Genomic DNA, 111,364 nt, shown 5'->3' with positions numbered 1-111,364 from the left:
CCATGCGCGGTGCGGGCTGCGTCTATAACGATATCGTCGATGCGAAGCTGGACCGGAAGGTCGCGCGCACGGCAAGCCGCCCCGTCGCGAGCGGGCGGGTGTCGAAGAAGCTTGCATGGGGGTGGCTGCTGGCGCTGTGCCTCGTGGGGCTGGTCGTCCTGCTGCAATTGCGGCCCCTCGCGCAGATCGTTGCTCTCGCAAGCCTCGCGCTGGTCGCCGCCTATCCTTTCATGAAGCGCATCACATGGTGGCCGCAGGCATGGCTCGGGATGGTCTTCACTTGGGGCCTGCTGGTCGGCTGGACGCAATTGCGCGCCGATAACTGGGATGCGCTGGCTGCCATGTATGCGGGCGCCGCGCTTTGGGTGATCGGTTACGACACGATCTATGCCATGCAGGACCGCGAGGATGACGCGCTGGTAGGCATACGCTCCAGTGCGCTGAGGCTGGGCGGCCATATCAAGGGCGGGGTGACGCTGTTCTATACCGGGGCGGTTGCGCTGTGGGCGCTCGCATTCTGGCTCTACCGTGCCGACTGGATCGCGCTGATCGCGCTGCTTCCGGCCGCCGGACATCTTTTCTGGCAGGTCTCGACGCTCGATGGCGAGGATCCGGGCAATCCGCTCGAACGCTTCCGTTCGAACCGCTGGACCGGCGCTTTCGTCGCTGCCGCATGCTTCGTCGTGGGGAACGCCTGATGTGCAACCTTTATCGCATGACCAAGAACAAGGACGAGGTTGCGGCCTGGTTCGACGTGGTGAACGAGCTGGGCGGCGCGAACTTCGGCGCGGAGGTCTATCCGGGCTATCCGGGCGCAGTGGTCGTCGAGGGGAAGCTCACGCAGATGAGTTGGGGTTTCCCGCTGGTGATGAAGGGCAAGAACGGCCAGCCCCTGAAGCCCAAGCCGGTCAACAATGCGCGCACCGACAAGCTCGACAGTTTCTTCTGGCGCTACAGCTTCGAGGAGCGCCGCTGCCTCATCCCCGTCACCGCATGGGCGGAGGCCGAAGGGCCCAAGGGCGGCAAGACGCGTAGCTGGTTCTCGCGCCCCGACGCGGCATTGTTCGCTTGCGCAGGCGTATGGCGCAATTCGGATGAGTGGGGCGACTGCTACTCCATGGTCATGACCGATGCAGGCGGTCTGGCAAAAGAGGTGCACACGCGCATGCCTGTGCTGCTTGCCAAGGACGACTGGAGCACGTGGACCGGCGGTTCACCCGATGACGCCCGCGCACTTTGCCGCCCATGGGAAGGTGAACTCGCGCTCGACCGGACCAAGGTTCCATGGTCGGGCAAGGGTCAGGTGGGGCTGCTCTAGTCGCCATGCGGATTGCGCTGTTCGAACCCGAGATCGCCGGAAACGTCGGCAATGTGATGCGGCTGGGCGCCTGCATGGGCGTGGGCGTCGACCTGATCGAACCGCTCGGTTTCCCGTGGGACGACCGCCGCGTCCGCCGGGCGGCGATGGATTATATCGACCACGTCGAAGTGGTGCGCCACGCCAACTTCGATGCTTTCCGCGAGGCGAGGGCGGGATGCCGGCTGGTGCTGTTCACTACGCGGGCGACCTCGTCTTCCTATGATTTCGAGTACCGGCCTGACGACATCCTCCTCTTCGGCAAGGAAAGTGCCGGCGTGACCGATGCCGTGCGGGCAGAGGTCGACGCCAGCGTTCGCCTGCCGATGAAGCCGGAGGTGCGGTCGCTCAACCTGGCGACCAGCGCGGGCCTCGCTCTGGGCGAGGCGCTGCGGCAGACGGGACAGTTGCCGGGTTAGGCTCTCTTCGATCCCGCGGCTCGGGTTTGCTCGCAAAGATCGGGCGGCTCAGGATGATCTCATTCATAGCTGACCACCTCGAATTCTATGCCGTCCCAATCGAAGAAGTAGAACCTGCGTCCGGGCTCGTAATCGTCGTGACCGAAGGGCTTGAGGCCGTGGCTTTTGACCACGCTTTCCGCCGCGTCGAGATCGCCAACGGTGAAGGCGATGTGGTTGAGCGGCTGGCCCTTTTCATACTCGCCCTTCACGTGATCGCCCGTGTAGAGCGCGATGTAGTCGTGATCCGCGCCGACATGCACGGACCTGCCAAATTTCATCGAAGGGCCGCGCCAGCGCTCCTTCCAGCCGAGCAGTTCGATCAACAGCGCGGCGCTGCGTTCGGGGTCTGTGACCGAAATATTGGCGTGTTCGAGGCGGCCTTGTGGGCTTGGGTTTGCCATGGTGCATCTCCTTTTGCAGCCTGCGCGTCGGGCAGGCTCGATTGCGATGCACAGGGATATGCAACCTCAAGCTAAGTTGAGGTCAAGCTTTGTTTTCGCTATCGCTGTGATCGATGAAAGCGAACGACCTCCTGCCAATCGGCGATCTCGCCCGCCGGACCGGCCTATCGGTCTCGGCGATCCGCTTCTACGAGGAGAAGGGGCTGGTCGAACCGCATCGCACCGCGGGCAACCAGCGGCGCTTCCTGCGTAGCGACATCCGGCGGCTCAGTTTCATCCTGATCGCGCAGAAACTCGGCCTTTCCCTGTCGGAGATCGAGGAAGCACTTGCCGGCCTGCCGCAGGGACGCACACCCAATGCCGCCGACTGGAAACGGATCAGCGGGGAGGTGAAGCAGCGCATCGACGCCCAGATCGCCGCGCTCGAAAAGGTGCGCGAGGATCTCGACGGCTGCATCGGTTGCGGCTGCCTCTCGCTCAGGAAGTGTGCGCTCTACAATGCCGGCGACAAATGGGGCGAGGATGGCAGCGGCCCGCGGGTGCTGCGATAGGCTTGCTGTTTCGGGCCACTCCCAATTGCGGGTAGCAGCGCGCGCCCTGGCCGTGCATGATGGACATCGTTCCCGCCCGATTTGCCATGGCCGGGACGACGGGGAGAGAGATGAAGATCGAATTCGCGCCCGAGCTCGAGGCATTCCGCGCCGAAGTTGCAGAGTTCTTCGCCACCGCGCCCACGCCCGCCATTCGCGAGGCCGGCCGCAAGACCACCAGCGTCTTCGCCCCGTTCAAGGAATGCATGGAATGGCATCGCATCCTCTATGACAAGGGATGGGTGGCCCCGCACTGGCCCGAGGAATACGGCGGCACCGGCTGGAGCGTGGAGCAGCGCTTCATCTTCGCCGAGGAATATCGCAAGGCCGACCTTCCGCCGCTGCTGCCGCAGAGCCTCGGCATGGTGGGGCCGCTGCTGATCGACATCGGGACGCAAGAGCAGAAGGATCGCTATCTCCCTGGCATCCTCAATGGCGACGATTTCTGGGCGCAGGGCTATTCTGAACCGAATTCCGGCTCCGACCTTGCCTCGCTCAGCTGCCGCGCAGAGCCCGATGGCGACGACTACATCATCAACGGGTCGAAGATCTGGACCACCTATGCGCATCACGCGAACCGCATGTTCATGCTCGTGCGCACCAGCACCGAGGGCAAGAAGCAGCAGGGCATCACCTTCCTGCTGCTCGACCGGATCGATTATCCCGGTATGGAAATCCGCCCGATCGTGGGCCTCGACGGGTTCCCCGAACAGTGCGAGGTCTTCTTCGAGGATGTGCGCGTGCCCCAGTCGGGCCGCGTCGGCGAAGAGAACGACGGCTGGAGCGTCGCCAAGCACCTCCTCAAGCACGAGCGCGGCGGCGGGAATGCTGCAAGTCCCACGCTGATGCGCTATTGCGAAAGGGCTCGGGCAGCAGCCGAGAAGACGCCTTCGCCCTTTGGCGGGATGCTCGCCGACGATGCAGTTTTCCAGCGCGAGATCGGTGAGCTGGAGGCGGATATCGCCTCGCTCGGCCATTTCGAGAAGCTGGCGATCTCCGGTCACGAGATCGCCCGCGATCCGGCGTTTCCCTCGATGAACAAGACGATCAATTCAGAGCTGGTGCAACGTGCCTCGGTCCTGATGACGCAGGTCTCGGGCGTGGACGGGCTGGCGCGTCAGCTGGAGGCTTTGCGGGTGGGGTCGAACGTCGAACCCCTCGGCAGCGAATTCGACCTTGTCTCGATGCCGCTCTATCTCAACAGCCGCGCGACCACGATCTACGCCGGTTCCAATGAAGTGCAGCGCGACCTGATCGCGCGCACGGTTTCGGGGAGCTAGGCTCATGGATTTCAGCTTCACTGACGAACAGCAGATGCTGCGCGATGGCGTCGGCAAGTTCCTCGAAAAAAGCTACGATTTCGACACTCGCCAGAAGCTGGTGAACTCGGACGCGCCTTGGTCAGCCGACGCATGGCAGCAGTTCGCCGAATTCGGCCTGCTGGCGCTGCCCTTCAGCGAGGAGCAGGGCGGCCTTGGCGGTTCGATCTCCGATTGCGTCGCCTTTGCCGAGCTGTTCGGCAAACACCTCGTGATCGAACCCTATCTCGGCTCGGTAATGCTTGCAGGTTCGGCGCTTGCTCAGAGCGGCCATGCAGCCGCGCAGGAATGGGTGGAGAAGATCGTTTCCGGAGAGGCAGTCGCCGCTTTCGCCTTCGAGGAAGGACACGGAACGGCCTCACCCGAATTGGTGGCGATGACTGCGCAGGGCAGCGGAGACAGCGCGCGCCTCACCGGCGAGAAGCGCCTCGTCCATGCGGGCGGGGATGCGGATGCGATCGTCGTGCTCGCGAAGAAGGGCGAGGGCGGGCCGCTGGCCTTCTACCTCGTCGAAGCCGGTGCCGACGGCCTCGATGCGCGCGCCTACACGACCATCGACGGGCGCAGCGCTGCGAACATCACCTTCACCGATGTGGCCGCGACCGAGCTTGGAACGTCCGAAGAGGCAGTCGAGAAACTCATCTCGGAAGCGATTATCGTCCAATCGGCCGAGGCTGTGGGCGCGATGGGCGCGCTCGTCGCGATGACCGGCGAATATGCCCACACGCGCAAGCAATTCGGCGTGCCGATCGCGACTTTCCAGGCGGTCGCGCATCGCCTCGCGGATATGAAAATCGCTTACACAAAAGCGCGCGCGACGCTGATCTACACCACTGCGCTGGCGGAGTCCGGCGCTGCGACCCCGCGAGATATCGCCATCCTCAAGGGACAGATCGGCAAGCTCGGGCGGGCAGTGGGCGAGGCGGCCATCCAGACCCACGGCGGCGTCGGCATGACCGACGAGCTAAGCGTCAGCCACTATCACAAGCGCCTGCTCGCCTGCGACACGACCTTCGGCGACCATGCCTATCATTTCCGCAAGGTCGGGATGGGCTGATTTTCGATTTGGATGTCAGGTAACGACCCGTTTGCGGACAGAAAGTCTAAGAAATCGAGCGAACTTCTTCGCGCGCAAACTGCCAATTTCCATTCTTGCCTTTCGAATAGATTGCCAGGATGCCTACGCCGGATAAGCCACCCGTAGATTTCCGAGCGAAAATCACAGCGTGCTCTTGATCCACTGTCCAAATAGGCATCGCGACTAAAAGCACGTGCGCGTCCCAATCATCCCCAATGGTGAGAGAATTTATTGTCTCATTGTCGGAAACGACCCCTTGTTCGGACAGCAAAGGTTCCAAGCTGATACAGGCATCGAGGACACTTTGCTCGGGAAGTTTTGTGACGCTGCGCCAATCGCCAACATGAGCGATGCTTTTTGGCACAGAACCCTCAATCGGGCCATCTTCAGAGATGACTGGAAGCAACTGCAGGGGTGCCTCTCGTACTGCGATACTTCGCGGCGCATCCGGGTATTTCGTTCGCGAGCGCTCCGCTTCGTTCACGAACCGCCCCACGTAATCAGTCACAATCTCACAAGCGACTTCTTGGGACGGAGTGTCGGCGCCACTTGGACTGCAGGCAGATAACAAGCTGGCAAATGTCGCCAAACATAGAAAATTACTTCGCATGGGTTGAAGCTACTGGCCTAGGCGAGGGGACACAATGTCCGTTTCCCACGTAATAGCTGCCGAAGGGACTAATGCTCCGGCCCGAGCTCGGGATCGAGGTCACGCGGGCGGGCGAAGTGGACGAGCTTGCCGCAACCTTCCTTCAGATCCGCCCAGTCGTCGATATCGAGCTCGAACACCGCGAAGGCCGCGGTGGGGAACTTGACCTTCGCCTCGTCGAACAGGGCGTTCTCGTTCTTCGGCGCGACCAGTTCGAAAACCATGTCGCCAAGGCCGGGATTGTGGCCAGCAAGGAGGAGGGTGTCGGCATCCCCGCCGTCTTCGCGGATCACGTCGCAGATCGTCTCGCTCGAGGCGAGGTAGAGACGGTCCTCCCATTCGGGGGCGACGCCTATCGCAGCCTGTTGGAGCGTGGTCTTAACCCGCTGTGCGGGGCTGGCGACCAGCTTGTCCCACTTTACCCCGTGTTCGCGAATGTGCTGGCCGATCAGGGCGGCGCCCTTGCAGCCGCGGGTATTCAGACCCCGGTCGAAATCGCGCTTGTCGCTCTGTCCCCAGTCGGACTTGGCATGGCGCAATAATCCAAGGACCTTCACTGCTCTTCGCTCTCCGCGGTTTCGGCTTCGTCTTGCGTGTCTTTCCCAACACCCTTCGCGACCCGCTGTAAAGCCTCGTCGAGTGTCAGGCGTATGACCGGCGTGCCTTCGGGGAAGGCGGAGAGCAGTCGGCTGGGAAAGGCGGAAGACAGCACCACGAAGTGCCCGGCATCGTCCTTGCTGCGAATGAGCCGCCCGAAAGCCTGTGCGAGGCGGGCACGGATGATACGGTCGTCATAGCGCTGCGCACCGCCCGCCTGCTCTGCCGCAGCGGCGCGCCGGGCGCGGTGGAGGATGGTGGGGCGGGGCCAGGGCACGCTCTCCATCACGACGCATCGCAGGGAGCGCCCAGGCACATCGACCCCGTCGCGCAGGGCATCGGTGCCGAGCAGGCTGGCACGGGCATCGTCGCGGAAGATATCGGTAAGCGTGCCGGTATCGATCGGATCGACATGCTGGGCGAACAGCGGCAGGCCTGCGCGCGCCAGCCGGTCGGCGATCCTGCCATAGACCGCGCGCATCCGGCGGATTGCGGTGAACAGGCCGAGCACGCCGCCGTCCGACGCCTCGATCAGTCGCGCATAGGCTCCGGCGAGCGCAGGAATATCGCCGCGTTTGATGTCCGTCACGATCAGCACTTCGGCACGGCCTGCGTAATCGAAGGGACTGTCGGCCTGCGTGGTCTTGGGCTGCAACTCCAGATGAGGCGCGCCGCTCTTGGCGATGGCATGCTCCCAGTCGGGGCCGGTCTCGTCGCGGTCCGTCAACGTGGCGCTGGTCAGCATCACGCCATGCGATTGTTCGAGCACGACCTGTGCGAATGGCTTCATCGGGTCGAGCCAGTGGCGATAAAGCCCGACGTCGAATTCCCGCGCATCGTTGCGATCCACGGCCAGCCAGTCGACGAATTCGGGATCGGCTGGCCCGCCCAGGCGCGAGAGCAGGGCTTCCCAAGCGGCGACCAGATCGATGCGCCAGGCAAGCGAGTGTCGCGCGCCCTCGATGCGCGCACGGCCCTGACCATCGAGCCAGTCGGGTGCATCCTCCAGCACGGCCTCCAACCTCCCCGCGAGCTTCAGCAGGGGAGTGCGGATCTGCGCGAGCGCCTGTGCGGCAGTGCCTGCTGCCTCGACCAGTTCGCCGGGCAGTTGCGCGGTCTCGGTTTCGATGCCGTAGCCTGCCTCGAGCCCGCTCTCGTCGCGAGCGAAGGTCGTAGCGCGAACCTGTGCGAGCAGCGCTTCCAATGGCCCCGAGGGCGCACCTTCAGCCAGCCGTCCCAGCCAGCCGTCGGAAGGCAATGCTTCGGCTGCCTCGATCGCGGCTTCGACTGCATCGCCCCCCGCCTCGTCGTAGCTGGCAACATCGGCGAGCCTTGCAGCAAGGCCGCGCCTGCGCCCGCGCGAATTGCGTTCCGGCCCGATGATCCAGCGGCGAAGCTCGATCGCTTCCTGCCCGGTCAGCGCGGCGGAGAAGGTGCTGTCGGCAGCGTCGAAAACGTGATGTCCCTCGTCGAACACGATGCGCGTCGGGCGGCTGGCGATATCGCGCCCGCGTGCCGCGTTGACCATCACCAGCGCGTGGTTGGCGATGACGAGGTCGGCCTGCGCGGCGTTTCTCGCGCTGCGTTCGATGAAGCACTTCCGGTAATGCGGGCAACCCGCATACACGCATTCGCCGCGCTGGTCGGTCAGTGCCGCGATCCCGCGCTTGCGGAACAGCGTGCCGAGCCAGCCGGGCAGGTCGCCGCCGATCATGTCGCCGTCCTGCGTATAGGCAGCCCAGCGTGCGACAAGCTGCGCAAGGATGGCCGGGCGTCCAGCAAAGCCGCCTTGCAGCGCATCCTCCAGATTGAGCAGGCACAGGTAATTCTCGCGCCCCTTGCGCACGACTACCGGCGGAGATCCGTCGGGGCGTGTCGCGGGCCATGCGCGCGTGCTTTCGCGGCGCAACTGGCGCTGGAGGTTTTTCGTATAAGTGCTGACCCAGACCGTCCCGCCCGATTGTGCAGCCCAGAGCGATGCCGGTGCGAGATACCCAAGGGTCTTGCCGATCCCCGTACCCGCTTGCGCCAGCAGGACATGCGGACGCTTCTGCGCATCGCGCGGGGCGAACACACCGCCGGCACCGCGCGCGAACAGGCGCTGCCCCTCGCGCTTTTCCGCGCCTTCGCCGGTCAGTTGTTCGAGATGCGCTTCGATCTCAGGTTCGTCGATCAGGACCTGTGCAGGCTGCGGCCGGTCGGGCGTTTCTTCCCATTCCGGCAGCTTGGTGAAGAGCCATTTCTCGGCCTTCTGCGGTTTGGCGACGTGCGGAGCGAGCACATTTGCCCACGGCCAGCGCAACCGTGCGAGCGATTGCAGGCTCGACCATGCGCCCTCGCGCTCCGCCCAGTCCTCGCTCTCGCAGGTCGCCACCAGTGCCCCTGCCGCCTGTTGCAGCAGCAACGGGACGTCGGCGTCGTCGGAGGGCGCGTCCAGCCCCAGCGCGTCGGCGAGGCCCTTGGGCGTCGGAACGCAGAATTTCGCCGGATGGACGAAAGCGAACAGTTCGAGCAAGTCGAGGCCCGAAAGGTCGGGATAGCCGAGCCTGCTCGCCACCAGCGGCGCATTCATCAGCAGCAGCGGCGTGTCTGCCGCCGCCATGACCGCCTCGCCCTTCGAACAGCCGCGCGTGGCGCCATTCGCGTCGCGCAGCCATGTGCCTGCGTGGCTGGCATGCAGCGAGGGAAGGGGGAGAGGCTGGCTCACCCCCTCGCGTTAGAACACAAACGGAACGGGGGGCAAGGCGTGTGCCGCCCAATCCCCTTCGATTTATGCCGCGATCGACAGTTCCGAGGCGTGAAGCGCCTGTTCGAGGTCGGCGAAGATGTCTTCGGCGTCCTCCAGCCCGACCGAAAGACGCAGCAGGCCTTCGCCGATACCATGCGCGGCGCGCTCTTCAGGCGTGTAGGTCGAGTGCGTCATGCTGGCCGGGTGCTGGATCAGCGTTTCGGCATCGCCGAGCGAGACCGCGCGGGTGATCATGCCGAGGCGGTTCATGAACCGGATGCCCTGGTCGTAGCCACCGGCCAGGTCGAAGGCGATCATGCCGCCCGGCAGCGCCATCTGGCGGCTGGCGAGATCGGCCTGCGCAAAGCTTTCGAGACCCGGGTAGTGAACTGCGGCCACCTGCGGCTGCGCTTCGAGCCAGCGTGCGACTTCGAGTGCGGACTGGCTGTGGCGCTCCATACGCAGCGCCAGCGTCTTGAGGCCGCGCATCACCAGCGTCGCGGTGAAGGGGCTCATCACTGCGCCGGTCATGTCCTTGAGGCCTTCAAGGCGCACTTTCTCCATCGTTTCCGCGCTACCTGCGACGAGGCCGCCGACGAGGTCGCCGTGCCCGCCGAGATATTTGGTGGCCGAGTGAACGACGATATCCGCGCCCAGCTCAACCGGACGAGTCAGGGCCGGAGTGGCATAGGTATTGTCGACCACGACCTGCGCGCCGCGCTTATGCGCGACTTCGCTGATGGCGGCGATATCGACCAGCCGCATGTTGGGGTTCGCAGGCGTTTCGAAATAGACGACCTTCACATTGTCGTTCATCGCAGCCTCGAGCGCGGCCGGATCGGTCAGGTCGACATGGGTCACCTTGACGCCGAACTTGGCAAGGCCGTGGCGGAAGAAGGCGAAGGTGCAGCCGTAGAGCGTCTTGTCGGTGATGATCTCGTCACCGGCCTGCAGCAGGCTCCACATGACTGCGGTGATCGCGCCCATGCCGCTTGCGGTCGCAACGCCAGCTTCGGCGCCCTCGAGGGTTGCGATACGCTGTTCGAGCAGGTCGAGCGTCGGGTTCGAGATACGGCTGTAGAAATAGCCCTGCTGTTCGCCGGCGAAAATTGCGCCGCCCTGTTCCGCGCTGTCGAACGCGAAGGTGGATGCCATGTGCATAGGCGGGGTCAGCGCACCCATGTTCTCTGCCGGATCGTACCCGTGATGGATGGCGCGGCTGGAGAAACCGGAAAGCGTGGAGCGACTCATGTGATTGACCTCATTATGCGTGTTTGAGGCCGATATACCGCTATCCGACTGGAATATCCCTGCGAAGTATGCCAACTGAAGCGTCATAATTGGCAGATTATGCTACTGAGGGATGCGATGGACGCGAAAGACCGCCAGATCCTGCGCGAATTGCAGCGCGACGGACGTCTGACAAATGCCGAGCTGGCGGAGCGGGTACACCTGTCCCCGTCACCCTGCCTGCGCCGCGTCCGGAACCTCGAAAAGGCCGGCGTAATCGACCGCTACGTTGCCATCGTGGACCGAGGGGAGGCGGGTTATCCGGTGACCGCCTTCGTCCAGGTCACGCTTGCGCGGCACGACAAGGAGGTGGTCGATGCCTTCGAGAAAAGAGTGCGCGAAACGCCGCAGATCCTGACCTGTCACCTGATGACGGGAAGCTCCGACTACTTGCTGCAGATCGTCGTTGCGGGGCTGGATGCCTATGAGGATTTCATGCGCGAGACGCTCCACAAGACGCCCGGGATCGCGACGATCAACACGAGTTTCGTCTATGGGACGGTGAAGGACACGGTCGAATTGCCCTAACTTTGAGGGCGGTCGTCAGGCCTTGTGCGAGATGAAGTCAAAGGCCGGAATTGGGTGGAAAGCTGGCTGAGCTGAAAGCGCTTAAGCTTCCGATGCTAGCAGGGCCATCACTTCATCGAAGTCTTCATGCACATTGACCTGTGCACCGCCCGAAAAATTCAGGACAACACCGCGTTCGTTCTTTCCCACGAACAGGACTGCCGAAACCCGGCAAGCTGCAGCCGTTCCATCGGTCCGGCGGAACATGGCAAATCCCTTGGGCAGAGACATGGCGGCTTCGCTCTAGTTCAATTGCGAGAGTTGCAGGCCAAGCTCGGCATTTCGCTTCTCCGTCTTGGCTTGCTCGGCCTTGGCGCGGTCTGTCGCTACTTTTCGCGCCAGTTCGGCCAGCCTTGTCCAGGACTTCTCGGCACGTAGATTACGCTGCTTGACGTTATCGAGTGTGGCGGCGTCCGCTTCGAGAGCTGCTTCTTGCGCACGCGCTTCGTAAAATTCGAACGATTGGTACATTGTGCATCTCTCAAGTCTGGATCAAGAATGGGTGTCCCCCTCGCATGCCGGGTCGCAAAAGCACGCGAGAGGAACTCGGATCAGCTGATTAATCTGCAGCCGAGAGATTGATTGCGCTTTCCTTGCCGTTGCGGCCGGTTTCAACTTCGTAGTTGAGGCGCTGCTCCTTATCGAGCGTCGTCATTCCTGCCGCCTGGACGGCGGAGATGTGGACGAAGCTGTCGGCAGAGCCGTCATCGGGCTGGATGAAGCCATAGCCCTTGTCGCTGTTGAAGAATTTTACGGTACCAGTAGTCATATCGTTTCCTTTCAAGAAACGTTTGTGTCCGGCTGGCGAGATTGCGAGCCGGGTTCGTGCGTCAAGTCGTCAATTGAAAGGAGGTCGTCGTATTGAAGGCGCGAGAACCGGAAAATGTCCGATTGCCTCGCCAGGCGTCGATATCCGTCGAAATTCAACGTGAGCATTTTGTTTGGAGCCACAGAAGTCTCACCTGTTAGTGAGTGGCTTCCAAGCCCGTCGTCAGGGCTGCCGGATTGGCAAATTGCGCTTTGCTCCAGGCACAGGCTGCGGCAGCGCCCAGTCCGTGCTGGAATTCGCTTATGCGTCCGGCAATGTGTGAGGCCTTCACCAGTTCGGCGAGGCGGTCGTCATCGTTTGCAGCACCGTTGGCACCCATGAGGGCCCGTTGGTGCTGCGCGTATTGATGATTGAGGTCCATGTCAGTTCTCCTGCTGGGGCGGGGATGCTGATGCATGGCCGCGAAGGTGTGTGTGGCTCAGTCGATCATCGTTGCGACGATACGTCGCAGATCGGCGGTCGCCATGAGGCCGGGATTTGCATTTTCCCGCCCTCCGCCTTGCGCATGGATCGCGCCGAAACGGAGGGAAAGCTTGGGGCGCGAGGCATCGCGCGCATTCATTGAATTCATTATGTGTAGTTCCGGCAGGGTCTTCCTGCCGCCTTCTTCAAGTCTCAGCGCCTGTATCCGCGCTTGCGAGCACCGGCGGGCATGGGCCCTTGTGTTCGTTCGCGGAAGACGATCCGGCCTTTGCTCAGATCGTATGGCGTCATTTCGACGTGTACGCGGTCTCCAACGACCGATCGAATGCGATAGCGACGCATCTTGCCTGCAGTGTAGCAGATGATGCGATGCTCATTGTCGAGGACGACGCCGAAGCGACCGTCGGGCAGGATCTCATCGATCGCACCCTCCATCGTTATGAGCTCTTCTTTCGCCAACAAAGCATCCTAGCGTACGAAAAATCACCCGCGCGGACGAATTCCGCTGCGGAGCCAGGAAGGATGAAATGGACGAGGTGCCGGTAGCGCGCTTGTGCGTGGCTGGTGGCAGTCAATATCCGTCGCAAACGACGTTAGGCAATTTCTATATAGCAGCGTGCAAAAAAATTACAATGACTGATATTCAAGGATACAGAAATTGCTGGCCGCGATTGACTGCTCGGCAACCACCAAACTTTTTACGGCAAGACTTGTCAGGTCAAGTCTGATAGACGCTGCCTTATCGCAGTTGGTACGATTAAGCGTCCTGCGACTGAGAGACACGTTGTGCTCCCGCTTTGACGAGGAGAGCAAGGTGGATTTTCCATTTGATCAGTTCGGATATGCCGTGGGCTTCGACACCTGATGTCGGACCGCGATCGGGGAACGCGTCTAACGCCAGCTGCGGCGAAGCGAGAGAGCGAGACGACCCGCCTGGCCATGATCATCCTCGGGCGAGAGGCTGCAATTTTCTTTATGAACGAGCCCAATAGTCAGTTGGGCGGAAGACCGATCGATCTTGTGATCGAAAGCGAAGAAGGGCGCGAACGTGTCGAAGTGGAGCTCGCAGAGATCGAGTATCTGCAAGCAGTCGCGAAAAAGGAATAGCGCCAAAACCGAATGCAGTGCGCCTGCAAAAAGGCGACCCGAGGGGTGGTGCTGTTCTTGCAGCGCCGCTTCACCTTCAGGCCTCCGCTTCCTAACGGAAGTGGAGGTCTTTTTTTGCGCGACTAGGTGTCCGCGATCGGGTCGTCAGCGGAACTTCGCCCACGGTCTTCTCGATGCCTCTAACCTGGCGCCTTTACGCTCCTCGCGACGAAGCTTTCTTGCTTCCCGCTCGTGAAGGATAGCAACTTCCCGGAGATATAGGGAAAGGTTCGGATCGGTGCAGGCGGCAACCTTCTTGCGATCTTCTCTGGCGAGATTTTCGTAGTAATCAGCGTCCTTGTGGGGCTCGAAGCTCCCGAATTCCTCGTTTTTGTCCAAGGGCTGATCGTCGCCTTTAGCGAAACCCATTGCGTCATCATCGCTCATCGCACTGATCGAGCCATCACCTCTCCCGTCGCCGCGGCTCTGATCCTTTTCATCATTGCTCATTGGAAGAATCCTTCTGCAATGCACTGGCGGTCGGTAGCGACCGCGTGAGAGCCGGCTAAGAGGCGAAATAGCGAGAAGGGAGGGTCGAATGTGACCTTCGAAACCGTCAATTGCGACTGGTAGCTAGACTGAAGATGGCCCAGCAAAACCGATTAGCAATCCCGCAGGAAAATAAATTTCAACCGCTCGGATCAGGATCGGCAATCGGGCGCCAGCGGAATGACAGCTTTCCGGGTCATGCCTCCATTTCTCGCCCAGGATCGTGTTCCATGTGCTCCATCCTGTCGGGCTTACCGGCAGCCCCTGCAACACTTCGCACTTGCAACAGGAACGGCGAGCGGCAAGAGGGTTTGCCATGAGCATGAACGATCTGATCACCGCCGCACGTGTGTCCAAGGCCTGGCCGTTCCAGGAGGCGCAGCGGCTGCTCAAACGCTATCCTGATGGTACCAAGCCTGACGGCAGCCCGGTGCTGTTCGAAACCGGTTACGGTCCTTCGGGCCTGCCGCATATCGGCACTTTCCAGGAAGTCCTGCGCACCACGCTTGTGCGCCGCGCCTATGAGGCGATGATTGGTGCCAAGCCCGAAGACGGCAAGACGCGGCTCGTGGCGTTCAGTGACGACATGGATGGCCTGCGCAAGGTGCCCGACAACGTTCCCAACCAGGATCTGCTCGAGGCGAACCTTCACCTTCCGCTCAGCCGCGTGCCCGACCCCTTCGAGAAGGGCCACGAAAGCTTCGCTGCGCATAACAATGCCAAGCTGCGCGAATTCCTCGACCAGTTCGGTTTCGAATACGAGTTCATCGCAGCGAGCGACATGTACAATTCCGGGCGCTTCGACGATGCGCTGCGACAGGTCCTGCGCAAGAACCAGGACATTCTCGACATCATGCTGCCGACACTGCGCGAAGAGCGGCGCAAGACCTATTCGCCGGTCCTGCCGATCTCGCCTTCGACCGGCCGCGTGCTGCAGGTCCCGGTCGAGGTTCTCGATGCGGAAGACGGCACGATCCGCTTCACCGACGAGGACGGCACGCTCGTCGAGCAGTCGGCACTGGGCGGCATGTCCAAGCTCCAGTGGAAGGTCGACTGGGCCATGCGCTGGTATGCGTTGGGCGTCGATTACGAGATGTACGGCAAGGACCTGACCGACAGCGGCGTGCAGTCGGGCCGGATCGTGAAGGTGCTCGGCGGGCGCAAGCCGGAAGGCCTCATCTACGAGATGTTCCTCGACCAGAATGGCGAGAAGATTTCCAAGTCGAAGGGCAACGGCCTCTCGATCGAGGAGTGGCTGCAGTACGGCAGCGAAGAGAGCCTCGGCTACTATATCTTCCCCAATCCCAAGAGCGCCAAGCAGCTGCACGTCGGGGTGATCCCGCGCGCGGTGGACGATTACTGGCAGTTCCGCGAGCGCCTCGCCGAACAGGAGCTCGACAAGCAGCTCGGCAATCCGGTGTGGCACCTTGCGCGCGCGAACGGCGGGTTCGAGGGCAGCGAGGCACCCGGTGCAGGCGACAGCCTGCCGGTGACCTATGGCCTGCTGCTCAACCTCGCCAGCGTGCTGGGTGCGGAGGCAAGCGAGGACGCGCTGCGCGATTATCTCGCCAGCTACATCGGGGACGACAAGATCACACCCGAGCTGGAAGTCCTGATCGGTACCGCGGTGGCCTACACCCGCGACTATATCGTCCCGACGCTCAACAAGCGCGCGCCGGAGCCCAACGAGGCAGAGGCACTGCGGGCGCTCGACGCTTACCTTGCGGGCGCATCGGAAGACACCAGCGCCGAAGACCTCCAGACCGAGGTGTACGAAATCGGCAAGCGCGAGGAATACGGCTTCGAGTCGCTGCGCGACTGGTTCAAGGCGCTCTACCAGACTCTGCTCGGCAGCGATCAGGGGCCGCGCATGGGCAGCTTCATCGCGCTCTACGGTGTCGAGAACTCGCGCAAGCTGATTTCAGAGGCGTTGGAACGCTAAAATCCGCAAGTAAATGCTTCAAGCCTATCAGGCTGTTGTGGCAAAAAACGACGGTAATCGTGTTTTTTCGAGGCCGCAGGCTCTTGCAAAACATTGGAATGGCGGCACTATTACTCCTGGATGGTAAGTTGTAAAAGGGAGTACCTGCCGTGGGTCGTACCAATGGCGGTGGCGGGGGGGCGCATTCCCCGTCGGAAGACAATCGCAAGTTCATGGAGTTCGCTGAGCGCAACGCGCGGCTGGCCGGACGCCTCGCAGACCTGAAGATCGGCTCTTCCGAGCTGTTCCTGCAGACCACCGAACAGACGCGTATGGCGCTGTGTATCTCGGACCCGAACAAGCCCGATTGTCCGATCGTCTACTGCAACCAGGCATTCGTGGAACTGACGGGCTACGACCGCAACGAAATCATCGGCCAGAACTGCCGCTTCCTCCAGGGGCGGGGGACCAGGCCGGAGGCTGTGAGCAAGTTGCGGCAGGCTATCGAGACCGAAGAATACACGGTCGCCGACATCCTCAATTACCGCAAGGACGGCAGCGCGTTCTGGAATGCCGTGCATGTCGGACCGATCTATCACGAGGATGGGTCGATCGCCTATTTCTTTGGATCCCAATGGGACATCACGGAATTGCTCGCCGCACGTGAAACGATCGTCGAGAACGAACGGATCGCAACCGAGCTGCGCCATCGCACAGACAATCTGTTTGCCGTTCTTGCCGCCATAGTCCGCCTTTCTGCAAAAGACAGCAACGACGCGGCGGAACTGTCAGAGAAGATCGAACGGCGCATCGAAGCGCTTGCCGGTGCTCATCGCATGAGTCTTACCGGCGAAGGCTTGGCGGAGGATAAATCGAACCTGCATACCCTCGTGGAAGCTGTACTGCGCCCGTATCGCAATTCCTACGCCGATCGGATCGAGATCGTGGGCGGGGCTGTCGATCTTTCTCGCAAGAACATCACCCCGTTGGGTCTGACCCTTCACGAGCTTGCGACGAATGCGCTCAAATACGGTGCCCTATCGACCTCAGATGGGAAAGTTCACGTCGACTGGACGCAAGACGAGGAGTTCGTCGAAATCCACTGGATCGAAAACCTTGGGTCGGCGAGCGAGCGACTTGATACCCATCCAGCGACCCAAGGCTCGGGTTCGGGCTCGCGCCTAATCAACGGGGTCGTCAGGGGAAGTGGCGGCTCGATCTCGACCGATTACCGACCCGACGGTTTGCAGGCGACGATCCGCCTGCCGATCAAGAACAAGGTTTCCCTTTAGCCGATCAGCTGTGCTTGCGCGTGCGGTACCATTTGGTGAGCACGTACTTCGCGCCGGCAATCACGGGCGTGCCCGCATGCATTGTGTCCACATTGGGCTCGCCCTCGGGCGTGGCGTTGTTCCACACGAGTAGCACGCCGGGCTTGGGCTCGATCGAGGCACCGACTTCTGTGAAGTGTGTGTGTCCGCCCTCTTCGACCTTGTTGAGGAAGGCCATAGCTGTCCAGCAGCGCTGGCCGCCGCGCTTGCGTTCCAGCTTCCAGTATTCCTGGTCGGTATAGAACCAGTCGTTATGCGGCTTGAATTCCTGGCCGGGCAGGTAACGCTGGCCCTGGATCGCCTCGCCGGTAACCGGGTTCATTCCGAGCAGGTCGTCGATCCGGCGCGAGATGCCTTTGACGAAGGGATCGTTGGGGTTGAAATTGCCCGAGTAAGAGGTGCGGAACTTGGCGATATAGGCGGTCTCGTGCAGCTCGCTCGGCCGTGCGACGACGTCGATCATGGTGATGAAGCGGCGGCATTCGTCCGGCGAGAGGAAATTCGGCACGGCGAAGATCTCGGCGCGGTCGGTCGGCACCTTGTAGATTTCGGGATCGTTTTCGAGGCGCTCGCGAACCTTGGCGCCGATACGCCTGAGAGCATCCTGATCGGGAATCGCAGTGGTCTTGGTCATGGCACGAAGTGTTAGCGTGGCTCCGCCGCGGCGCAAACCGTCAACTTGCAGAGCGGTTTGGAGACGCTAAGCTCACGCCCGATCCTTGGAGGGGAGTGACAAGATGAGCCATACAGCCCGCCGCTATTCCGCCGGTGCGATGATATTCCACTGGGTGATCGCAATCGCCGTCATCGTGAACTGGAGGCTGGCGGAAAACGCCGAGCATGCCGAGGCGATGGAAGACAAGATTGCCATTTTCGCCAATCACAAGGCGCTGGGCATACTGATCCTCGTCCTGACGCTCGGACGGCTGGCCTGGCGCTGGACGCACCCGGTTCCGCCGCTTCCCTCGAACCTCGCGCAGTGGGAAGCGACGCTGGCGCGCACGGTCCACGTCATCTTCTATGTGCTGCTGATCGGCCTTCCGCTGGGCGGGTGGATTGCCAATTCGCTGTCCGGACGGGAGGTCGACATGTTCGGCCTCTTTGTGATTCCACCACTGCCGGTTGGCGAGAATGCCGAAGCGGCCAAGACCATCTTCGGCCTTCATGCAACGGGTGGCAGCGTCTTCATCTACCTGATCGCGCTGCACATACTCGGCGCGCTGAAGCATACGTTCTTCGACAGGAACGGCGGCATCTTCCGCATGCTTCCTTTCGGCAAGGTCCCCGGCTGAGGCCAAGGAAAAACCCCCACCGATCGCTCGGCGGGGGTTTCTTTGCTTCTTCGGTCCACTCTCACGCCGAAGAAGCGGGGTGGGGGAAGTGACTTACCAGAAGAAGTCGTAAATCACGTCGACCACTTCGCCGCTGTAGATGTCGACCAGCAGTACGTCGTCGTAATACCGGACCCAGCGATAGGGGCCGTAGACTTCCGGCAGGCGATAGCGCCAGGGATCATTGATCCAGTAGCGGCTGCCGAAGAACAGGTTGCCAAGGCGGAACCCGATGTCGAGCCTGCGATAGCGATAATCCCGGTACGGTGCGTAATAACGTCCGAGGCGGAAGATGCTGCGGTTGGTATGGCGATAGCGGTACCAGTCGTAGCGGTTGTTATCGCGCCAGCCATAACGGTCCCACCGGTCGTAATTGTGCCAGCGGCGGCCATCCCAGTAGCGCGAACGACGCTCTAGCGTGCTGCGGGCGGCACGATCACGGACGCTGCGCTCGCGATAGATGCGTTCTGCGCGGCGATCGGCCCGGCGGTCTGCGCGACGTTCCTGATAGCGACGTTCTGCGCGGCGGTCGGCACGACGCTCGGCGCGGCGCTCTTCGATCCGACGCTCGGTGCGGCGTTCCGCACGACGTTCGGCGCGGCGCTGTTCTTCGCGGCGTTCGCTGCGGTTCCAGTCGCGACCCGAACGCTCCTGCGCCCGTTCTGCACGGCGATCACCACGATTCCAGTCGGCACCGCGACGTTCCTCGGCGCGGTTCTCGCGCGAGACTTCGCGGACTGCCTGGCGGCGAGCACGTTCACGCTCGGCACCGTAATCCCTGCGTTCCTGACGACGCTCTTGCCGCTGTTCGCTGCGACGTTCCTGACGCTGCTCGCTGCGACGCTCCTGGCGTCGTTCGCTGCGTCGTTCCTGGCGTTGGGCGCTACGGCGTTCCTGGCGGCGCTGTTGCCGCTGCTGCTGCTGGCGTTCGCCGCGATCCTGCTGCGAGCGCTGCTCGGCAGCTTCAGCCGCTTCAGCCTGTGCGGGCAGGGCAGTGACCGTCATCGCGACCGCGAGGGCGCCCAGCGCGCTGCCTTTCATCAGCTTTGTAAGTGTCATGGAGCGTGTCCTTTTCTTCTTCTTCAAGCCGCTCCACACCTGCGGCTCATGTTCGATGTATTGCTTTGTATCACATCGGCCTGACTTGTATCTGAACCGGATTGTCGACCTCTCGTTCATGTTCGTACCGTTGAAAATTAACGCAACCCAGTGCCAACTCATGCGTTGGCTCTTGCGATGATCGATAATCTCCCCGCTGTCCGGAAGGACGTTATTGCACGGCTGACGGAAGCTGCAACCGGTCGCAAGTCGCCGATGCACACCCCCGTGGTGGCGACCGCCGATGCGGATGCACGCATCATGGTCCTGCGCGATTTCGACCCCGACGGCTGGACATTGCGGTTCCACACTGACGTGCGGTCTCCCAAGGCGAGCGTCATCGGCGACGGCGCGCCGCTTGGCGTATTGTTCTACGATCCCGAAGCAAAGGTGCAGATCCGTTGCCGGGGAAATGGCAGGATCGATTCGCAGAGTCCGCGGGTGCAGGAATTCTGGGAAGAGAGCGATGCCTTTGCCCGCCGGTGTTATCTCGGTGCGCCTCCGGGCGAAGATCGCGATGAGCCGTCGAGCGGGCTTCCAGCCTGGATCGAGGGCGCGCGCCCTACCGAGGAAGAGCTGGTCCCCGCTCGCCAGAATTTCGGCGCGCTTATCGTCGAGATCGCCACGATCGACTGGTATTACTTGTCTTCCGGCGGACATCGTCGTGCGATCCTGCAGCGGGACAAGGCGAAATGGGTTACTCCCTGATAAACCATCCCGATTGTCGGGCTGGTCATGTTTAAGAGCGAGTATCGGCGGAATCCGTTAGATTACAGAGGCTAGCCGGCTCGATGACGTCCAGTACCCGCATCCTGATGCTTTTCGATAACATGAACCGCGACTACGTCACGCGGCTGCAATCCGGTGCCACGCGCAAAGCAAGTGCTTGCGGAGTTACGATCGAGGCTGAAAACATCCACGGGACGGACAGGAGCGTCGAGAGCCTGCTCGATTCTCCCGGCCTTGGCGGTGTCATCCTGACCGCGCCATTGTGCGATGACCGCCATGTCCTCCTCCAGCTCGAAAAAAGAGGTATCCCCTTTGCACGCATCGCGTCGATGCTCGATCCGGGGCGGGGTATCACGGTGTCCATGGACGAATACGAGGCGTCGCGCGAGATTACGGGGTTGCTGCTCGAGGCCGGCCATCGCCGTATCGCGATCATTCGCGGACCCCGTTCGCACCTCGCCAGCATGCGGCGCTACAACGGCTTTACTGCGGCCATGGGGACCAAGGGTGGCAGGGCCGACCCCGCATTGATCGTCGAGGGCGATTTCACGCCCGAGAGCGGCAAGCAGCTCGCCTCCAAGCTGTTGGCTGGAAGGCCGACCGCAATCTTCTCGAGCAATGACGGCATGGCGGCGGGCTTCGTCCAGGCGGCTAGGGCTGCAGGCTATAGCTTGCCGGGACAGGTCTCGATCGTTGGCTTCGACGACGATCCCGTTGCGAAGACCCTCAACCCGCCGCTGACCACCGTGCGCCAGCCGCTAGAGGAAATGGGCGCTACAGCCTGCACCCTGCTGGCGGATTGCATGAAGGGAGCCGGCAAGAGCGTTGCTCATGCCGATGTGCCCTATACGATTGTGGAGCGTTCCTCGATTGCGCCGCCTGCCACGGCAACCGCAAGCGCCGCCTGATCAGGCCGTGTGAACCGAGTGCCGGTTCCGGCCGGCATGTTTCGCATCGTACAGCGCTTGGTCGGCTGCACGCAGCAGGTCGCGTTCGTCCCAGCCGGGCTTGAGTTCGGCAATGCCGATACTCAGCGTGATATTGATCGGCTGTTCCCACTGGGTCGAGCCAAGGCGATCATTGATTGCGATGCACCGCGCGTCGAGCTCTTCCGCGCTGCGGCTGGGGAAGACGAAGAGGAACTCCTCGCCCCCGATACGGCCGACTGAATCATCGCCAATCGCCTCGTCGCACAGGATGTCGGCAATAGCCTTAATGACACGGTCACCCACGCCGTGGCCGAATTCGTCGTTGATGCGCTTGAAGTAGTCGATGTCGATCATGGCGACGGACAGCGGGTCGCCCGTCAATTCGGAGGCGTCCATCGCCTCGGCAAGATTTGCGAGGATGCAGCGGCGATTGGGCATGCCGGTCAGTGGGTCGGTGGCGGCAAGCATGCGGACTTCAGCAGCTTCGCGTTCTGCCCTGGCACGGGCGGCTTCGAGCTGGCGCATGGTTTCGGCACGCTCGGTTACATCGAGCATCGTGCCGAACAGTGCGGTCACACGGCCCTTTCGGTCGGCCTCGGCCTCGCCGCGGCAATCGATATGGACGATCTCGCTATTGCCGCGCCGGATCCGCGCTTCGAAGGCGAAGGGAAGGGCATGGCTGGTCGCTTCGACGATGAACGAGCGCACGCGCTCGCGATCGTCTTCGTGGTGAAGGTCGAACCAGTCTTCGAGGCTCGGCTGGCTATCCGCATCGAAACCGCAGATCCGCAACGCCTCGCGTGACCAGCGGGCCGAATTGTCGACCGGGCTGAAGCGCCAGTGGCCGACCTTGGCCGCGCGTTCGGCAGATTCAAGCAGCCTCGCGTTCTCCGCGATCTCTGCAAGGGCGCGGCCGCGCTGGGCAAGCAGGAAGGCGACCGGCATCGAGGAAACGAGCAGCGCGACGAGATAGAGCTGGAAGAAGAAGACCTGCTTCTCGGTCGTGTCGAAGAACAGCGTGACAGGGCCGGTATTGAAAATGGACAGGACCGAGCCGGTCGTCGCGATGATGACGAGCGCTGCCGCAGCCCCGCTGAGGCCGAGCGTTGCGGTGGCGATCGCCATGGCCATCACCGGCAGGAAGAGCAGCGGTATATCGGCCTGGCCGAATGCTGCGACGCTCAGGATTGCTACGACAAGCGCGGTCCAGAGCGAGCGCAGCGACAGCAAATTCCTGCGGTCCTGCGGGTCCTGTGCGATGAACAGGATGATCGGCGTCATGATCAGCATGCCGAGTGTGACGGTGCTCATCCACGAGCTCAGGAAGCTATAGGTGAGGTTGCCCGAAAGGACGCCTGCCATGATTGCGCTGAAACAGCCGGCGAGAATCGCGGCGGCGCCAAAGCGGGCCATGTTCCAGGGCCGCGAGAGAATGAGCTTCGCAGCCGAGCTACCGCCCATCAATGCATAGACCAGATAACCTTCCAACAGGTTGGCAATGGTGTAACCGGTGGTGGCGAGGAAGCTCGATCCGGCCCACAGGTTCGCGGCCATGCTGGCGGCGGCGATCCAAGCAGTGGTAATGATGCGGCGGCGAGGACCGAAATGGAGGAGGGCAGCAACGAAGATGCCGCTCGAAGGCCAGACGGCCGCAATGCCGTCTTCGCCCTGGGTGAGGTTGAGGGCAACCAGCGCACAGACAAGCCAGGCGATGCCGTACAGCATCGGCCAGCCGTAATAGCCTGCACCCTTGTGATTCGAAGTCACTGTCAGTCCCCTCCCTTGGCTGTCCCTCTAGCCAAGGCTGATGAGGGCTTGCTTAACGGCTCACCTATCGGATTTCCAGTTGCATCTTGTGAAACCGGACAAGCTCTGGGAATCAACGATTTGCACATCGATTCCGGTCGGTTCCGCACGCGGCGGCCCTGCCTGCATTTCCTCGATCATGCGTTCGACAGCGGCCGGATCGCCTTCAAGGTGCGCTTCGACCGTCCCATCAGGCAAGTTGCGCACCCAACCGGCGAGGCCGAGTGAGCGCGCCGTGGCGACGGTCCAGTCGCGATAGAAGACGCCCTGGACCCTCCCATGGACGATGATGCGGCGGGCGGTCATCGGAGGTTCCCGAAGGTGTCCGTCCGCCGCTCCATTGTCAGGCAGCCTGCTTGATATCGCGCAGGGTCAGCTCGAAGGTCACGTCTTCGCCGGCCAGCGGGTGGTTCCCGTCGACCTTCACGGCCTCTTCGCCGACTTCGACGATGAACAGCGTCATCGGATTGCCGTCGGGCGCCTGCGCCTGAAGCGCCATGCCCGGCTGCGGGGCGGGTTCGGGCGGAAGGTTGGCGCGCGGGAGGTCCATGATCAGTTCTTCACGGCGCGGTCCGAATGCATCGGCGCTGGGAATTGCGACCGTCTGCTGGTCGCCGACTTTCATGCCGGTGAGAGCCTGTTCGATCTGCGGGAAGATCTGTCCGCCGCCGAGCTGGATTTCCTGCGGTCCGACCTCTTCGGTATTGCCAACGACCTGGCCGTCACCCCGCTTGAGGACGTAGTCGACGGTTACGGTGTCACCGTTGTTGGGAGTGGTCATGAATATCCTTTGAGATTTCGTGTTCGCGGCACTGGTGGTGCCGCATGGAAAGCGCGCCCGCGTACCGGACGCCTTGCACCCGACTCTCGCAATTCGTGAAGGGCTAGTCAAATCGACCTTCGCTTGCGCGGAACTTTGGGGGCTTGCGGCGATAGTGCCCCTGTGACCAAGTGAAGAACGCGGTCGAAACAGGGGGAAATATTCGTGAGCGAAACGCGCAACGCAGGTTGGAAGGTGGCCGGGGTCTGGCTGCTGAGGATAGCCGCGATCATGCTGGTCGCCGGATCGCTGATGAGTACCACCGATCTCAACCAGTGGTGGATCAGGATCTGGGATTTCCCGCGCATCCAGATCCTTATCGCGATGATCCTGCTGGGTATTGCGCTGTGGTTTTTCGATCGCGCATGGCGTCCCTGGCTGCCCTTGGTGCTTGCCGCGGTGAGCATCTGGCAGGTCTACCGCATTGTGCCCTACACTCCGCTTGCCCCGACAGAGGTGGCGCGGGTGTCCTCCGATCAGGCTTCCGGCAATTCCTGCTTCACCCTGCTGACCCTCAACGTCCTGCAGAAGAACCGCGAGTACGAGCGCACGATCGACCTCATTCGCCGTGTCGATCCGGATATCGTGCTGCTGACGGAGACCGACCAGGCCTGGGCCGATGCGGTGGCCGGTGTGCTGGAAGATTACCCGGGCCAGATCCAGCGTCCGCTGGATAACACCTATGGCATCCTGTTCGCGTCGAAGCTGCCGATGTTCGACGCGGCGATCCAGGACATGGCGCAAAAGGACACGCCTTCGGTCGTCGCGACCTTGCGCGCTGGCAATCAAAGCTTCCTGATGATCGGCCTGCATCCGCGCCCGCCCAAGCCCAAGCAGGATACGGAAGAACGCGACGCCGAGATAATCGTCGCCGCGCGCCGCTCGCGCGATGTGGGGCTTCCGGTGCTCGCAATCGGCGATTTCAACGATGTCGCATGGTCCGACACGACGAGCCTGTTCAAGGACCTCGGCAGCTTCCTCGATCCGCGTATCGGCAGGGGCACCTATGCGACCTTCCCGGCGAACATGGTGTGGCTGGGCTGGCCGCTCGACCACCTGTTCGTGACCGAGGAATTCCTGCTCGACGAGATGCGCGTGGGCGATCCCATTGGGTCAGATCATCGCCCGGTCATCGCTCGCCTGTGCCTAGACCCCGCAGCCGCACGCGGCCGCAACGAAGACGCCGAAGGCCCCAGCGCCGAAGACGAAGCGGACGCGGACGAGGTGATGGAGGAGTTCAGGGAAGACGAGAAGACCGACGCCGTGGAGGGGGAAGAGGGGTAGGGAGGCCTGAAATCAGCCCTACACACGCCATCCCTTAGTTATCTCTTCAGAGCAGAGATGCGCCAAGTTTACGTTGGATGCCGCCTGCACGCGAATGGCAGCATGTGGGGGGAAGCGGACGTTCACTTCTCTTGGGATTTAGGTGCCCTGCAGCCCATGTCCGAGGCATACACTTTCCATCCAGCGACCGCGGCTTCTCTCGCTCGTTCTGAACCACCGTTGACGATAGACCCTCCAAATCCAGTTATATGATTGAGCACTGCGTCAAGACCATCCACTACTAGGTTGGGCCCATAGTGCCGCGTAGCCTCGAAAGCGTCAGGTGAACGATTTTCCAACGATATCGAACGTGTCAGCAAAGGTCGGTGGTCATCCATTTGCGACACCATTGCAGGCACAGCATCTGCGCCCAGATTTATGAGTGAATCGAAGACCCGCTGCTGCTGGACACCACTCACTACTCCAAGTTGTGAGACCAGATCAGAAACTTCGTCAAAGTGAGGAAGCGAAGAGTCAGTTTGCCAACCACTGGCAATGTTGGATTGGCGAGCAACCTCGTATCGAATTGCATCGATTGCACCTTCATCCGAATAACGCAAAGCGTCAGCCGAATATCCAGCAAAATACAGACCGATGGGGCCTTCATCGACTTGGGTGAGAAATAGGATTGCTGGCTTTCCCGCAAGATCAGCCATCAACTCCATCGACGGCTTGTAAGGAGCATCCGAGGGGAAATGTCGGAGTGAAACGTGATCGTTATTTCCGCCCTTGATCCATGATTCCACTAGCAGAGGTAATTCGACGTATTGCGGACTTGCACTGCTGGCTTCCTCAACCAAGAGCGTTGGTGAGAAGTCCATGCGAGCGATTAGAATATGGTCCGATGCAGCAACCAAGGCAGCGAGATCAACATCTACCGGGCATTCGGCTGACCTGGCATCCAATTGGGCGGACGTGCATGCCGCCAACATCGCACCTGTCACGCTAAGGAAAATGAGTCGTCGAATGGAATGTCTCAACATTCTCGTAATATAGGCGGACACAGCGAACGTCCGCAATCGGGTCGTAAGTGGACAATCCGCTTACGACCCGTAGAGGCTTTACCGCGTCAGCTTCTTGTACGCCAAGCGCGTCGGACGGTCCGCAGCGTCGCCCATGCGGCGGCGCTTGTCTTCCTCGTAGGCTTCGAAGTTGCCCTCGAACCATTCGACGTGGCTGTCGCCCTCGAAGGCGAGGATGTGGGTGGCGAGGCGGTCGAGGAAGAAGCGGTCATGGCTGATGACCACGGCGCAGCCGGCGAAGTTTTCGATCGCCTCTTCCAGCGCGCCCAGCGTTTCCACGTCGAGGTCGTTGGTTGGTTCGTCCAGAAGCAGGACGTTGCCGCCCTCCTTCAGCATCTTGGCCATGTGGACGCGGTTGCGTTCACCGCCCGACAGCTTGCCGACGTTCTTCTGCTGGTCCGCGCCCTTGAAGTTGAATGCGCCGACATAGGCACGGGTCGAGGTGTCGTGGCCGTTGACCTTCATATAGTCGAGGCCGTCCGAAATCTCTTCCCAGACGTTGTTCTTGGGGTTCAGGTGATCGCGGCTCTGGTCGACATAGCCGAGATGGACGGTCGAGCCGATTTCCACCGTGCCGCTGTCGGGTTCTTCCTTGCCGGTCAGGATCTTGAACAGCGTGGACTTGCCCGCGCCGTTCGGCCCGATCACGCCGACGATACCGCCCGGGGGCAGCATGAATGAGAGGTTTTCGAAGAGCAGCTTGTCGCCATAGGCCTTGGAGATGTTCTTGGCCTCGATGACCTTGCCGCCGAGACGTTCGGGCACTTGGATGACGATCTGCGCCTTACCGGGCTTGCGGTTCTGCTGCTCTTCCTGGAGCTGTTCGAACTTGCGGACACGGGCCTTGGACTTGGTCTGGCGCGCCGATGGCGTTTGCCGGATCCATTCGAGTTCGCGTGACAGCGCCTTCTGGCGGCCGCTTTCCTCGCGGCTTTCCTGCTCCAGACGCTTGGCCTTCTTCTCGAGATAGGTCGAGTAGTTGCCTTCGTAAGGGTAGTAGGACCCGCGGTCGAGTTCGAGGATCCACTCCACCACATTGTCGAGGAAGTAGCGGTCATGGGTGATCATCAGCACCGCGCCGGCATATTCCTTGAGGTGGTTTTCCAGCCACTGGACGCTTTCGGCGTCGAGGTGGTTGGTCGGTTCGTCCAGCAGCAGGATCGAAGGCTTCTGGATCAGCAGGCGGGTGAGAGCGACACGGCGCTTCTCGCCGCCCGAAAGATCGGTGACGGGCCAGTCGCCCGGAGGGCAGCGAAGCGCTTCCATCGCGACTTCGAGCTGGTTGTCGAGCGTCCAGCCGTCGACCGCGTCGATCTTGTCCTGCAGCTCGGCCATTTCGGTGCTGAGCGCGTCGAAGTCGGCATCTTCCTCGGCCATTTCCATGCCGATCGCATTGAAGCGTTCGACCATGTCCGCGGTTTCGCGCGCGCCGTCCTTGACGTTCTCGAGCACGGTCTTGCTCTCGTCGAGCTCGGGCTCCTGCTCGAGATAGCCGACAGTGATGTTCTCGCCCGGCCATGCTTCGCCGGTGAAATCCTTGTCGATGCCGGCCATGATCTTGATTAGCGTCGACTTGCCCGCGCCGTTCGGACCCACAATGCCGATCTTGGCACCCTGGTAGAACTGCAGGTTGATATTGCTGAGCACCGGCTTCTGGGCACCGGGGAAAGTCTTGGTCATGTCCTTCATGACGAAGGCGTATTGCGCGGCCATCGGGCGAATCCTTGGATGTCTTCAAGAGAATGGGAAGTTGGCCTGCCAGATAGTCACGGGCGGGCCTCGGGGCAAGGTCGCTCTGGCATTTGGCACAGGGCTGTCCTAGGCGGAATTCATAATGAGCGAGAAGCCGGGTCAGTCAGGGAATTTGCCGCAGGTCGCGATCCTGTTTTCCCAGTTTGCCGCCTATCATGTCGACCGTGTCGAAGCAGCCGCGCGGCGCCTGAAGGGCAGGGCCGAGGTGCTGGCGGTCGAATATGCCACCACCAGCGCGACCTATGCGTGGGAGCCGGCCGAGGGCATCGAGCATGCGCGGCATCTCACGCTGTTTCCCGGCAAGAGCTATGACGAGGTCGGGCACCTCGCGCGCTATCGCGCTGCGATGAAGGCGCTGCGCGGGGCAGACATGGTCTGCACCGGCGTACCCTATTCCGAACGCGACATGATCGCGCTGTCATGGCGCATGGCTGCGGCGGGCAAGCGCATTGTCATGATGACCGAGAGCAAGTTCGACGATTTTCCCCGCAACCTCGCGCGCGAAACCGCCAAGGCGCGGGTGCTTTCACCCTACAAGGCGGCGATCGTCGGCGGGTTGCGCCAGCGCGATTACCTGCAGTTTCTCGGCTTCGGGGACAAGCCGATCCTGCCGGGTTACGACACGGTCGGCCTCGATCGTATCCGCCAGCAGGGTGGGGCAGAGGCCGTGCGCTGGGAGGACCGCGATTTCCTCTTCGTCGGGCGCTTCGTTGAAAAGAAGAACCTTTCGACGCTGCTTGCCGGATACGCGCGCTACCGCGAGCTGGCGGGCTATGCGGCGCATGGCCTCGTTCTGGCGGGCGACGGAGAACTCGCAGACGATCTCAAGGCACAGGCAGGCGAAGGGGTGGAGTTCACTGGATTCCTGCGCGCCGAGGAAGTATCGAAGCGTCTCGCGCGTTCGCTCGCGCTGTGCCTCGTCAGCACGGAGGAGCAGTGGGGTCTGGTCGTAAACGAGGCGGCTGCTTTCGGCGTGCCCGCGATCGTCAGTCATGCAGTCGGATCCCGCGATGCACTCGTGCGCAACGCAGTGACCGGCTACGTGGTCGAGCCGCAATCGGTTGAAAGCATCGCGCGCTCGATGCTCGCTGTTTCGCAGAGCGAGCAGGCGTGGCAACGCTATTCGGACGCGACGGCCGAGCGCGCGCATCTGGGCGACACCGAGCGCTTCGCCGATGCGGTCGAGGCGCTGTTCGACCCGGCGAGCGAGGGCGCGACCCGCGCACAGCAATTCTGGCAGGAGATTTCCGAGACATGAGTGACGCGAAACCGGGCGCTCTGGCGCGCTATTCGCTGACCAAGCGCGTGCTGGTAACGGGCGGGGCGGGTTTCCTCGGCTCGCACCTCTGCGATCGCCTGCTCGAAGACGGGCACGAAGTGCTGTGCGTCGACAATTTCTTCACCGGAGCGCGGGCCAATATCGCCCACCTGCTCGGCCACGAACGTTTCGAGCTGCTGCGCCACGACATCACCATGCCGCTGTCGGTCGAGGTGGACGAGATCTACAATTTCGCCTGTCCGGCATCACCGATCCACTACCAGTTCGATCCGGTCCAGACGACCAAGACCAGCGTGATCGGCGCGATCAACATGCTCGGCCTCGCCAAGCGGCTTCGCGTGCCGATCCTCCAGGCATCGACCAGCGAGGTTTATGGCGATCCGGAAATCCATCCGCAGACCGAGGATTACTGGGGCAACGTCAATCCGATCGGCCCGCGGTCCTGCTACGACGAGGGCAAGCGCTGCGCGGAGACGCTGTTCTTCGACTATCGCCGCCAGCACGATTTGCCGATCAAGGTCGTGCGCATCTTCAACACTTACGGCCCGCGTATGCACCCGAACGACGGGCGCGTGGTGTCGAACTTCATCCTGCAGGCGCTGCGCGGCGAGGACATTACCATCTTCGGCGACGGCGAGCAGACGCGCAGCTTCTGTTATGTCGATGATTTGATCGACGGCTGCGTGCGGATGATGGGCACCGATGCCGACACCACCGGACCGGTGAATATCGGCAACGAGGGCGAATATTCGATGCTCGAACTGGCCGAGACCGTGCTCGACATCGTCGGCGGCAAGTCTCAGCTGGTGCACAAGCCCTTGCCGCAGGACGATCCGCGTCGCCGCAAGCCGGACACCATGCTCGCACGCGAGATGCTCGGCTGGGAAGCGACCACGAAACTGCGTGATGGCCTTGCGAAGACCATCGCGTATTTCGAACAGAGCGGGCACGCGGACGCCAGCCGGAGCGATTGAGGCTTGGCATAGCCGCTGGCGCTGTTAGCAAGCGCCCTCATGAACAAGTCGCTCCTCGCGCTCGCCGCGCTCTCGCTTTCCGTCCCCGCCTACGCCGACCGCGCTGACGATGCGCTCGAAGGCGATACGATCGCCTGGGATTTCGTCGAAGGGATCACCACCGAAGTCGGCCCCCGCATGCCCGGTACCGAACAGGAAACGCGCGGACGCATCTGGGCGATGGACTGGCTGCGCGCAAACGGCTTTGCGAATATCGCCGACGAGCCTTTCGACATGCCGACCTGGGTTCGCGGGATCGAAACGGCCGAGGTGACCGCGCCTTTCGCGCAGCCGATGGCGATCACCGCGCTCTCGACGACCACCGCGACCGGCCCCGAGGGGATCGAGGCAGAGGTCGTCTATTTCCCGAGCTATGCCGATCTCGTCGCGGCTGAAGAAGGCAGTCTCGAAGGCAAGATCGCCTTCGTGAGCCACGACATGCGGGCAGCGCAGGACGGCTCTCACTATGGCTTTGCAGGCCCCGCGCGCTGGATGGCGCCTTCGCTTGCTTCCAGCAAGGGCGCTCTCGCTACCGTCATCCGTTCGGTCGGTACCGACAATCACCGCGTGCCGCACACGGGAACCACCACGTTTGCAGAGGGCGTGACGCCGACCCCGGCAGGCGCGCTCTCCAACCCCGATGCCGACAATCTCGAGCGCATGTTCGAGCGCGCCGAGGGCACGCCGATCCGCATGAAGTTGGTCATGACCCCGCGCGACCTGGGCACGACCCGCAGCGGCAATGTCGTGGGCGAGATAGTCGGCCGCGATCCTTCGCTTCCCCCCGTGTTGCTCGCCTGCCACCTCGACAGCTGGGACCTGGGTACCGGTGCGATCGACGACGGTGCGGGCTGCGGCATCATTGCAGCAGCGGCCAAGCACGTAGCGGCGGAAGGCCAGCCGCTGCGCACAATCCGTCTCCTTTTCGCAGGGGCTGAGGAGACCGGCCTCTGGGGTTCGAAGGCATATGCCGAAGCCCACCTCGACGAGCCGGTCTATGTCGGCCTCGAGAGCGATTTCGGTGCCGATCGCATCTGGCGCCTCGAAAGCAACTTCACCGCGAGCGATCCGGCGCTTTTCCGCGAAATCGCCGCCGCAGTGGGCCGCTTCGGCGTTGCGCCCAGCAGCCTCACCGCCAGCGGCGGCGCGGACCTCAACCTTGTGCGAGAGCAGAAAGGGCCGCTGATCGACCTGCAACAGGACGGCACGCGCTATTTCGACCTGCATCACACGGCGGATGATACGCTGGACAAGATCGATCCCGTCCAGCTGCGCCAGAACGTGGCGGTCTGGACCGCCGTTGTCGGCGTTCTCGCCAACCGCGAAGAGCCGATTTCGATGCCAGCGGCCGAGTGAATCCGTTACATATGTGACTGGTTTGCAATAGTAAGAACACATAGCGCGGGCGGCACTTGTAACCGTGCGACACCCTAACTACCCGTTAACCTTCTCTGCCTAATAGGGGGCAAGGAGGTTCGGGGCGGAACCATGAGAGAACAGATTATCGGCTTGATCACGCCTACCATGGCGGTGGTCTTCATGCTCGTGTTCCTGGTGATGTGGAACCGCGGCAAGATGGGCAATTACGTGCTCGCTTTCGCCGCGTCCTACCTGTTTTTCGCCCTCGGTTTCGCTGCGACTCACCTGCTCGATACGAGCACGCTCTACATTTTCCATGTAACCCAGTTCTTCTACACGCTCTCGGTCGTCAGCGGGCTGTGGGGCCTTGCGATGCGAGTGGGCCAGCCGCCCTATCTGGGCGTGCATCTGACGATTTACGGGCTCTCCGCGACCACGCTGGCGGTCGCAGTCTTGCTATCGACGGACATCGCTCCGCGCCTGATCATCGTGAATACCGGCTATGGTGCCATGTACCTAATCGGTACGATGACGCTGCTCGGCGCACACCAGCGCGAAGCGATCGACAAGCTGATTATCGCCGTCCAGGCGCTACTGGCAGCCCAATTCCTGATCCGCCCGGTTCTGACACTGCTGGTAGAATCCTCGATTGCGGCGGACGCCTATCGGGAATCGCTCTACTATTCGGTCGTGAACCTGTCGCTTTCGCTGATCTCTCTGGTTGCGGCGATGGTTCTGGTCGGTGCCTGCGTCTACGACCAGATCAAGGCTGTGCGCGAGCGCGCCGAGATGGACATGCTCACCGGCCTTAGGACGCGCCGCGCTTTCGAGCAGGACGTCGTGGCCCAGATCGAAAAGGCGAAGCTCGAAGGCGTTCCCGTCTCTCTGGTCGTCGCGGATATCGACCACTTCAAGTCAGTCAACGATGTCTGGGGACACCAGGTCGGCGACAAGGCGATTGCCGCTTTCGGCCGGGTCATCGAGGACACGATCCGCGATACCGACATTGCCGGACGCATCGGCGGCGAAGAGTTTTGCGTCCTTGCGTGGAACTGCGAAGGCGATGCGGCCGTCGCAATGGCGGAGCGCATCCGCAAGAAGTTCGGCGCTGCAAAGGTCGAGGGCATGCCCGAAGATCACCGCCTCACGGCAAGCTTCGGTGTTGCCGGACGCAAGGAAGGCGAAGGCTATGGCAAGCTTTTCGCCCGTACCGATTCCGCGCTCTACCGGGCGAAGCAGGAAGGCCGTAACCGCACCTTGTGCGATGGTGACAAGCGCCGCGAGAAGGCCAGCGTCACACCGCTCCCGACTGTAAGCACCCAGAAGCGGGCATAAGCCTAGGCGATCAATCCCTCGACCGGGCGATCCGTCCGTCCCGGATAAAGCGCGCGCATCACCTTTTCGGCATCCAGTTCAAAGTGGCTTGCCAGCGCGCCCGAGTTCAGCGCTTCCAGCGACATGGTCGGTTTGAGGTCGCGCCCTTCGTAAAGCTGCCCGGAAGCAAGGCCCGGCCAGTCAGCCAGCACGCGGCCTCCCTTGACCAAGCCGCCCAGCAGAAGCGCAGCGCTGCCGGTGCCGTGATCGGTTCCATTGGTGCCGTTGATCGCCACGGTCCGACCGAACTCGGTCACGACCAGCACCAGCGTATCTTCCCAGACAGGTCCGATCCCGGCGCGGAATGCCGCCATCAGGCCATCGAACTGCGTGAAGCGGCGTTGCAGCATGCCAAGCTGGTTGGCGTGGCTGTCCCATCCGGCAAGATCCATCATGACGACACGTGCACCCTGGGGGTCGGCCAGCATGCGCGCGGCAAGCGTGCCGGCGTCGCGCGCGCGGCCAAGCGAATCCATGTCGGACGCATCGGCAATTGCCTCCGTCTGGCGAGCCTGCTGCCACAGGCCGGCCAGCTGCGGATCGCCCGCGTAGAGATCGGGGAGCCGGTCGAGCAGCGCGTCGCTGGCCTTGGGCAGGGTGGTCGGTGCGTAAGTGGAAGCGGGGTTCGACCCGCGCAGCGCCAGCGGCAGGGCCGAAGCCAGCGCGATGGCCGGGCTTTCGCTACCTTCCAGAAGGCCAAGGAAGCGGTTGAGGAAACCGTCCCGCCTTTCGAATGGCCGCATGCCTCCAGTCTCGAGCAGGTTCTGCGCATCGAAATGCGAACGCTCGCGATAGCTGGTCGCAACGGCATGGACGAGCAGGGCATCGCCTTCGCCATAGAGACGCCCTGTCTCTGCGAGCGCCGGATGGAGTGCGAATGTGCCGTCCAGCTTCGGCGCATCGGCATAGGTGTCGAGCCATTTCGCCCGTGCTGCCCGGAACGCGGGATCGGCAAGCGGTGCGGCAAGCGCAAGCCCGTCGGTCGCCCCGCGCATCACGAGAACCAGCAAGCGCTTCTCGCCAGCAGTGCGCGCGAATGCCATGCGCGGGCCGAGCGAGGCAGCAGCAAGGGCGGCGCTACCGGCAAGCATTGTCCGTCTGTCGATCATGCTCACCTCCTCATCATCTCGGGTGAAACGAGCAGGAGCGCGAAGCCCATCTCGTTGCTTTCCGCCCAGCGCACAGACTGGCGGGTCGTGTCCGATAGCGAGCCGGGGAACATCGCCTCGGCGAGATCGCGGACATCCTCCAGCCGCAAAAGATTGGCGACGCGTTCGGCCGCCTCGACCCTGCGATAAAGGGCATTGGCTCCGGCCCAGCTTGCCTCGCGGTCGTCCCATCCGGCAGGAGAACCCGGGCGCCATGCCTGCTGGCCCAGCTCGCGCAACATGATGGCGAACTGGCGGTCGGCCAGCTTCATCTCTCCGCCCGCGCGCAGCAGGCCCACAGCCCACTCCCACGGCTGGCGGAACTTCACAGGTTCTTCGACCCAAGTCTCGGGTGCATCGATCAAGGCCTCGTAGACCTTGGGTAGATGCCCGCCACTTTCCGAAAAAGCCTTCGCCAGCCGGTCGACTAGGCTTTCGGGCGGCGTGTCGCCTGCAAAGTGGCGTGCGAGCTTGGTCGCAACGAAGCGCGCGGTCGATGGATGGACGGCGAGGTCGTCGAGGATGGCGAGCGCCTGTCCTGTGCCCGTGTCGCGGTAGCTGCGACCCATGACGGTCCGTGTGCCGGGCTCGTGGATATAATCGAAGAAAGCCGCACCGCCCGGTTGCGGCGTGGCCCGGGCAGCGGCGGGTAGGCCCTGCATCGTCCAGCCTGTCAGCGCCCGCGCGAGTTCCCTCACGTCTTCCTGCGTATAGCCGCCTTCGACACCCAGCGTATGGAGCTCGAGGATCTCGCGCCCGAGATTCTCGTTCAGCCCGCGCTCCGGCCTTCCGCGCCTCTCGCGCGTTGCCGCAGCGCGGCTGTTGGGGCCCTGCGATTGCCACTGATCGAGATAGGCCAGCATCGCCGGATGCAGCGATGCAGCCTTTAGAAGGTCGCTGAAATAGCCGGTGACATGCAGGCGGATCGCTCCGAATTCATACGGTCCCACAAGCGAAGGGAGCTGTGCCTTGTCCGCCGATACGGCGAAATGGTTCGACCAGAAATGGACCATCCGCTCCATGAACGGCGTATCGGTTTCGAGCGCCAGCCTGCCGCGCAGTGCGATATCGGCGATAAGGCCGCGCCTCACATCCTGCTGGCGCTCCTTGCTCATCATCGCCGCTGCGTCGGGATTGTCATCGTCTTCACGGGCAGCATTGCGCATGGCGCGAAATTCGGCGGTGTCGGCAATGACGCGAGCGACTTCCTCACCATCGACTGCCCTTCCGGCCAGTGCCTGTGGGGAAGGTTCGTAACCGCCAATCTGCTGCTTCAACCAGCTGCGTGGATACTGCGGCAGCGCGTCTCCGCGGCGATAGCCTAGTCCGAAACGATTGAGGGCGATCGATTGTGGGGTCACGGGACTGCAGTCGGCTCCTTGGCTATGCAACGCATGGCGCCGCGATGTGTCCCCCTGTTACGCCATCCGGGATAAGAGGCGAGGCATGAATGCTAGCTGTAGTCCGGCGCGGGCAATCAGAAAGACAGTGAACGACAGCCATAGCCCATGGTTGCCCATCGGCCACGTCAGCCAGAGGGCTAGGGCGTAGATCGCAAAAGCACCGAGCATCGTCAGCAGCAGGGCACGGGTCCAGCTCGCGCCCACGAAGACACCGTCGAAGACGAAACCTGCCACGCCTGCGAAGGGGATCACGATGAGCCATGGGCCAAGCTCCTGCGCAGCTTCGCGCACGGCATCGGTGGCAGCGAAGCTGGCGAGGATCGGGTCTGCAAGTATGGCAAAGCCGATCGCGACGAGGCCCGCCGTCGCCATCCCGCGCAGCATGATTGCGCGGACATAGGCGGCAAAGCCCTTGCGATCGTCTGCGCCCGCACGCTCGCCGTTGAGGACCTGCGCGGCGTTCTCGAACCCGTCGAGCAGCAGCGCGGTAAAGACGAACAGCTGGTAGATGATCCCGTTCGCCGCCAGCACCACTGCGCCGCGCTCTGCCGAAAGGCGGGTGAGGCCCGCCAGCGCGATCATCAGGATCACCGTGCGCAGGAACAGGTCGCGATTGACCGAAAGGAAGGGGCGCAATTCGGAGAAGCGGGCAATCCCGCCGTGCCGCGCGCGGTCCACCAGCGCCTTGCCGGAAACGCCGCCCAGCAGCAGCGCCGCCACGGCAAGAAGCTTGGCATATTCCGCAATGAAGCTCGACCAGCCGATCCCGGCAATGCCCCAGTCGAGGCCCAGGACGAACCACAGGCCGAGCCCGACATTGAGGAGGTTGTAGGCCACTTCCAGTACCAATACGGTCTTCATACGGCGCTGGCCGACGAGGAAGCCGATGGCGGCGAAGTTCGCCATGACGGCGGGCGCGCTCCAGTAGCGGATATCGGCGTAGATACCTGCTGCGCTGCGTACGTCGCCCTCGGCACCAAGTGCATCGAGCAGCAGCGGCAGCAGGAGCGGCTTGGCAAGGATGAGCAGGGCGGCGATTGCGAGGCCAACCAGCAATCCGCGCAGCAGCACGGCAGCCTGCTCCGACATGCCACTCCGTGTACCGGCCTGCGCGACCAGCCCAGTGGTGCCGGTCTTGAGGAAATTCATCACGGTGAACAGGACGGCGAACAGTCTCGCGCCCACGTCGACCGCGCCCTGCGTCGGCGCGTCGCCAAGCTGGCCTACTATCCACATGTCGCCGATGCCGATCATGGCCGTGGCGACATTGGTCACCATGGCGGGCAGCGCAATCGCCCAGATTGCGCGCTTGTCGATCGCTGCGGGATTGGCCGTGGAGGTCAGGTCTTGCTCCTCACACTAATATCGACGTGGTCGGGGAGACTGGATTCGAACCAGCGACCCCCTGTACCCAAAACAGGTGCGCTACCAGGCTGCGCCACTCCCCGACTTGACGTCGATATATCACCGGACCCGACGGTTGGTAGGCCCGGCAGGACTCGAACCCGCGACCTAGCCGTTATGAGCGGCCAGCTCTAACCAACTGAGCTACGGGCCCCCGCCATCCGTCCGGCGAAGCTGCCGCCTAGCCTCGCCATGGCGCGAGGGCAAGCGGCGAGATGCCGCATTGCTCAGCCTGATGCATTTTCCGGGCTGAAAGTGGTGTCCTGGGCGGTGAGTAGCGGCAGGGAGAGGACCAACCGGTCACCCACGCGCACGAGTTCTCCTCCTGCTACCCGGGCCTCGGCCCGGGCAAGACGCAGCGAGAAGCCCGCGCCGAAGATGCCCGCACTGAGCGCGCCTCCAGCAGGGCGGGTTTCGACTGCGAAAATGTTCTCCGCCTCGCGCAGGGATGCGGGAAGGCTCGCGGCGAGTTCGACCTGGTCGCCTTCCGTCACCAGCTGGAGCGCCACGGTTTCGCCGGCAGCGACCGCGCCCGCAATCGTGGCGAGCAGGCGCCAGCACAGCATTTCAGCCTCAGACTGGGCGAGGGCGAGCGGTGCGCGGCCTTCGCCGAGTTGTGCATCGAAGCGCGCGACGCGGGGGCTGAGGACGGTCTGGAGCTGGCTCACCTGCTTGCGCACGATGGCTGCGAAATCTGCCTCGCCGCTTTCTAGGTCGAGCGCGCCCACTTCGAGCTTTGCCAACCGGTCTAGTTCGTCGAAGCCGGCGAGAATATGCGCGGAATCTCCGGCAATGGTCGCGGCGAGAGACCGGTACTCATGCGGGACGGGGCCGATCATCTGCTGCTGGATGATCTCGGCATAGCCTTGCATCGCGTTCACCGGAGTGCGCAGTTCGTGAAGCAGCTGGCGCAGGCGGTCTGCTTCCGCTTCGCGCCGGTCGGCCTCGTCGCTCACCACGCGGCGGAAGCGGCCGACATAGCCGAAGAACCGGCCTTCGCCGCGGGTAAAGCGCGGTGCGGCATCGACGATCCAGTCGCCCTCGATCCGTGTCGCCCCGCGCAGGGTTACGCGCGAAGCGTCGAGCGGCTGGCGGCGCTGGATGGCCGCTGCGATCGTGTCCGAGCCCAGTGCGGCGAGATCGATGCCGACCACCATCGATGCGATGCGATCTTCAGCCCAGTTCACGCGGCCTTCCGAATCGGCGGCGAAGAGGAAATGGCCGAGCGGCTCTTTCGCTTCCTCGTCGACCGCTTCGCCAAGCGGCAGCCGTGGTGCCTCGGTCCGTGCCGCCTCGCCGCTGCGGGTCTTGCGGAAGGTCTCGATCCGGTCGACCAGCGCGCGCACATCGTCCTTGCCGGGCGCAGGGCGCGGTGTTGGCTCGGCAGGTCCGACCTCTACGGCGGGTTCGCCCGCAGGTTCGGGTGTTTCTGCCTCCGGTTCGGGCGGCGAGATTTCGTCGATCAGCTCGAACGGTTCGGGTTCGGGCAGGGCGCGGTCGCTCACGCCCAGGCGGTCGAGAATGCGTTCCGCCTCTACCGGCAGGTCCTTGCGGTGGCGCAGGAAGCCGCGCGCCCGGATCGGCAGCTTGGGAATGATCTCTTCCCATTCCGCCGCGGTCAGCTGCGCGCGGTACAGCGCGGCTGCGGCAATCTGCGGATGCGCTTCGCCGAACCATTTCACCAGTTCGGGATTGCGGAAACGCCAGCCGCTTTCGCCGACCATCTTCGCCCTGTCGGCGACCGAAATCATCTCGCCCAGCGCGATCAGGCGAAGGTAGGAAGCCGCTTTCAGCGCCTTGTCGCCGGCCTGCGGACGCTCTCCCAAAAGGTCGATCAACTGGCGGAACTGTGTCTTCGCGGCACGCTCGCTGGCTGCGCGGATGCGCAGCACCGTGGCGAGGCGGTCGTCGAAGTGCATTCGTAATTGGTCCTTCAAGGGCGGAAATTCGCAGAATCGGGCATGCCACAGGCACATTCACCCTTGGACAATGAGCATGGTTAAATGCGCATTGACCATCACTGGATTCTGCTGCGTTGCAATGTGGGACAATTGCTGGCAAACATAATAATGTTAGCCAATCGGTTGGTTGCGCCTTTTCAACATTTCATATGTGCGCACCGCAAGCCTTGGCCCATCGCGTGATCGCACGCGCTTTTGAGGAAGACACAACGATGGCCAATCTCGACGATATCGATCGTCGCCTGCTCGGCGAATTGCAGGACGAAGGCAGGATCACCAATGTCGAGCTGGCGCATCGCGTCGGGCTGACTGCTCCTCCGTGCCTGCGCCGCGTGCGCGCGCTCGAGGAAGAAGGCGTCATCCGCGGCTATCACGCAGAGCTCGATCCGTCGAAGCTGGGCTTCTCGATTACCGTCTTCGCCATGGTCAGCCTCAAGAGCCAGGCAGAAGACGCGCTGCGCGAATTCGAAGACGCGATGCGCGACCTTCCCGAAGTGCGCGAAGTGCACATGCTTAATGGCGAGATCGATTTCATCATCAAGATCGTCAGCCGCGATTTGCAGAGTTTCCAGGAATTCCTGACCAGCAAGCTCACGCCCGCGCCCAATGTGGCCAGCGTGAAGACCTCGCTGACTATCCGAACCAGCAAGAACGAGCCGGGCGTCCCGCTTTGAGCGAGACGATGAAGGGGCACTGCCTCTGCGGCGCGGTCGGGATCGAACTGACCGGCGCGAAGAACGAGGTGGAAATCTGCCAATGCACTATGTGCCGTCGTTGGGGCGGCGCATTCTACGCTGCGCTCGCCGGAGAAAGCTTTGCCATTTCGGGCGAAGACGCGATTACGGCCTATGCGTCCAGCGATTGGGGCGAACGTGCTTTCTGCTCGAAATGCGGGACCAACATTTGGTGGCGCTTCAAGCCAACGGGCAACCGTAGCTTTTCAGCCGGCCTGTTCGACGAGGCATCGGGTCTCGCCATCGAGAAAGAGATTTTCGTCGACGAGAGCGCGGACTGGTGTCAGCTCAGGGGTGATCACCCGCGCCAGACCGGCGCAGAGGTTATTGCCGAAGCGAAGGCGGCCGGATTCGAGTTCGATTGAATCCCGGGCGCATTTCAGATCTTGGTTGGGAAGAGGGCGCCGTCTGTGTCCCCTTTACCGACTGCAGTTGCTTTACGCAGTTCCTCTAGGGGCCATCCCGCAATTCCGACAGCATACCCACCAACCTTTGCTTGGATGCCGAAGACCCTATAACCATCGCGGGTCCTCGCGAGGAGGGGTGAACCACTTGTGCCTTTCCAGCTCGGGCAATCATGTTTGAGCACTATTGATCGCGGACGGATCGTACGTACTGAACAGCGGCTAGCAATCTGCAGAAATCGCCTGCCCCTATTCCGGGAAAAATATGCCAACGAGTGGTGCCCGGATTCCAAAGCTGAATGCAAATCAGCGACTTGTGCGGGCTCGACAAGAGCATTTTTCTCCAATCGTAGAATTGCCCAATCAAGCGCGTAGCTCCAACGTAGTGATTCCGAAGGTCGGCTGGCAACGCTAACACGTGATGCAAAACGTATTCGACCGTCCCTGTCGAACAGCCTGAAAATGCATCCCTTGAGCCACGTACCACGCTCTGGCGTATTTCCGTCCAGAACATGGGCAACTGTCAGGAGGGTGTCTCTCCTTCCGACAACAGTGCCTTGAAGCACCTGCGTAGAAAGTCCCTTGGAGCAGGAAAGTTCGCCGACCGGAGCGAATGACATGTGTGCAAGTTCGGCTTTGGTGGGCTGAGCAATGCTCACCTTCCCCTCTGCCGCGGCAAGGGGAACCAAGAAAATTGCAAGAGTGAATTTGAAGATATTCCTCGTCATCCGCACATGATCGCGGATCAGGAGGAAAATTTTTATCGCACCTGTTACACGTAGTTACCCGTATGAAGCGGGCCTCGGAAAGACCACCACTCGCTCGGGCGAATGGAGACGCCGATTATCCTCAAGCTTCATATCCAGGACCACTGTTGGGTCTTTAGCGGTCAATCCTACCTTCTGACCGAATGACCGCCAGCCACCCGTCTTCCGACCTCAATCCTCGCGCGTCTTCAGCCACTCTTCGAGCCACTTGATCGAGTAGTCGCCGCTCTGCACGTCCGGCTGCTCCAGCAGCGCTTGGTGGAGCGGGATCGAGGTTTTCACGCCTTCGACCACCATTTCCTCCAGCGCGCGCTTCAGGCGCATCATGCAGCCTTCGCGGTTGCGGCCGTAGACGATCAGCTTGGCGATCATGCTGTCGTAATAGGGCGGGATCGAATAGCCGGCGTAAAGCCCGCTATCGACGCGCACATGCATGCCGCCCGCCGGGTGGTAATGGGTGATCTTGCCCGGGCTGGGTGCGAAGGTGAACGGGTCTTCCGCATTGATGCGGCACTCGATCGCGTGGCCCTTGAACTCGATATCTTCCTGCGCGACCGACAGCGGCTTGCCTGCCGCAATACGGATCTGTTCGCGCACCAGGTCGACGCCGGTAATAGCTTCGGTGACCGGATGTTCGACCTGCAGGCGGGTGTTCATTTCGATGAAGTAGAACTCGCCGTTTTCCCACAGGAACTCGATCGTGCCAGCGCCGCGATAGGCCATGTCACGCATCGCCTGCGCGCAGATTTCGCCCATGCGCATGCGGTCTTCCTCGCCCAGCACGGGGGAGGGGGCTTCTTCGAGCACCTTCTGGTGGCGGCGCTGGAGCGAACAGTCCCGTTCGCCGAGGTGGATGGCATTGCCATTGCCGTCGCCGAAAACCTGGAATTCGATGTGGCGCGGATCGCCGAGATATTTCTCGATATAGACGGTGGCGTCGCCGAAGGCGGCCTTCGCCTCGCTGCCGGCCTGCTTCATCAGCGTTTCGAGCTGGTCTTCGCTTTCGCAGACCTTCATGCCGCGGCCGCCGCCGCCCGAAGCGGCCTTGATGATGACCGGATAACCGATTTCGTCCGCGATCTTACGCGCTTCGGACACTTCCGAGACAGCGCCATCACTGCCCGGCACCAGCGGGAGGCCGAGCGCGCCCGCGGTCCGCTTGGCTTCGACCTTATCGCCCATCGTGCGGATATGTTCGGGCTTGGGGCCGATCCACTTGATGTCGTGCGCTTCCACGATTTCGGCGAACTTGGCGTTCTCCGACAGGAAGCCATAGCCCGGGTGGATCGCATCGGCGTGGCTCACCTCTGCGGCAGAGATGATATTGGCGATATTGAGATAGCTGTCGGCCGCAGCCGGCGGGCCGATGCAGACGGCATGGTCGGCGAGGCGAACGTGCATCGCGTCGGCGTCGGCGGTGGAATGCACCGCGACCGTCTCGATGCCCATTTCATGAGCTGCGCGGTGAATGCGCAGCGCGATTTCGCCGCGATTGGCGATGAGGATACGCGAAATCGTCATGGCTTACCCGATGACGACGAGCGGCTGGTCGAATTCGACCGGCTGGGCGTTCTCGACGAGGATCGATTTCACCGTACCTGCCTTGTCGGCAGCGATCGGGTTCATCACCTTCATGGCTTCCACGATCAGGAGGGTCTGGCCTTCCTTGACGCTGTCACCCACCTTCACGAAGTCCGACGCGCCTGGTTCGGGAGCGAGGTAGACCGTGCCGACCATGGGCGACTTGATGGCACCTGCGGTATCGGCCACTGCCGGGGCGCTTTCTGCTGCGGGCGCTGCTGCCGGGGCTGCAGCTGCCGGGGCGGGTGCTGCCATCGGTGCAGGCGCAGCGGCCATTGCCACGCCGCCGCCGCGCGAAACGCGGATCTTGCGGTCGCCGTCCTCGACTTCGATTTCGGTTAGCCCGGTGTCGCCAAGCATCTCTGCCAGCTCGCGCACGAGCGAGGTGTCGACGTTCATACCGGATTTACCGGCGCTACCTTTACGTTCGGCCATGAATGGTCCCTTGTCAGTTATTGCACGCGCCTATGCTCTGGCTAGCGCGCCAAGACAAGGGGGGAGGGGGCGCTTTTAGAGAGCCGCGGCCTTATCCAACGCTACGGAATAGCTGCGCGCACCCAGGCCCTGCACGCAATCGGCGGCCGCCATGCCGACATAGGAGATATGGCGGAATTCCTCGCGCGTCGAGGGATCGGACAGGTGGACTTCGATGACCGGAACCGTGATCGCTTTTATCGCATCGAGCAGCGCGATCGAGGTGTGGGTATAGGCCGCTGCATTGAGCAGGACTGCCTTTGCACCTTTGTGCTGAGCCTCGTGCAACCAGTCGACCAGCACGCCTTCGTGATTTGTCTGGCGAAAGTCGATCGCCAGACCGAGGCCGTCGGCCTGCCCGCGAAGGTCCGCTTCGATATCGGCGAGCGTCGCGCTGCCGTAAATCTCCGGCTCGCGCGTGCCGAGCAGGTTGAGGTTGGGGCCGTTGAGGACGAAGACGGTGTCGGTCATGGGAAATGCGTTAGCGAGTGTTCGCGGACCTGAGAAGCGGCCTGTAGGCTAACGATCCGATTGCGGACGTTTCGCGAGTTGCTAGGGTGCTTTGATGATCAAAAAGAAGCTGGTTCGCTTGGACATCCTATTTGGTGCGCTCTTACTCAGCTCGTGCACGTCCATTGATTACGTTCCAGACACAGGTTGGTCAAACAATGAAACTGACCCCCGTTTTTATGAGAATTGGTTTGGGCACCAGCTTGCGGCCGCATCTGAGCCAGTGCTCGCAAGCGAGGAAGATCTCGCCCCCTTTTCCAACCGCTTCCGCCTGCTCATCCTGCCGAATAATTCACCAGCTTCAATCTACAGGATTGATGCAACTGGTTCAGGCGGAATGTCGTTGACTTACACACAACTTGATGGGGCTGGTGGCTACGAGCCTGGTGACATTGCCGAGCAATGGACCCGAGAGCTTTCTTCTAACGAAGCTCAGGATTTTGTCGATGCTCTCGATGCGGCTCGCCTAGGAACACTCAAGCGAGAAGCCGACCTTCACGTTGTGAATGACGATGCGGGAGCAAGTTACATCAGTATTTGCATGCACCCACCGGTTTTTGTGTTCGAACATCTCAGTCAGACTGAGCGAACCTACGTGACACGCGATATCTGCGAATTGCGTCGTGAACCAGATTTGGAGAAGCTTCAGATTTTAGTGTCTAGCTTTTCCAACGGAGGTTGAGCGCGCTTCCGCATTCCGCCCACAACCAAACGTCCTGATCGCGTTTACTGCTCCACCCCTTTCACCTTTCCCCACTGCCGTGCGGCGGTGTAGCCGAGGTAGCCGGTGCCGAAGAGCGCGTAGAGTTCCTCTGGAAGGCCTCTCAGATAAGTCGTGATACCGCTGCCGATGTCCTGCGCCGCCTGCGGCGAGAAGGCGGCCAGCACGCCCATCGGAAGGGCGAAGAGGATCATGGCATACATCACGTAGAGGAAGCTGGGGCGCGCGCGGCTGGTCCATGGGTCGGCGGACTTCGCCTCGGCCACGATGGCCGAGAGGCGCGCTTCGATCTGTTTCATCTCGTGCGTCCCTTCGAGCGCGAGAAGTTCCAGCTTGGCTTTCGCGCGTGCCTCCTTGTCGGGAATGATCTTGTCGATGATCGAAGCGATCGGACCGATGAGCGATTCTACGAGGGGCATGATTCTTCTCCTGTCAGCCTGGAAAAAATCACCGGATCGGTTCAAGTAGGAAAGAGGATTATCCATTTTCGAATCGGACATGCGAACGGTCATTGAAAATTCACGCATTGCGGGTATTGAAAGGCGCGAAGAACACTTCGCCGGAACCCTGACGCCATGCGCAAAATCCTACCGATCACGCTGATGGCCGCTGCAGCATCGCTTGCGGCGAACACTGCCATTGCGCAGGCCGATGCTGCGCCGATCGCATCGGACAGCGCCGGTGCGCTCGAGGCGCCCGAGGACTGGGACTGCGACCTCTACGACGAAGAATGGCGGGAGTGGATCGACGAAGGCAATTCGCCCGATGCGTGGCGATTCGCCGGTAAACGCTATCGCGCGGTATCGGACGGCGATCTCTACACCTGGGAAGACTGGCTCGACTGGTCGGACGAGAACGGCTGCCTCGCAGGTGCCTATCTCGACGGCGGCACTGCTGCCAATTCGGGCGGTGCGTTCGGCGGTTCGACGGCCATCGGCCTCGTCGTGGGCTTCTTCGCGACCGCGCTGATTGCGGCCAGTGGCGGCGAGAATTCGCAGAGCCCCGGCTAAACATCAGCTACCCGCGCGCCGCACGAGGCGGTGGCGATTACGTTTTTCGATTTTGAGGGAAAACCACTGGTCGGGATGACTGGATTCGAACCAGCGACCCCCACACCCCCAGTATGGTGCGCTACCAGGCTGCGCTACATCCCGAAACCAGTGGAGGCGGCCCTATAGGCTCGGCATTTCGGCGATGCAAGCCTTGTGGCGCTCATTTCGTTGCGAGTTGCATCCATTGCTGCTAACCGCCCGCCACCAATGTGGAAGGGGGACCGCAAGAGGGCTTGAAGCCTGCATATGCGTCACCCACTTCGCTTTCGCACCAGACACGAACTTTATAACAGGTCCGACCACACATGCTCGATATCCTCGCCGCCGCCGGCACTGCCGCAGCCCAGCCGCCGGTATGGCTGCAGATCCTGCCCTGGATCGCGATTTTCGCGGTTTTCTGGTTCCTGATGATCCGCCCGCAGCTACGCCAGCAGAAGGCGCACCGCGAAAAGGTCGAAGGCCTGAAAAGGGGTGACGAGGTGGTCACGGCAGGTGGTCTCGTTGGCAAGATCACCAAGGTCGAAGAGCAGTTCGTCGAACTGGAACTGGCCAAGGGCATGAAGGTGCGCGCTGTAAAGCAGACCATCGGCGAAGTGCTGAACGCCAAGCCCGCCAAACCGGCCAACGACTGATCCGGCCCTCAAGCAAGGCTAAGGGGTAGACCGCCACGATGCTCGAATTTCCGACATGGAAGAAGGTAATGCTGTGGGGCATCGCCCTGCTCGGTGCGCTTGCCGCACTGCCTTCGATCTTCTCGCTCACCAATACGGCCTGGCCCGAACAGCTGCCGAACCCGACGGTCAACCTCGGGCTCGACCTTGCCGGCGGTAGCCACATTCTCCTCGAAGCCGATCCGGCGCAGGTCGAGGCCTCGCGCCTCGAAGACATGGAAGAAGGCGTTCGCAACGCCATGCGCCGTGCCGATCCGCGCATCCGCATCGGCGACGTCTCTACCGACGGCGGGCGGCTCAGCTTCCTGCTCAGCGATGCAGCGGATATCGACCGTGCGCGCGCGGAAATCGAAGGCCTGATCAACGGCACCGGCCCGGTCCGCGAATGGGACCTGCAGGTGGTGGACGGTCAGCGCTTCGTGCTGACACAGACCGCTGCCGGCCTCGAGAATGCCGTCGACGAAGCGATGGAAGGCGCGCTGCGCACCGTGGGTATCCGTATCGATGGCCTCGGCACGCGCGAGCCGACGATCCTGCGCCAGGGCGACACGCGCATCGTGGTCCAGGTCCCGGGCCTGCAGGATCCCGAACAGCTTAAGGAACTGCTCGGCAAGACCGCACAACTCGAGTTCAAACTGGTCCAGCGCCAGGCAACGCAGGAAGAGGTCGAACGCGGCTTCGTCTCCGGCGGTGAAGTCGTTCCCTATGCCGCGGACGAGCGTGGACAGGGCTTCGGCGTCGTCGTCGAACGACTTGGCGGGATCAGCGGCGAAACGCTGACCAGCGCGCAGCAGAGCTTCGACAGCCGCACCAACGAGCCGGTCGTCTCGATCGCTTTCAACCCCGAGGGCGGCAACAAATTCCGCGTGATGACGACCCAGTACACGGGCCGCCAGTTCGCGATCATCCTGGACGATGAAGTCATTTCGGCCCCGCGCATGCAGGAACCGATCATCAACGGGCAGTCGCAGATTTCGGGCAGCTTCACGGTGGAGAGCGCGAACAACCTCGCCATCCAGCTTCGCTCTGGTGCACTGCCGGTCGATCTCGCAGTGGTCGAGGAACGCACGGTCGGACCCGATCTCGGCGCCGATTCGATCAAGCAGGGCATGCTCGCCATGGGCATCGGTACGCTGCTGGTCATGCTCTTGATGATCGTCACCTACGGCCGCTTCGGCATCTATTCGACCGTCGCGCTTGTCATCAACGTGCTGATGCTGCTGGGCATCATGGCGGCGCTCAATGCCACCCTCACCCTGCCGGGTATCGCGGGCTTCGTGCTGACCATCGGTGCCGCAGTCGACGCCAACGTGCTGATCAACGAACGTATCCGCGAGGAGCGCAAGCGTGGTCGCCGCGTGATGGCAGCGGTCGAGAATGGCTACAAGGAAGCCAGCCGCGCCATTTACGATGCGAACATCACCAACTTCATTGCAGGCGTGCTGCTGTTCAACTTCGGCTCCGGCCCGATCAAGGGCTTCGCCGTGGTGCTCGTGGTGGGCCTGTTCACCTCGGTCTTCACCGCCGTTCCGCTGACCCGGATGTGGGTGGCCGGTTGGCTGCGCAAGACGCGGCCCACGGACCTTAATCTTTAAAGAGGACGAACAATGAAACTGCTCAAGCTCGTCCCCGACGACACCAACATCAAATTCCTCAAATGGCGCGTGCCCTTCTTCGTCGTCAGCATCCTGCTGATCGCGGCGAGCTGGGCGCTCGTGATGACCAAGGGCCTCAACTACGGCGTGGACTTCGCCGGGGGCCTGGAAGTGCGCGCAACCTTCGAACAGAGCGAGCAGGCACCGGTCGCGCAGCTCAGGTCCGAGATTGCCGAACTTGGCTATGGAGAGCCGGTCGTCCAGCGCTTTGGCGAGGACAACCAGGTCTCGATCCGCGTTCGCCTGACGGACGAAGTGTCCAGCGACAAGGAAGCGGCACAGGCGGCCGCCGCCGCAGTGATCGCGGACTTGCAGGCCAATCATCCGGACATCCGGATCGACGGCAACGACAACGTGTCGGGCAAGGTCTCGGGCGAGTTCCGCACCGACGCCACGCTGGCACTGATCTACGCGATGCTGGCCGTCGCGCTCTACATCTGGATTCGTTTCGAGTGGCAGTTCGGCGTGGGCGCATTGTTCGCGCTGTTCCACGACGTCTCGCTGACTCTGGGGCTGTTCTCGCTCTTCCAGATCGAATTCAGCCTGCAGATCATCGCTGCGATCCTTGCGATCATCGGTTACTCGCTCAACGATACGATCGTCGTTTACGACCGTATCCGGGAGAACCTGAAGAAGTACCGCAAGATGGAACTGCCCGAGCTGCTCGACCTCTCGGTCAACGAAACGCTCGCCCGTACGGTGATGACCTCGTTGACCCTGCTCGTCGCGCTCCTGCCGCTGCTGTTCTTCGGTCCGGCCAGCCTGTTCGGCCTGACGGTCGGCATCACCTGGGGCCTGTTCGTCGGCACCTATTCCTCGATCTACATGGCCTCGCCATTGCTGGTGTGGATGGGTGTGAATTCGGACAGTTTCATTCCGGAAGAATCCATCGCCGACAAGCAGGAAAAGAAGCTGCGCGGCGAAGTCTGATTGCTGCTGTCCGCTGCCTCTAGAGGCGGCGGACCAGCATCTCTGCAACACCGATCCAGGCAGGGTTGTCCACGACCTGCTGCTTTTCGCCGTGACCCGGCGGAAGCAGCCCGACGAGGTTGCCCTGCCGGTCGATCAGGCGGCCGAAGGCGAAGCGCCCGCCGCTCTTGGGTACCAGCACATCGCGATTGACCGCGCGGCCCGCATCTTCGGGCGCGAGCTGGCGCAGCCACAGCTGGTCGCCGGGACGGTATTCGCCGTGCGGATAGTCGATCGTGAGGACCACCAGAGCACCCTCGCTGCCGAGGTCGGTGGCGAGGATTGCGTCGCGCGTTTCGCTCAATGCTTCGGGCCCTGACTGGCCTAGCGTCGCCACCACCTGCGGGTGACCGGCCTTTTCGGAACGCACAAGGACTTCGGGTTCGACGCCCAGTGCGGCGCCGATGCGCTCCATCCATTTGAGCGAGAGGTTGCGCATGCCCGTTTCGAGGCGACCGACCGTTTGCGGGGTCGTGGGCGGAACGCATGCTTCGGCGAGATCGGCCAGCGTCATGCCCTTCTGCTTGCGGATATCGCGAATGCGGTTGATCATGACACTGCCAAATCCCTCTAACCAAATCGGTGTTTTCTCTTTCCTACACTAACCGGATGTTTGCAAGCCTGTCGTCCACAGACAGCGAGGAGACGGCACTATGCGCAGGGAACTGGTCGAACGGGAACTCACCGAAGTCGGACCGCGACGGGCGGGTTCGCCGACGCGCAGGACGCGAAGTGTCACGATGAACCTTGGCGAGAGCCCCCTGACCTGGCTGCATTCGCGTGGACACCTCGATGATCGCCAGTTCGATGCAGGAGAGCGGCTGCGGGCCGATTACGAACGCGCGCAATTGTCGCCTTCGGTCACGATGCGCTGGGACCCGGTGCGCGTGGATGGTGGGGGTGGGGGTGACGGCTTGACGCCATCGGAACGCCAGCTCGCGGCAAAGGCGCGTTTCGACGGCGCGATGCTCGAAGCGGGTGCAGGGCTGAAGGACATCCTCTGGCGGGTCGTTTGTGCCTGTGAGGGGCTGCCGGATGCGGAGAGAGGATTGGGCTGGCCGACACGCAGCGGCAAGCTCGTGCTGAAACTGGCACTCGATCGGGTGGCGGATTTCTACCGGATCACGTAGGAGAAAAGCATGGCAGGTATCAGGAAATTCGGTCTCGAAGGCACAACCCGGTATCGGATATATTCGGGCCTGAGTGGGCTACTTTTCCTCGGTCTGATTTTCCTCGGAGACGATCGATGGTTGGCTTTCATTGGTGTCGGTGTCCTGATGGTCTGGATCGCATTCTTTGATTCTATTGGTCCGGATGGCGAACGCAGAATATTGGGTATCAGGCCTGACGCATCATTCTTCGGCAAGAAGACGAGAGTGGAAGACAAGAAGGAGTAATTACCCCACAGGACCGTGTTCCATGTGTTCCAGCCTGTGGGACTACGCGGGCGGCAATCCTAGATATGTCGAACAACCGCCTCGCGCAGGACGGGAAGTACCTCAGCCTCGAACCAGGGGTTCTGCTTCATCCAGATCGCGCTGCGCCATGCCGGGTGGGGCAGCGGCAGGAAACGCGGAAGGTATTCGCGAAAGGCGCGCACACGCTCGGTCATCGAAAGCTTGCGGGCGTCGGGAAGGTAGTGCGCCTGCGCATAGGTGCCGACGAGCAGCGTCAGCCGCTCCTCGGGCAGGATGTCGAGTATCCGGTCATGCCATTGCGGCGCGCATTCGGGCCGCGGGGGCTTATCGCCGCCGCTCGCCTTGCCGGGATAGCAGAACCCCATCGGCACTAGTGCGACGCGCGCGGGATCGTACATCTGCTCCTTGGAGAGGCCGGTCCATTCACGAAGCCGGTCGCCGCTCTTGTCGTCCCACGGGATACCGGTCTCATGGACCTTCGAACCCGGGGCCTGTCCGATGATCAGCAAGCGTGCGGTGTGGGAGAAGCTGGTGACCGGACGGACCCCGTGGGGCAGGTGGGCGGCGCAGGTGCGGCAGCCCGCGATTTCTTCGGCGAGCCGCTCGTGCGTCAAAGCGCCTCCACCTGCTCGGCCAGCATCAGCCAGCGTTCCTCAGCTGCATCCTTTTCGGTCCGCGCATTCTCGATGCCCTTCGAGACATTGGCGAACTTCTGCGGGTCGGAGGTGTAGAGATCGGGATCGGCAAGAATTGCCTCGCCGCGTGTGATGGCCGCTTCCAGTTCCTCGATACGTGCAGGGAGCAGCTCGTAATCGCGCTGGTCCTTGTAGGAGAGCTTGGTCGGCTTGGACGCGGCAGGGGCCGGCGCGGGCTTGTCGGCCTGCTTCTCGGCCTTCGTCTTGCCGACGACCGGTTTCTGGCGCTTCTTCTCCCAGTCCTCGTAACCGCCAGCGACCACGTCGACCTTGCCCGTACCGTCGAGGCCGAGCGTGATGGTGACGGTGCGATCGAGGAAGTCACGGTCATGGCTGACGATCAGCACGGTGCCTTCGTAGTCGGCGATGACTTCCTGTAGCAGGTCGAGCGTTTCGAGGTCGAGATCGTTGGTCGGCTCGTCGAGCACGAGGAGATTCGAAGCCTTGGCGAATTCGCGCGCCAGCAACAGGCGCGAACGCTCGCCACCCGAGAGCACCGCGACCTTCATGTCGACTATCTTCGGGTCGAACAGGAAGTCCTTGAGGTACGCCTGCACATGCTTGCGGTTGCCTCGCACGTCGATCCAGTCGCCGCCTTCGGCCAGCACCTGCCGCACGGTCTTGTCGGCGGTGAGCAGCTGGCGCTGCTGGTCGATCATGACGCCGGTCAGCGTCTTGGCGATCTCCACCGTTCCACTGTCGGGTTCGAGCTCGCCGGTGAGCATCTTCAGGAGCGTCGTCTTGCCCGCGCCATTGGCGCCGACGATACCGATCCGATCACCGCGCTGGATGCGCAGCGAGAAGGGCTTGATGATGGTGCGGTCGCCATAGGACTTGGTGATCTTGTCCGCGACGATAACCGACTTGGACTTGAACTCCTCCTCGGTCGCCAGCTTGAGCTTTGCGGTGCCGCCAGCGGAAATCATCGAGGCACGCTGCGCGCGCATCTGCCACAGCTTTTCGAGGCGTCCCTGATTGCGCTTGCGCCGCGCGGTCACGCCGCGTTCGAGCCAGTGCGCCTCGAGCTTGAGCTTGGCATCGAGCTTTTCCGCCGCGCGCGCTTCCTCGGCATAGACCTGCTCTTCCCACGCCTCGTAACCACCGAAGCCGACTTCCTTGCGGCGCAAATTGCCACGGTCGAGCCAGATCGTCGCGCGGGTCAGGCGCTTGAGGAAGGTACGGTCATGGCTGATGACCACGAAAGCGCCGCGATAGCGTTCGAGCCAGCTCTCGAGCCAGTCGATCGCGCCCAGATCGAGATGGTTGGTCGGCTCGTCCATAAGCAGGAGGTCGGGATCCTGCGCCAGCGCGCGAGCAATTGCGGCGCGGCGCTTCTCGCCCCCGCTCGCGCCCTTCGTCTGGCGGCTCATGTCGATGCCAAGCTGGCCTGCGATGGCCTCGACTTCGTGCTCCTGCGGCGCATGTTCGCCGTCGAGCGCCCATTCCATGAGCGTCTCGTGGCCGGAGAGGTCGGGGTCCTGTTGCAACAGAACGATACGCGCATGCGGCTTGACCTTGCGCGTGCCGGCATCGGTTTCGACCTGCCCATCAATCATGCGGAACAGCGTGGTCTTGCCCACACCGTTGCGGCCGATCAGCGCGAGCCTGTCGCGCGGACCGATATGCAGGTCGAGCGGCTCGTGATCGGGCCCGCCGAAAAGCCATTTGCCCCCCTGCTGGAGAGCCATGCCTTCAAGGCTGAGGATGGGGGGCTGTGCCATAAGCCGCGCCGCTTAAGCGAGCGCGGTTCTCCCCGCAAGGGAAACGGCTTAGCTACGGCTGGGATAGATCCCTTGGGTCACCACGCAATACCGCATGCCAGCTGGTGCATCGCTGCGCAGATCGGGCAGGGCGAAGGTGGTGCGTCCGTCGCCACCATAGGTTGTGCCGAGCAGGGAAAAGAGCGCTGTATTCTGCGCAATCGGAAGCAACTTTCCGTCAGCAAGGAGCGTGCCTCCCGGACAGAAGTTCTGCCCCACGAGGATGACTTCCGCCAAATAACGCTCCTGCGCTTGCACCGGTGTGGAAGCGATCCCCGACGACAGTGCCACCGCTGCAACGGCCAGTGTCTTTGCGAACTTCATAGAAGGCCCCCCTTTTTTCGCGCCCCTAGTTTGCCCGCTGTTCCTCGACCATCCGTGCCACATCTTCAAGCAGGGCAGGCGCGTCGTAGACAATGCCGTCCTTGATGGTCCAGCGAACGCCGCCGACCTGCTCGATCTCGCCCGTCTCGTAATTCAGCCTGGTATGGCCGGTGCCGTAGAGCAGCTTGAGGTTGTCGAGCGGATTGCCCGGTACGATGACGAGATCGGCCAGCTTGCCGACCTCGATCGTGCCCATCGGCGCGGTCTCGCCGCGAGGATCGTAGATTTCCTGCGCGCCCGAAACGGTAGCGGCGCGGATCACCTCGAGCGGTTCGAGACCAGCCTCTCGCAGCATCTCCAGCTCGCCGACATAAGCGAAGCCCCAGGTCTGGTAGATATAGCCCGGATCGCTGCCCACGGTGACGCGCCCGCCGCGGCGGTGGAACTCCTTCGTCAGGTCGAACCAGTAGCGGTAGAACTTGCGCCAGGCGACCTCGTCCTCGGTGCTCCAGTCCTTGTAATAGCTGCCGTGATTGGTCGCGCTTGGCGCGTAGAAATCCATCAGGCTCGGAAGCGTGTAGCGTGCGTGCCAGTCACGGTTCTTCGCTGCCATCACATCGCGGCTTGCGGAGTAGATGTTGAAAGTCGGGCTGAGCGTCACGCCGCTTTCGATCAGGTGGTCGATATAGGCATTCCACTGCTCGCTACCCGGCTCGACCACCTGGTCTGCCAGCCGAGCGACCCAGCCGAAGCGCGATTGCTCGTCGAAGTAGTTGTAGCCCTTGGGATAGCGGGGGAGGGCACTTTCATCGAGCAGGCTCTCGAAGTGGCCGTAAAAGTGGGTGATCCCATCCATGCCCAGTTCGACCGCCTTGGCCGCGTTGACGCGCTGGACCCCGGGCTGGGCGAGGTGCGAGACGGTGCCAAGACCCTGCTTGTCGGCTTCGTCGAGTGCTGCGCCGAGGATATCGGCACCATGCGAATTGAAGAACTTGATGCCCCAGAAGCCGCGCGCCTTGGCCCAGCGGACCCACTCGCGCGCCTTGGCCTCGCTATCGATCGCGCCGCCGTCCCACTTGTCGCCGAAGACGGAGTAGGGGAACAGGCGCGGGGCGGTGATCGTGTTGCTGCGGCTACGCTGCGCATCGGAAAGGTCCCCCTGGCCGGGCCCGAAATAGAAGGACACGCCGCGCACGCTGGTGACGCCATGGGCGAGCCACAGCTTGTAGCCATAGGAGGGCTGCGCAGCCTTCGACGGGTCGCCGTTGTGTCCGTGCGTATCGACGAAGCCCGGCATCACGGTCATGCCCTTGGCATGGATGATCCTGGCCGCTTTCGCCCGGGTTTCGGCAGGTGCGCCGCCGCCATGGATCGCGGTAATCCGGTTGCCCTCGATCACGATATCGACCGGCCCCATCGGGGGCGCGCCCGATCCTTCGATCATGGTCGCGCCCGAAACGATCAGCGTGGGATAGGGGCCTTCGCCTTCCGCGCGGTCCGGCACCGGCTGCATCGACTGGGCATTGGCCAGGCCTGCGCCGAGCATCGCTGCTGCGGCAAGGACGAGTTCCGCAAACTTCATGGCAGTGGTTCCCCTCTTCGCTACGCCTCGTATCGCGCATCCGAGGCGCTGTGAAGTCGAAGCGATACGGAACAACCCCGTTCAGCCAACCGTAAAGCGGGCAAGGCGACACTTGCCGTCACGACACGGAGACAGATTATGAAACAGCTACTTGTTCCCTCGCTCGGCCTCGCCATGATCGGGGGCAGCGCGCATGCAGCCGAGGTGCAGATTTCCACCGAGGGTCCGGTGGTCGAACTGACCGTGATGGAACAGGTGGAGGCCGACCCCGACCTCGTGACGGTGGGGGCAGGCGTGACGACGGATGCGCCGACCGCGGTCGAAGCGCTCCGGCTGAATTCGGTCGAAATGCGCAAGGTCATCGACCGTCTCAAGGCCCTCGGCATTGCAGAACGCGATATCCAGACCACCGGTATCAACCTCAATGCCCGCTATGATTACGACCAGCGTACGCAGCGTCAGGTGTTCCGCGGCTACCAGGCGAGCAACCGGGTCAGCGTGAAGCTGCGCGAGGTGGACGAGACCGGCAAGGTGCTCGATGCACTGGTGGTGGCAGGGGCGACCAACCTCGACGGGCCGCGTTTCAGCCTCGAGGACGATACCCAGGCCAAGGCCGAAGCGCGCCGCAGGGCGATGGAGCGGGCCCGCGCGCAATCGCTCGAATATGCGCGGTTGGCCGGCTATTCCGACCTCCGCCTGCTCGAAGTGAACGAAACGATCACCGGCCGCAGCGGCCCGGTTCCCCAGATGCGCGCGGTCGCGACGATGGATGTCGCCGAGGCATCCGCCCCGGTGCAGCCCGGATTGGTCAGCACTTCGGTCAATGTGACAGTGAAATACGAAATGGTTCGCTGAACGTGTGTGAACGTCAACATTCACACCTTGTTCAATGCTCCATGCCTAGTAAGGCTTCATTATGAAACCGCTTCTCGCATCCTTGCTCGCACTCGGCCTCGTCGCCGGGCCGCTGACTGCCACTCCGGCAGAGGCGCAGCGTCGCTCCGACCAGGGCGAAGCGCGCAAGGAAATGCGTGCGGGTAATATCCTCAGCTCGCGCGAGATCGAGAACCGCGTGCTTCCGACCATGCGCGGGGCCGAATACCTCGGCTTCGACTATGACCGGACGGCCATGGCCTATCGCCTGAAGTTCATCCGCGACGGCCGCGTACTCTATGTCGATGTCGATGCGCGTACCGGCCGTATCCTGCGCCGCAGCCGCTGATTTCCGTCATCAGAAACCTCGCTCATCTTGACGCGTTCATCTACTTGAACGACATGCGCAAGATTATTAGCAAGGACGGAAATTCATGAGAATCCTTATCGTCGAAGACGAGCCGACGCTGGGCCAGCAGCTCAAGAGCACGCTCGAACAGAACGGCTATGCCGTCGACCTGTCGACCGATGGCGAGGATGGGCATTTCCTCGGCTCCACCGAAGATTACGATGCAGTGATCCTCGACCTCGGCCTGCCCGAGATCGACGGGCTGACCGTACTCGGCATGTGGCGCAAGGAAGGCCGCAAGTTCCCAGTCCTCGTGCTCACCGCGCGTGACAGCTGGTCCGACAAGGTGGCCGGCCTCGACGCGGGCGCGGACGATTATTTGGCCAAGCCTTTCCAGACCGAAGAACTCATCGCCCGCCTGCGCGCGCTCATCCGTCGTGCTTCGGGCAATACGTCGAGCGAACTGACCGCTGGCGACGTGCGTCTCGACACACGTTCGGGCCGCGTGACGCGCAAGGGCGAGCCGGTCAAGCTGACCGCGCAGGAATACAAGCTGCTGAGCTACCTCATGCACCACAAGGGCAAGGTGGTCAGCCGCACCGAACTGATCGAACATATCTACGATCAGGATTTCGACCGCGATTCGAACACGATCGAGGTCTTCGTTACCCGCATCCGCAAGAAGCTGGGTGCGGAAGTGATCACGACCATCCGTGGACTCGGTTACAGCCTCGACGACCCCGCCGACGCACCCCGCGCATCCTGACGATGTAGCGGGCGAAGCGCGTCCGGCGGCGGGTTCCCTGCCAGCCGTCGAAGCTGCGCCCGCCGCGGATGCGCAACCGGTAACCTTGGGCGAAAAGCCCGGCCAGCGTCGCAGTCTTGCTGCGCGCATGATGGCTATTGCCGGGATCTGGATTTCGGTCCTGCTGCTGGGTGGCGGCTTCGCGCTCGATCGCACGCTTACCCGGCAGGTGCAGAGCAATTTCGACGACCAGCTCGAATATGTCCTGACAGCCCTCATCGCCTCGGCAGAGGTCGATGACTGGGGCGATGTGCGATTCTATCGCTCGCTCGGCGACCAGCGCTTTCTCGAGGTGAACAGCGGCGTCTACTGGCAGATCAGTGGGCCGGACAAGGAACCCTATCCCAGCCGCAGCCTGTGGGATCGTACGCTCGAGGTCGATGGCAGCCACATCGACGACGAGCCGCATTTCTACGACAGCGAACAATTCGCCGACGAGCCGCTGCGCGTTGTGGAACGCAACATCATCCTGCCCGACAGCGACACGCAGTGGACCTTCACGGTCGCTTCGGCGCGCGAGGAGCTGGACTTCCAGATTGCACGTATCCGCTCGATCCTGTTCTGGAGCTTCGCGGTCCTCGGTCTCGGCCTCCTGATGATGGCGGCACTGCAGAGTTATTATGGCCTGTCGCCGCTGCGCCGTGTGCGTGCCGCGATCCAGTCGATGCGTTCGGAAGGCGCGAACCGGATCGAGGAACCGCTTCCGCTGGAAGTCGAGCCGCTGGTCGAGGAAATCAATGCCCTGCTGGCTCACAGCGAGAAGCAGGCCGAGGAAGCGCGGACCCATGCCGGCAACCTCGCACATGCGCTCAAGACGCCGCTGACCGTCCTGACCAATGCCGCGACCGCGAATGATCCCAAGCTCTCAGACCTTGTCTGCCGCGAGACCAAGACCATGCAGCGCCATGTCGAGCATCATCTGGCTCGCGCCCGTGCCGTGGGCCGGCGGGCGACCGGTCACGCGCGCGCCGATGTCTGGCCCAGCGCCGAAAGCGTGGTCCGCGCTGTCACGCGCATCTACGAAAACACGCGCTTCGACCTCGACGGAAACCGCGAGGCGGCTGTCGCAATCGAACGGCAGGACCTCGACGAAATTCTCGGAAACCTGATCGAGAATGCAGCCAAATACGGCGGCGGCAGCGTCTTCGTTACGGTCGATGCAGACCCGATCGATTTCGACAATTGCACCATCTGGGTCGAGGATGACGGCAAAGGCATTCCCGATGCCGAACGCGTCCGAATCTTCGACCGCGGCGCGCGGCTGGACACCGGCAAGCCCGGAACCGGCCTTGGCCTTGCCATCGTGCGCGATGTGGCGGAAATCTACGGCGGTACTGTCGAGCTGGACGAGAGCGAGGACCTTGGCGGCCTGATGGTCAGGCTGAAGCTCCCGCGCTCAGGGATGGCGAAAGAAGGCTAGTCCGCAGAGCGCGCCTGTTCGTGGTGGCGGATCACCTCGTCGATGATGAAACGCAGGAACTTCTCGGTGAATTCCGGATCGAGTTCGCTTTCTTCGGCCAGCCTGCGAAGACGGGCGATCTGCGCTTTTTCGCGCTCAGGATCGGCGGGCGGCAGTGTGGCTTTCGCCTTGTAGGCACCGACGGCCTGCGTGATGCGGAAACGTTCGGCCAGCATATGCACAAGCGCTGCATCGATATTGTCGATGCTCTTGCGAAAGCCTGCCAGCGTGCCGTCTTCGCCCTCGGAGTGTTGCGTGTCTTGCGTCATCGCTTGCCAAGCTATCATCAAAACCGGACTTGCCAAGAAAGCATAGGCAGGACATGGCCAAGCTGTAATGACTGCCGACGTCGTCCCCCTGCCGCGAAAAGGGCCAGAGCCCTCGATTGAGCCAATGCTGGCGCTGACCGCCAATGGCATGAACCAGGTCAACCAGGTCATCCTGGACAGGATGCAGAGCGAAGTACCGCTCATTCCCGCCCTGGCCGGACATTTGATCTCGGGCGGCGGCAAGCGCCTTCGTCCCATGCTCACGCTCGCCGGTGCAGAACTGGTCGGTTACACCGGTGCGCGTCACTACAAGCTGGCCGCAGCAGTCGAGTTCATCCACACCGCCACGCTGCTGCATGACGATGTCGTCGACGGCAGCGACCTAAGACGCGGCAAGGCGGCGGCCAACATCATCTTCGGCAATCCGGCGACGGTGCTGGTGGGCGATTTCCTCTTCAGCCGCAGCTTCGAGCTGATGACCGAAGACGGCAGCCTGAAGGTCCTGAAGATCCTGTCGGGCGCCAGCGCGATCATTGCCGAAGGCGAGGTCGACCAGCTGACAGCGCAGCGCAAGATCGACACCAGCGAGGAACGCTACCTCCACATCATCCGCGCCAAGACCGCAGCCCTGTTCGCTGCTGCGAGCCGTATTGCAGCGGTGGTCGCAGAATGCAGCGACGAGGAAGAGAAGGCGCTGGACGAATATGGCCGCAATCTCGGCGTTGCCTTCCAGCTTGTCGACGATGCGCTCGATTACGATGCGGACGCGGCTCAGATGGGCAAGGATCGCGGCGACGATTTCCGTGAGGGCAAGATGACCCTGCCGGTCATCCTCGCCTATGCGCGCGGCAGCGAGGAAGAACGCGAGTTCTGGAAGGCCGCGATTGCAGGCTTCCGCACCTCTGACGAGGATCTGGAACACGCCATCAGCCTGATCGATCGCCACAAGGCGGTTGCCGATACCAAGGCGCGGGCGCGCCATTTTGCGCAGCGCGCGATTGATGCGCTTTCGATCTTCCCCGATGGCCGTGCACGAGAGGCCATGACGCAGGCCGCACTGTTCTCCGTTTCCCGGGGCTACTGACGAAACATCCGGCCCGCAGGACGCAGGCCGGATGCTCCCGATTTTCGCTTACTGGCGCGTTGCCGTCCAGCGAACCACGCTGTCGTCGCGCGCTCCCGACGAGACGCCCGAAAGCGTGTTTCCGTCGATCGTGATGTCCGTGCTCGAAAGCGTTTCCCCGTCACGCGAATAGGTTTCGCGGAAGGAATTGTCGGACAGACGTTCGACCGCCACCATGACTCCCGAATCGCTGCCTTCGATCGCGACCGGATCGCCGCCAAAGGTCGCCGTCCAGCTGTCGCCATTGCCGGTGCTTGTCAGCGTGTCGCCGTCCACGGTGTAGGTGAAGGTCAGGCCTTCGTCATTGATATCGGCCACGTCGCTGACGGCCCATTCCCCGGACATGGCGTGCGAGCCTTCCGCACCGGGTGCGGTGCGCGTGTACATCGTCTTGCCAGTGACAGGGGCATCGCCGGCAAGGTCGGTCCAGTCTGCGGTCGCGGTCTGCCCGTCTTCGCTGATGGTCCAAGTCGCCCCGCCGAGGTCCTTGTCGCCCAGGCGGCTGGCGAATTTGACGGTGTTGTCGTCGACGACTTCGATCATCTGGCTGTCGGCGCCCGGCCGGTCGACCGTTTGCCACTCGCCATTGGCGGCATAGCCATAGGGCGGCGTGCAGCTGTCGCACTGGAACTGCCCGTCGGCGAGCGTGAAGTTGCGCGTGTCGTTTTCGAACGAGGCGCTGTCGAGATTGACCTTCCAGGTTCCCGCGATACCGCCTTCTTCGGTGGCAACCTCGGTTTCCGGTGCTTCGCTGCACGCGGCCATGCCCATCGACATCGTTACTGCGGCAAGCGCAGTCATCATCTTTCTCATGTGTCTCTCCCTTGCTTTGCGCCCCTTGACCGGCCCGCCAATTGACGGTGCGACGGTGAAAAGACCCCACCCCCTCCACCCGAATGAAGAAGCAAGGACGCGGCTGGATACCAGCAATTATGGCGTTTCACCAAATGCAATGATTTCGGAGCGTGAATTCAGTGCCTTGCGTAAACCTTGCCACCTCGGGGCTGTGCGCGTGCCCGATCTGTGCGAATAGCGTGACCGTGACCGAGACCCTGCCGATTCACGATGTCCTACCCGACCTGCTCGCCGCCTTGTCCGAAGCGAGTGCGGCGGTGCTCGTCGCGCCTCCCGGGGCCGGCAAGACGACGGCTGTCGCGCCTGCCCTGATCGGGGAAGACTGGTGCGATGGCATGGTCATCCTCACTTCGCCCCGCCGCGTGGCCGCACGCGCTACGGCGGAGCGCATGGCCCAGATGCTCGGCGAAAAGCCAGGTGAGACGATCGGCTACCTGACGCGCCTCGATACGAAGCGTTCGGCAAACACGCGCGTTCTGGTCGTGACCGAGGCGATCTTCGTGAACATGATCCTCGACGATCCTGAACTGGAACGCGCGTCCGCGGTGCTGATCGACGAGGCGCACGAGCGACACCTCGACACCGATTTCGGCCTTGCGCTTGCCCTCGAAAGCCGAGGCGTGCTGCGCGAAGACCTGCGCGTGCTGGTCATGTCGGCGACGATCGACGGTGCGCGCTTCGCCTCGCTGATGGGCGAGGGCACGCCTGTCATCGAAAGCGAAGGGCGGGCCTATCCGCTCGACATCCGCTGGCTCGGCTCGGCGCCGCAGGAGCGGATCGAAGACGCCATGGCGGCAGCCATCGCAACCGCATGGCGCGAGGAAGAAGGGGACATCCTCGCCTTCCTGCCGGGTGTCGGAGAGATCGAGCGAACGCGCGAGCGGGTCGAAGCCCGACTGCCAAAGGCGCTCGTCCTGCCTCTGCATGGGCAGGTGCAGCCAGCGGATCAGCGCGCCGCGATCAGGAAAGACCCCGAGGGGCGCCGGCGGATCGTGCTTGCCACGGCCATTGCCGAAACCTCTCTCACCCTCGACGGTGTGTCGGTCGTGGTCGATGCCGGCCTTTCGCGCCGTGCGGAATTCGACCGGGCTGCGGGAACGACGCACCTCGTGACCCATCGCGCGAGCCAGGCTGCTGCCGCCCAGCGCGCTGGCCGTGCGGCACGTCAGGGGCCGGGCGTTGCCTACCGCTTGTGGGAGGAGGGCGGCCATGCCGGTCGTCCATCATACGATCCGGCCGAAATGGAGATCGCCGACCTCGCGCCGCTCGTGCTCGATCTGGCGAAGTGGGGGACCGGCGATCCGGCGAGCCTGCAATGGCTCGATACGCCTCCTGCAGCCTCGATCAGTGCCGCGCGTCAGACGCTCAGGGCATTGGGTGCACTGGGCGAAGACGGTCGTATCACGCCTCGCGGTGCGCAGCTCGCCAGCCTGCCGCTCGATCCGGCGTCGGCCGCGATGGTACTCTTCGGTGCGGAGAGGGGAGATGCGCAGACGGCTGCGCGGCTGGCGCTGCTGTTGCAGGAGAGGGGGCTTGGCGGGCGCGGCGAAGATCTCGAGGCGCGCTTGCAGCGCTGGAACTCCGACAGGGGCGCCCGCGCGGAGGCCAGTCGCAAGCTGGCAGGACGATGGGCCAAACAGGCGGAGGCGCTGGTCGAGCGCAAGGGTTCCGAGGACGTACCGCCCGCCGTTCTCCTCGCGGCGGGGCGCCCAGACTTCATTGCCAAGCGCCGCGATGCTTCCGGCGAGAACTGGATCGCCTCGGGAGGACGCGGCTTCATTCTCGACCCGGCCTCTCCGCTCGCACGTGCGGAGTTTCTCGTGATCGGGGATGCCCAGGGCCAGGCGAAAGGCGCGCGCATCACGGCGGCGATTGCGCTGGAGGAGAGCGAACTGACCGCTTGGCTCGGTGAAAGGATCGAGCGGCGATCGGTGCTGCGCTGGAAGAACGGACGCGTCGAGGCGCGGCTCGAGCGGCGGTTGGGCGCAATCACTCTCGCCAGCGGGTCCGACGCCGAGCCGGATTCCCAAGCCGTTGTGGACATGCTTGTGGACAAGGTTCTGGAAAACCCGGCAAAACTCCTGCCGGCCGAACTCCTTGCCCGGGCCGCCTTCATCGGTCTGGACAGTTTCTCCGCAGCACGGCTCGCCGAAACCGCCGACATCTGGCTTGCGCCCTTGCTGGCCGGTCGGCGCGATCTGGACATTCCCAAGGGGCGGTTGGTCGATGCGCTTCTCGGAGGTCTCGACTGGAACGACCGCCAGCGCCTCGATGCGGAAGCGCCGCGTGAATTCACCTCGCCCGCAGGCACGACGCACCCGATCGACTATACGGGTGACGATGCGCCGAGCGTGGAAGTGCGTGTGCAGGCGCTGTTCGGCCTCGAACGCCACCCCATGGTTGGCAAGACGCCGCTTCTGCTGAAGCTTACCAGTCCCGCCGGGCGCCCGATCCAGTCGACCCGTGACCTGCCCGGATTCTGGCGTGGAAGCTGGGCCGATGTTCGCAAGGACATGAAGGGCCGCTACCCGAAGCACCGCTGGCCTGAGGAACCCTGGGCCGAAAAGCCGAGTTTGAAGACCAAGAACGCCTTTTCAAAATCCGGCGGCTGAATTAAGGGGCGCCCACTATGGCAGCACGTATTTACCAGCGACCGCAGAGCGCGATGCAATCGGGCAAGGCCCGCACCGACGAGTGGGTGCTCGAATTCGAACAGTCCGAAGCGCGCCGCGCTGACCCGCTCATGGGGTGGACCGGCAGCGGCGATACGCAGGCGCAGGTGCAGCTCAAGTTCCCGAGCAAGGAAGAGGCCAAGGCCTATGCCGAGAAATACGGCATTGCGGCCCGCGTCCACGCAACGCCGCCGCACACTCTGAAGCTGCAGGCCTACGCCGATAATTTCCGCTAATCGCTCCGCTTGAAATGCGGAGTTGAAATCTGGGCAAACCGCAGCCATATGGCGCGCCGGGAGTCGGGTGGACGTTTGCGTTCGCTCACCGGGTCAGGTCCGGAAGGAAGCAGCCCAGGTGAATTGCGGCGGGTCGCTCGGCTCCTTTTCCATTAATCCAGCGAAATGCCTTTCTCTCTCGCGGCGCGTTCGAGCGCCGTGATTGCAGCGCTGTTGCCCTGACGACCTGCTTCGTCGAATTTTACGATCAGGTCCTGCATGCGGATGGTGGCAAGGCAGAAGCCTGCGCGATCGCCTGCTTCACGGGTGTCCCACATTGCCTTGCTGACCTCCAGCGCCTCCCCGAAGCTATCCATTGCGCCGAGCATCGCGCTCGCAAATCCGCCTGCGCCGTCCGAGCCCATCATCAGGCCGATGATTTCCTCGGGAGTGAACTGACCGGACTCGTCCAGCTTCCAGCCCAACCATTGCACCAGCCGCGAATAGTAGTCCTGCCGGCGCAACAGCGCGCTCAGATAAGTCGTGGCTGGACTGGTATCGGATTGGTCCCAGATCTGTGCGGTGAAATTCGGATCGCCACATTGCTGCGCGCCAAAGCGGGGCGGAAGCGGGATCTCGGTCTGCTCGGGACGCGGTGTCCCATCGGGCAGCTGACCGAAGGTTTCACCGACCATGTCCATGGTAATGTCTGCGACCCCACAGGTCAGTGAGACGTCGCCCATCGAATAGGAGATGGACAGCATCTGGCGCTGCGGCCCGCCCTCGGTTTCGATTTCCCTCTCGAAAACGTAGTCGCCGTAATAGGCCATGAGGCCGATCGGCAGCTCATCCATGTCGAGGGTTATAGGCTGCCAGCCTTCTTCCGCGATCGTGGGTGTCAGTCCATCGACGAATGCGTGGTAACCGGCCTCCACGTCGTCCCCCCGGCCGACGGCAACCCAGTAGGACATCCACGCCATCCGGTCCGACCAGGGGGTAGAACGCGGACGCGCTTCCTCGAACGGAGCCATGCGCTCCGGCAGGACGAAGCTCATGTCCAGTGTTTCCATGATCCTGCTGCTGAGCGGGACTCCGGTCTGACCCCAATCGTATTGCATTGCGCCACTTGTGGAGCACATGCGGTCGAGGACCGGCGCGCTGAAGCTTTCGGGCGGTGCTTCCAAAACGCGATGCGTTTCGGTGTCGACTGCGAACAATTGAGCATGCGCAGGCTGGGCAAGCAGCGCAGTTGCAGCGACAAACAGATTCTGAATTTTCATAAGATTTGCGACCCCCATGGAAATTCCGTGCTTAATTTCCACCGGGGGCTTCGACAAGATCGGAAGGCTGTCCTAGACAGGTGGGATGGGTGATTCACCGGACAATACAGACGGCCTTCCCTGGGAGACCGATGCTCATGACGATGCGCCGAGCGCTGCCGAACTGGAAGCGGCGGGGCAGAATTCCATGTTCGGAGATGCGCCCGAGCCCGCTCCCGAGCCGGCACCTGCCCCTCCTGCAGCGCAAATGCCTGCAGAACCTGGGCCTGTCGCGCATGAGGCTGGTCTGGTGGAGCCGACCGCAGCCCCGACCGAAGCTGCGCAGCCCTATCGCGTGCTTGCGCGCAAATACCGACCGCAGACCTTTGCCGAACTGATCGGTCAGGATGCGATGGTGCGCACGCTGGCCAACGCCATCGCGCGCGACCGGCTGGCGCATGCCTTCCTGATGACCGGTGTTCGCGGGGTCGGTAAGACCTCGACTGCGCGCCTCATCGCCAAGGCGCTCAATTGCATCGGGCCAGACGGCGAGGGCGGTCCGACGATCAGCCCTTGCGGCGTGTGCGAGCCCTGCACGGCCATCGCCGAAGGTCGCCACATCGACGTCATCGAGATGGACGCTGCCAGCCATACGGGTGTCGACGATGTGCGCGAGATCATCGAGGCGGTGCGCTATGCGGCCGTTTCCGCGCGCTACAAGATCTACATCATCGACGAGGTCCACATGCTCTCGCGCAACGCCTTCAACGCGTTGCTGAAGACGCTGGAAGAACCGCCCGCGCATGTGAAATTCCTTTTCGCTACCACCGAAGTCGACAAGCTTCCGGTCACCGTGCTCAGCCGCACGCAGCGTTTCGACCTGCGCCGCATCCCGGTCGAACTGCTCGAAGCGCATTTCGCCGAAATCTGCCGCAAGGAAGGTGTCGAGGCCGAGGACGAGGCGCTCCACATCGTCGCCAATGCCGCCGAAGGTTCGGTGCGCGACGGTCTGTCGATCCTCGATCAGGCCATCGCCCATGCAGACATGGATACGGGCGGCAAGGTCACGGCTGAACGCGTGCGCGACATGCTCGGCCTCGCCGATCGGGGCGCCCAGCGGCGCCTGTTTGCGCACATCCTCGATGGCGATGCCAAGGCCGCGCTCGCTGCCGTCGACGATCAATACGCGCTTGGCGTCGAGCCGCTCGCCTTGATGCGGTCGCTCATGGATCTCACCCACCGCATCGCGCTTGCCCAGGTTGCCGGCGGCGAGGCCGACGGGACGACTGCAGAAGAACGCGCGCAACTGACCGAATGGGCAAACCGCCTCGAGGTCGGGCAGGTGCATCGCCTGTGGCAGCTCTTGCTCAAGGGGCATGACGAGGTCCGGCAGGCGCCCGATCCGCTTGTCTCCGCGCGGATGGCACTGCTTCGCGTATTGCATGCATCCGGCATGCCCGATCCGGGCAAGCTGGCGAAGAAGCTGGAAGAACTTGCGTCGCGCGCGCCCTCCGCTCCGGCTGCTTCGGGCGAAAGTGGCGGCGAGGCACCCGCGGCCTCGCTCGATTGGCACGAACTGGTCGAAAAGGTCGACAATGCCGGTCAGATGCAGGCGGCCAATCTCATGCGCTACCAAGTGCGGCCGATCACTGTCGAGGACGGGCGGCTGGTTTATTCGCGAGACGAACGCTTCGACCAGAATATCGAGCCGATCCTCAAGGACGCGCTCTACGCTATCTCTGGCAAGCGCTGGCAGCTTGAAACGGGCGATCCCGCGCTGGCTGTGCCCTCGATCGAGGAGGCAGCGCAGGCCAAGGTCGAGGCGGCAAAATCCGCCATGCGCGAGCATCCGATGGTAAAAGCGGTTGAAGCCGCCTTTCCGGATGCCGAAATGTTAGAAGACGGCGCCGAACTCCCCCCGCAGCGGCGCGAGGTTCCATGGAACCGCAGAGCATAAGGAAGTACGCATGAAATCGATGGAAGAAATGATCGCCGCTGCACAGAAGGCAGCCGAGACGATCCAGACCCAGATGAACGACGTGCAGGCAAAGCTCGACACGATCGAGGTCGAGGGCACTGCAGGCGGCGGCCTCGTGAAGGTTCGCGCAACGGCTCGCGGGCGTATCATCGGCGTCGAAATCGACGAGAGCCTGATGAAGCCGGAAGAAAAGCAGATGACGGAAGATCTTGTCACTGCCGCTTTCAACGATGCGCGCGACAAGGCCGATCGCAAGTCGGCCGAGGAAATGCAGGCAATTCAGGGCGGCATGGGCCTGCCCCCGGGTATGAACATTCCCGGTTTCGGATAATGTCGAAAAGGGTCGCACCATTTCGCATTTTGGCCGCCCTCCTGGTGGGAGGCGCGATATCCTCCGCCTACGCCCAAGAAACGCAGGAGGGGCAGGGCGAAGTGCTATCGGGCCCGCCGCCTAAGGTGCGGACGGTTGAGTTGATAACCGGCCAACCCGAGGCGACTTCCTCCAATGTGCCGCTGTCCGGGGCCGGTAAGATCAGCATGCCATTGGATACCAAGGGCTTGGAGTTCGGGCTGAATGTCCCCCCGGGCCATATGGAGTTGGGTGTAAAAGTCTGGTTCGACGCCGCCGGCAAAGCGACCGATTGCAGCTTTGCGAGATATGACAATCTCGGCTCTTACGACCGCCGCAGGTATTTCCAGTCATACAAGGTTCTGCGCGAGCAGATCTGCGCTCAAGCGTTGGAAAACTGGTCTTTCGAGCTTGCAGACTGGTACGGGGCAAAGGTCGACCGCGGGTTCGCGACTGTCGATTTTCGCCTCACTCCGACCGTAAAATTGGCAGAGCCTCTCGAGGCGACGCGTTACCTTCCTGCTGCCAGTATCCGCGTCGACTATTGGGTGCGCGAAGGCGAAGAGCCGACTTGCAAGGTCCGGACAGCACTGACCGATCCTGCACAGGCGGCGGCAATCTGCGAATTCGTTCTCGCCGACCCTGAAAACAATCTGATGCCCATGAAGGAGGGGCGTCCCACACCGTTTCGCTCCACTCGGCCCCTCTTGATCGACTGGAGCGAGACCAGCCTGAAGATCCTGCCCAGACCTTCCTTCAAAAATCTCGATGTCACATCGCTTCTTTACCGTAGACTCGACCGCGAACTGCCCGACGGAAGTCTGCAAGACATCGCTGCGATCAACTTTGAATCGCGCCTTTCGACGCGGGACAATCCAGCTTGGCGCACCACGGATCCGAATTGGAGAGGCCGTACGCTGTCTCTGCTGGGGATCGACGACAAGGGCCGGGTGCGGACTTGTGTCCCTTTGAGAACTTCTGGGAGCGCTTTGGTCGACAACGGCGTTTGTGCGGCCATGGTGCGCAAGAGCCGGGCGGCCAAAGGTAAGGCACTGGCGGGGCAGGACTATCGCTACGTCGTTGCGCCAGCGGTCTGGAAGCCTGCCCACTAGGCGAAGACGCCGTGGGCGGCGTCCCGTTTCGCTGTGCACAGCTTAGCTGCAGCAGGCCGTTGCACCTCGGCCTATCGCTACCCATATTCCTATCCAACACACGGTTCTGACACGGGCCGCAGACGGACAGAATGAATATGACCGAGACCTTTCCCCTCCTCCCCCTTCGCGACATTGTCGTTTTCCCCGGCATGGTCGTCCCGCTCTTCGTGGGTCGCGACAAATCCGTGGCGGCGCTCGAAAAGGCGATGGAAGGATCGAAAGACATCTTCCTGCTCTCGCAGCTCGATCCCGGTTGTGACGATCCGGAAGGCCCGGACCTCTACGACACCGGCGTGGTTGCGCAGGTTCTCCAGCTGCTGAAGCTGCCCGACGGCACCGTTCGCGTGCTGGTCGAGGGGCAGGAGCGTGCCAAGCTCAAGGCATTGCACAACACCAGCGACCATGTTGCTGCCGAAGTGACCATCATCGAGGAACCGACCGCATCGGGTACCGAGATCAGCGCGATGATGCGCCAGGTGGTCGCGCAGTTCGGCGAATATGCAAAGCTGAACAAGAAGATCGGCGAAGATGCTGCCGAACAGCTCGGCGAGATCGACGATGCCGGCGAACTTGCCGACACCATCGCGGCTGCCATCAACGCCAAGGTGTCCGACAAGCAGTCGCTGCTGGTCGAACCCGATCCGCTGAAGCGCCTCGAAATGGTCATGTCCTTCATGGAAGGCGAGCTGTCGGTGCTTCAGGTGGAGCGCCGTATCCGTGGCCGTGTGAAGCGGCAGATGGAAAAGACGCAGCGCGAATATTACCTCAACGAGCAGCTCAAGGCGATCCAGAACGAGCTTGGTGACGGCGACGAGGACGGCGGCAACGAGATTGCCGAGCTGACCGAGAAGATCGGCAAGACCAAGCTGTCGAAGGAAGCCAAGGCCAAGGCCGAAAGCGAGCTCAAGAAGCTCAAGGGCATGCAGCCGATGAGCGCCGAGGCGACCGTCATCCGCAACTATCTCGACGTGCTGCTCGGCCTGCCCTGGGGCAAGAAGAGCAAGGTCAAGCGGGACATCGGCAAGGCGCAGGAGATCCTCGACGCGGATCACTATGCGCTGGAGAAGGTCAAGGACCGGATCATCGAATACCTCGCCGTGCAGGCGCGTACCAACAAGCTGAAGGGGCCCATCCTGTGCCTCGTCGGCCCTCCGGGTGTCGGCAAGACCTCGCTTGGCAAGTCGATTGCCAAGGCCACCGGTCGCGAGTTCATTCGCCAGTCGCTGGGCGGCGTGCGTGACGAGGCCGAAATTCGCGGCCACCGCCGTACGTACATCGGCTCGCTTCCGGGCAAGATCGTCACCAATCTCAAGAAGGCCGGCAAGAGCAACCCGCTCTTCCTGCTCGACGAGATCGACAAGCTCGGCCAAGACTTCCGCGGCGATCCGGCATCGGCGCTGCTCGAAGTGCTCGACCCCGAACAGAACAACAAGTTCCAGGACCACTACCTGGAGCTCGACCTCGACCTGTCGGACATCATGTTCGTCACCACGGCGAACAGCCTCAACCTGCCGCAGCCGCTGCTCGATCGCATGGAGATCATCCGGCTCGAAGGCTACACCGAGGACGAAAAGGTCGAGATCGCGACCCGCCATCTGCTGCCGAAGCAGGTCAAGGACCACGGCCTCAAGGATGGCGAATTCGAGCTGACCGAAGATGCGCTTCGCGACCTCATTCGATACTACACTCGTGAAGCGGGCGTCCGCACGCTCGAGCGTGAACTGGCGCGTCTGGCCCGCAAGAGCCTGCGCAAGATTCTCGAAGGCAAGGCCGAGAGTGTCACCATCACGCCGGAAAATCTTTCCGACTTTGCAGGCGTGCGCAAGTTCAAGCACGGCATGAGCGAGGAAGAAGCGCAGGTCGGCGCAGTTACCGGCCTGGCATGGACCGAGGTGGGCGGCGAACTGTTGACCATCGAAAGCGTCACCACGCCGGGCAAGGGCGAGATCAAGACCACCGGCAAGCTAGGCGAAGTGATGAACGAAAGCGTTGCCGCGGCCTTCAGTTTCGTGAAGGCGCGCGCCCCGCATTACGGCATCAAGCCGAGCATCTTCCAGCGCAAGAACATCCACATCCACCTTCCCGAAGGTGCGGTGCCCAAGGATGGCCCTTCGGCAGGTATCGGCATGGTCACTTCGATCGTCTCGACCCTGTCGGGTGTGGCGGTGCGTCCCGATGTCGCGATGACCGGCGAGGTCACGCTGCGTGGCCGCGTGCTGCCGATCGGTGGCCTGAAGGAAAAGCTGCTCGCAGCGCTACGCGGCGGGATCAAGAAGGTCCTCATCCCCGAAGAGAACGTGAAGGACCTCGCCGAGATTCCCGAGAACGTGAAGGAAGGGCTCGAGATCGTACCCGTCGCGCATGTCGACGAAGTCCTCGAACATGCGCTGACTTCGCTGCCTTCGCCGATCGAGTGGACCGAAGCCGACGACCTCGCCAGCCAGCCGGGCAATGCCCAGCCGGGAAGCGTGTCTCCGCCGACCGCACATTAACATTTGTTACGCTGCATCGCAGCGAATCGTGACCGTAGTTTTCCCCGTCTTGCTGCTCGCAAGTGCGGTAATCGCCTGTGGCGTCCGCACTTCATCGCAGAAATCGAATTCGTGGGCGAAATTTGGCCGATTCTTGGGGAATTTGCCTTTGACAGACGCGACAAAAGCCTCTCAATTCGCTGCCTCTCGGTGAAGCGATTCACCGGTCGCAATTTAAAACACGAATTGAGGGGGTTCCCACACAATGAATAAGAACGATCTGATCAGCGCGGTCGCAGACGCAAGCGGCCTTTCGAAGAGCGATGCTTCGAGCGCGGTCGAAGGCGTTTTCGATGCAATCACCAAGTCGCTTTCGAATGGCGACGAAGTTCGCCTGGTCGGTTTCGGCACCTTCTCGGTTGCCAAGCGCAAGGCTTCGACGGGCCGCAACCCGCGTACCGGTGAGCCGATGAACATCCCCGCTTCGAACCAGCCCAAGTTCAAGGCCGGCAAGGGCCTCAAGGACGCCGTCAACTAAGACGCGCTTCCAGCTAAAAAGCGAAACGCCGCAGTCACCCTTCGTGACTGCGGCGTTTCTTTTGCTTGCGCGAGAATTACTTAGTCGAAAGCGATCAGCGCTGTCGGGGCCTGCTCCGTACGCGGACTGATGTTCCAGACGAGCGCCTGGCCACGGGCGTTGGCCTGCGGACCTTCGTCGGTGTTGTTGGCCAGGATCCTGCCATCGGTGATGATCGTGAAGGTACCTTCCGGCACGACGATCTTGCCCGGTTCCTCGCCTTCGTTCTCTTCGGACATTTGCGCCAGCCCGGCCATTCCTGCCATCATGCCCTGCATCGGGTTGCCGCCGCCCTGCGCCGCAAATCCGGGGGCATCGACGCGCACCTGCCCGCCGTCGCGCAGGATCACTGTGACGAACATATTCCCCATCTGCATCTTCTCGATCACCGGGAAGACGAAGTCGTGGGTCAGCTGGCCGGAAATGCGGAAATCGACGTCGAAAAGTCCATCACCCTTGTAGGTGACCTCTTCCCAGCCGCGCTGCCGTTCGAGCTTGGCGGCCAGTTCCTGCGCCGCCTCCGGGTTCGACGGATCGACGCCGCCGAGGAAGGCCTTCATGTCCTCCGCTTCCTCGCGCTGCTTGGCTGCACGCGCGCTGGCTTCGGCATCCCACTCGGCGCGCTGCTCGTTGACTTCGGCCAGCGTGCATTCGCGTTCGTTGTATTCCTCGTCATAGCACTCGGCCTCGAACTCTTCCGGCTTGTCCGCCATCTGCGCGAGCTTCGAGAGCGCCAGCATCTGGATTTCGCCGTCGTAGCTGTAGGTGAAAGAGCCGTTCTGCATGACCTGCAGCTCGCTGGTGAAAGCACCCGGCGACAGCAGGCATCCCGTCAGCGCGAGCGAACTTGCAGCGGCCAATGCTGCTGCACGGACCGGCCTTGAAATGAACGACATTGTTTTCCCCCTCGGTTGAATTCAGCTGCGTGTTGCAGCTGCGTATAGCGCAATTGCGGCGGCATTGGACACGTTGAGGCTTTCGATTTCGCTGGAGATCGGAAGCTTCGCCAATGCATCGCAATGCGTCTGGATATTGTGTCGCATGCCTTCGCCTTCCGCGCCAAGCACGATTGCGACCGGCCCCTTGGGCAAGGCCTCGGCAAAGGTGGTTTCGGTGTGCCCGGTCAGGCCGATGCGCCAGTATCCGGCCTCTGCCATCTCTTCCATCGCGCGCGCGAGGTTGACGACCCTGATCCACGGCAAGGTCTCGAGCGCGCCCGAAGCGGACTTGGCGATCACTCCGCCTTCGGGCGGGGCATGGCGGTCCTGCGTCACGAGCGCAGCCGCATTGAAGGCGACGGCCGAGCGCATGATTGCACCGACGTTGTGCGGATCGGTAACCTGGTCGAGCACCACGATCGGGCGCGCGGGATCACCGTCGAGGACTTCATCGAGGAATTTATCCTCCAGTTGCGCACATTCGAGCACGAGCCCCTGATGCGGTGCATCTTTGGCGACAAGGCGGGCGAGATCGGCGACGTCGGCATATTCGACGGGGAAATCCGCCGGCAGTTCACCATCGAGCGAAGCGATTCCCTCACGCGTCGCCCACAGCTTGCGGTGCTGGCGCTCGGGGTTCTTCAACGCGGCCTCGACCGCATGACGTCCCCAGAGGCGCACCTGTCCTGCGCTGGCGCGGCCACTTCCCCGGCCACCTTTCATCCGGCCGGCCCGGCCCCTGAGTGCGCGTTTGCGTTCGCCTTTTGCCATGTGTCTTGTCCTGTAATCCAGATTGCGTGGCGCTCCTGCCAGTGAGGGCATTGACAGGCAAGCGCCGCTTCGCCAAAGGGGCGCCTCTCGGCAGGGGATTGCCAAGCGAATCCCCGCATATTTCTCTTTTCCAAGAGATTTGGCGACCGGTGTGGACAGGTGGCCGAGTGGTTAAAGGCAGCAGACTGTAAATCTGCCCGCGCAAGCGTACGCTGGTTCGAATCCAGCCCTGTCCACCACCCGCCTATTCAATGACATGCACGCACCCCGGCTCGTCCGAAGTCGCGTCGTCGTGCATGTCCTAAGGGCCGCGTTAACCATTATTCGATAGCACCGATCCGACTGGTCAGCGCAGGGGGCGTTGACCGACGAGAGAAGGTTGCTCGACGTGTCGCAAACAGCATTGAAACCCGTGGCCGAAAGCTTTTCAGGAGTTCAGTCGCGGGTCACGGGGCATGTGGCGCCCGGCTTCGAACCGGTGGTCCATGCCTTTGCCGCGCCCATCCAGGCGCGGGCGGCACTTGGTGCAGCCTGCACGATCTTCCATCGCGGCGAGAAAGTCGTCGACCTGCAAGGTGGCTGGAAAGAGGAAACGCGTACCGATTGCTGGAGCGCGGACACGGCTGCTCTCGTCTATTCGCTTACCAAGGGCCTTACCGGGGTTGCGGCCGCTGTCGCTGTTTCGCGCGGCCTGTTTGCCTATGACGAAGCAGTTGCCGATATCTGGCCCGAATTCGCCGCGCACGGAAAGGGCCGCATGACAATCGGCGAGGCGCTGAGCGAGCAGGGCGGGCTGGCGGCCATCGACTTCAAGCTGACGCTCGACAATATGGGCGACGAAGATGCGATCTGCGCTGCCATCGCGGCCCAGAAGCCGAACTGGCAGCCCGGCGACCATGCCGGAAACCATGCCTACTCGCTCGGCTGGATCGCCAGCGAGCTCATTCACCGCCGGGATCCTGCAGGGCGCCGGCTCGGCCAGTACTTCGCCGAGGAAGTGGCAGGGCCGCTAGGCGTGGATGTTTGGCTCGGCTTGCCCGACAGCGTCGATCGCGACCGGCTGGCGCGAATCGAGGGCTTCCACATGCAGGACCTCTTCATCCGTCACACCACCATGCCGTGGCCGCTGACTTTCGACATGTGCCTGCCGGGAACGCTGGCGTTCCGCACGCTCAACAATCCGCTCATCCTCGAAGGGCCGGGTGCACTCGATTGCGAGCAGTTCTGGCGGATCGGGCAGGGTGGTGCCGGTGGTATCGCGACCTCGACCGGCCTTGCGACGATCTACCAGGCGTTTGCAGAAGGCGGCGCAAAGCTGGGCATCACGCCCGAGGTCCTCGATTATCTCAAGCGTGGGCATGCACACCCGCGCAAGGGTCTTCGCGACCAGGTCCTGACGGCCGACATGTATTATTCGCTCGGCTTCGAAAAACCCTTCGACGAATGGGAATATGCCCGGACCCGCAGTGCCTTCGGGAGCTTCGCTGTCGGCGGTTCGCTGGCCTATGCCGACCCCGATGACGAGGTCGCCTATGCCTGGATCACGAACCAGCTTGGCACCGGCAAATGGGACGATCCGCGCGAGAAGATCGTGCGCGATGCCTTTTACCGCTGCCTCGAGGCGGTGGCGTGAGCATTGCACAGATTGTCCTTTCGGACCTTCACCTCGGTGCACGCGACAGCCTGCTGACCCATGTAAACGGCGCTGACGAGATTGCCGATGGGCCCAGCGAGGTGCTCGCAAGCTTCGCAAACGCCCTGCGGGAGACGCTCAAGGACGGCGAAAAGCCTCAGCTGGTTCTGCTCGGCGATGCGCTCGACCTCGGGCTTTCGCCATTCGGCGATGTTTCCAAGAGCTTCCTGCAGCTGATCGACGCCTTCTTTCCGAAGGACGGTGCCGAGATATTCAGCCGCGACATCGTCTATGTCGCCGGCAACCACGATCATCATCTGTGGCGCATGGCGCAGGATCATTGCTTCGTGACAGCGGTGATCGACGGCAAGATCCCGGGCGACCTTGAACACATCACCACCATTACTGGCACGCCGAAGCATCGCTGCCGGATGATGGAATCGCTGATCGCGCACCGGCCGCATCTGGCGGGGGCGCATGTCCACATCGCCTATCCCAATTGGGGTGTCGCTAACCGTGAGCGGAGCCGTGCGGTCGTCATGCACCACGGCCACTATCTCGATTCCATGTACCGCGCGCTGTCCAATTTCCGCGGCTTTCTCGAAGGCAGCGAGATGCGGCCCGGTACGATGCGTGAACTGGAGGAACAGAACGGTCCGTGGATCGACTTCCTCTGGTCCGACCTCGGCAGTGCAGGAGAGATCGGCGGTGAGGCTGGCACGCTCTACCAGACGATGCTCAGCGCCGGGGCGAGCCATGACATGGCCGAGGCCATCGCCCGCCGCGTGACGGGCGGATTGCATTCCAGGCTGGGCATCAACCCGAAAATGGAGCTCAAATACGGCATCACGCTCGACAACCTCATTCGTGCCGCCGTCGATCTGACCGCAGGGCGCGGGGCCGAGAAACAGCGCGAAGGCTATGCGCGGGTCCTCGGCGATGACGAGATCGCTGACATCGGCTGGTATCTCTCGACACCCATGGCAACGCAGCTGCGCGAGGAACTCGGCGCACTGCCGCGCGAGGTCCAGTTCGTGTTCGGGCACACGCACAAGCCCTTCCAGGACGAACTCATGGTCGACGGCTACGAATTGCCCGTCGGCGTTTTCAACACCGGTGGCTGGGTGCTCGACGAGCCCGGCCTGATGCCCGTTCAGGGCTGCGCCGCGATGCTCGTGTCGGATGAGCTCGAGGTCGCATCGCTCAGGCTCTTCAATGATCCCGTGGACGACGTGATGGCGCCTGTGCGCGTGGAGGGAAGCGGGCGCGAGACGCGCCTTGTCGGCGAAGCCTCTGCAGCAGTCGAGGCAGCCTCAGCCCATTGGCAGGACTTTTCGCGCGCGGTTCACCAGCGCATTCGCAGCGAGGCGGACAAGCGCGTCCGGCAGTTCCTCGACCGTTCCGAAGACATGCGGGAGGCAGCGGAATGACCAGCATGCAAAAGCGCATCGCCAAGCCCCTGTCCGAGGCAAAGACGCACTATACCGTCCTCGTGATCGGTTCCGGGTATGGCGCCGGTGTAGCTGCAAGTCGTCTTGCCCGGGCAGGGCAGGACGTATGCGTGCTCGAACGGGGGAAAGAGTTCCTGCCGGGCGAGTATCCAGACAAGCTCTCCGACGCGAAGGGCGCGATGCAGTTCAATGCGAAGGGCGGCCGGATCGGCGAGCCCGATGCTCTGTTCGAAGTGCATGTGAACGATGACCAGTACGCGCTGGTCGGCTGCGGTCTCGGCGGTACTTCGCTGATCAACGCCAACGTCGCCCTCGAATTCGACAAGCGGCTGCTCGACGAAAAACACTGGCCGGCTGCTTTCCGCGAGAACCCGCATGAGATCGACGCTTACTATGAGCGTGCGCGCGAGATGCTTTCGCCCAATCCCTATCCCGACAGCTATCCCAAGCTGGCCAAACTCGAGGCGCTGGAGCATTCCGCCAAGGCGATGGGCGAACGTTTCTACAAGACGCCGATCAACGTCACCTTCGAAGACAAGACCAACCGTTTTGGCGTACCGCAGCCCGCCTGCACCAATTGCGGCGACTGCGTGTCGGGCTGCAATGTCGGCGCGAAGAATACGACGCTGATGAATTACCTGCCCGACGCGGCGAACCACGGTGCGGACATCTTCACGCAGGCCAAGGTGCTGTGGATCGAACGCGAGGGCGATGCCTGGCGGGTCCATCTCGAAGCCAATGGCAAGGGTGCGGCGCGCGGTCCCAGGTCGATTTCGGCCGATCACGTGATCCTTGGAGCCGGCGCCATCGGCTCTACGGAAATCCTGCTGCGCTCGCGCGAAAAAGGCCTTCCCTTATCGAAGCGGCTGGGCGAGGGCTTTTCGGGCAATGGCGATGGACTCGGGTTCGCCTACGACAGCTATTTCAAGGCCGAGAAACAGGATGATGTCCTGACAGCCGAACCGATCTACGCGATCGGCGTCGGCGCGAATGAGGTAGCGAAGGAAGCCTATCCCGGCCCTTGCATTACCGGCGTGATCGACATCCGCGACACGAAGGACGTGACCAAGGGGCTGGTGATCGAAGAGGGTGTCGCGCCCGGTATCATCGGCATGGCACTCGCCCCTGCATTCTTCTTCGGCGAGGCGCTGGCCGACAGCTTCACGCGTTTCGGCATGGACCAGGTCAAGCCGCGCCTGCTCGATGCGAAGGCCATGGGCGAAGCATTCCAGACCGATCCCGGAAGCATCGGCGAATGGGCGTACAAGGGGCCGATGTCGCGCACCCAGACCTATCTGGTGATGAGCGTCGACGCTTCGCACGGACGGCTCGCCCTCGAGGAGGACAGGATCGCGATCCACTGGCCGCAGGCTGGGGAAGAGCGGACTTTCCGCCGCGACGACGACAAGATGCGCGAAGCCGCCGAGGCAATCCAGGCGCAGTATTTCTCCGACCCGCTATGGGCCGAACCGATGGGCCGCAAGCTTATCACCGTGCACCCGATCGGGGGCTGCGGGATGGGCGACGATGCGCAAAGCGGCGTGGTCGATGACAGCTGCCGGGTCTTTGCCGGCGAGAGCGGCACCGAAGTCCACCAAGGCCTCTACGTATGTGACGGGGCTGCGCTGCCCGGTGCGGTCGGGGTCAATCCCTTGCTGACGATCACCGCGGTGGCCGAGCGCGCCGTGGAGAAGTTGGCGCAGCGCAACGGCTGGCACATCGACTATACGCTGGCGGCGGAAGGGCCTCTGCCCGAGCCGGTCGAAGAGGATGACTGGGTCGGCGACGAACCGTTCAGGGTCAACCTCGGCGAGAGGCTCGAACTCTCGGTAGCCAAATGGGTCGCCGGGCATGCCATCGATCCGGTGTCGCGCGATATCGAAACGGCCGCACGGCATTTCGAGGAAGGCGCAATCGGTGAAGGCAAGAAGGCCATCCGCAAGCTCGTGAAGGAGCACCCCGAGGCAATGAGCCCGGGTCTTGCCTTTACCGAGACCATGGCGGGCCACATCAGCGCGACCGGATGCCACCATCGCCCCTGCGGCCATGCCGAACGCATTCGTGACGACTATGCTAATGGCGCGGCCTGGGGTCGCACCGAAGGCAGCGAATGCAGTTTCCTGCTGACGGTCGCGACCGAGAATCTCCACCGGATGATCGAGGAGCCAGAGCACCGGTCGGCCATCACCGGTAGCGTGGTCGTTAGCGCGATCTCGCCCGATCCGCTCAAGGTGCGCGAAGGCATTTTCCGCCTGCTGGTTGCCGATCCCGCACAGCCGGAAAGCTGGAAGATGCTCTACGACATGGTCCTGGAGGGGCCTGAGGGTCCGATCCACTTCCATGGTTTCAAGACGCTCCAGCAGCGCGGGAATTCGGACCCCTGGACCGATCTCACCACGCTGTTCGTGACATTGCGCCACGGCGAGGACGAGACCGGCGAACTGATCGGTCGCGGTGTGCTCAAGCTCGGCATCGACGAATTCATGCGACAGCTGACGACCATCGAAGTGCACGATGCGAACACGCTGGTCGGCCATATCGTGAACCTGATCCCGAAGGCGAAGAAGGCGATCGAAACCGTCTTCGTCGCCAAATACGCGGGATTCTTCGCGATGACTGTCTTCCGTGCCTATGGCGGGATGCTGGCTACGCTCAACGACTTTGCGAAGGCCGATGCGGCGAGCTTCGTCCCGCGCGAAATGCGCCTGCCGCCTGCCGAACGCCATATTGTGCCGACAGGCGATGGAGTGAATATCGGGCTGACCCGCTATCGTGGCGGCGCGCGCGGTCCGCTGGTGCTTGCACCGGGCTTTTCGGTCCGTGCGTCCAGTTTCGCCACGCCCACCGTGGACGAAAACCTCACCGAGAGCCTTGTCGCGAAAGGCTATGACGTGTGGCTCTTCGATTATCGCGCCAGCAATGATGCGGGCAATGACAACGAGCACCCGCCCGAATTCACCATCGACGATATCGCGCGCTACGACTGGCCCGCAGCGGTCGCGGAAATCCGCAAGGTCACCGGTGCCGAGAGCGTGCAGGCACTGGCGCATTGCATGGGGTCGATGAGCCTCCTGATGGGCATCGGGGCGGGCTATGTCTCGGGCGTGCGCTCGCTGATCAGTTCCCAGCTGACACTGCATCCGGTCACCGACTGGCTGAATTACCTGAAGGCCGATCTCGGGGTCGCAGGTGCGCTCTCGCAAATCTCGCTGCTCGACGGGCATCTCGATTTCGTCAGTCAGGGGACCGAGACCGATTACGAGATCGATGCGGTCGCGTACCAGATACCCGTCCCCGACGGGCAGGCCTGCAAGAACCCGACCTGTCGCCGCGTGTTCGGCGTCTTCGGACCCAGCTGGGACCATCGCCAGATCGGTCACGATACGCACAATGCGCTCGGCAGCATGTTCAGCCGCGTTTCGCTGAAACCCTTCGACCAGCTCGGGGCGATCATGCACAAGGGCCTCGCGGTCGATGCAGATGGAAAGGCGGTTTATACCTCGTCGCAAGCTGCAAAGCGCCTTTCGCTGCCCATCAGCTTCCTGTCGGGTGCAACCAACCAGATCTTCTATCCGGAAAGCGGCCAGCGGACGCGTATCTGGCTGTCCGAGCACAATGGCGACGGGCTCTACCAGCAGCGCGTCGTCCCGAATTACGGACACATGGACCTGTTCATCGGCCACAATGCGCATCGCGATGTAACGCCCGTCATTCTCGAGCAGCTCGAATGGCTCGAGGCGCAAGAGGAGAAGTGCTCAGAACGCAAGACGGGGTGATGCAGTCACTTGCGGGGCAGCGGGCGCGGTATTAGGCACGCGGCATGAACGATACATCCAGCATGACCGGTCGGCCCGTCATTTCCTCCACCGGGCTATTCACGCCCGAGGAAAGCATTACGAACGAAGAGCTCGTTGCAAGTTTCAACGAGTATGTGCAGCGCCACAATGCCGAGCATGCCGATGCGATTGCCGCTGGCGAGATGGAGCCGCTGGCGGAAAGCTCGGTCGGCTTCATCGAGAAGGCAAGCGGTATCAAGGCCCGCCATGTCATGGCGAAAGAGCCGATCCTCGATCCCGACATCATGGCGCCGCGCTGGCCGCAGCGTTCGAATGACGAGCTGTCGATCCTCGCCGAAATCGGGGTGAAGGCGGCAAGGCAGGCGCTCGAGAGGGCGGGTCGCAAGGCAGAAGATGTCGACGCGGTGCTGTGTGCGGCTTCGAATATGGAGCGGCCCTATCCCGCCATGGCGATCGAGATCCAGCAGGCGCTCGGCATCGACGGCTTCGGATTCGACATGAACGTGGCGTGCTCGTCTGCCACCTTCGGTATCCAGACTGCCGCCGACTATATCCGCGCTGGCAATGCGAAGAGCGTGCTGGTCGTCAGCCCCGAAATCACCAGCGGCCACCTGAACTGGCGCGATCGCGACAGCCACTTCATCTTCGGCGACGTCGCTACCGCCGTGCTGGTGGAAGATGCCGCAGTCGCTCCGGCGGAGCACTGGGACATCCTCGGCACGAAGCTGAAGACCGTGTTCTCGAACAATATCCGCAACAACTTCGGCTTCCTCAACCGGGCCTATCCGGAAGACGCCGGTGGTCCCGACAAGCTCTTCGTCCAGGAAGGGCGCAAGGTCTTCAAGGAAGTGGTGCCGATGGTCGCGCAGATGATCGTCGACGAAGCCGAGCGCCTCGACATCGATCCGCAGGGGCTGCGGCGCTTGTGGCTGCACCAGGCGAACACCGGAATGAACCGCCTGATCGCGCATCGCGTACTCGGTCACGAGGCGAATGAGGACGAGAGCCCGACCGTGCTCGACACCTACGGCAACACCTCCAGCGCGGGCTCGATTATCGCGTTCCACCTCCATAGCGAGGACCTGAAAGAGGGCGACACCGGCCTGATCTGCAGCTTTGGTGCAGGCTATTCGGCTGGGACCGTTTTCGTGCGCAAGCACGGTTGAACGCCTTGTGGCGCTCGATTCCAGCGCCTAAGCCCGCCCAATGGCAGGTGACCTTTTAGACAGCGAGGGTAGGGGCGAGGTCTTCTCTTCCCTGCCGCGTATCCATCCGGAAGGGCGCAAGTTCGCGATCGGCGCACTCGCCATTTCGCTGGTGTTCGCCTTTTTCGCCTGGGAGACGCTGGCCTGGCCGATGGCGTTTCTTTCGCTCGGGATTCTCGCCTTTTTCCGCGATCCGGACCGCGTCGTGCCGCAGGATGAACGCTATGTCGTGTCTCCGGCCGATGGCACGGTGGTGCAGATCACGCAGGTCGCGCCCCCGCAGGAGCTGGTTGTCGATGACGGCAGCGGGACGGAAGGCCTCGGTACGGACCCGGTAACCCGGGTTTCGATCTTCCTTTCGGTATTCGACGTCCATATCAATCGCACGCCCATTTCCGGGATGGTGCGCCGCCTGGTCTACATTCCCGGCAAGTTCCTCAACGCCGATCTCGACAAGGCGAGCGAGGACAACGAGCGGCAATACATCCTCGTCGAACGGTCCGATGGGGTGAAGATCGCATTCGCGCAGATTGCGGGGCTTGTTGCACGGCGCATCGTGCCCTTCGTGAAACCGGGCGATACCCTGGGCGTTGGTCAGCGTGTCGGCATGATCCGTTTCGGTAGCCGTGTTGATGTGTATTTGCCTGCCGGTACCGGATCCAGGGTCATGATCGGGCAACGAGTGATTGCAGGGGAAACGGTTATCGCCGAGCTCGATACCCGCCCCCTCATCGAAGGAGTGTCGCAGTGAGTATCCCCGAAGCCGATCCGCATCGCCAGTACGAAGAGCGTGCGCGCCTCGGGCCGAAAGCCGCCGAGGACGAAAAGCCCGTAATGGGCAAGTCACGCGGTCTGTCGCTGCGGGCGATGGCGCCCAACGCGATCACGGCCGCTGCCCTGTGTTCCGGCCTGACCGGCATCCGCTTCGCGATTTCGGAGCAGTGGGCCGCTGCGGCAGTCGCGATTATCGTCGCAGGCCTTCTCGACGGTATGGATGGCCGCATTGCGCGTGCCCTCAATGCCCAGTCGCGGTTCGGCGCCGAACTGGACAGCCTTGCGGATTCGTTGAGCTTCGGCACTGCGCCTGCGATTATCCTCTATCTGTGGTCGTTATCGGCAGAGCCCCGGCTTGGCTGGTTTGCCGCCCTTGCGCTTGCGATCTGTTGCGCACTGCGGCTGGCGCGCTTCAACGCGCAGATCGACATGCAGGAGCAGCCGCACAAATCGCTCGGCTTCCTGACCGGCGTTCCGGCCCCAATGGGGGCGGGACTTGCCTTCATGCCTTACTATCTGTGGGCGGCGACCGGTCTGGATATCTTCCGCGCGCCGATCCTTGTCGGCCCGTGGCTGATTGCCGTGGCACTCCTGATGATTTCGAGCATGGCCACGCCAAGCTGGACGTCGCTGCGTCCGCGCAGGGGGATCAGGTTGTGGGTGCTTGCCTTCGTCGGCCTGCTGTTCGCTGCCTTGCTTGTCGAACCGTGGTGGACGCTGAGCGCGATCGGGATCGGCTATCTGGCACTCCTGCCGTTCACGCTCCTGCGTTATGGCCGGATCAAGCGGCGCGCCGCGTCGTCTGCCGGATAACCCTAGCGCCCGTCCGCGCACGGGCATAACCCAGCGAACCTTCTGCAAGCGAACGCGGACGCTGCCCGGCCGGCGCGCTGGCGTATCCCTGCTTCAGGCGCATCCGCAGCATGCCGAAAGCGGACCACCAGCGCAGTCCGCTATCGGCGAGCACGGCAATCGTCACCAGGCCGGCGAGAGCGAAAGCAGCGAAAAGGAACAGTGCGAACATCGTTTCATCTCCTGCCCCGGGCCTGTCGACAAAGCTGTTGACAGGCGGGGTAAGTTTACGGGAAAACCCCTAATGCCCGCCGGGTGTTCCGGCGATGAGAACAATGTTCTCGTTTTGTTCCGGCCTGTCAAGCGCTTTTTGCGGTCGGATTCCCTTTTTTGTCGGTGAATTGAGTCTGGATTTGTCCGGAAAAGGCCGCTATGCGCGCGCCGTCCCCCATGGAATCGGCCAATTCGGGCTGTTTCGAAGGGCGGGCAAATCCACATGGAAGGCGCTCATACCGGTGCCCGATCGCGGGATACTCCGCATCACGGGTTCCAGTCTTCCAGAGGTACAACCGGAAAGGAAATGACCATGGCGGCTCCTACCGTCACCATGCAGCAACTGATCGAGGCCGGCGCACACTTCGGCCACCAGACCCACCGTTGGAACCCGCGCATGAAGCCGTACATCTTCGGCGCGCGCAACGGCATCCACATCATCGACCTGTCGCAGTCCGTGCCGCTCTTCGCGCGCGCTCTCGACTTCATCAGCCAGACCGCACGTTCGGGCGGCAAGGTGCTGTTCGTCGGCACCAAGCGCCAGGCGCAGGATCCGATCCGCGAAGCAGCGCTCGCTTCGGGCCAGCACTTCGTCAACCACCGCTGGCTGGGCGGCATGCTCACCAACTGGAAGACGATTTCGCAGTCGATCAAGGAACTCAAGACCCTCGAGGAAAAGCTTTCGGGTGACACCGGCGGCCTGACCAAGAAGGAAGTCCTGAACCTGACGCGCAAGAAGGACAAGCTGGAGCTTTCGCTCGGCGGTATCCGCGACATGGGCGGCATTCCGGACATCATGTTCGTGATCGACGCCAACAAGGAAGACCTCGCTATCAAGGAAGCCAACGTTCTTGGCATCCCCGTGGTCGCCGTGCTCGACACCAATGTCGACCCGAACGGCATCGCCTTCCCGATCCCGGGCAATGACGACGCTGCCCGCGCCATCAAGCTCTATTGCGATGCGGTTGCCGAAGCGGCCCGCAGCGGCAAGGGCGAAGGCGTGACCGACAGCGGCAAGGACGTCGGCGCGATGGAAAATCCGCCGGAAGAAGCTGCGGCCTAAGGCCCATTCGTGAGGCGGGAGCGCAACGCTCCCGTCACACAGGCGAATTAAGCGCCGGGCCGCTGACCACAGCAGGCCCGGTGCCTACGCATTCAAGATACCAAGAAGGAAATCATCATGGCTGCATTCACTGCTGCTGACGTAAAGGCCCTGCGCGAGAAGACCGGCGCGGGCATGATGGACGCCAAGAAGGCGCTCGAAGCCGCAAACGGCGATATCGAAGCCGCAGTCGACGCACTGCGCGCCAAGGGTCTCGCCACCGCCCAGAAGAAGTCGAGCCGTACCGCGGCCGAAGGTCTCGTCGGTCTCGCCGTCGAAAGCACGAAGGGCGTTGCCGTCGAAGTGAACTCGGAAACCGACTTCGTTGCGAAGAACGACAAGTTTCAGGACTTCGTCCGCAAGACCACCGCTGTCGCGCTCGGCGTGGACGGTGACGATGTCGAAGCCCTCAAGGCTGCCGGCTATCCCGAAGGCGGCACCGTCGCCGAAAAGCTGACCGACAACGTCGCCACGATCGGTGAAAACCAGCAGATCCGCCGCATGAAGACCGTTTCGGTCACCAACGGCGTGATCGTGCCCTACATGCACAACGCTGTCGCATCGGACCTCGGCAAGATCGGCGTTCTCGTTGCGCTCGAAAGCGAAGGCGACAAGGCCAAGCTGGAAGAACTCGGCAAGAAGCTCGGCATGCACATCGCTGCTGCTTTCCCGCAGGCTCTCACCGCTGAAGGTCTCGACGCCGACGTGATCGCACGTGAACGTGCCATCGCCCAGGAAAAGGCTGCCGAAAGCGGCAAGCCCGACAACGTCCAGGAAAAGATGGTCGAAGGCGCAGTGGCCAAATACGCCAAGGAAAACGCGCTCCTCAGCCAGATCTACGTGATCGACAACAAGACGCCGATCGCACAGGTCGTCGAGCAGGCTGGCAAGGACGTTGGCGCCAAGGTCGAACTGGTGGACTACGTCCGCTTCCAGCTCGGCGAAGGCATCGAGAAGGAAGAAAGCGACTTCGCTGCAGAAGTGGCAGCTGCTGTCGCTGGCTAAGCGCCAGAGAGCTTCCTACACGAATTGGGCCGCCGGAGTTCGCTTCGGCGGCCTTTTTCGTGGGCACCATGCCAATTCGGCCGACCTAATGAACACACGTTAACCCTCGTATTGCAGCCACCTTCGGCGCATTTCGGCTTGCCACTGGGCGAGTTGCTCCGGTGTTTCGGCGGCGGTGCCGTCGGGCCAGAGATAGCGATAGGGAAAATTGTGACCCTGGAGCGCATCGTCCTGAAGCTCGCCGCGATTGAGGCCGGAATGGCGGCGCAGGTCGTTGAGGTAATGCGGAAGGTCGGCATAGGAAAAATCGGGCTCCAACTCGATCCGCCCTTGCGTCCGGGCCTCTATTTCGAGTGTCCGGCCCAGTCGCATGCTCCGCAATATTCGTTTCGGCGTCCGTCCATATCGGCGCTTGCAGGCGCGTTCGAGCGTGCGCGGCGTGCATTCCAGCCGCTCAGCCAGTTCCCCCACCGTCCAGTCGCGGCCTGAATCGCGTACCAGCGCGTACATCTCGCCCACCAATCCGGCGGGCGTCGCGAGCGGCAGCAATTCCAGCAGCGCTTCGTCGAGAGCGGCAAACCACGCTTGCGGTGTGGCGGGCACGGCTTTCAGCCGCTCGTAAATCCGTACAATACGCGGATGCTCGTTCGGGTCCATGGCGACGATCCCCGTCTCCGTCGATGGATCGATATCGAACAGGCGATCATAGGCGTTTGCCATTACGCGCAGGGAGACGATGTCGCCGCCGCCTATCGTATACCGGATATGCGTGGGATCGGTCGCGATCCCCATCAGCACGGGTTCTGTGCGCTGCTCGCCATTCACTTCAAGGTAGGTGCCGGAAAGATTGAAGGCGATAAGGCCGGGAGAGAAGGTGGCGATATCCTTCATAGGCATATGCCAATGCCCGTAGACATCGATGAACCCGGCGAGGCGCGGATCGCACATGCGAATGGGAATTTGCATCGCGGCGCATCATGCGCGCCGCGGCGGGCAAGTCAATTCAGGAGGTTGCGGGCAGAGGGCGCTCCGGCCCGGCGGCACCAGGTGCAGCCCTCCCGTCGGTCATGCCTTCGCGCTCGTAGAGCCTGTAGCGCGAGAGCAGCCAGACGCCGATCGTCACGCCGATGAAGGGCAGGACACTCGCCGAAGTAACAATCGCCCCGATCGCCATTTCGCCTTGTTCCTCATTGGCTATGAAACCGCTCAGCTGGAGCAGCCAGCCCAACGCAAAACCAGTCGCCGCGCCGCCGATATTCCCAACGAGGCGATAAATCGTCATGTAGATCCCCTGCCGCTCGCGACCGGAAACCTTCGCATCGTAATCCGCGATATCGCCGAGCATCGCGTAATTCACCGCTGCCGCGCCCCCTGCGACGCCTGCAATCGCCGTCGCTAACGCAAAGACCGGGAAGCCGAAGACCAGCGTAAGCGGGATGATGGCGAAGACCAGCAGCCACAGCTTCAATCCCTTGCTCCAGATCGCGCGCATGCCCCAGCGTGGAATCATCGCGTACCAGCCCCATCCGGTAATGCGCTGCAGCACGAAATACGTGACGAATATGACCGCGATCATGTCCGGACGATCGATCACGTAGGTCAGCATGTAGGGAACGCTGAAGGCGAGGCTGGTAAAGGCGAAGCTTTCTGCGAATTGTACCCCGATCAGTTGTCGATGGTAGCCGACGCCGAGGACCTCCTTCAGCATCTTGAACACGTTGCGCTCGACGCTGGTATGGTTCGTGGGCAGCTCTTTTAGCAGCGGATAAAGGACAACCGTCAGAACCACGGTCGCCGCGCTCAGGCCGATGAACCAGGGTGCAACCGCGGCCTTGGGATCGTCCGCCTGCAGCGCGCCCTGTCCGGCGAAATTTACCGCTATCACGATCGGTATCGTGATGAAGGGGATGAAGATGCCGAAAAAGGTGCGCGCCTTGGCCGTCGTCCCCGATTCGATGCCGAGCGCGCGGATTGGGATGTAGCGAAGGGTTGTCGCGGTCTGCATCCATATTAGCGCCACGAATAGCCAGCCGATCGTCTGCCATTCTCCCATGCCCGACGGGACGAGGAAGACTGCCCACAACATGGAGCACATGAGGCCGCCGACGAGGATGAAGGGTCTGCGACGCCCGTACCTGCTCTCGCTGCGATCGCTCCATGTGGCGATGGCGACATCGGAGACGCCGTCGTAGATGCGGGCAGCTGCCAGCAAGGTGCCGACCGCAGCGGGCGCGACCAGCAACACATCGGTCGCGTAGATGAAGAAATAGTTCTGGAAGAACACCGCCATCGCACCGATCGGTAATGTGGTGAGTGCATAGAACAACAGTGTCCGGCGGTAGACCAGCTTGGGATCGTCCACGATGACGCTCACGACGGCAATCTCCCCTTGCGACAGGAATATCATGCCGAGCGGTACGCGTCAGCGCTTGAAAGAATGCGACACACTGCGCATTCCACACCCTTGGCAGCGGCGCGCTCGCGCTCTAAGGCCGCGCAAACCCCACAAACAGAGTTGCCCTGCATGACCCTCCCCAAGATGAACCGCGTCCTCCTGAAGCTGTCGGGCGAGGTGTTGATGGGGGACCAGCAGTCCGGGATCGATCCGGCCTTCGTGCTGGAGCTGGCCAAGGAAGTGAAAGCGGCCAAGGAAACGGGTCTCGAAATCTGCCTCGTCATCGGCGGCGGCAATATCTTCCGCGGGATGGCAGGGGCGGCGCAGGGCATGGACCGTGCGCAGGCCGATTACATGGGCATGCTCGCCACGGTGATGAATGCGCTGGCGATGCAGAGCGCGCTCGAACAGATCGGCGTCGAGACCCGCGTGCAGAGCGCAGTGCAGATGGACCAGGTTTGCGAACCGGTGATCCGTCGCCGCGCCGAACGTCACCTTGAAAAGGGTCGCATCGTGATTTTCGCCGCTGGCGTCGGCGCGCCCTATTTCACCACCGACAGCGGTGCTGCGCTGCGCGCGGCCGAAATGAAGTGCGATGCGCTGCTCAAGGGGACCAGCGTCGACGGGGTTTACGATAGCGATCCCAAGAAGAACGCCGATGCCAAGCGCTATGAAACCGTGAGTTACGGCAAAGTGCTGGCGGACGATCTCAAGGTCATGGACGCGAGTGCGGTTGCATTGTGCCGTGACAACGACATCCCCATCGTGGTCTTCTCGATCCGCGAGAAGGGCAATGTCGCAAAGGTTCTTTCGGGCGAGGGTACCCAGACCGTCGTGACCGACCACACCGCTTAAGACGAACGAACAGACAAGACGAGGAAGCCGATCATGGCAAAGTACGACAAAGCCGATATCGAACGCCGCATGCAGGGCGCGATCGAGAGCCTGAAGGGCGACCTTTCGGGTCTGCGCACGGGCCGTGCGAATACCAGCCTGCTCGATCCCGTAGTGGTCGAAGTCTACGGATCGATGATGCCGCTGAACCAGGTGGCGACCGTCTCGGCTCCCGAACCGCGCATGCTCAGCGTGCAGGTGTGGGACAAGGCCAATGTCACCGCGGTGGAAAAGGGTATCGCCAAGGCGAACCTCGGCCTCAACCCGATGATCGACGGCCAGAACGTGCGCCTGCCGATGCCCGACCTTACCGAAGAGCGCCGCAAGGACCTTGCCAAGCTGGCCGGCCAGTATGCCGAGCAGTCCAAGATCGCGATCCGCAACGTCCGCCGCGACGGCATGGAAGCGCTCAAGGAAGACGAGAAGAAGAAGGAAATCTCAGAAGACGAGCGAAAGCGTTCGGAAGACGAGGTCCAGAAACTGACCGACAAGTATGTCGCCGAAGCCGACACCGCTGCATCGGCCAAGGAAAAGGAAATCATGACGCAGTAAGGTCGCAGGCGACCTTTTCTTCGTTCATTTCCCGCCATGGCTGACAGCCCCGACAAGACCGCCCGCCACGTGGCCATCATCATGGATGGCAACGGACGCTGGGCCAAGCGCAAGCACCTGCCGCGCGTCATGGGGCACCGCAAGGGCGTGGAGGCTGTGCGCGAACTGGTGCGCAGCCTCAAGGACACCTCGATCGAGTGCCTGACGCTCTACGCCTTCAGTAGCGAGAACTGGAAGCGGCCAGAGGACGAGGTCGACGACCTGATGAATTTGATGCGCAAGTTCATCAAATCGGACCTGCCTGAATTCATCGCCAATGATGTGAAGCTGAAGATTCTTGGCGACTGGCAATCGCTTGCGCCGGATATCGTCGAAATGCTCGAGGATGCGCTGGCGCAAACCGCCAAGGGTTCGCGCACGTTGGCCGTTGCGCTGAACTATGGCGCGCATGCCGAGATTACTGCAGCGGCACGCGCTGCCGCGGCTCAGGGCGAGATTACCGAAGAGACGCTTGCTGCCAATCTCTACAGCGCCGACCTGCCGCCGCTCGACCTGCTGATCCGCACCAGCGGCGAGGTCCGGCTGTCCAATTTTCTCTTGTGGCAGGTCGCATATGCGGAAATGATCTTCACCGACGTGTTGTGGCCCGACTTCACGCCAGCGCACCTCCATGATGCGCTAGAACAGTTTGCGGGCCGGGAGAGGCGATTTGGTGGCAGGTGAAGCTCCGGCGAAGGGCAAGAATGTCGATTTGCCCATCAGGTTGCTGTCTGCCGCAGTAATGCTTGCAGTCGCGGTTGCTGCGCTGATGGCGGGCGATCCGTGGCTCGACCTGTTTATCGCCGCTGTCGTCATTGCCACGCTCGTCGAGTTCATCCTGCTGGTCCTGAAAGCAACAGCAAGCCCGGTTGCGCGCTTCGTAGCGATTGCGGCGGGCACAGCCTATATCGTGCTTGCGGGCCTGATCCTCGTGCAATTGCAACCCGGAATGATCGTGGGCGTGGTCGGCACGGTGATCGCTGTCGACACTTTCGCCTACTTCTTCGGCCGTACGCTTGGCGGGCCGAAGATCGCGCCAAGCATCAGCCCGTCTAAGACCTGGGCCGGACTGCTCGGCGGCGTCGTCGGGGCAAGCGCATGGCTTGCCACATTTATCTATTTCGCAGCGCGGCAGATCAGCGGGCCCACCACAATGGGCTTCGAGATGGGCGAGATCGGCACGATCGTGGCAATCGGAGCGCTTCTCGCGGTTGCTGCGCAGGCAGGCGATTTCCTTGAAAGCTGGCTCAAGCGCAAAGCGGGAGTGAAGGACAGCTCGAATCTGATCCCGGGGCATGGCGGTTTCTTCGACCGGACCGACGGGATGATCCCGGTCGTGCTGATTGCCGGCGCATTTCTGGGTGCGAGCCTGTGACCCGTTCGATAACCGTCCTTGGCGCGACCGGATCGGTAGGAGCCTCGACGCTCGACCTCATCCGGCGCAACCGGGGTGAATGGCGCGTCGAAGCACTGACTGCGCATTCGAATGTAACTGACCTGGCGAAGCTGGCCCGCGAATTCGGTGCCAAGGTCGCCGTGATCGCCGACGAAGCGCACCTCGATGATTTGCGCCAGGCGCTCTCCGGATCGGACATCGAGGCTGCGGCCGGCCGCGCGGCGCTGTGCGAAGCGGCATCGCGGCCCGTCGATATCGTGATGGCAGCCATTGTCGGCTGCGCGGGGCTCGGCCCGGTCATGGCGGCGATCGAGCAGGGCGCGACCGTCGCGCTCGCCAATAAGGAAGCGCTGGTCTCCGCAGGCGAGGTCATGACCGAGGCGGTAAAGCGTCACAAGGCCACGCTCCTTCCCGTCGACAGCGAACATAATGCGATCTTCCAATGCCTGCAGGGCGGCAAACTGTCCGAGGTCCGCACGATCACTCTCACGGCCAGCGGCGGCCCCTTGCGCACCTGGCCGCAGGAGCAGCTCGACACGGTGACGCCTGCACAGGCGATCGCGCATCCCAACTGGGACATGGGCGCGAAGATCAGCGTCGACAGCGCGACCATGTTCAACAAGGGCCTCGAACTGATCGAGGCGCATCACCTGTTTCCCGTCGGCCTCGACAAGATCCGCATCGTGGTTCACCCGCAAAGCGTGATCCACTCGATGGTCGAGTATCGCGATGGCTCGACGCTCGCGCAGCTCGGTCCGTCCGATATGCGCGTGCCGATCGCATCCTGCCTTGCATGGCCTGCGCGGATGGACACGCCGATGGACCCGCTCGACCTTGCGGAAATCGGCGAACTCACCTTCTTCAAGCCTGACGAAGACCGCTTTCCCGCCACCCGGCTCGCTCGCGAGGCGGCTCAGGCGGGCGGGGCGGCCCCGGCCACGCTCAATGCTGCAAACGAAGTTGCAGTGGCCTCATTCCTGGCAGGTAACATCCCGTTCAGCCGCATTGCGCTATTGGTTGAACGCGTCCTCACGGAAAAAGAGCTTCCGGCTGCGCCGCGGACCCTCGAAGAGGTCCTGCGCGTTGACGAGGATGCGCGGATGCGCGCAAGCGCCATGATGGAGCAAGCCTGACCTTGGACGGATCGATCCCCTTCTGGATGTATCTCATCGGTTTCCCGCTTTTGCTGGGACCGTTGGTTACCCTGCACGAGCTGGGTCACTATCTTGTCGGACGCTGGTTCGGAGTGAAGGCGGAAGCGTTCTCCGTCGGTTTCGGCAAGGAATTGCTCGGCTGGACCGACAAGCGAGGCACGCGCTGGAAGCTGTGCGCGCTGCCGTTGGGTGGATACGTCCAGTTCAAGGGCGACATGGACCCTGCCAGCATCCCGCATCCCGACCAGATCGAGAAAGCCAGCGCGGAAGAACGTGACGGGAGCTTCCACCACGCCTCCCTGTGGAAGCGTGCGCTCATCGTTTTCGCAGGTCCTGCCGCCAATATCCTGATTACGCTGGCGATCTTTGCCAGTTTCTTCGCGCTTTACGGCAAGCCGGTGGCCGAAGACCCCAACCAGACAAATATCGTCCGCAGCTTTGCCGAGGAATCGGTGGCACGCGACGCGGGCCTTCGCGAAGGCGACCGTATCGTTGCGATCGACGGCGAACAGGTGGTCGAGTTCCAGGACATCCAGGACCGGGTCCTGATGTATCCGGGCCGTACGATCGAAATGCAGGTCGAGCGCGGAAACGAAACCCTCGAAATCCCGGTCACCATCGGCGATGTGACCGAGACCGACCGCTTCGGCAATGAATCGCGCATCGGTCGCATCGGTGTCTACTCGAACGGGCTGGCTTTCGAGGATGTGGGGATCATCGAATCCATGGGCCTCGCTGTCACCCAGACCGGCAAGCTGGTCGACATGATGGTGACAGGGATCAAGCAAATCATCGTCGGCGATCGCTCGGTGAAAGAGCTGGGAGGACCGGTCACGATCGGCAAGTTTGCAGGCGAACAACTGAGCCTCGGACCGCTTGCTTTCATCAACTTTGCAGCGCTGATCTCGCTTAACTTGGCATTCATCAACCTCCTGCCAATCCCGGCACTCGACGGCGGGCACCTGGCTTTCTACGCGGCAGAAGCAATCCGCCGGAAGCCCTTGGGACCCCGCTCGACGGAGGTGGCCTACAGGGCCGGCGTAGCCCTCGTGCTTGCGCTGATGGTTTTCGTCACCTTCATCGACATCGCCAAACTTCCCTTCTTCGGGAATTAGGCGGGGACAGGGTCGTGTCTGGTGCCTGCTTGGGTGCCACACGGCTTGATTGGACGGCCTGCATCGGGCAGGGGGCCAACTGGCCTCCGCAGGGCGCAGGCCGATGGATTATTTGAGGACGGGAACTCCCTTGTCGATGACTGGAATTGCGACTTCCGCAAGCGAAGCGAAACTGCGCAGCAAGCGCGTGATGGCCGGCCTCCTGGCAGGCACCGTTCTGGGCGCACTGCCGGTGACGGCGATGGCGCAGGAAACCGGCGCCGATGCGACCGCCGAAGGGCAGGGCGCGGCGCAGGCTGGACAGCCCACTTCGCTCCAGCAGCAGGATGTCGTGCGGACCATTGCAGTGGCAGGTGCCCAGCGCCTCGAGCCGCAGACCATCCTGTCGTACATCCGCCTTCGTCCCGGCGATCCCTACACCCAGGCCGCCGGTGACCAGGTCCTCAAGGACCTCTACGCGACCGAGCTGTTCTCGAACGTCAGCGTCGTGAACGAAGGCGGCAATGTCGTCATCTCGGTGGTCGAGAACCCGGTCATCAACCGCATCCTCCTGGAAGGTAACGAGCGTATCAAGGCGGACAAGATCCTGCCGGAAATCCGCCTCGCCCCGCGCCAGATCTATACCCGTTCGAAGGTGCGCGCCGACGTGTCGCGCATCATCGAGCTCTACAAGCGGCAGGGCCGTTTCGCCGCAACGGTCGAACCCCAGCTTGTCCAGCTCAGCCAGAACCGCGTGGATATCGTCTTCGAAATCAACGAAGGTCCCAAGTCCAAGGTTCGCCAGATCAACATCATCGGTAACGAGCAGTTCTCCGATGGCGATCTGAAGGGCGAGATGGTCACGAAGGAAGCGCGCCTGCTGACCTTCCTCAGCTCGAACACCAGCTACGACCCCGATCGCCTGGCCTTCGACCAGCAGCAGCTGCGTACTTTCTACCTGACGCAGGGCTATGCCGATTTCCGTGTCGTGTCCGCCGTGGCCGAGCTCACGCCCGACAAGGAAGACTTCATCATCACCTATGTGGTGGAAGAGGGCGAGCGCTATAAGTTCGGCGAGGTGAAGGTCGAAAGCGAACTGCGCGACTTCGATAGCGACTCCATGACGCAGCGCCTGCCGATGCAGACCGGCGACTGGTACGATGCACAGCGTGTCGAAGACACGGTCGAACAGCTGACCGACCTTGCCGGTACCTTCGGCTATGCCTTTGCCGATGTCCGTCCGGAGTTCCGCCGCAATCCCGACGACCTGACGATGGACGTTACATTTTCCCTGCGCGAAGCACCGCGCGTCTATGTCGAGCGTATCGACGTGAACGGCAATACGCTGACGCAGGACAAGGTCGTGCGCCGCGAATTCCGTGTGGCGGAAGGCGATGCCTTCAACAGCCTCGCGATCAAGCGTTCGGAAGCACGCATCAAGTCGCTCGGCTTCTTCCAGGAAAACTTCGAGATCTCGCAGGTCGAAGGCAGCGCGCCCGACCGCATCATCCTCGAGGCGAATATCGAGGAGCAGCCGACGGGCGAACTCCAGCTCTCGGCAGGTTTCTCGTCGATCGAACAGTTCATCCTCGCCGGCTCGATCCGCCAGCGCAACTTCCGCGGTCGCGGCCAGACCATCGGTCTCAGCCTGAACTATTCGCGTTATTCGAAGTCGGCCAACGTCAGCTTTTCCGAGCCTTACGTCTTCGACCGCAACGTCTCAATGGGCGCGGATATCTACCACCGCGAATTCGACAACGAGCGCTTCACCTTCGCCAGCAACCGTTACAAGCAGGCGACGACCGGCTTCCAGATGCGCGCCGGCGTTCCGCTGACCGAATACATGGCGCTGATCGGCAGCTACACCTTCAACTACGAAGACATCACCGTCGGTTCGAACTTCTTCAGCGACACCAATGGAGACGGCATCGAGGAATGCGTCGGCTCGCGCTTCGTTTGCGAAGCGGTCGGCCAGCGTACTTCGTCGATCGTCGGCCTGACGCTGAACTACGATTCGCTCGACAGCCGCCTCCGCCCGACGCGCGGCGAGCGTATCTCGGTCACGACCGAATTCGCGGGTCTCGGCGGCGACGTGAGATATGCCAGAATGCGTGCGCAGATGGGCAAGTGGTTCCCGCTCGGCAGCGGCTTCATCTTCTCGCTCAATGCTGAAGGCGGCTGGATCCATGCGCTCAAGGACAATCCCAACCCGGGCTTCGACGACGTTCGCCTGACCGACCGGTTCTTCCTCGGCGAATCGCAGTTCCGCGGCTTCGACATTCGCGGCCTCGGCCCGCGCGTCGTCCGCCTGCGCTACCAGGATCTCGACAGCGATCCGACCACGCCACGCACGCTGCAGACGATCGAGGAATTCCGCGCGATCGACAACAACCAGTTCGACGATGCACTTGGCGGCCGTGCCTACTATCTCGGCCGTGCGGAGCTCGAAATCCCGCTCGGTTCGGGTGCGCGTGAAATGGGCCTGCGCCCGTCGATCTGGGCTGATGTCGGCTCGCTCTTCGCGATCGACCGCCCGATCCTCGCCGACTTCCCGAACAGCTTCCAGCAGACGCAGTTCGGACGGGCGGTCTTCTTCGGCCCGCTCTACGATGCGGACGGCAACCCGGTCATCGACAATAACGGCACGCCCGACGATCCGAGCGACGATTTCCCGACCACGGGCAATACGTTCGATGCAGTCGATGCCGACGGTAATCCGAACGACGTCGTGCTCGACCCCAACGGCTTCTATAAGGAAGTCCTGCTCGGCGACAGCCCGAGCCCCCGTATCACCGTGGGTATCGGTGTGAACTGGAACTCGCCCTTCGGTCCGTTCAGGATCGATCTATCGCATGCCATTAAAACGCAGCCGGGTGACGACACCAAAACCCTTTCCTTCAACGTAGGAACGCAATTCTAATGAAACTTCTCACCAAGACCCTTGCCGCTGCGAGCCTCGCCGGTGCGGCCCTTGCCGCTACCCCCGCCGCTGCGCAGGTTTCGGGTAACATCGCCGTTGCCAATGCCCCGGCTACGATCGCCTTCAGCAACGCGCTGAACACCGCGTACCAGCAGATCAGCACTACCTACGCAGCGGACATCACCTCGCTCCAGCAGAAGAGCCAGCAGCGCCAGGCGCTGGTGCAGCCGTTCGACACCGACGGTGACGGCCAGCTCAACCAGACCGAGTTGCAGGCCTACCAGGGTACGACCCAGGCGCAGCAGGTCCAAGCGCTCGACCAGGAACTCGGCCAGCTTTCGAACCGTCTCGACGCAGCTCGCGTCTACGCGGTCGAGCAGGTCCTCAACCAGTACGGCACCGCTCTCGAAGCGGTGATTACCCAGAACAACATCGTGGCGGTCCTTTCGCCTGATTCGCTGGTCTGGTCGAACCAGGCTGCGAACATCAATCAGAAGGTTCTCGATTCGATGAACGCCGCGCCGGTTGCGGTCCAGATTACTCCTCCGCAGGGCTGGCAGCCGTCGCAGCAGGCAGTTGCCGCGTTCCAGCAGGTCCAGCAGATCCGCCTGATTGCCGCCGCCCGCCAGCAGCAGGCGCAGCAGCAGCAGGCACAGCAGCAGCCGGCCCAGCCGAGCGGCCGCTAAGCCAGACAAGGGAGCAGGGGATATGAGCGATACCGGTTTCGACGTCGTCGAGGTGCTCAAGCGCCTTCCGCACCGCTATCCCCTGCTGCTCGTCGACCGTGTGGCCGAGCTCGTCCCCGACGAGCGCATCCACGCGGTAAAGGCAGTCAGCTTCAACGAAGACTTCTTCCAGGGTCATTTCCCTGGTGCGCCGATCATGCCCGGCGTCCTTCAGATCGAGGCGCTGGCACAGGCTGCAGGCGTGCTCGCGGTTGAAAGCCTCGGCCTCGCCGGATCGGGCAAGCTCGTCTATTTCATGGCGATCGAAAACGCGAAGTTCCGCGCTCCCGTGACGCCGGGCGTCTTGCTCGACCTCAAGGCCAGCTTCGTCCAGAAACGCGCCCGCGTCTGCAAGTTTGCAGGCGAGGCCAGCGTCGATGGCAAGGTCACCTGCGAAGTCAGCTTCACCGCCATGATCGCCGACGCTCCCGAATAACCTTGCGAATCTTGGGTAGCGCCGCTAAGGGCGCAGCCTTTCCCAACACAGCTGGACCGGTCGGAACCGTTCCGAAGCTAGAAGGACGTTTATCATGAAGGCCGAAGGTCACCCCGATTACCACATGATCACGGTCAAGATGACCGATGGTACCGAATTCCAGACGCGCTCGACCTGGGGCAGCGAAGGCGACACGCTGACGCTCGACATCGACCCCACCAGCCACCCGGCATGGACCGGCGGCAAGCAGCAGCTTCAGGAAGGCGGCCGCGTTGCAGCCTTCAACAAGCGCTTCGGCGGGCTCACGCTCAAGAAGTAAGCTGTTCGCGAGTAGCGACAAGTTTCAAAGGGCGGTCCTTGCAGGGCCGCCCTTTTTCGTTGCGCTTCAGGCAGCGCAGTCGATGCAGCGGGTGGCGATCGGGCGTGCTTCGAGGCGGGCTTTGGCGATGTCCTTGCCGCAGGTTACACAGGTCCCGTAGGTGCCATTCTCGATCCTCTGCAGCGCCATGCGGATCTGCGAGATTTCCTTGCGCAGTACTTCGTCCACGCCCTCCAGCGCCTCGTCATCGGCTAGGTCCACTGCCTGCTCGCTCGAATCGGCGTCGAGCGGATGGCGCAGGTCGTCCTCGATCACTTCGGCCCTCTCAAGAAGGTCTGCGAGCCGGTTCTCCAACTGCGTCCGGATTTTCTTGAACTGGTCCATGCCTAAGCCCTTCTTCGCCTGAGAATGAGGGCATTCTAGCAGTTCTTCCGGGCAGTGAATTTGATGGGGATCAATAGTCCGTCGGTTCGAAACGCAGCACGCCCGCATATTCATAGGCGTTGCCGTCGCCGGGATGCCGCTGGCCGTTGAACACCGGTACTTCCGGGATTTCGTAGATCGAGATGCCGTCCACGCAGGCCATGTTCACGCCGTAATGGTCGGGTTCCGATCGCAACTGGTGGAAGGTGTGGATGCCGCATTTCGAGCAGAAGCGATGTTTCGCCTGCCCGCTTCCGAAAGTGTAAAGTGTCAGCGCCTCTTCGCCCTGCGTTATGTCCAGCGATGTCATGGGAACGTCGAGCATGACGACGCCCTTCATCGCGCAGATCGAACAATTGCAGCGCCGGACGACCGCGTTTTCCGGCACGGTCAGGCGGAAGCGGACGGTCCCGCAGTGACAGCCTCCCGCAAGCGATTTTCCAGCCTCGATCACCAGCCCCACTCCTTCTCGCGATACCATTTGGTAATCACATATTTGACGCCCTTGCGAACCTTCATCCCGTGATGGATGGTATTGGGGTTCTCCCGCCCGTCGGGCCGCATGTTGTTCCAGCAGACCAGCTTGCCGGCTTCCGGCTGGAAGGTCTTTTTAACCGCCTTGAACCGCGTTGCCCCGCCAGCCTCGACCTCGTTGAGGTAGATCATGAAGGTCCAGGTGCGCTGCCCGGCGACCGAGCAGTATTTCTCCCAATCCTGACCGCCGCGATTGAAATAGTCGCAATGCGGCTTGAATTCCTGCCCGACGTCATAGCGCTGGCCCTGCAGCGGTTCGCCATAGGCCGGGTCGATACCGTTCAGCGCAGTGAGCATCGCCTCCAGCTCGCGGACAGCCGGTTCCCCGGCATCGAGATCGCAGGTCTCGCTGGTGCGGAAGTAGTGATCATCGCCTGCATCGGCGAGGGTGGATGGCCGGCGGTCCTTTTCGATCAGCGCGATGATCTGTTCGCGCAGGTCCTGCCCGAGAAAATCGCGCATCTGGAACAGCTCGAGCTTGTCGCTCGGGATACGCTGCACGCCGGGTCTCGACAGCAGCCATTCGGCAGAGGATTCGCCCGGGGCATTCATGGGATTGCACGATAAACGCTCGCAACGCGCTATCAAGCCGAGAAAGATAGTTGCGCAAGTGAGGGTTGAAACGCTTTTTCGCTTCCCATATCGGCCTCGTTGTGCAACAGGCACGCGCCGTTGCGCAAGGCGGGTTGACGGCCCGCCGCTCGCGTATATGTGCCGCCTTCCCGGCAGCGTTCCGGGGGCATGTGGCGATCGTAGCTCAGTTGGTTAGAGCGCCGGTTTGTGGTACCGGAGGTCGCGGGTTCGAACCCCGTCGATCGCCCCATTTTCTCCCTTCGCACCGGGTATACAAATACCTTATCCAAAGGGGCGAGAGGCTGATGACTGCATTCTGGACCGAAGCGGACTATGACGATCACGAGCTGGTACAGCTTGTGCGCGACGCGAAGAGCGGCCTGACTGCGATTATCGCACTCCATTCGACCCATCTCGGCCCCGGCGCGGGCGGAACCCGGTTCTGGCACTATGCAGAACCCGGCGATGCGATGCGCGATGCGCTGCGTCTGTCGCGCGGCATGAGCTACAAGAACGCGATGGCCGGCCTGCCCATGGGTGGCGGCAAGGCCGTGATCCTGGCCGATGCCGACAAAACCAAGACCCCTGAAATGCTCGCGGCATTTGCCGACGCGGTCGACGCTCTGGGCGGACAATATGTCACCGCCGAAGATGTCGGTATTTCCGAAGCGGACATGGCTGCGGTTGCCGAGCGAACGCAGTATGTATCCGGCCTTCCGGTCGACGGCGAAAACGCAGCTGGCGGCGATCCGGGTCCTTTCACCGCACTCGGCATCTTCCACGGCATCAAGGCCGCAGTGAAGCACAAGCTCGGCAAGGACAGCATGGAAGGCGTCCATGTCGCCATCCAGGGCACCGGCAGCGTTGGCGGCGGTGTCGCCCGACTGCTCGCCAAGGAAGGCGCGAAGCTGACGCTGGCCGACATCCACGAAGACCGTTGCGAGGCACTGGCCAGTGAAATCGGCGCCGACACAGTTGCGTCCGATGCTGTCATGTCGGTCGCTTGCGACGTCTTCTCGCCCAATGCCCTTGGCGCGATCCTCGATGACGAAGGCATTGCCCGTCTCGACTGCAAGATCGTGGCCGGCGGTGCGAACAACCAGCTGAAGCGTCCCGAGCACGGTCCCATGCTGGCCAAGCGGGGCATCCTCTACGCGCCGGATTATGTCATCAATGCCGGCGGCATCATCTCGGTCACGCTCGAATACCTGTGCCGCAACAACGGCGCGCCCTGTGACATCAACGAAGTTCGCAAGCGGATTGCGCTGATTCCGGGCCGGCTCGAACAGATCTGGCAGGAAAGCGATGCGAGCGGCAATTCGCCCGACCAGGTGGCAGACAAGATGGCGCAGGAACTGATCGGACGCTGATCATGCTTGCCCGTTGAGGCCGCTACTGCAATAGGCTGGCCCCACGGCTTTCGACATGCACGGTTTCGCCAATCCCAAACGCTTTCTGGCCCTTGCTGGCTGGTTGACTCCGGTCCTGCTGGTCGGCGGCCTGCTGCTTACTGCAGCGGCGCTGTTCTGGGGTTTCACGCAGGTTCCGCCCGACCGGCTGATGGGCGAAACGGTACGGATCATTTTTATCCACGTGCCGACTGCATGGCTCGGTATGGGCGGGTGGACCGCGATCGCGGTTTCCAGTCTCGTTTTCCTCGTCTGGCGGCACCCTTTGGCGGCCATCGCGGCACGCGGTGCAGCTGTCCCGGGCCTCATCTTCACGATCATCTGCCTCGTGACCGGTTCCATATGGGGCCGCCCGACCTGGGGCGCGTGGTGGGTCTGGGACGGCAGGCTGACCTCGATGCTGGTTCTTGCCTTCCTCTACGTTGCCTATATCGCCTTGGCGCAGGCGGCCCAGCGCGAGGGCATTTCCGCCCGCATTCCGGCAATTTTCGGACTGCTGGGTGCGGTGAACATCCCGATCATCAACCGCAGCGTCGTGTGGTGGAATTCGCTGCACCAGCCACCCAGCATCACCATGGGCAAGAGCGCAATCGACGGCGTTTTCCTCATGCCGCTGCTCGTCGCGGTGCTCGGATTCTCGCTGATCTTCGGCGGTGTCGTGCTGGCCCGCATGCGCGCACTCCTTGCCGATATCCAGGCTGAGGCGCGCCTGCGCCGCCGTGCGATGGAGGCCGACTGATGCGCGAGGCACTCGACCAATGGACTTTCGTCTATGCCGCCTATGCAATCGGCGTGGCCGGGACACTGGCCATGATCGCATGGAGCTGGATCGCAATGAGGCGCGCCGAAGCGCGCCGTGAAAAGGCGAAACGCAAATGAAGGCGAAGCACCAGCGCCTGGTCCTCGTGCTGCTGGCACTCGTCGCGCTTGTCGGCGCGGCCCTGCTGGCGGTCTATGCACTGCGTAACCAAGCAAGCTATTTCTATCTGCCGGAGCAGATGCAGGCCGATCCGCCCGCTGTGGGGCAGGCGGTCCGTCTTGGTGGCATGGTCGCCCCCGGATCGCTCGAAACCCTGGCCGACGGCATTACGGTGACCTTTACCGTCACCGGTCGCGAAGCTTCGGCCATTCCGGTGCGCTATGCAGGCATCCTGCCCGATCTTTTCGTCGAAGGATCGGGTGTAGTGGCCGAAGGGCGGCTGGCAGCGGACGGCACATTCGAAGCCGATAAACTGCTTGCCAAGCATGACGAGAACTATGTCCCGCGTGAGTTGCAGGACATGAGCGAACATCAGGCCGCCGAAATGGCGGAAGAGACGACCGTAGGTCTCGAATGATCGCTGAAATCGGTCTTGCAGCATTGTGGTTGGCGGCAGCACTGGCGGTGCTGCAGCTTGCCGGTGGGCTTGCTGCCCTGAGGGCGGGCGAGAATAGCGATATCGCTGCCCTTACGCGCCCGGCAGCCGTCCTCCAGGGCGGGCTCGTGGCGATTGCCTTCGCCATGCTCTTGTGGGTCTTCGCCATCACCGACCTGTCGGTCAAGCTGGTGGCGATGAATTCGCACACGGCCAAGCCGCTGATTTTCAAGCTCTCGGGCGCATGGGGCAACCACGAAGGCTCGATGCTGTTGTGGGTCACCGTCATGGCGCTGGCAGGCGCTCTGATCGCAGGCATCGAACGCCGCCTGCCCGAAAAGACCATGCAGGCGACCTTGGCCGCACAGGGCTTCGTCGCGCTCGGTTTCTACGCTTTCCTCCTGCTCAGTTCGAACCCGTTCGAGCGCTTGCCCGAGCCTGCCCTCGAAGGGCTGGGGCTCAATCCGCTGCTTCAGGATATCGGCCTCGCGCTGCATCCACCCACGCTTTACTTCGGATATGTCGGGCTTTCGGTGGCCTTCAGCTTTGCCGTCGGCGCGCTGGTAACCCGCAATGTGACGCCCGATTTCGCCCGTGCGATGCGGCCGTGGATTCTCGGCGCATGGGTTTTCCTGACGCTGGGCATCACCGCGGGCAGCTATTGGGCCTATTACGAGCTGGGCTGGGGCGGATATTGGTTCTGGGACCCGGTGGAGAACGCCTCGCTGATGCCGTGGCTCGCCGCGACTGCCCTGCTGCATTCGGCCAGCGTCCTGGCGAGCCGCGATGCCCTGCGCGTCTGGACCATCATGCTGGGCGTCGTTGCATTCTCCATGTCGATGCTGGGCACATTCCTCGTGCGTTCGGGCATCCTGACAAGCGTGCATGCCTTCGCGGTAGATCCGGAACGCGGCAGCTTCATCCTCGTCCTGCTGGGCCTCTACATCGGCGGCGCGCTCTTGCTGTTCGCGCTGAGGGCAGGGACCATCAGCGAGGGCGAGCGTTTCTCGATCGCCAGCCGCGAGGGTGCGCTCGTCGTCAACAACGTGATGCTCAGCGCGATCCTTGCCGTGGTCTTGCTCGGAACGCTTTATCCCTTGCTGACCGAAGCCTTCGACGTGCGCGTTTCGGTGGGGCCGCCCTATTTCAATCCGGTCAGCGCGGTGTTCGTTTTCCCCATGCTGGCGGTCATGGCGGTCGGCCCGCTGCTACGCTGGCGGCGCGATAGCTGGAGCCGCGTTTCGAAGGAAATGGCGCTTACGGTCGCGCTGCTCCTTGTCGCGCTGGTGATCTTCGGCGTGGTCTCGCAAGTCGCGCTGTTGCCGCTGCTGGGATTGTCCTTCGCCATCGCGCTTGGCGTGGCGAGTTTCCTGCCGCTCAGGGGACGCAGCCTTCGCCGCGTGCCGATCGCCGTGTGGGGCATGGTCCTGGCCCATTTCGGCCTTGCGGTTGCCTTGCTCGGCATGGCCAGCGAAAGCGCCTTCTCGACCGAACGGCTTGCTGCCCTTGCTGAAGGTGAGCGCACTTCGGTCGGTCCGTGGGCAGTCGAGCTGCAAGCGGTGGAGCCAGTAGCCGGACCGAACTGGACGGCCATGGCTGCGCGCATGGCGGTAAGTTACGACGGCGGGAAGCCGATCGAGATAGCTCCGCAATCGCGCAATTTCTGGGCGCCGGCGCAGCAGACGACCGAGAGCGTGCTGGTCACTCGCTGGAACGGCCAGCTTTATGCGGTGGTCGGCAGCTCTTCCAATGACGGGCGCTGGCAGGTCAGGCTGTGGTGGAAGCCGCTCGTGACGCTGATCTGGTATGGCGGCTTGCTCGTGGCTCTTGGCGGTGTTCTCGCCCTGATCGGGCGAGTTCGCACCGATCTCAAGCGTCGCACGGCTGCACGCAAGGGCGCGGCGCGTCGCCTGGAAATGGAGAAGGTTTCATGAGCTGGCGCCTGTGGGTTCCGCTGCTGCTGTTTTCCGCCTTCCTTGGCCTTGCGGCTTACCAGCTGACGCAGCCGAAGGACGATGTCGTGGAGAGCCGGATGGTGGGGCGCGAATTGCCCTATTTCACGCTGCCTCCCGCCAGTCTCGATCGGCCCGGTGTCGACAGCCGGGATTTCTACGATGGCACGCCCAAGCTGCTCAATATCTGGGCCAGCTGGTGCCTGCCCTGCATTGCCGAGGCTCCACAGCTCGAAGCCCTGAAGGAACAGGGCGTGGAGATCGTTGGAGTGGCCATCAAGGACGAGCCGGTCGACGTCATGCGCTTCCTGAGCCAGCATGGTAATCCATACACGCGCATCGGGCGCGACGACCTGTCCGAAGTCCAGCTGGGCATCGGATCTTCGGGCGTTCCCGAAACCTTCGTGATCGATGGCAAGGGCATCATCCGCTATCAGCATATCGGCGATATCCGCGAAGAGCATGTCCCGATCCTGCTCGAAGAACTCCGGAAAGCCGGAACTTGAGGGCGCTGTTCGCCTTGCTAGCGGTGCTGATCGCTCTGCCGGTGGCTGCGCAGCAGTCGGTGCCGCCCGCACCCTATGCCTATCGCCAGCTCGAAGATCCTGTGCTTGAGGCCGAGGCGCAGGCATTGATGGAAACGCTGCGCTGCCTGAAGTGCCAGTCGCAGTCGATCGCAGATAGCGACGCCGCGATGGCGGGCGACATGCGCCACCAGGTCCGCATTCGCATCGCTGCGGGTGATAGCGCCGAGGAAGTGCGCGCCTGGCTGGTGGAACGCTATGGCGATTACGTGAGCTATGAACCTGTCCTCAGCGCGACGACCTGGCCGCTGTTTGCAGTGCCGGTGATTCTCGTCCTTGTTGCCGGCCTCCTGTTCTGGCGTCGCTTCCGGAGGCGCGCATGAGCTGGATCGCCGTCATCGTCTTGGCTGCGCTGAGCTTCCTTGCCGCAGTATTCCTGCTCAAGGTCAAGCGCCCGGGCTGGAGCCTGCTTGGCGCTGCATTGCTGTTCGGCCTGTCCGGCTACGCATTGCAGGGGTCGCCCGAGATGCAATCCGCTCCTGGCACGACACGTGCGCAGCAGGGCCTGGATGGCGAACTGCTCGTCAGCTCGAGGCGCGACTTCTTCAATGCGGGCCAGCTGCCTTCGCGCTGGATCCTCACGGGAGATGGCTTCGCCCGCCGCGGCGACTATATGCAGGCGGCTGGCTTCTATCGCAGCGCAACTCAGGAAAATCCCGCAGATACAGAGGCATGGCTCGCGCTTGCGATTGCACTTGTCGAACATGCCGAGGGCAATTTGACCCCGCCCGCGCTCAAGGCTTTCGAGAGGGCCCAGGCACTCGACGAGACGAACGGCGGTGCGCGCTACTTCCTCGGACTATCGTGGTTGAGGGCGGAGCAGGTCGGAAGGACTGTGGAGCTTTGGAGCGATGCGCTGGAAGCCGCGCCCGAGGATGCCCCGTGGCGCAATACGCTCGCATTGAGACTGATGCGACTGCAGCAAATGCTCGGTATGGACGCTCCCGCAGCCGACGAGGCCCCCCAACCGTGAGCCTTGCAGATATTGCGGCGCTGTCGCCTTGGTGCTAAGCGCCGCGACCTTGCACGGGGATCAGCCCCGGAAACGCAAGGTTTTTGACGCAATGCGGCAGGATAACACCCACATATGACCGAGGCGACCACGCCGAACTCCCAGCCCTCGACTGGCGGGGAAAACGCTCCGGGCCACGGCCATGGCGGGTCGAGGGCCGCGCTTGCGGTGGGCGCGATCGGTATCGTCTTCGGCGATATCGGGACCAGCCCGCTTTACGCATTCCGCGAAACCTTTGCCGGTGGATCGAATATCGCGATCGACCAGTTGCACGTGTTCGGGGTCGTCAGCCTGATCTTCTGGTCGATGGTGATCGTGGTGGCCCTCCAGTATGTCACCATCCTGATGCGCGCGGACAACAAGGGGCAGGGCGGCAGCCTTGCTCTCGTTGCCTTGCTGAGCCGTCACATGGGCAAGTCCCGATGGGGCTGGCTGATTGTCTTGCTCGGTGTGTTTGCGACATCGCTATTCTACGGCGACAGCATGATTACGCCCGCCATCTCGGTCCTGTCGGCCGTGGAAGGGCTGACGGTGGTCAATCACACGCTCGATCCGATGGTGATCCCGATCGCGCTGGTGCTGCTGGTCATCCTGTTCGTGCTGCAAAGCAGGGGGACGGCCAAGGTAGGCGCCCTGTTCGCGCCGGTGATGATCGTCTGGTTCACGACGCTGGCGGCACTGGGTTTGAACCAGATCGTCCAGCATCCCGAAATCCTTCATGCGCTGAACCCCTATTATGCGGTGATGTTCTTCGTCACCGACGGTTTCGTCGCTTTCCTCGCCATGGGTGCCGTGGTGCTGGCCGTGACGGGTTCCGAAGCGCTCTATTCCGACATGGGCCATTTCGGCCGCGGCCCGATGCGCCTTTCGTGGTTCGGTTTCGTCATGCCGTGCCTGCTGCTGAACTATTTCGGGCAGGGCGCCATGATTGCCAGCCTTTCGCCCGAACAGGCGGTAGAGGTCGTAAAGAGCCCCTTCTTCTTGCTCGCGAGCGAGGAATACCGCCTGCCGCTGGTCATCCTTGCCACCGTGGCGACGTTCATCGCCAGCCAGGCGGTGATCTCGGGCGCCTTCAGCATCACCCACCAGGCCATGCAGCTCGGTTTCATGCCGCGTCTCTCGATCCGTCACACCAGCGAGACCGAAGCGGGCCAGATATATATCCCGGTCGTGAATTGGGCGCTGATGATCGCCGTGATCATCCTCGTGCTGACCTTCCAGAGTTCGTCTAACCTCGCCGGAGCATACGGCATCGCGGTGACCGGCGCGGTCACCATCGACACGCTGCTCATGGGCGTATTGTTCGTCGGCGTGTGGAAGTGGAAGTGGTGGTACGCGGCGCCTGTAGTGATCTTCTTCCTGATCATCGACGGGGCATATTTCGCCGCGAACCTGTTCAAGGTGCCCGATGGCGGCTGGTTCCCGCTGGTCGTGGGCCTCATCGCCTTCACCCTGCTCACGACATGGGCGCGCGGGCGCAAGCTGATGCGCGAGCGCATGCACGAGACCGCGCTGCCGATCGAAATCTTCGCCAAGAGCGCCAAGAATTCCGCCACGCGCGTTCCCGGCACCGCCATCTTCATGGCCAGCCAGACCGCTGGCGTGCCCAGCGCGCTGCTGCATAACATCAAGCACAACAAGGTCCTGCACGAGCGCGTGGTGATCCTGACCGTGCTGATCGCCGATGCGCCCTATGTCGATGCGGACGAGCGCTGCGAAATCCACGACCTCGGCGACGGGTTCTACCGCGCCGTGCTGCACTATGGCTTCATGCAGGAAACCAACGTGCCGCAGGGGCTGAAGCAAATGGAACGCTGTGGCGGCGAGTTCGACATGATGCACACCAGCTTCTTCCTCAGCCGCCAGACGCTGCTGCCGAGCGACAAGCCGGGCATGCCCATCTGGCGCGAGAAGATATTCGCCTGGATGCTCCGAAATGCGGCGACGGCGATGGATTTCTTCAGGCTTCCGACCAACCGTGTGGTGGAGCTGGGGAGCCAGGTCGAGATCTAGCGGGGCCTCAGGCCAGCACTTTCTCCATCTCGGCGCGCTCGAAGCTCTGCTCGCCGATGTGGACGACCTGCTGTTCCACCACGGTGAAGCCCATCCTTGCGAAGGCAGGTTGCGCCATCAGGCTGGCGTGGACCCATAGGCGCTGCTCGCCCTTGTCGCGGGCCTTCTGCTCGATCGCATCGAACATGCGGCGGAACAGGCCGCTCCCCTGCGCAGCGGGCCGGATATAAGCGAAGTCGATATAGCCCTCCGCATCGAGGCTCATGAAGCCGAGCGTTTCGCCTTCCGTATCTCGAGCCTGGATGACATGCTGACGGGCAAGGCGCTCGTCCCAGACATCGCCGCTGCGGCGTTCGGGAACCCAGGCGGCGCGCTGCGCCTCGCTGTAGCGGCTGGGGCCGTTGCGCACGGCATCGTACATCACGTCGGCGAGCGTGGCATGATCGGCCTGTGTGGCCCAGTGTAGTTCGATTTGATCAGTCATCGGCGGCTTACTAGCGGGCCGCCTTGCAAGTTCAACCCGTCGGGGGTTCGTCCTTCAACACCTCGTCCGTGTCCTCCAGCGAGAGGCCGTGCTTCAGCAACATAGGGATCTGCGTGAAGGTGAAGAGGAAGGTCAGCGGCAGGAACACCCACAGCTTCGCCCAGAGCCAGCTTTCGAAGCTCATCGTGCGGACCATGACTTCGTTGAGCCCGGCGAGGAAGATGAAGAAGTAGCCCCAGTTGCGCGAGAGCTTGAGCCAGCCCTCGTGGGTCACGCCCTCGAATGCGGCTTCGAGCAGGACCTGAAGCCATGCGCGGTCGCGCAACCAGCCGATGATCAGCACCGCGCCGAACAGCAGGTAGATTGCCGTCGGCTTGAACTGGATGAAGCTTTCGTCCTGCAGCCAGATCGTCAGCGCCCCGAAACCGACGATCAGCGTCGTCGAGAGGATCAGCATCGGGCTGACCTTGCCGAATTTCCACTTGCTGAAGGCAAGCGCGAGGATCGCGGCGACCATGAAGGCTCCGGTGCCGGCAATGACCGCAGCGATCTCGCTTCCGCCCTCGGGCTGCGAGAACTTGTAAACGCCGAGGAAGACCAGCAGCGGGCCGTAATCGACCAGCGTGTGCAGCCAGCCGGTGGGTTTCTTTTCGCCGTTCTCGGCCATTACGCCACTCCTGCAATCACGCGCGCCACCAGGTCCGGATCGAAGGGGCGCAGATCGTCGATCTTCTCGCCCACTCCGATGGCATGGATCGGCAGGCCGTATTTCTCCGCCGCCTGCACCAGTACGCCGCCGCGCGCCGTGCCGTCGAGCTTGGTCATGACGAGGCCGGTAACGCCCGCAACTTCCTTGAACACGTCGATCTGGCTCAGCGCATTCTGGCCGTTGGTCGCATCGAGCACGAGTACCACGTCATGCGGTGCTTCGGGATTGAGGCGGCCGAGGACTTTGCGGATCTTGGCCAGCTCGTCCATCAGCTCGCGCTTGTTCTGAAGGCGGCCTGCGGTGTCGACGATCAGGACATCGGTGCCGATCTCGGTGCCTTTCTTGACCGCGTCGAAGACGATGGAGGCCGGGTCTCCGCCCTCGGGTCCACGCACGATGGGAACGCCCACGCGGTCGGCCCAGGTCTGCAGCTGGCCAATGGCTGCGGCGCGGAATGTGTCGCCCGCCGCCAGCATGACATTGTAGTCGTCTTCCACGAAGAGGTGAGCGAGCTTGGCGATGGTGGTGGTCTTGCCGCTGCCGTTGACGCCGATCACCAGCAGCACCTGCGGGCGCGGGAAGGCGGTGATTTCGAGCGGCTTGGCCACCGGGCGCAGGATTGCCGCGATCTCGTCGGCGACTGCCTGCTTCAGTTCGTCGGCGCTGATCTCAAGGCCGAAACGCTTCTCTTTCAGCTTCTCCCGGATGCGCGCAGCCGCGCTCGGTCCGAGGTCGGACATGATCAGCGCATCCTCGACGTCGTCGAGCGTCGCATCGTCCAGCTTCGCCTTGGTAACCGCCTCGGTGAGGTTCTCGGTCAGGCGATCGGAGGTCTTCTTGAAGCCGCCGAACAGGCGCTCGGTCCAGCTGGGTTTGCTCATGACAGGAGATTGTCCTCGAGTGTCTTGGGCGTCACGGTGACGATGGAGCCGCGCTTGGTGCCAGCTGGCAGTTTCACGCGGGCGAATTCGGGCGAATAGCCGGTTCCGTCGGCTTCTGCGAGGACCGTAAGCGGCTTATCGACCAGCGTAGCCAGCCAATCTGCGCGCAGCTTGGCCACTTCGGTGCGAAGTTCGCCAGCGCGGCGCTTTACCGATTGGCGATCGACCTGCGGCATACGCGCAGCCGGCGTGCCGGGGCGCGGCGAATAGGGGAAGATGTGGCCGTGAACGATGTCGAGCTCGCGGATGATCGAGAGATTGGCTGCGTGGTGCTCTTCGGTCTCGGTCGGGAAACCGGCGATAAGGTCGGCGCCGACGGCGAGGTCGGGGCGGCGGCGCTTGAGGCGCGCGACCAGATCCACCGCATCGGCGCGGAGGTGGCGGCGCTTCATGCGCTTCAGGATCAGGTCGTCGCCGTGCTGAAGCGACAGATGGATATGGGGCATCACGCGCGGCTCGCTCGCGAACAGCTCGAACAACTGATCGTCGACCTCGATCCCGTCGATCGACGACATGCGGATGCGCGAAAGCTCCGGGAAAGCGTCGAGCACAGCCCCAACGAGGGCGCCGAGCGTCGGGCCACCGGGCAAATCGTGGCCCCATGACGTGACGTCTACGCCCGTCAGGACGACTTCACCCGCGCCGGCTTCGAGGTGCGTTTCGACCTCGCCAAGCACATCGGCAACGCCCAGCGACCGGCTTTTCCCGCGTCCCTGCGGGATGACACAGAAGGTGCAGGCGTGATCGCAGCCATTCTGCACGGCGACAAAGGCACGTGTGTGAAGGGCAGGCACAGGCGGCGCACTGGCAGGCACGTTCCATGCGCGCGGGTCGAGCTTGGCCTCATTGGCAATCAGGCCATCCACTTCGGGCATGGCGGCTAGCTGGTCTCGTTCGATATCGGCTGCACAACCTGTGACGAGCAGGCGCGCATCGGGATTGGCCTTGCGTGCCTTGCGGATCGCCTGCCGCGTCTGGCGCACCGCTTCGCTGGTCACGGCGCAGCTGTTGACGACGACGAGGTTGTCCTCGCCCGCCAGCATTGCGCGCATGCGCTCGCTCTCGGAAAGGTTCAACCGGCAGCCGAGCGAGACGATTTCAGGCGCATTCACGCGTAATCTTCCCAGTCGAACGTTCCGCGAAACGCTTCGGTCGCGGGTCCGGTCATGCGGATCGTGCCACCCTGCTGCCAGGCAATCTCGAGCTCGCCGCCGGGCAGGGCGACGGTGACCGGGCTATCGACCAGCTTGCGGCGGATGGCGTGCACTGCAGTCGCACAGGCTCCCGTGCCGCATGCGCGGGTCAGGCCGGCGCCGCGTTCCCAGACGCGCAGGCGAATGCGGCTGCGGCTTTCCACGCTTGCCACATTGACGTTCACCCGCTCGGGGAACAGCGGGTCTTTCTCGATCTCCGGCCCGAGCCGGTCGAGCGGCACCGCATCGGTGTCCTCGACGAAGGCAACAACGTGCGGGTTGCCTACATTCACGGCGCCGGGATCTTCGAGCATTTCCCAGCTGACCGGCATCGATAGCGTATCCATCGGATAGGCCAGCGGGATCGCATCCCAGTCTAAACGCGGCTCGCCCATATCGACACTGGCACCGCCGTCGCGCGGCGACACCGCGAGCATGCCGCCTGCGGTTTCGATAATGCCTTCGCTGCCATGAAGCAGCGCAACTGCGCGCGTGGCGTTGCCGCAAGCCTCGACCTCGCCGCCGTCCGCATTGAAGATGCGCATCTTCAGGTCGGCGCTCTCGCTCGGCTCGAGCAGGATCAGCTGGTCGCATCCGATTCCGGTATTCCGGTCGGCCAGCGCGGCAGCCACCCGCGACGAGATCGCGGGCAGGGCCTGTTCACGCGCATCGAGGACGACGAAGTCGTTGCCGAGGCCGTGCATCTTGATGAAGGGGATGCGCATTATGACGCGCATCTAGGTGCTGGCGCGTGCAGCGTAAAGTGTCAGCCCGCAGCCTTGCCGCTGCCGGTTGTCTTGCCGGGCGCGCGATCCTGCCCGCCTACCGCGTCGCTGATGTCGACAACGCCCTTGTCGTTGTTGCTGGCAAGCCGGCCCGCTGCCGCAAGGCGCTTGATGACCTTGTCGGCCGGTTCGGGGCGGCCGTAGTGATATCCCTGGCCCTTCATATTGCCCCAGCGGCCAAGCGCCTTGAGCACGGCTTCGTCCTCGATACCTTCGGCAATGACCGGCATCGAAAGCCCGTCACCCATCGATACGATCGCGTCGACCAGCTTGTCGCTGTGATCGGCTTTGCGAAGTTCGCTGATGAAGCTGCGGTCGATCTTGAGCTGGTCGAACGGCAGGCTGCGCAGCTGCGAAAGGCTGGAATAGCCAGTGCCGAAATCGTCGAGACTGATCCGCACGCCCTGGTTGCGTAGCGAGGTGATCATCGAGCGCACCATGCCGATGTTCTCGTGCAGGCAGGTCTCGGTAATCTCGATATCGAGGCGATTGGCCGGGAAACGGTGCTTGACCAGCAGCTTGAGCAGCTTCTGGGCGAACCACGGATCGCGCATCTGCACCGGCGAGATATTCACCGAGAGGGTCAGCTTGGGATCCCATTCGCGCGCATCTTCGAAGGCGCGTCCGATCAGGTTTTCGCTGAGTTCCGCGATCACGCCGATGTCTTCGGCGATGGGAATGAAAATGTCGGGACCGATCAGGCCCATTTCGGGCGAGTCCCAGCGTGCCAGCATTTCGAAGCCGACCAGCTCGCCAGTCTCGAGATCGACCTGCTGCTCGTAAAACGGAACGAACTCGTTGTTGAGGATGCCGCGGCGGATCCCCGCCTCGATCTCGTTACGGAAGCGAAGCTCGTCTTCCATGTTGTGTTCGAACCAGTAGAAGCGGTTCTTCCCCTGCTTCTTGGCGTGATACATGGCGATATCCGCCTTGTGCATCAGGCGCTGTGCAGCGTCTTGGAAAGATTCGCCTTTATCGCCTTCTTCCAGGTGCAGCGAGCTGGCGATGCCGATCGAGATCGTGATCTCCATGGCGATGCCGTCATGCACCACGGGCGCCGCGAATTGCTCGACCATCCGG

116 protein-coding genes, 5 tRNA genes and 1 other RNA gene (2 of these 122 cut by a window edge) are annotated in these 111,364 nt (G+C 62.6%); 69 read left to right on the top strand and 53 right to left on the bottom strand.

The annotated features are described in order from the left end of the window. The 3 genes in view from ubiA to K3136_RS03920 are tightly spaced (at most 5 nt apart) and all read left to right on the top strand, a layout consistent with a single transcriptional unit that may run on beyond the window. Positions 1-698 carry the 3' portion of a 4-hydroxybenzoate octaprenyltransferase gene (gene ubiA / locus K3136_RS03930; RefSeq protein WP_221431598.1) on the top strand. 217 nt of this gene lie to the left of the window's left edge, so only the last 698 of its 915 coding nucleotides appear in the window; its start codon lies off the left edge, out of view; the stop codon is at positions 696-698. After that, the gene (locus tag K3136_RS03925) at positions 698-1,318 is read left to right on the top strand and encodes an SOS response-associated peptidase (RefSeq protein ID WP_221431597.1); all 621 of its coding nucleotides are present in this window, start codon (positions 698-700) and stop codon (positions 1,316-1,318) included. Before ubiA ends, K3136_RS03925 begins: the two co-directional genes overlap by 1 nt. A 5-nt stretch (positions 1,319-1,323) precedes the next feature. Next, the gene (locus K3136_RS03920) at positions 1,324-1,776 is read left to right on the top strand and encodes a tRNA (cytidine(34)-2'-O)-methyltransferase (RefSeq protein ID WP_221431596.1); all 453 of its coding nucleotides are present in this window, start codon (positions 1,324-1,326) and stop codon (positions 1,774-1,776) included. A 59-nt stretch (positions 1,777-1,835) separates the two neighbouring features. Here K3136_RS03920 and K3136_RS03915 read toward each other — a convergent pair whose 3' ends face one another. Beyond that, positions 1,836-2,219, bottom strand: coding sequence for a VOC family protein (locus K3136_RS03915; RefSeq protein ID WP_221431595.1), 384 nt, complete (start codon positions 2,217-2,219; stop codon positions 1,836-1,838). Positions 2,220-2,332: 113 nt separating this feature from the next. Here K3136_RS03915 and soxR point away from each other — a divergent pair, with 113 nt between their 5' ends. From soxR to K3136_RS03900, 3 genes are read left to right on the top strand one after another with little or no spacing between them, the layout of a single operon-like run. Further along, on the top strand, positions 2,333-2,770 hold the full coding sequence (gene soxR, locus K3136_RS03910; RefSeq protein ID WP_221431594.1) for a redox-sensitive transcriptional activator SoxR: 438 nt from the start codon (positions 2,333-2,335) through the stop codon (positions 2,768-2,770). A 56-nt stretch (positions 2,771-2,826) separates the two neighbouring features. Then, positions 2,827-4,089, top strand: a complete 1,263-nt coding sequence (locus K3136_RS03905; protein WP_247711427.1) for an acyl-CoA dehydrogenase family protein — start codon at positions 2,827-2,829, stop codon at positions 4,087-4,089. A 4-nt stretch (positions 4,090-4,093) separates the two neighbouring features. Then, on the top strand, positions 4,094-5,185 hold the full coding sequence (locus K3136_RS03900; protein ID WP_221431593.1) for an acyl-CoA dehydrogenase family protein: 1,092 nt from the start codon (positions 4,094-4,096) through the stop codon (positions 5,183-5,185). Positions 5,186-5,231: 46 nt separating this feature from the next. Here the strand turns inward: K3136_RS03900 and K3136_RS03895 are convergent, their stop codons facing one another. The 4 genes from K3136_RS03895 to K3136_RS03880 form a co-directional block, all read right to left on the bottom strand. Next, positions 5,232-5,690 carry a hypothetical protein gene (locus K3136_RS03895; protein ID WP_221431592.1) on the bottom strand — a complete coding sequence of 153 codons (459 nt, stop codon included), beginning with the start codon at positions 5,688-5,690 and terminating at the stop codon, positions 5,232-5,234. Positions 5,691-5,884: 194 nt separating this feature from the next. Then, positions 5,885-6,412 (bottom strand): SixA phosphatase family protein, encoded by a 528-nt coding sequence (locus K3136_RS03890; protein WP_221431591.1) that lies wholly within the window; start codon positions 6,410-6,412, stop codon positions 5,885-5,887. Continuing rightward, the gene (locus K3136_RS03885) at positions 6,409-9,159 is read right to left on the bottom strand and encodes an ATP-dependent DNA helicase (RefSeq protein WP_221431590.1); all 2,751 of its coding nucleotides are present in this window, start codon (positions 9,157-9,159) and stop codon (positions 6,409-6,411) included. The genes K3136_RS03890 and K3136_RS03885 overlap by 4 nt, the downstream gene beginning before the upstream one ends. Before the next feature lie 63 nt (positions 9,160-9,222). Next, on the bottom strand, positions 9,223-10,431 hold the full coding sequence (locus tag K3136_RS03880; protein WP_221431589.1) for a methionine gamma-lyase: 1,209 nt from the start codon (positions 10,429-10,431) through the stop codon (positions 9,223-9,225). A gap of 99 nt (positions 10,432-10,530) precedes the next feature. Between K3136_RS03880 and K3136_RS03875 the strand changes: the two genes are divergently transcribed. Further along, positions 10,531-10,998: an Lrp/AsnC family transcriptional regulator gene (locus K3136_RS03875; protein ID WP_247711426.1), complete on the top strand. Its 468-nt coding sequence runs from the start codon at positions 10,531-10,533 to the stop codon at positions 10,996-10,998. 81 nt (positions 10,999-11,079) lie between these two features. Here the strand turns inward: K3136_RS03875 and K3136_RS03870 are convergent, their stop codons facing one another. The 6 genes from K3136_RS03870 to infA form a co-directional block, all read right to left on the bottom strand. Beyond that, a complete protein-coding gene (locus tag K3136_RS03870) occupies positions 11,080-11,268 on the bottom strand; it encodes a hypothetical protein (RefSeq protein ID WP_221431588.1) in 189 nt (62 codons plus the stop codon). Between the two features lie 12 nt (positions 11,269-11,280). Beyond that, positions 11,281-11,508, bottom strand: a complete 228-nt coding sequence (locus K3136_RS03865) for a hypothetical protein (RefSeq protein WP_221431587.1) — start codon at positions 11,506-11,508, stop codon at positions 11,281-11,283. 88 nt (positions 11,509-11,596) lie between these two features. Further along, positions 11,597-11,806, bottom strand: a complete 210-nt coding sequence (locus K3136_RS03860; protein WP_221431586.1) for a cold-shock protein — start codon at positions 11,804-11,806, stop codon at positions 11,597-11,599. Positions 11,807-12,002: 196 nt separating this feature from the next. Next, the gene (locus tag K3136_RS03855) at positions 12,003-12,227 is read right to left on the bottom strand and encodes a hypothetical protein (protein WP_221431585.1); all 225 of its coding nucleotides are present in this window, start codon (positions 12,225-12,227) and stop codon (positions 12,003-12,005) included. 57 nt (positions 12,228-12,284) lie between these two features. Further along, complete coding sequence (locus K3136_RS03850) at positions 12,285-12,437, bottom strand: hypothetical protein (protein ID WP_221431584.1); 153 nt, start codon at positions 12,435-12,437, stop codon at positions 12,285-12,287. 44 nt (positions 12,438-12,481) lie between these two features. Continuing rightward, positions 12,482-12,748: a translation initiation factor IF-1 gene (infA, locus tag K3136_RS03845; RefSeq protein WP_221431583.1), complete on the bottom strand. Its 267-nt coding sequence runs from the start codon at positions 12,746-12,748 to the stop codon at positions 12,482-12,484. Between the two features lie 405 nt (positions 12,749-13,153). On the opposite strand from infA, the gene K3136_RS03840 reads away from it, so the two are divergent. Then, positions 13,154-13,396 carry an antitoxin Xre/MbcA/ParS toxin-binding domain-containing protein gene (locus K3136_RS03840; protein WP_221431582.1) on the top strand — a complete coding sequence of 81 codons (243 nt, stop codon included), beginning with the start codon at positions 13,154-13,156 and terminating at the stop codon, positions 13,394-13,396. A gap of 144 nt (positions 13,397-13,540) precedes the next feature. Here K3136_RS03840 and K3136_RS03835 read toward each other — a convergent pair whose 3' ends face one another. After that, positions 13,541-13,885: a hypothetical protein gene (locus K3136_RS03835; protein ID WP_247711425.1), complete on the bottom strand. Its 345-nt coding sequence runs from the start codon at positions 13,883-13,885 to the stop codon at positions 13,541-13,543. Positions 13,886-14,240: 355 nt separating this feature from the next. Here K3136_RS03835 and K3136_RS03830 point away from each other — a divergent pair, with 355 nt between their 5' ends. Beyond that, positions 14,241-15,866: a lysine--tRNA ligase gene (locus tag K3136_RS03830; protein WP_221431581.1), complete on the top strand. Its 1,626-nt coding sequence runs from the start codon at positions 14,241-14,243 to the stop codon at positions 15,864-15,866. 149 nt (positions 15,867-16,015) lie between these two features. Beyond that, the gene (locus tag K3136_RS03825) at positions 16,016-17,137 is read left to right on the top strand and encodes a PAS domain-containing protein (protein WP_221431580.1); all 1,122 of its coding nucleotides are present in this window, start codon (positions 16,016-16,018) and stop codon (positions 17,135-17,137) included. 4 nt (positions 17,138-17,141) lie between these two features. Here the strand turns inward: K3136_RS03825 and K3136_RS03820 are convergent, their stop codons facing one another. Next, on the bottom strand, positions 17,142-17,810 hold the full coding sequence (locus K3136_RS03820; RefSeq protein WP_221431579.1) for a prolyl hydroxylase family protein: 669 nt from the start codon (positions 17,808-17,810) through the stop codon (positions 17,142-17,144). A gap of 103 nt (positions 17,811-17,913) precedes the next feature. Here K3136_RS03820 and K3136_RS03815 point away from each other — a divergent pair, with 103 nt between their 5' ends. Further along, positions 17,914-18,468, top strand: a complete 555-nt coding sequence (locus K3136_RS03815) for a cytochrome b (RefSeq protein WP_221431578.1) — start codon at positions 17,914-17,916, stop codon at positions 18,466-18,468. A 93-nt stretch (positions 18,469-18,561) separates the two neighbouring features. Here the strand turns inward: K3136_RS03815 and K3136_RS03810 are convergent, their stop codons facing one another. Next, a complete protein-coding gene (locus K3136_RS03810) occupies positions 18,562-19,566 on the bottom strand; it encodes an RcnB family protein (protein ID WP_221431577.1) in 1,005 nt (334 codons plus the stop codon). A gap of 177 nt (positions 19,567-19,743) precedes the next feature. Here K3136_RS03810 and K3136_RS03805 point away from each other — a divergent pair, with 177 nt between their 5' ends. After that, positions 19,744-20,313, top strand: coding sequence for a PNPOx family protein (locus K3136_RS03805; RefSeq protein WP_247711424.1), 570 nt, complete (start codon positions 19,744-19,746; stop codon positions 20,311-20,313). An 83-nt stretch (positions 20,314-20,396) separates the two neighbouring features. Then, positions 20,397-21,242: a substrate-binding domain-containing protein gene (locus tag K3136_RS03800; RefSeq protein WP_221431576.1), complete on the top strand. Its 846-nt coding sequence runs from the start codon at positions 20,397-20,399 to the stop codon at positions 21,240-21,242. Here the strand turns inward: K3136_RS03800 and K3136_RS03795 are convergent, their stop codons facing one another. Genes K3136_RS03795 through K3136_RS03785 form a run of 3 tightly spaced genes read right to left on the bottom strand, consistent with a single transcriptional unit; the run spans position 21,243 to position 23,850 of the window. Continuing rightward, positions 21,243-23,030, bottom strand: a complete 1,788-nt coding sequence (locus K3136_RS03795; protein WP_221431575.1) for a sensor domain-containing diguanylate cyclase — start codon at positions 23,028-23,030, stop codon at positions 21,243-21,245. It lies immediately after the preceding gene. A 60-nt stretch (positions 23,031-23,090) separates the two neighbouring features. Next, positions 23,091-23,375: an acylphosphatase gene (locus K3136_RS03790; protein ID WP_221431574.1), complete on the bottom strand. Its 285-nt coding sequence runs from the start codon at positions 23,373-23,375 to the stop codon at positions 23,091-23,093. 37 nt (positions 23,376-23,412) lie between these two features. Next, a complete protein-coding gene (locus K3136_RS03785; protein ID WP_221431573.1) occupies positions 23,413-23,850 on the bottom strand; it encodes an FKBP-type peptidyl-prolyl cis-trans isomerase in 438 nt (145 codons plus the stop codon). A gap of 204 nt (positions 23,851-24,054) precedes the next feature. Here K3136_RS03785 and K3136_RS03780 point away from each other — a divergent pair, with 204 nt between their 5' ends. Beyond that, entirely contained in the window at positions 24,055-25,173 is a 1,119-nt protein-coding gene (locus tag K3136_RS03780) for an endonuclease/exonuclease/phosphatase family protein (RefSeq protein WP_221431572.1), read from the top strand. 122 nt (positions 25,174-25,295) lie between these two features. On the opposite strand, the gene K3136_RS03775 is transcribed toward K3136_RS03780, so the two are convergent. Beyond that, positions 25,296-26,156 (bottom strand): hypothetical protein, encoded by an 861-nt coding sequence (locus K3136_RS03775; RefSeq protein ID WP_221431571.1) that lies wholly within the window; start codon positions 26,154-26,156, stop codon positions 25,296-25,298. Between the two features lie 117 nt (positions 26,157-26,273). Next, positions 26,274-27,947, bottom strand: coding sequence for an energy-dependent translational throttle protein EttA (gene ettA / locus K3136_RS03770; protein ID WP_221431570.1), 1,674 nt, complete (start codon positions 27,945-27,947; stop codon positions 26,274-26,276). A 121-nt stretch (positions 27,948-28,068) separates the two neighbouring features. Between ettA and K3136_RS03765 the strand changes: the two genes are divergently transcribed. The 4 genes from K3136_RS03765 to K3136_RS03750 all read left to right on the top strand — a co-directional run bounded on the left by K3136_RS03765 (position 28,069) and on the right by K3136_RS03750 (position 32,972). Further along, a complete protein-coding gene (locus tag K3136_RS03765; protein WP_221431569.1) occupies positions 28,069-29,244 on the top strand; it encodes a glycosyltransferase in 1,176 nt (391 codons plus the stop codon). Further along, entirely contained in the window at positions 29,241-30,239 is a 999-nt protein-coding gene (locus tag K3136_RS03760) for a UDP-glucuronic acid decarboxylase family protein (protein ID WP_221431568.1), read from the top strand. The genes K3136_RS03765 and K3136_RS03760 overlap by 4 nt, the downstream gene beginning before the upstream one ends. Positions 30,240-30,278: 39 nt before the next feature. Continuing rightward, entirely contained in the window at positions 30,279-31,634 is a 1,356-nt protein-coding gene (locus K3136_RS03755; protein WP_221431567.1) for a M20/M25/M40 family metallo-hydrolase, read from the top strand. 132 nt (positions 31,635-31,766) lie between these two features. After that, positions 31,767-32,972: a GGDEF domain-containing protein gene (locus K3136_RS03750; protein WP_221431566.1), complete on the top strand. Its 1,206-nt coding sequence runs from the start codon at positions 31,767-31,769 to the stop codon at positions 32,970-32,972. A gap of 2 nt (positions 32,973-32,974) precedes the next feature. Here K3136_RS03750 and K3136_RS03745 read toward each other — a convergent pair whose 3' ends face one another. The 6 genes from K3136_RS03745 to K3136_RS03720 all read right to left on the bottom strand — a co-directional run bounded on the left by K3136_RS03745 (position 32,975) and on the right by K3136_RS03720 (position 38,885). Next, entirely contained in the window at positions 32,975-34,120 is a 1,146-nt protein-coding gene (locus K3136_RS03745) for a DUF1501 domain-containing protein (RefSeq protein WP_221431565.1), read from the bottom strand. 2 nt (positions 34,121-34,122) lie between these two features. Next, complete coding sequence (locus K3136_RS03740) at positions 34,123-35,520, bottom strand: DUF1800 domain-containing protein (RefSeq protein WP_221431564.1); 1,398 nt, start codon at positions 35,518-35,520, stop codon at positions 34,123-34,125. Between the two features lie 57 nt (positions 35,521-35,577). Further along, positions 35,578-36,840 (bottom strand): MATE family efflux transporter, encoded by a 1,263-nt coding sequence (locus K3136_RS03735; protein WP_221431563.1) that lies wholly within the window; start codon positions 36,838-36,840, stop codon positions 35,578-35,580. 93 nt (positions 36,841-36,933) lie between these two features. Next, positions 36,934-37,010: transfer RNA gene (locus K3136_RS03730), tRNA-Pro, on the bottom strand. A gap of 33 nt (positions 37,011-37,043) precedes the next feature. Beyond that, a tRNA-Ile gene (locus tag K3136_RS03725) sits at positions 37,044-37,120 on the bottom strand. 73 nt (positions 37,121-37,193) lie between these two features. Next, positions 37,194-38,885 (bottom strand): histidine kinase dimerization/phospho-acceptor domain-containing protein, encoded by a 1,692-nt coding sequence (locus tag K3136_RS03720; RefSeq protein ID WP_221431562.1) that lies wholly within the window; start codon positions 38,883-38,885, stop codon positions 37,194-37,196. Positions 38,886-39,139: 254 nt separating this feature from the next. Between K3136_RS03720 and K3136_RS03715 the strand changes: the two genes are divergently transcribed. Then, positions 39,140-39,601 (top strand): Lrp/AsnC family transcriptional regulator, encoded by a 462-nt coding sequence (locus K3136_RS03715; RefSeq protein ID WP_221432201.1) that lies wholly within the window; start codon positions 39,140-39,142, stop codon positions 39,599-39,601. Continuing rightward, positions 39,598-40,026, top strand: coding sequence for a GFA family protein (locus tag K3136_RS03710; protein WP_221431561.1), 429 nt, complete (start codon positions 39,598-39,600; stop codon positions 40,024-40,026). Before K3136_RS03715 ends, K3136_RS03710 begins: the two co-directional genes overlap by 4 nt. Positions 40,027-40,040: 14 nt before the next feature. Here the strand turns inward: K3136_RS03710 and K3136_RS14170 are convergent, their stop codons facing one another. The 4 genes from K3136_RS14170 to K3136_RS03690 form a co-directional block, all read right to left on the bottom strand. After that, a complete protein-coding gene (locus K3136_RS14170; RefSeq protein WP_425594366.1) occupies positions 40,041-40,685 on the bottom strand; it encodes a trypsin-like serine peptidase in 645 nt (214 codons plus the stop codon). A 318-nt stretch (positions 40,686-41,003) separates the two neighbouring features. Beyond that, positions 41,004-42,353 (bottom strand): acetyl-CoA carboxylase biotin carboxylase subunit, encoded by a 1,350-nt coding sequence (gene accC, locus K3136_RS03700; protein ID WP_221431559.1) that lies wholly within the window; start codon positions 42,351-42,353, stop codon positions 41,004-41,006. Positions 42,354-42,356: 3 nt separating this feature from the next. Next, on the bottom strand, positions 42,357-42,812 hold the full coding sequence (gene accB, locus K3136_RS03695) for an acetyl-CoA carboxylase biotin carboxyl carrier protein (RefSeq protein WP_221432200.1): 456 nt from the start codon (positions 42,810-42,812) through the stop codon (positions 42,357-42,359). A 111-nt stretch (positions 42,813-42,923) separates the two neighbouring features. Then, entirely contained in the window at positions 42,924-43,358 is a 435-nt protein-coding gene (locus K3136_RS03690) for a type II 3-dehydroquinate dehydratase (protein WP_221431558.1), read from the bottom strand. 94 nt (positions 43,359-43,452) lie between these two features. Here K3136_RS03690 and K3136_RS03685 point away from each other — a divergent pair, with 94 nt between their 5' ends. Next, positions 43,453-44,079 carry a hypothetical protein gene (locus tag K3136_RS03685; RefSeq protein ID WP_221431557.1) on the top strand — a complete coding sequence of 209 codons (627 nt, stop codon included), beginning with the start codon at positions 43,453-43,455 and terminating at the stop codon, positions 44,077-44,079. A gap of 44 nt (positions 44,080-44,123) precedes the next feature. Here the strand turns inward: K3136_RS03685 and K3136_RS03680 are convergent, their stop codons facing one another. Then, on the bottom strand, positions 44,124-44,537 hold the full coding sequence (locus tag K3136_RS03680) for a holin family protein (protein WP_221431556.1): 414 nt from the start codon (positions 44,535-44,537) through the stop codon (positions 44,124-44,126). A 156-nt stretch (positions 44,538-44,693) separates the two neighbouring features. Here K3136_RS03680 and K3136_RS03675 point away from each other — a divergent pair, with 156 nt between their 5' ends. Continuing rightward, the gene (locus tag K3136_RS03675) at positions 44,694-45,128 is read left to right on the top strand and encodes a hypothetical protein (protein WP_221431555.1); all 435 of its coding nucleotides are present in this window, start codon (positions 44,694-44,696) and stop codon (positions 45,126-45,128) included. Positions 45,129-45,195: 67 nt separating this feature from the next. Here the strand turns inward: K3136_RS03675 and K3136_RS03670 are convergent. After that, positions 45,196-45,272 (bottom strand) — tRNA-Pro (locus tag K3136_RS03670). A 203-nt stretch (positions 45,273-45,475) separates the two neighbouring features. Between K3136_RS03670 and yajC the strand changes: the two genes are divergently transcribed. Genes yajC through secF form a run of 3 tightly spaced genes read left to right on the top strand, consistent with a single transcriptional unit; the run spans position 45,476 to position 48,426 of the window. Continuing rightward, positions 45,476-45,802 carry a preprotein translocase subunit YajC gene (gene yajC, locus K3136_RS03665; protein WP_221431554.1) on the top strand — a complete coding sequence of 109 codons (327 nt, stop codon included), beginning with the start codon at positions 45,476-45,478 and terminating at the stop codon, positions 45,800-45,802. 38 nt (positions 45,803-45,840) lie between these two features. Next, positions 45,841-47,436, top strand: a complete 1,596-nt coding sequence (gene secD, locus K3136_RS03660) for a protein translocase subunit SecD (RefSeq protein WP_221431553.1) — start codon at positions 45,841-45,843, stop codon at positions 47,434-47,436. 12 nt (positions 47,437-47,448) lie between these two features. Further along, positions 47,449-48,426 carry a protein translocase subunit SecF gene (gene secF, locus K3136_RS03655; RefSeq protein WP_221431552.1) on the top strand — a complete coding sequence of 326 codons (978 nt, stop codon included), beginning with the start codon at positions 47,449-47,451 and terminating at the stop codon, positions 48,424-48,426. Between the two features lie 19 nt (positions 48,427-48,445). Here secF and K3136_RS03650 read toward each other — a convergent pair whose 3' ends face one another. Next, positions 48,446-49,018 carry a helix-turn-helix transcriptional regulator gene (locus tag K3136_RS03650; RefSeq protein ID WP_221431551.1) on the bottom strand — a complete coding sequence of 191 codons (573 nt, stop codon included), beginning with the start codon at positions 49,016-49,018 and terminating at the stop codon, positions 48,446-48,448. A gap of 100 nt (positions 49,019-49,118) precedes the next feature. On the opposite strand from K3136_RS03650, the gene K3136_RS03645 reads away from it, so the two are divergent. Next, a complete protein-coding gene (locus K3136_RS03645) occupies positions 49,119-49,595 on the top strand; it encodes a DUF6456 domain-containing protein (RefSeq protein WP_221431550.1) in 477 nt (158 codons plus the stop codon). A 9-nt stretch (positions 49,596-49,604) separates the two neighbouring features. Further along, positions 49,605-49,862 (top strand): hypothetical protein, encoded by a 258-nt coding sequence (locus tag K3136_RS03640; RefSeq protein ID WP_221431549.1) that lies wholly within the window; start codon positions 49,605-49,607, stop codon positions 49,860-49,862. A gap of 59 nt (positions 49,863-49,921) precedes the next feature. Here K3136_RS03640 and K3136_RS03635 read toward each other — a convergent pair whose 3' ends face one another. From K3136_RS03635 to K3136_RS03620, 4 genes are read right to left on the bottom strand one after another with little or no spacing between them, the layout of a single operon-like run. After that, positions 49,922-50,497, bottom strand: a complete 576-nt coding sequence (locus tag K3136_RS03635) for a uracil-DNA glycosylase family protein (protein ID WP_247711422.1) — start codon at positions 50,495-50,497, stop codon at positions 49,922-49,924. After that, positions 50,494-52,299, bottom strand: coding sequence for an ABC-F family ATP-binding cassette domain-containing protein (locus K3136_RS03630; protein ID WP_221431548.1), 1,806 nt, complete (start codon positions 52,297-52,299; stop codon positions 50,494-50,496). The genes K3136_RS03635 and K3136_RS03630 overlap by 4 nt, the downstream gene beginning before the upstream one ends. A gap of 48 nt (positions 52,300-52,347) precedes the next feature. Next, positions 52,348-52,662 carry a phage tail protein gene (locus K3136_RS03625; protein ID WP_221431547.1) on the bottom strand — a complete coding sequence of 105 codons (315 nt, stop codon included), beginning with the start codon at positions 52,660-52,662 and terminating at the stop codon, positions 52,348-52,350. A 25-nt stretch (positions 52,663-52,687) separates the two neighbouring features. Next, complete coding sequence (locus K3136_RS03620) at positions 52,688-54,244, bottom strand: amidohydrolase family protein (protein WP_221431546.1); 1,557 nt, start codon at positions 54,242-54,244, stop codon at positions 52,688-52,690. 138 nt (positions 54,245-54,382) lie between these two features. Here K3136_RS03620 and K3136_RS03615 point away from each other — a divergent pair, with 138 nt between their 5' ends. The 4 genes from K3136_RS03615 (at position 54,383) to K3136_RS03600 (ending at position 57,691) form a co-directional block, all read left to right on the top strand. Further along, the gene (locus K3136_RS03615; RefSeq protein WP_221431545.1) at positions 54,383-55,099 is read left to right on the top strand and encodes an SIMPL domain-containing protein; all 717 of its coding nucleotides are present in this window, start codon (positions 54,383-54,385) and stop codon (positions 55,097-55,099) included. A 61-nt stretch (positions 55,100-55,160) separates the two neighbouring features. After that, the gene (locus K3136_RS03610; protein WP_221431544.1) at positions 55,161-55,466 is read left to right on the top strand and encodes a PepSY domain-containing protein; all 306 of its coding nucleotides are present in this window, start codon (positions 55,161-55,163) and stop codon (positions 55,464-55,466) included. Positions 55,467-55,551: 85 nt separating this feature from the next. Beyond that, positions 55,552-56,232 (top strand): response regulator transcription factor, encoded by a 681-nt coding sequence (locus K3136_RS03605; protein WP_221431543.1) that lies wholly within the window; start codon positions 55,552-55,554, stop codon positions 56,230-56,232. After that, on the top strand, positions 56,180-57,691 hold the full coding sequence (locus tag K3136_RS03600; protein ID WP_425594359.1) for a sensor histidine kinase: 1,512 nt from the start codon (positions 56,180-56,182) through the stop codon (positions 57,689-57,691). Before K3136_RS03605 ends, K3136_RS03600 begins: the two co-directional genes overlap by 53 nt. Here the strand turns inward: K3136_RS03600 and K3136_RS03595 are convergent. Next, positions 57,688-57,999, bottom strand: a complete 312-nt coding sequence (locus K3136_RS03595) for a chorismate mutase (protein WP_221431542.1) — start codon at positions 57,997-57,999, stop codon at positions 57,688-57,690. The genes K3136_RS03600 and K3136_RS03595 overlap by 4 nt on opposite strands. 67 nt (positions 58,000-58,066) lie before the next feature. On the opposite strand from K3136_RS03595, the gene K3136_RS03590 reads away from it, so the two are divergent. Next, on the top strand, positions 58,067-59,083 hold the full coding sequence (locus K3136_RS03590; protein WP_221431541.1) for a polyprenyl synthetase family protein: 1,017 nt from the start codon (positions 58,067-58,069) through the stop codon (positions 59,081-59,083). Between the two features lie 48 nt (positions 59,084-59,131). On the opposite strand, the gene K3136_RS03585 is transcribed toward K3136_RS03590, so the two are convergent. After that, positions 59,132-59,935 (bottom strand): hypothetical protein, encoded by an 804-nt coding sequence (locus K3136_RS03585; RefSeq protein ID WP_221431540.1) that lies wholly within the window; start codon positions 59,933-59,935, stop codon positions 59,132-59,134. Positions 59,936-60,162: 227 nt separating this feature from the next. On the opposite strand from K3136_RS03585, the gene hrpB reads away from it, so the two are divergent. The 3 genes from hrpB to ffs all read left to right on the top strand — a co-directional run bounded on the left by hrpB (position 60,163) and on the right by ffs (position 63,036). Continuing rightward, positions 60,163-62,589, top strand: coding sequence for an ATP-dependent helicase HrpB (hrpB, locus tag K3136_RS03580; RefSeq protein ID WP_221431539.1), 2,427 nt, complete (start codon positions 60,163-60,165; stop codon positions 62,587-62,589). 17 nt (positions 62,590-62,606) lie between these two features. After that, positions 62,607-62,885 carry an ETC complex I subunit gene (locus K3136_RS03575; RefSeq protein ID WP_221431538.1) on the top strand — a complete coding sequence of 93 codons (279 nt, stop codon included), beginning with the start codon at positions 62,607-62,609 and terminating at the stop codon, positions 62,883-62,885. A gap of 56 nt (positions 62,886-62,941) precedes the next feature. Continuing rightward, positions 62,942-63,036: signal recognition particle sRNA small type (gene ffs / locus K3136_RS03570), an RNA gene on the top strand. A 1-nt stretch (position 63,037) separates the two neighbouring features. Here the strand turns inward: ffs and K3136_RS03565 are convergent. Further along, positions 63,038-64,144, bottom strand: coding sequence for a hypothetical protein (locus tag K3136_RS03565; protein WP_221431537.1), 1,107 nt, complete (start codon positions 64,142-64,144; stop codon positions 63,038-63,040). 85 nt (positions 64,145-64,229) lie between these two features. Between K3136_RS03565 and K3136_RS03560 the strand changes: the two genes are divergently transcribed. The 5 genes from K3136_RS03560 to K3136_RS03540 all read left to right on the top strand — a co-directional run bounded on the left by K3136_RS03560 (position 64,230) and on the right by K3136_RS03540 (position 70,613). Then, the gene (locus K3136_RS03560) at positions 64,230-66,080 is read left to right on the top strand and encodes a DNA polymerase III subunit gamma/tau (RefSeq protein WP_221431536.1); all 1,851 of its coding nucleotides are present in this window, start codon (positions 64,230-64,232) and stop codon (positions 66,078-66,080) included. 10 nt (positions 66,081-66,090) lie between these two features. Continuing rightward, positions 66,091-66,432, top strand: coding sequence for a YbaB/EbfC family nucleoid-associated protein (locus tag K3136_RS03555; protein WP_221431535.1), 342 nt, complete (start codon positions 66,091-66,093; stop codon positions 66,430-66,432). Then, positions 66,432-67,562, top strand: coding sequence for a hypothetical protein (locus K3136_RS03550; RefSeq protein ID WP_221431534.1), 1,131 nt, complete (start codon positions 66,432-66,434; stop codon positions 67,560-67,562). Before K3136_RS03555 ends, K3136_RS03550 begins: the two co-directional genes overlap by 1 nt. A 137-nt stretch (positions 67,563-67,699) precedes the next feature. Further along, positions 67,700-70,096, top strand: a complete 2,397-nt coding sequence (gene lon, locus K3136_RS03545; protein WP_221431533.1) for an endopeptidase La — start codon at positions 67,700-67,702, stop codon at positions 70,094-70,096. A gap of 244 nt (positions 70,097-70,340) precedes the next feature. After that, complete coding sequence (locus K3136_RS03540) at positions 70,341-70,613, top strand: HU family DNA-binding protein (protein WP_221431532.1); 273 nt, start codon at positions 70,341-70,343, stop codon at positions 70,611-70,613. Between the two features lie 80 nt (positions 70,614-70,693). Here the strand turns inward: K3136_RS03540 and K3136_RS03535 are convergent, their stop codons facing one another. Beyond that, a complete protein-coding gene (locus tag K3136_RS03535) occupies positions 70,694-71,548 on the bottom strand; it encodes a hypothetical protein (RefSeq protein ID WP_221431531.1) in 855 nt (284 codons plus the stop codon). 21 nt (positions 71,549-71,569) lie between these two features. After that, the gene (gene rlmB / locus K3136_RS03530) at positions 71,570-72,361 is read right to left on the bottom strand and encodes a 23S rRNA (guanosine(2251)-2'-O)-methyltransferase RlmB (RefSeq protein ID WP_221431530.1); all 792 of its coding nucleotides are present in this window, start codon (positions 72,359-72,361) and stop codon (positions 71,570-71,572) included. 153 nt (positions 72,362-72,514) lie between these two features. Here rlmB and K3136_RS03525 point away from each other — a divergent pair. From K3136_RS03525 to K3136_RS03495, 7 genes are all read left to right on the top strand, one after another. Then, a tRNA-Tyr gene (locus tag K3136_RS03525) sits at positions 72,515-72,600 on the top strand. A gap of 149 nt (positions 72,601-72,749) precedes the next feature. Then, complete coding sequence (locus tag K3136_RS03520; protein ID WP_247711421.1) at positions 72,750-73,994, top strand: serine hydrolase domain-containing protein; 1,245 nt, start codon at positions 72,750-72,752, stop codon at positions 73,992-73,994. Beyond that, a complete protein-coding gene (locus tag K3136_RS03515; protein ID WP_221431529.1) occupies positions 73,991-75,424 on the top strand; it encodes a metallophosphoesterase in 1,434 nt (477 codons plus the stop codon). The genes K3136_RS03520 and K3136_RS03515 overlap by 4 nt, the downstream gene beginning before the upstream one ends. Then, on the top strand, positions 75,421-79,221 hold the full coding sequence (locus K3136_RS03510) for a GMC family oxidoreductase N-terminal domain-containing protein (protein WP_221431528.1): 3,801 nt from the start codon (positions 75,421-75,423) through the stop codon (positions 79,219-79,221). Before K3136_RS03515 ends, K3136_RS03510 begins: the two co-directional genes overlap by 4 nt. Positions 79,222-79,265: 44 nt before the next feature. Beyond that, positions 79,266-80,408: a beta-ketoacyl-ACP synthase III gene (locus tag K3136_RS03505; RefSeq protein WP_221431527.1), complete on the top strand. Its 1,143-nt coding sequence runs from the start codon at positions 79,266-79,268 to the stop codon at positions 80,406-80,408. A gap of 40 nt (positions 80,409-80,448) precedes the next feature. Next, positions 80,449-81,198: a phosphatidylserine decarboxylase gene (locus K3136_RS03500; protein WP_221431526.1), complete on the top strand. Its 750-nt coding sequence runs from the start codon at positions 80,449-80,451 to the stop codon at positions 81,196-81,198. Positions 81,199-81,281: 83 nt separating this feature from the next. Then, entirely contained in the window at positions 81,282-82,034 is a 753-nt protein-coding gene (locus tag K3136_RS03495; protein WP_221432196.1) for a CDP-alcohol phosphatidyltransferase family protein, read from the top strand. On the opposite strand, the gene K3136_RS03490 is transcribed toward K3136_RS03495, so the two are convergent. After that, positions 82,003-82,245 (bottom strand): hypothetical protein, encoded by a 243-nt coding sequence (locus tag K3136_RS03490; RefSeq protein WP_221431525.1) that lies wholly within the window; start codon positions 82,243-82,245, stop codon positions 82,003-82,005. The two genes, K3136_RS03495 and K3136_RS03490, sit on opposite strands and share 32 nt — an antisense overlap. A 354-nt stretch (positions 82,246-82,599) precedes the next feature. Between K3136_RS03490 and rpsB the strand changes: the two genes are divergently transcribed. Together rpsB and tsf are read left to right on the top strand one after the other, a co-directional pair. After that, entirely contained in the window at positions 82,600-83,349 is a 750-nt protein-coding gene (rpsB, locus tag K3136_RS03485; protein ID WP_221431524.1) for a 30S ribosomal protein S2, read from the top strand. A gap of 117 nt (positions 83,350-83,466) precedes the next feature. Further along, a complete protein-coding gene (gene tsf, locus K3136_RS03480; RefSeq protein WP_221431523.1) occupies positions 83,467-84,393 on the top strand; it encodes a translation elongation factor Ts in 927 nt (308 codons plus the stop codon). A gap of 99 nt (positions 84,394-84,492) precedes the next feature. Here tsf and K3136_RS03475 read toward each other — a convergent pair whose 3' ends face one another. Continuing rightward, complete coding sequence (locus tag K3136_RS03475; protein WP_221431522.1) at positions 84,493-85,359, bottom strand: AraC family transcriptional regulator; 867 nt, start codon at positions 85,357-85,359, stop codon at positions 84,493-84,495. Positions 85,360-85,396: 37 nt separating this feature from the next. Then, positions 85,397-86,767: an MFS transporter gene (locus tag K3136_RS03470; RefSeq protein WP_221431521.1), complete on the bottom strand. Its 1,371-nt coding sequence runs from the start codon at positions 86,765-86,767 to the stop codon at positions 85,397-85,399. A 150-nt stretch (positions 86,768-86,917) separates the two neighbouring features. Between K3136_RS03470 and pyrH the strand changes: the two genes are divergently transcribed. The 10 genes from pyrH (at position 86,918) to rpmE (ending at position 96,317) form a co-directional block, all read left to right on the top strand. Further along, entirely contained in the window at positions 86,918-87,643 is a 726-nt protein-coding gene (pyrH, locus tag K3136_RS03465; RefSeq protein ID WP_221431520.1) for a UMP kinase, read from the top strand. A gap of 33 nt (positions 87,644-87,676) precedes the next feature. Continuing rightward, positions 87,677-88,234, top strand: a complete 558-nt coding sequence (frr, locus tag K3136_RS03460; RefSeq protein ID WP_221431519.1) for a ribosome recycling factor — start codon at positions 87,677-87,679, stop codon at positions 88,232-88,234. 36 nt (positions 88,235-88,270) lie between these two features. Further along, positions 88,271-88,957 (top strand): polyprenyl diphosphate synthase, encoded by a 687-nt coding sequence (gene uppS / locus K3136_RS03455; RefSeq protein ID WP_221431518.1) that lies wholly within the window; start codon positions 88,271-88,273, stop codon positions 88,955-88,957. After that, positions 88,947-89,648 carry a phosphatidate cytidylyltransferase gene (locus K3136_RS03450; protein ID WP_247711420.1) on the top strand — a complete coding sequence of 234 codons (702 nt, stop codon included), beginning with the start codon at positions 88,947-88,949 and terminating at the stop codon, positions 89,646-89,648. Before uppS ends, K3136_RS03450 begins: the two co-directional genes overlap by 11 nt. After that, positions 89,645-90,802, top strand: a complete 1,158-nt coding sequence (gene dxr, locus K3136_RS03445) for a 1-deoxy-D-xylulose-5-phosphate reductoisomerase (RefSeq protein ID WP_221431516.1) — start codon at positions 89,645-89,647, stop codon at positions 90,800-90,802. Before K3136_RS03450 ends, dxr begins: the two co-directional genes overlap by 4 nt. A 26-nt stretch (positions 90,803-90,828) precedes the next feature. Further along, positions 90,829-91,938 (top strand): RIP metalloprotease RseP, encoded by a 1,110-nt coding sequence (gene rseP, locus K3136_RS03440; protein ID WP_221432195.1) that lies wholly within the window; start codon positions 90,829-90,831, stop codon positions 91,936-91,938. 136 nt (positions 91,939-92,074) lie between these two features. Beyond that, the gene (bamA, locus tag K3136_RS03435; protein ID WP_425594358.1) at positions 92,075-94,837 is read left to right on the top strand and encodes an outer membrane protein assembly factor BamA; all 2,763 of its coding nucleotides are present in this window, start codon (positions 92,075-92,077) and stop codon (positions 94,835-94,837) included. Beyond that, positions 94,837-95,523 (top strand): OmpH family outer membrane protein, encoded by a 687-nt coding sequence (locus tag K3136_RS03430; RefSeq protein ID WP_221431515.1) that lies wholly within the window; start codon positions 94,837-94,839, stop codon positions 95,521-95,523. Before bamA ends, K3136_RS03430 begins: the two co-directional genes overlap by 1 nt. Before the next feature lie 22 nt (positions 95,524-95,545). After that, positions 95,546-95,998: a 3-hydroxyacyl-ACP dehydratase FabZ gene (gene fabZ / locus K3136_RS03425; RefSeq protein ID WP_221431514.1), complete on the top strand. Its 453-nt coding sequence runs from the start codon at positions 95,546-95,548 to the stop codon at positions 95,996-95,998. A gap of 94 nt (positions 95,999-96,092) precedes the next feature. Beyond that, positions 96,093-96,317: a 50S ribosomal protein L31 gene (rpmE, locus tag K3136_RS03420; protein WP_006834406.1), complete on the top strand. Its 225-nt coding sequence runs from the start codon at positions 96,093-96,095 to the stop codon at positions 96,315-96,317. 66 nt (positions 96,318-96,383) lie between these two features. Here rpmE and K3136_RS03415 read toward each other — a convergent pair whose 3' ends face one another. From K3136_RS03415 to K3136_RS03405, 3 genes are all read right to left on the bottom strand, one after another. After that, positions 96,384-96,701, bottom strand: coding sequence for a TraR/DksA family transcriptional regulator (locus K3136_RS03415; RefSeq protein ID WP_221431513.1), 318 nt, complete (start codon positions 96,699-96,701; stop codon positions 96,384-96,386). Positions 96,702-96,771: 70 nt separating this feature from the next. After that, positions 96,772-97,194: a GFA family protein gene (locus tag K3136_RS03410; RefSeq protein ID WP_247711419.1), complete on the bottom strand. Its 423-nt coding sequence runs from the start codon at positions 97,192-97,194 to the stop codon at positions 96,772-96,774. Continuing rightward, the gene (locus K3136_RS03405) at positions 97,191-97,826 is read right to left on the bottom strand and encodes a prolyl hydroxylase family protein (protein ID WP_221431512.1); all 636 of its coding nucleotides are present in this window, start codon (positions 97,824-97,826) and stop codon (positions 97,191-97,193) included. The genes K3136_RS03410 and K3136_RS03405 overlap by 4 nt, the downstream gene beginning before the upstream one ends. Before the next feature lie 194 nt (positions 97,827-98,020). On the opposite strand from K3136_RS03405, the gene K3136_RS03400 reads away from it, so the two are divergent. From K3136_RS03400 to K3136_RS03355, 10 genes are all read left to right on the top strand, one after another. Next, positions 98,021-98,097, top strand: a tRNA-His gene (locus tag K3136_RS03400). 55 nt (positions 98,098-98,152) lie between these two features. Beyond that, complete coding sequence (locus tag K3136_RS03395) at positions 98,153-99,217, top strand: Leu/Phe/Val dehydrogenase (RefSeq protein ID WP_221431511.1); 1,065 nt, start codon at positions 98,153-98,155, stop codon at positions 99,215-99,217. A 55-nt stretch (positions 99,218-99,272) separates the two neighbouring features. After that, positions 99,273-99,995, top strand: a complete 723-nt coding sequence (gene ccmC / locus K3136_RS03390) for a heme ABC transporter permease CcmC (RefSeq protein ID WP_221431510.1) — start codon at positions 99,273-99,275, stop codon at positions 99,993-99,995. Beyond that, complete coding sequence (locus tag K3136_RS03385) at positions 99,995-100,135, top strand: hypothetical protein (RefSeq protein WP_221431509.1); 141 nt, start codon at positions 99,995-99,997, stop codon at positions 100,133-100,135. The genes ccmC and K3136_RS03385 overlap by 1 nt, the downstream gene beginning before the upstream one ends. Beyond that, positions 100,132-100,593 carry a cytochrome c maturation protein CcmE gene (gene ccmE / locus K3136_RS03380; protein WP_221431508.1) on the top strand — a complete coding sequence of 154 codons (462 nt, stop codon included), beginning with the start codon at positions 100,132-100,134 and terminating at the stop codon, positions 100,591-100,593. Before K3136_RS03385 ends, ccmE begins: the two co-directional genes overlap by 4 nt. Continuing rightward, complete coding sequence (locus K3136_RS03375; RefSeq protein ID WP_221431507.1) at positions 100,590-102,545, top strand: heme lyase CcmF/NrfE family subunit; 1,956 nt, start codon at positions 100,590-100,592, stop codon at positions 102,543-102,545. Before ccmE ends, K3136_RS03375 begins: the two co-directional genes overlap by 4 nt. Further along, complete coding sequence (locus tag K3136_RS03370) at positions 102,542-103,069, top strand: DsbE family thiol:disulfide interchange protein (protein WP_221431506.1); 528 nt, start codon at positions 102,542-102,544, stop codon at positions 103,067-103,069. Before K3136_RS03375 ends, K3136_RS03370 begins: the two co-directional genes overlap by 4 nt. After that, positions 103,066-103,470: a cytochrome c-type biogenesis protein gene (locus K3136_RS03365; protein ID WP_221431505.1), complete on the top strand. Its 405-nt coding sequence runs from the start codon at positions 103,066-103,068 to the stop codon at positions 103,468-103,470. Before K3136_RS03370 ends, K3136_RS03365 begins: the two co-directional genes overlap by 4 nt. Then, positions 103,467-104,120, top strand: coding sequence for a tetratricopeptide repeat protein (locus K3136_RS03360; protein ID WP_221431504.1), 654 nt, complete (start codon positions 103,467-103,469; stop codon positions 104,118-104,120). The genes K3136_RS03365 and K3136_RS03360 overlap by 4 nt, the downstream gene beginning before the upstream one ends. A 114-nt stretch (positions 104,121-104,234) precedes the next feature. Then, positions 104,235-106,172 carry a potassium transporter Kup gene (locus K3136_RS03355; protein ID WP_221431503.1) on the top strand — a complete coding sequence of 646 codons (1,938 nt, stop codon included), beginning with the start codon at positions 104,235-104,237 and terminating at the stop codon, positions 106,170-106,172. A 7-nt stretch (positions 106,173-106,179) separates the two neighbouring features. Here K3136_RS03355 and K3136_RS03350 read toward each other — a convergent pair whose 3' ends face one another. The 6 genes in view from K3136_RS03350 to K3136_RS03325 are tightly spaced (at most 41 nt apart) and all read right to left on the bottom strand, a layout consistent with a single transcriptional unit that may run on beyond the window. Further along, positions 106,180-106,656 carry a GNAT family N-acetyltransferase gene (locus tag K3136_RS03350; RefSeq protein WP_221431502.1) on the bottom strand — a complete coding sequence of 159 codons (477 nt, stop codon included), beginning with the start codon at positions 106,654-106,656 and terminating at the stop codon, positions 106,180-106,182. Between the two features lie 31 nt (positions 106,657-106,687). Beyond that, positions 106,688-107,323, bottom strand: coding sequence for an inner membrane-spanning protein YciB (locus tag K3136_RS03345; protein ID WP_221431501.1), 636 nt, complete (start codon positions 107,321-107,323; stop codon positions 106,688-106,690). Then, the gene (gene ftsY / locus K3136_RS03340; protein WP_221431500.1) at positions 107,323-108,246 is read right to left on the bottom strand and encodes a signal recognition particle-docking protein FtsY; all 924 of its coding nucleotides are present in this window, start codon (positions 108,244-108,246) and stop codon (positions 107,323-107,325) included. The genes K3136_RS03345 and ftsY overlap by 1 nt, the downstream gene beginning before the upstream one ends. Next, positions 108,243-109,418: a MiaB/RimO family radical SAM methylthiotransferase gene (locus tag K3136_RS03335; RefSeq protein ID WP_221431499.1), complete on the bottom strand. Its 1,176-nt coding sequence runs from the start codon at positions 109,416-109,418 to the stop codon at positions 108,243-108,245. Before K3136_RS03335 ends, ftsY begins: the two co-directional genes overlap by 4 nt. Beyond that, on the bottom strand, positions 109,415-110,224 hold the full coding sequence (gene dapF / locus K3136_RS03330) for a diaminopimelate epimerase (protein ID WP_221431498.1): 810 nt from the start codon (positions 110,222-110,224) through the stop codon (positions 109,415-109,417). The genes K3136_RS03335 and dapF overlap by 4 nt, the downstream gene beginning before the upstream one ends. A gap of 41 nt (positions 110,225-110,265) precedes the next feature. Next, positions 110,266-111,364 carry the 3' portion of a putative bifunctional diguanylate cyclase/phosphodiesterase gene (locus K3136_RS03325; RefSeq protein WP_247711418.1) on the bottom strand. Its footprint extends 620 nt past the window's final position, so only the last 1,099 of its 1,719 coding nucleotides appear in the window; its start codon lies beyond the right edge, outside the window; it ends in the stop codon at positions 110,266-110,268.

This window comes from Qipengyuania gelatinilytica (assembly GCF_019711315.1).
GTDB classification, from domain to species: domain Bacteria; phylum Pseudomonadota; class Alphaproteobacteria; order Sphingomonadales; family Sphingomonadaceae; genus Qipengyuania; species Qipengyuania gelatinilytica.
This window is presented reverse-complemented; position numbering and strand designations above follow the sequence as displayed.

Bases quoted from the DNA above. Each gene is read 5' to 3' on its own strand.
- K3136_RS03925 (WP_221431597.1), top strand. From the start codon at position 698: ATGTGCAACCTTTATCGCATGACCAAGAACAAGGACGAGGTTGCGGCC.
- K3136_RS03920 (WP_221431596.1), top strand. From the start codon at position 1,324: ATGCGGATTGCGCTGTTCGAACCCGAGATCGCCGGAAACGTCGGCAAT.
- K3136_RS03915 (WP_221431595.1), bottom strand. From the start codon at position 2,219: ATGGCAAACCCAAGCCCACAAGGCCGCCTCGAACACGCCAATATTTCG.
- soxR (WP_221431594.1), top strand. From the start codon at position 2,333: ATGAAAGCGAACGACCTCCTGCCAATCGGCGATCTCGCCCGCCGGACC.
- K3136_RS03905 (WP_247711427.1), top strand. From the start codon at position 2,827: ATGATGGACATCGTTCCCGCCCGATTTGCCATGGCCGGGACGACGGGG.
- K3136_RS03900 (WP_221431593.1), top strand. From the start codon at position 4,094: ATGGATTTCAGCTTCACTGACGAACAGCAGATGCTGCGCGATGGCGTC.
- K3136_RS03880 (WP_221431589.1), bottom strand. From the start codon at position 10,431: ATGAGTCGCTCCACGCTTTCCGGTTTCTCCAGCCGCGCCATCCATCAC.
- K3136_RS03875 (WP_247711426.1), top strand. From the start codon at position 10,531: ATGCTACTGAGGGATGCGATGGACGCGAAAGACCGCCAGATCCTGCGC.
- K3136_RS03870 (WP_221431588.1), bottom strand. From the start codon at position 11,268: ATGTCTCTGCCCAAGGGATTTGCCATGTTCCGCCGGACCGATGGAACG.
- K3136_RS03865 (WP_221431587.1), bottom strand. From the start codon at position 11,508: ATGTACCAATCGTTCGAATTTTACGAAGCGCGTGCGCAAGAAGCAGCT.
- K3136_RS03860 (WP_221431586.1), bottom strand. From the start codon at position 11,806: ATGACTACTGGTACCGTAAAATTCTTCAACAGCGACAAGGGCTATGGC.
- K3136_RS03855 (WP_221431585.1), bottom strand. From the start codon at position 12,227: ATGGACCTCAATCATCAATACGCGCAGCACCAACGGGCCCTCATGGGT.
- K3136_RS03850 (WP_221431584.1), bottom strand. From the start codon at position 12,437: ATGAATTCAATGAATGCGCGCGATGCCTCGCGCCCCAAGCTTTCCCTC.
- K3136_RS03840 (WP_221431582.1), top strand. From the start codon at position 13,154: ATGTCGGACCGCGATCGGGGAACGCGTCTAACGCCAGCTGCGGCGAAG.
- K3136_RS03835 (WP_247711425.1), bottom strand. From the start codon at position 13,885: ATGAGCAATGATGAAAAGGATCAGAGCCGCGGCGACGGGAGAGGTGAT.
- K3136_RS03830 (WP_221431581.1), top strand. From the start codon at position 14,241: ATGAGCATGAACGATCTGATCACCGCCGCACGTGTGTCCAAGGCCTGG.
- K3136_RS03820 (WP_221431579.1), bottom strand. From the start codon at position 17,810: ATGACCAAGACCACTGCGATTCCCGATCAGGATGCTCTCAGGCGTATC.
- K3136_RS03815 (WP_221431578.1), top strand. From the start codon at position 17,914: ATGAGCCATACAGCCCGCCGCTATTCCGCCGGTGCGATGATATTCCAC.
- K3136_RS03810 (WP_221431577.1), bottom strand. From the start codon at position 19,566: ATGACACTTACAAAGCTGATGAAAGGCAGCGCGCTGGGCGCCCTCGCG.
- K3136_RS03805 (WP_247711424.1), top strand. From the start codon at position 19,744: ATGATCGATAATCTCCCCGCTGTCCGGAAGGACGTTATTGCACGGCTG.
- K3136_RS03800 (WP_221431576.1), top strand. From the start codon at position 20,397: ATGACGTCCAGTACCCGCATCCTGATGCTTTTCGATAACATGAACCGC.
- K3136_RS03790 (WP_221431574.1), bottom strand. From the start codon at position 23,375: ATGACCGCCCGCCGCATCATCGTCCATGGGAGGGTCCAGGGCGTCTTC.
- K3136_RS03785 (WP_221431573.1), bottom strand. From the start codon at position 23,850: ATGACCACTCCCAACAACGGTGACACCGTAACCGTCGACTACGTCCTC.
- ettA (WP_221431570.1), bottom strand. From the start codon at position 27,947: ATGGCCGCGCAATACGCCTTCGTCATGAAGGACATGACCAAGACTTTC.
- K3136_RS03765 (WP_221431569.1), top strand. From the start codon at position 28,069: ATGAGCGAGAAGCCGGGTCAGTCAGGGAATTTGCCGCAGGTCGCGATC.
- K3136_RS03760 (WP_221431568.1), top strand. From the start codon at position 29,241: ATGAGTGACGCGAAACCGGGCGCTCTGGCGCGCTATTCGCTGACCAAG.
- K3136_RS03755 (WP_221431567.1), top strand. From the start codon at position 30,279: ATGAACAAGTCGCTCCTCGCGCTCGCCGCGCTCTCGCTTTCCGTCCCC.
- K3136_RS03750 (WP_221431566.1), top strand. From the start codon at position 31,767: ATGAGAGAACAGATTATCGGCTTGATCACGCCTACCATGGCGGTGGTC.
- K3136_RS03745 (WP_221431565.1), bottom strand. From the start codon at position 34,120: ATGATCGACAGACGGACAATGCTTGCCGGTAGCGCCGCCCTTGCTGCT.
- K3136_RS03735 (WP_221431563.1), bottom strand. From the start codon at position 36,840: ATGGTGACCAATGTCGCCACGGCCATGATCGGCATCGGCGACATGTGG.
- K3136_RS03720 (WP_221431562.1), bottom strand. From the start codon at position 38,885: ATGCACTTCGACGACCGCCTCGCCACGGTGCTGCGCATCCGCGCAGCC.
- K3136_RS03715 (WP_221432201.1), top strand. From the start codon at position 39,140: ATGGCCAATCTCGACGATATCGATCGTCGCCTGCTCGGCGAATTGCAG.
- K3136_RS14170 (WP_425594366.1), bottom strand. From the start codon at position 40,685: ATGTCATTCGCTCCGGTCGGCGAACTTTCCTGCTCCAAGGGACTTTCT.
- accC (WP_221431559.1), bottom strand. From the start codon at position 42,353: ATGACGATTTCGCGTATCCTCATCGCCAATCGCGGCGAAATCGCGCTG.
- accB (WP_221432200.1), bottom strand. From the start codon at position 42,812: ATGAACGTCGACACCTCGCTCGTGCGCGAGCTGGCAGAGATGCTTGGC.
- K3136_RS03690 (WP_221431558.1), bottom strand. From the start codon at position 43,358: ATGACCGACACCGTCTTCGTCCTCAACGGCCCCAACCTCAACCTGCTC.
- K3136_RS03685 (WP_221431557.1), top strand. From the start codon at position 43,453: ATGATCAAAAAGAAGCTGGTTCGCTTGGACATCCTATTTGGTGCGCTC.
- K3136_RS03680 (WP_221431556.1), bottom strand. From the start codon at position 44,537: ATGCCCCTCGTAGAATCGCTCATCGGTCCGATCGCTTCGATCATCGAC.
- K3136_RS03675 (WP_221431555.1), top strand. From the start codon at position 44,694: ATGCGCAAAATCCTACCGATCACGCTGATGGCCGCTGCAGCATCGCTT.
- yajC (WP_221431554.1), top strand. From the start codon at position 45,476: ATGCTCGATATCCTCGCCGCCGCCGGCACTGCCGCAGCCCAGCCGCCG.
- secD (WP_221431553.1), top strand. From the start codon at position 45,841: ATGCTCGAATTTCCGACATGGAAGAAGGTAATGCTGTGGGGCATCGCC.
- secF (WP_221431552.1), top strand. From the start codon at position 47,449: ATGAAACTGCTCAAGCTCGTCCCCGACGACACCAACATCAAATTCCTC.
- K3136_RS03650 (WP_221431551.1), bottom strand. From the start codon at position 49,018: ATGATCAACCGCATTCGCGATATCCGCAAGCAGAAGGGCATGACGCTG.
- K3136_RS03645 (WP_221431550.1), top strand. From the start codon at position 49,119: ATGCGCAGGGAACTGGTCGAACGGGAACTCACCGAAGTCGGACCGCGA.
- K3136_RS03640 (WP_221431549.1), top strand. From the start codon at position 49,605: ATGGCAGGTATCAGGAAATTCGGTCTCGAAGGCACAACCCGGTATCGG.
- K3136_RS03630 (WP_221431548.1), bottom strand. From the start codon at position 52,299: ATGGCACAGCCCCCCATCCTCAGCCTTGAAGGCATGGCTCTCCAGCAG.
- K3136_RS03625 (WP_221431547.1), bottom strand. From the start codon at position 52,662: ATGAAGTTCGCAAAGACACTGGCCGTTGCAGCGGTGGCACTGTCGTCG.
- K3136_RS03620 (WP_221431546.1), bottom strand. From the start codon at position 54,244: ATGAAGTTTGCGGAACTCGTCCTTGCCGCAGCAGCGATGCTCGGCGCA.
- K3136_RS03615 (WP_221431545.1), top strand. From the start codon at position 54,383: ATGAAACAGCTACTTGTTCCCTCGCTCGGCCTCGCCATGATCGGGGGC.
- K3136_RS03610 (WP_221431544.1), top strand. From the start codon at position 55,161: ATGAAACCGCTTCTCGCATCCTTGCTCGCACTCGGCCTCGTCGCCGGG.
- K3136_RS03605 (WP_221431543.1), top strand. From the start codon at position 55,552: ATGAGAATCCTTATCGTCGAAGACGAGCCGACGCTGGGCCAGCAGCTC.
- K3136_RS03595 (WP_221431542.1), bottom strand. From the start codon at position 57,999: ATGACGCAAGACACGCAACACTCCGAGGGCGAAGACGGCACGCTGGCA.
- K3136_RS03590 (WP_221431541.1), top strand. From the start codon at position 58,067: ATGACTGCCGACGTCGTCCCCCTGCCGCGAAAAGGGCCAGAGCCCTCG.
- K3136_RS03585 (WP_221431540.1), bottom strand. From the start codon at position 59,935: ATGAGAAAGATGATGACTGCGCTTGCCGCAGTAACGATGTCGATGGGC.
- K3136_RS03575 (WP_221431538.1), top strand. From the start codon at position 62,607: ATGGCAGCACGTATTTACCAGCGACCGCAGAGCGCGATGCAATCGGGC.
- K3136_RS03565 (WP_221431537.1), bottom strand. From the start codon at position 64,144: ATGAAAATTCAGAATCTGTTTGTCGCTGCAACTGCGCTGCTTGCCCAG.
- K3136_RS03560 (WP_221431536.1), top strand. From the start codon at position 64,230: ATGGGTGATTCACCGGACAATACAGACGGCCTTCCCTGGGAGACCGAT.
- K3136_RS03555 (WP_221431535.1), top strand. From the start codon at position 66,091: ATGAAATCGATGGAAGAAATGATCGCCGCTGCACAGAAGGCAGCCGAG.
- K3136_RS03550 (WP_221431534.1), top strand. From the start codon at position 66,432: ATGTCGAAAAGGGTCGCACCATTTCGCATTTTGGCCGCCCTCCTGGTG.
- lon (WP_221431533.1), top strand. From the start codon at position 67,700: ATGACCGAGACCTTTCCCCTCCTCCCCCTTCGCGACATTGTCGTTTTC.
- K3136_RS03540 (WP_221431532.1), top strand. From the start codon at position 70,341: ATGAATAAGAACGATCTGATCAGCGCGGTCGCAGACGCAAGCGGCCTT.
- K3136_RS03535 (WP_221431531.1), bottom strand. From the start codon at position 71,548: ATGTCGTTCATTTCAAGGCCGGTCCGTGCAGCAGCATTGGCCGCTGCA.
- rlmB (WP_221431530.1), bottom strand. From the start codon at position 72,361: ATGGCAAAAGGCGAACGCAAACGCGCACTCAGGGGCCGGGCCGGCCGG.
- K3136_RS03510 (WP_221431528.1), top strand. From the start codon at position 75,421: ATGACCAGCATGCAAAAGCGCATCGCCAAGCCCCTGTCCGAGGCAAAG.
- K3136_RS03505 (WP_221431527.1), top strand. From the start codon at position 79,266: ATGAACGATACATCCAGCATGACCGGTCGGCCCGTCATTTCCTCCACC.
- K3136_RS03500 (WP_221431526.1), top strand. From the start codon at position 80,449: ATGGCAGGTGACCTTTTAGACAGCGAGGGTAGGGGCGAGGTCTTCTCT.
- K3136_RS03495 (WP_221432196.1), top strand. From the start codon at position 81,282: ATGGGCAAGTCACGCGGTCTGTCGCTGCGGGCGATGGCGCCCAACGCG.
- K3136_RS03490 (WP_221431525.1), bottom strand. From the start codon at position 82,245: ATGTTCGCACTGTTCCTTTTCGCTGCTTTCGCTCTCGCCGGCCTGGTG.
- rpsB (WP_221431524.1), top strand. From the start codon at position 82,600: ATGGCGGCTCCTACCGTCACCATGCAGCAACTGATCGAGGCCGGCGCA.
- tsf (WP_221431523.1), top strand. From the start codon at position 83,467: ATGGCTGCATTCACTGCTGCTGACGTAAAGGCCCTGCGCGAGAAGACC.
- K3136_RS03475 (WP_221431522.1), bottom strand. From the start codon at position 85,359: ATGCAAATTCCCATTCGCATGTGCGATCCGCGCCTCGCCGGGTTCATC.
- pyrH (WP_221431520.1), top strand. From the start codon at position 86,918: ATGACCCTCCCCAAGATGAACCGCGTCCTCCTGAAGCTGTCGGGCGAG.
- frr (WP_221431519.1), top strand. From the start codon at position 87,677: ATGGCAAAGTACGACAAAGCCGATATCGAACGCCGCATGCAGGGCGCG.
- uppS (WP_221431518.1), top strand. From the start codon at position 88,271: ATGGCTGACAGCCCCGACAAGACCGCCCGCCACGTGGCCATCATCATG.
- rseP (WP_221432195.1), top strand. From the start codon at position 90,829: ATGTATCTCATCGGTTTCCCGCTTTTGCTGGGACCGTTGGTTACCCTG.
- bamA (WP_425594358.1), top strand. From the start codon at position 92,075: ATGACTGGAATTGCGACTTCCGCAAGCGAAGCGAAACTGCGCAGCAAG.
- K3136_RS03430 (WP_221431515.1), top strand. From the start codon at position 94,837: ATGAAACTTCTCACCAAGACCCTTGCCGCTGCGAGCCTCGCCGGTGCG.
- fabZ (WP_221431514.1), top strand. From the start codon at position 95,546: ATGAGCGATACCGGTTTCGACGTCGTCGAGGTGCTCAAGCGCCTTCCG.
- rpmE (WP_006834406.1), top strand. From the start codon at position 96,093: ATGAAGGCCGAAGGTCACCCCGATTACCACATGATCACGGTCAAGATG.
- K3136_RS03415 (WP_221431513.1), bottom strand. From the start codon at position 96,701: ATGGACCAGTTCAAGAAAATCCGGACGCAGTTGGAGAACCGGCTCGCA.
- K3136_RS03405 (WP_221431512.1), bottom strand. From the start codon at position 97,826: ATGAATGCCCCGGGCGAATCCTCTGCCGAATGGCTGCTGTCGAGACCC.
- K3136_RS03395 (WP_221431511.1), top strand. From the start codon at position 98,153: ATGACTGCATTCTGGACCGAAGCGGACTATGACGATCACGAGCTGGTA.
- ccmC (WP_221431510.1), top strand. From the start codon at position 99,273: ATGCACGGTTTCGCCAATCCCAAACGCTTTCTGGCCCTTGCTGGCTGG.
- K3136_RS03385 (WP_221431509.1), top strand. From the start codon at position 99,995: ATGCGCGAGGCACTCGACCAATGGACTTTCGTCTATGCCGCCTATGCA.
- ccmE (WP_221431508.1), top strand. From the start codon at position 100,132: ATGAAGGCGAAGCACCAGCGCCTGGTCCTCGTGCTGCTGGCACTCGTC.
- K3136_RS03375 (WP_221431507.1), top strand. From the start codon at position 100,590: ATGATCGCTGAAATCGGTCTTGCAGCATTGTGGTTGGCGGCAGCACTG.
- K3136_RS03370 (WP_221431506.1), top strand. From the start codon at position 102,542: ATGAGCTGGCGCCTGTGGGTTCCGCTGCTGCTGTTTTCCGCCTTCCTT.
- K3136_RS03360 (WP_221431504.1), top strand. From the start codon at position 103,467: ATGAGCTGGATCGCCGTCATCGTCTTGGCTGCGCTGAGCTTCCTTGCC.
- K3136_RS03355 (WP_221431503.1), top strand. From the start codon at position 104,235: ATGACCGAGGCGACCACGCCGAACTCCCAGCCCTCGACTGGCGGGGAA.
- K3136_RS03350 (WP_221431502.1), bottom strand. From the start codon at position 106,656: ATGACTGATCAAATCGAACTACACTGGGCCACACAGGCCGATCATGCC.
- K3136_RS03345 (WP_221431501.1), bottom strand. From the start codon at position 107,323: ATGGCCGAGAACGGCGAAAAGAAACCCACCGGCTGGCTGCACACGCTG.
- ftsY (WP_221431500.1), bottom strand. From the start codon at position 108,246: ATGAGCAAACCCAGCTGGACCGAGCGCCTGTTCGGCGGCTTCAAGAAG.
- dapF (WP_221431498.1), bottom strand. From the start codon at position 110,224: ATGCGCATCCCCTTCATCAAGATGCACGGCCTCGGCAACGACTTCGTC.